101 protein-coding genes (1 of these 101 running past the window's edge) are annotated in these 115,343 nt (G+C 37.8%); 79 read left to right on the top strand and 22 right to left on the bottom strand.

Features of this window, described 5'->3' with window-relative positions; translation table 11 throughout:
- The 8 genes from FG382_RS14320 to FG382_RS14285 all read left to right on the top strand — a co-directional run.
- Positions 1-627, top strand: partial view of a tartrate dehydrogenase gene (locus tag FG382_RS14320; RefSeq protein WP_142539572.1) — the 3' portion only. It extends 465 nt beyond the left edge of the window; only the last 627 of its 1,092 coding nucleotides appear in the window; its start codon lies off the left edge, out of view; the stop codon is at positions 625-627.
- Positions 628-665: 38 nt separating this feature from the next.
- On the top strand, positions 666-1,538 hold the full coding sequence (locus tag FG382_RS14315; RefSeq protein WP_142539571.1) for an HpcH/HpaI aldolase/citrate lyase family protein: 873 nt from the start codon (positions 666-668) through the stop codon (positions 1,536-1,538).
- Between the two features lie 54 nt (positions 1,539-1,592).
- Positions 1,593-2,759 carry a mandelate racemase/muconate lactonizing enzyme family protein gene (locus tag FG382_RS14310; RefSeq protein ID WP_142539570.1) on the top strand — a complete coding sequence of 389 codons (1,167 nt, stop codon included), beginning with the start codon at positions 1,593-1,595 and terminating at the stop codon, positions 2,757-2,759.
- A gap of 11 nt (positions 2,760-2,770) precedes the next feature.
- Complete coding sequence (locus FG382_RS14305; protein ID WP_229677277.1) at positions 2,771-3,463, top strand: class I SAM-dependent methyltransferase; 693 nt, start codon at positions 2,771-2,773, stop codon at positions 3,461-3,463.
- Positions 3,464-3,482: 19 nt separating this feature from the next.
- Positions 3,483-4,904: an SLC13 family permease gene (locus FG382_RS14300; RefSeq protein WP_142539569.1), complete on the top strand. Its 1,422-nt coding sequence runs from the start codon at positions 3,483-3,485 to the stop codon at positions 4,902-4,904.
- 19 nt (positions 4,905-4,923) lie between these two features.
- Complete coding sequence (locus FG382_RS14295) at positions 4,924-6,105, top strand: CaiB/BaiF CoA transferase family protein (RefSeq protein ID WP_142539568.1); 1,182 nt, start codon at positions 4,924-4,926, stop codon at positions 6,103-6,105.
- A 27-nt stretch (positions 6,106-6,132) separates the two neighbouring features.
- Complete coding sequence (locus tag FG382_RS14290; protein WP_142539567.1) at positions 6,133-6,834, top strand: gamma-glutamyl-gamma-aminobutyrate hydrolase family protein; 702 nt, start codon at positions 6,133-6,135, stop codon at positions 6,832-6,834.
- A 519-nt stretch (positions 6,835-7,353) separates the two neighbouring features.
- Entirely contained in the window at positions 7,354-8,346 is a 993-nt protein-coding gene (locus FG382_RS14285) for a M23 family metallopeptidase (RefSeq protein ID WP_280525890.1), read from the top strand.
- 33 nt (positions 8,347-8,379) lie between these two features.
- Here FG382_RS14285 and FG382_RS14280 read toward each other — a convergent pair whose 3' ends face one another.
- Positions 8,380-8,712 carry a DUF5658 family protein gene (locus FG382_RS14280; protein WP_142539566.1) on the bottom strand — a complete coding sequence of 111 codons (333 nt, stop codon included), beginning with the start codon at positions 8,710-8,712 and terminating at the stop codon, positions 8,380-8,382.
- Positions 8,713-8,877: 165 nt separating this feature from the next.
- Between FG382_RS14280 and FG382_RS14275 the strand changes: the two genes are divergently transcribed.
- Positions 8,878-9,342 carry a divergent PAP2 family protein gene (locus FG382_RS14275; protein ID WP_142539565.1) on the top strand — a complete coding sequence of 155 codons (465 nt, stop codon included), beginning with the start codon at positions 8,878-8,880 and terminating at the stop codon, positions 9,340-9,342.
- 47 nt (positions 9,343-9,389) lie between these two features.
- On the opposite strand, the gene FG382_RS14270 is transcribed toward FG382_RS14275, so the two are convergent.
- The gene (locus tag FG382_RS14270) at positions 9,390-9,890 is read right to left on the bottom strand and encodes a YusW family protein (protein ID WP_142539564.1); all 501 of its coding nucleotides are present in this window, start codon (positions 9,888-9,890) and stop codon (positions 9,390-9,392) included.
- 112 nt (positions 9,891-10,002) lie between these two features.
- The gene (locus FG382_RS14265) at positions 10,003-10,497 is read right to left on the bottom strand and encodes a YusW family protein (RefSeq protein WP_170206526.1); all 495 of its coding nucleotides are present in this window, start codon (positions 10,495-10,497) and stop codon (positions 10,003-10,005) included.
- 191 nt (positions 10,498-10,688) lie between these two features.
- Here FG382_RS14265 and ytxJ point away from each other — a divergent pair, with 191 nt between their 5' ends.
- The 24 genes from ytxJ to FG382_RS14140 all read left to right on the top strand — a co-directional run bounded on the left by ytxJ (position 10,689) and on the right by FG382_RS14140 (position 38,588).
- The gene (gene ytxJ, locus FG382_RS14260) at positions 10,689-11,021 is read left to right on the top strand and encodes a bacillithiol system redox-active protein YtxJ (RefSeq protein ID WP_142539562.1); all 333 of its coding nucleotides are present in this window, start codon (positions 10,689-10,691) and stop codon (positions 11,019-11,021) included.
- A 16-nt stretch (positions 11,022-11,037) separates the two neighbouring features.
- Positions 11,038-11,853 (top strand): STAS domain-containing protein, encoded by an 816-nt coding sequence (locus FG382_RS14255; protein ID WP_142539561.1) that lies wholly within the window; start codon positions 11,038-11,040, stop codon positions 11,851-11,853.
- A 944-nt stretch (positions 11,854-12,797) separates the two neighbouring features.
- A complete protein-coding gene (locus tag FG382_RS14245; RefSeq protein ID WP_142539559.1) occupies positions 12,798-14,489 on the top strand; it encodes a mechanosensitive ion channel in 1,692 nt (563 codons plus the stop codon).
- Positions 14,490-14,737: 248 nt separating this feature from the next.
- Positions 14,738-15,886 (top strand): acyl-CoA dehydrogenase family protein, encoded by a 1,149-nt coding sequence (locus FG382_RS14240; protein ID WP_142539558.1) that lies wholly within the window; start codon positions 14,738-14,740, stop codon positions 15,884-15,886.
- A 17-nt stretch (positions 15,887-15,903) separates the two neighbouring features.
- On the top strand, positions 15,904-16,488 hold the full coding sequence (locus FG382_RS14235) for a TetR/AcrR family transcriptional regulator (RefSeq protein ID WP_142539557.1): 585 nt from the start codon (positions 15,904-15,906) through the stop codon (positions 16,486-16,488).
- 34 nt (positions 16,489-16,522) lie between these two features.
- The gene (locus FG382_RS14230) at positions 16,523-18,019 is read left to right on the top strand and encodes a class I adenylate-forming enzyme family protein (protein WP_142539556.1); all 1,497 of its coding nucleotides are present in this window, start codon (positions 16,523-16,525) and stop codon (positions 18,017-18,019) included.
- Between the two features lie 12 nt (positions 18,020-18,031).
- Entirely contained in the window at positions 18,032-19,213 is a 1,182-nt protein-coding gene (locus FG382_RS14225; RefSeq protein WP_142539555.1) for an acetyl-CoA C-acetyltransferase, read from the top strand.
- A 129-nt stretch (positions 19,214-19,342) separates the two neighbouring features.
- Positions 19,343-20,185, top strand: coding sequence for a 3-hydroxyacyl-CoA dehydrogenase NAD-binding domain-containing protein (locus tag FG382_RS14220; protein ID WP_142539554.1), 843 nt, complete (start codon positions 19,343-19,345; stop codon positions 20,183-20,185).
- Between the two features lie 800 nt (positions 20,186-20,985).
- On the top strand, positions 20,986-21,279 hold the full coding sequence (locus tag FG382_RS14215) for a WXG100 family type VII secretion target (protein ID WP_093265042.1): 294 nt from the start codon (positions 20,986-20,988) through the stop codon (positions 21,277-21,279).
- Between the two features lie 79 nt (positions 21,280-21,358).
- Positions 21,359-21,598 carry an ESX secretion system protein YukD gene (yukD, locus tag FG382_RS14210; protein WP_142539553.1) on the top strand — a complete coding sequence of 80 codons (240 nt, stop codon included), beginning with the start codon at positions 21,359-21,361 and terminating at the stop codon, positions 21,596-21,598.
- A 13-nt stretch (positions 21,599-21,611) separates the two neighbouring features.
- Positions 21,612-22,805: a type VII secretion protein EssB gene (gene essB, locus FG382_RS14205; RefSeq protein ID WP_170206525.1), complete on the top strand. Its 1,194-nt coding sequence runs from the start codon at positions 21,612-21,614 to the stop codon at positions 22,803-22,805.
- Positions 22,806-22,844: 39 nt separating this feature from the next.
- Complete coding sequence (gene essC / locus FG382_RS14200) at positions 22,845-27,323, top strand: type VII secretion protein EssC (RefSeq protein ID WP_142539551.1); 4,479 nt, start codon at positions 22,845-22,847, stop codon at positions 27,321-27,323.
- On the top strand, positions 27,293-30,163 hold the full coding sequence (esaA, locus tag FG382_RS14195; protein WP_142539550.1) for a type VII secretion protein EsaA: 2,871 nt from the start codon (positions 27,293-27,295) through the stop codon (positions 30,161-30,163). The genes essC and esaA overlap by 31 nt, the downstream gene beginning before the upstream one ends.
- Positions 30,153-30,665, top strand: a complete 513-nt coding sequence (locus tag FG382_RS14190) for a type VII secretion EssA family protein (protein WP_142539549.1) — start codon at positions 30,153-30,155, stop codon at positions 30,663-30,665. Before esaA ends, FG382_RS14190 begins: the two co-directional genes overlap by 11 nt.
- A gap of 15 nt (positions 30,666-30,680) precedes the next feature.
- Positions 30,681-31,040 carry a YwqH-like family protein gene (locus FG382_RS14185; protein ID WP_142539548.1) on the top strand — a complete coding sequence of 120 codons (360 nt, stop codon included), beginning with the start codon at positions 30,681-30,683 and terminating at the stop codon, positions 31,038-31,040.
- A gap of 18 nt (positions 31,041-31,058) precedes the next feature.
- The gene (locus FG382_RS14180; protein ID WP_142539547.1) at positions 31,059-31,361 is read left to right on the top strand and encodes a YwqI/YxiC family protein; all 303 of its coding nucleotides are present in this window, start codon (positions 31,059-31,061) and stop codon (positions 31,359-31,361) included.
- Complete coding sequence (locus FG382_RS14175) at positions 31,358-32,929, top strand: ribonuclease YeeF family protein (protein WP_142539546.1); 1,572 nt, start codon at positions 31,358-31,360, stop codon at positions 32,927-32,929. Before FG382_RS14180 ends, FG382_RS14175 begins: the two co-directional genes overlap by 4 nt.
- 23 nt (positions 32,930-32,952) lie before the next feature.
- On the top strand, positions 32,953-33,717 hold the full coding sequence (locus tag FG382_RS14170) for a hypothetical protein (RefSeq protein ID WP_142539545.1): 765 nt from the start codon (positions 32,953-32,955) through the stop codon (positions 33,715-33,717).
- A 142-nt stretch (positions 33,718-33,859) separates the two neighbouring features.
- Complete coding sequence (locus FG382_RS14165; protein WP_142539544.1) at positions 33,860-34,318, top strand: DUF5085 family protein; 459 nt, start codon at positions 33,860-33,862, stop codon at positions 34,316-34,318.
- Complete coding sequence (locus FG382_RS14160; RefSeq protein WP_142539543.1) at positions 34,315-34,761, top strand: DUF5085 family protein; 447 nt, start codon at positions 34,315-34,317, stop codon at positions 34,759-34,761. Before FG382_RS14165 ends, FG382_RS14160 begins: the two co-directional genes overlap by 4 nt.
- Positions 34,762-34,829: 68 nt before the next feature.
- Positions 34,830-36,281, top strand: a complete 1,452-nt coding sequence (locus tag FG382_RS14155; RefSeq protein WP_142539542.1) for a ribonuclease YeeF family protein — start codon at positions 34,830-34,832, stop codon at positions 36,279-36,281.
- A gap of 134 nt (positions 36,282-36,415) precedes the next feature.
- A complete protein-coding gene (locus FG382_RS23005; RefSeq protein WP_211356403.1) occupies positions 36,416-37,042 on the top strand; it encodes a hypothetical protein in 627 nt (208 codons plus the stop codon).
- Between the two features lies 1 nt (position 37,043).
- A complete protein-coding gene (locus FG382_RS14150; protein ID WP_142539541.1) occupies positions 37,044-37,838 on the top strand; it encodes a hypothetical protein in 795 nt (264 codons plus the stop codon).
- A 312-nt stretch (positions 37,839-38,150) separates the two neighbouring features.
- A complete protein-coding gene (locus tag FG382_RS14140) occupies positions 38,151-38,588 on the top strand; it encodes a HEAT repeat domain-containing protein (RefSeq protein WP_142539539.1) in 438 nt (145 codons plus the stop codon).
- A 757-nt stretch (positions 38,589-39,345) separates the two neighbouring features.
- Here the strand turns inward: FG382_RS14140 and FG382_RS14130 are convergent.
- Entirely contained in the window at positions 39,346-40,083 is a 738-nt protein-coding gene (locus FG382_RS14130) for an IclR family transcriptional regulator (protein ID WP_142539537.1), read from the bottom strand.
- A 155-nt stretch (positions 40,084-40,238) separates the two neighbouring features.
- Between FG382_RS14130 and FG382_RS14125 the strand changes: the two genes are divergently transcribed.
- The 4 genes from FG382_RS14125 to FG382_RS14110 all read left to right on the top strand — a co-directional run bounded on the left by FG382_RS14125 (position 40,239) and on the right by FG382_RS14110 (position 45,063).
- Complete coding sequence (locus tag FG382_RS14125) at positions 40,239-41,111, top strand: dimethylarginine dimethylaminohydrolase family protein (RefSeq protein ID WP_142539536.1); 873 nt, start codon at positions 40,239-40,241, stop codon at positions 41,109-41,111.
- Between the two features lie 13 nt (positions 41,112-41,124).
- Positions 41,125-41,892, top strand: coding sequence for a dimethylarginine dimethylaminohydrolase family protein (locus FG382_RS14120; RefSeq protein ID WP_142539535.1), 768 nt, complete (start codon positions 41,125-41,127; stop codon positions 41,890-41,892).
- Positions 41,893-41,976: 84 nt separating this feature from the next.
- Entirely contained in the window at positions 41,977-43,401 is a 1,425-nt protein-coding gene (locus FG382_RS14115) for an amino acid permease (RefSeq protein WP_142539534.1), read from the top strand.
- Between the two features lie 63 nt (positions 43,402-43,464).
- Complete coding sequence (locus FG382_RS14110; protein WP_142539533.1) at positions 43,465-45,063, top strand: M20/M25/M40 family metallo-hydrolase; 1,599 nt, start codon at positions 43,465-43,467, stop codon at positions 45,061-45,063.
- 810 nt (positions 45,064-45,873) lie between these two features.
- Here the strand turns inward: FG382_RS14110 and FG382_RS14105 are convergent.
- Positions 45,874-47,043, bottom strand: coding sequence for a M20 metallopeptidase family protein (locus FG382_RS14105; RefSeq protein ID WP_142539532.1), 1,170 nt, complete (start codon positions 47,041-47,043; stop codon positions 45,874-45,876).
- 54 nt (positions 47,044-47,097) lie between these two features.
- Positions 47,098-48,507 carry a YfcC family protein gene (locus FG382_RS14100; protein ID WP_142539531.1) on the bottom strand — a complete coding sequence of 470 codons (1,410 nt, stop codon included), beginning with the start codon at positions 48,505-48,507 and terminating at the stop codon, positions 47,098-47,100.
- Between the two features lie 354 nt (positions 48,508-48,861).
- On the opposite strand from FG382_RS14100, the gene gdhA reads away from it, so the two are divergent.
- Complete coding sequence (gene gdhA / locus FG382_RS14095) at positions 48,862-50,238, top strand: NADP-specific glutamate dehydrogenase (protein WP_142539530.1); 1,377 nt, start codon at positions 48,862-48,864, stop codon at positions 50,236-50,238.
- Between the two features lie 618 nt (positions 50,239-50,856).
- Here the strand turns inward: gdhA and FG382_RS14090 are convergent.
- Positions 50,857-52,557 (bottom strand): methyl-accepting chemotaxis protein, encoded by a 1,701-nt coding sequence (locus FG382_RS14090; RefSeq protein ID WP_142539529.1) that lies wholly within the window; start codon positions 52,555-52,557, stop codon positions 50,857-50,859.
- 282 nt (positions 52,558-52,839) lie between these two features.
- On the opposite strand from FG382_RS14090, the gene FG382_RS14085 reads away from it, so the two are divergent.
- Positions 52,840-53,325 (top strand): C40 family peptidase, encoded by a 486-nt coding sequence (locus FG382_RS14085; RefSeq protein WP_142539528.1) that lies wholly within the window; start codon positions 52,840-52,842, stop codon positions 53,323-53,325.
- Positions 53,326-53,376: 51 nt separating this feature from the next.
- Here FG382_RS14085 and FG382_RS14080 read toward each other — a convergent pair whose 3' ends face one another.
- The gene (locus FG382_RS14080) at positions 53,377-54,468 is read right to left on the bottom strand and encodes a CdaR family transcriptional regulator (RefSeq protein WP_142539527.1); all 1,092 of its coding nucleotides are present in this window, start codon (positions 54,466-54,468) and stop codon (positions 53,377-53,379) included.
- A gap of 127 nt (positions 54,469-54,595) precedes the next feature.
- Here FG382_RS14080 and FG382_RS14075 point away from each other — a divergent pair, with 127 nt between their 5' ends.
- Both FG382_RS14075 and FG382_RS14070 read left to right on the top strand, forming a co-directional pair.
- Positions 54,596-55,720: a glycerate kinase gene (locus tag FG382_RS14075; protein WP_142539526.1), complete on the top strand. Its 1,125-nt coding sequence runs from the start codon at positions 54,596-54,598 to the stop codon at positions 55,718-55,720.
- A 15-nt stretch (positions 55,721-55,735) separates the two neighbouring features.
- Entirely contained in the window at positions 55,736-57,079 is a 1,344-nt protein-coding gene (locus FG382_RS14070; protein ID WP_142539525.1) for a GntP family permease, read from the top strand.
- Positions 57,080-57,140: 61 nt separating this feature from the next.
- On the opposite strand, the gene FG382_RS14065 is transcribed toward FG382_RS14070, so the two are convergent.
- Positions 57,141-58,589 (bottom strand): S-layer homology domain-containing protein, encoded by a 1,449-nt coding sequence (locus FG382_RS14065; RefSeq protein WP_142539524.1) that lies wholly within the window; start codon positions 58,587-58,589, stop codon positions 57,141-57,143.
- A gap of 29 nt (positions 58,590-58,618) precedes the next feature.
- Positions 58,619-60,250 (bottom strand): hypothetical protein, encoded by a 1,632-nt coding sequence (locus tag FG382_RS14060; RefSeq protein ID WP_142539523.1) that lies wholly within the window; start codon positions 60,248-60,250, stop codon positions 58,619-58,621.
- 203 nt (positions 60,251-60,453) lie between these two features.
- Between FG382_RS14060 and FG382_RS14055 the strand changes: the two genes are divergently transcribed.
- The 3 genes from FG382_RS14055 (at position 60,454) to FG382_RS14045 (ending at position 63,077) form a co-directional block, all read left to right on the top strand.
- Entirely contained in the window at positions 60,454-60,951 is a 498-nt protein-coding gene (locus tag FG382_RS14055; protein ID WP_142539522.1) for a GNAT family N-acetyltransferase, read from the top strand.
- A 186-nt stretch (positions 60,952-61,137) separates the two neighbouring features.
- Positions 61,138-62,196: a branched-chain amino acid aminotransferase gene (locus FG382_RS14050; protein ID WP_373287573.1), complete on the top strand. Its 1,059-nt coding sequence runs from the start codon at positions 61,138-61,140 to the stop codon at positions 62,194-62,196.
- Between the two features lie 83 nt (positions 62,197-62,279).
- Complete coding sequence (locus FG382_RS14045; protein WP_142539520.1) at positions 62,280-63,077, top strand: gamma-glutamyl-gamma-aminobutyrate hydrolase family protein; 798 nt, start codon at positions 62,280-62,282, stop codon at positions 63,075-63,077.
- Positions 63,078-63,096: 19 nt separating this feature from the next.
- On the opposite strand, the gene FG382_RS14040 is transcribed toward FG382_RS14045, so the two are convergent.
- The gene (locus FG382_RS14040) at positions 63,097-63,687 is read right to left on the bottom strand and encodes a transposase (RefSeq protein ID WP_170206523.1); all 591 of its coding nucleotides are present in this window, start codon (positions 63,685-63,687) and stop codon (positions 63,097-63,099) included.
- Between the two features lie 377 nt (positions 63,688-64,064).
- Here FG382_RS14040 and FG382_RS14035 point away from each other — a divergent pair, with 377 nt between their 5' ends.
- From FG382_RS14035 to FG382_RS23000, 4 genes are read left to right on the top strand one after another with little or no spacing between them, the layout of a single operon-like run.
- The gene (locus FG382_RS14035; protein WP_142539518.1) at positions 64,065-64,775 is read left to right on the top strand and encodes a response regulator transcription factor; all 711 of its coding nucleotides are present in this window, start codon (positions 64,065-64,067) and stop codon (positions 64,773-64,775) included.
- Positions 64,765-66,108 carry a sensor histidine kinase gene (locus tag FG382_RS14030; RefSeq protein ID WP_142539517.1) on the top strand — a complete coding sequence of 448 codons (1,344 nt, stop codon included), beginning with the start codon at positions 64,765-64,767 and terminating at the stop codon, positions 66,106-66,108. The genes FG382_RS14035 and FG382_RS14030 overlap by 11 nt, the downstream gene beginning before the upstream one ends.
- A gap of 59 nt (positions 66,109-66,167) precedes the next feature.
- A complete protein-coding gene (locus FG382_RS14025; protein ID WP_142539516.1) occupies positions 66,168-67,244 on the top strand; it encodes a PepSY domain-containing protein in 1,077 nt (358 codons plus the stop codon).
- Positions 67,245-67,301: 57 nt separating this feature from the next.
- The gene (locus FG382_RS23000) at positions 67,302-67,454 is read left to right on the top strand and encodes a hypothetical protein (protein WP_211356402.1); all 153 of its coding nucleotides are present in this window, start codon (positions 67,302-67,304) and stop codon (positions 67,452-67,454) included.
- 787 nt (positions 67,455-68,241) lie between these two features.
- Here the strand turns inward: FG382_RS23000 and FG382_RS14020 are convergent.
- Positions 68,242-69,222, bottom strand: a complete 981-nt coding sequence (locus FG382_RS14020; protein WP_142539515.1) for a proline dehydrogenase family protein — start codon at positions 69,220-69,222, stop codon at positions 68,242-68,244.
- Between the two features lie 256 nt (positions 69,223-69,478).
- Here FG382_RS14020 and FG382_RS14015 point away from each other — a divergent pair, with 256 nt between their 5' ends.
- Both FG382_RS14015 and FG382_RS14010 read left to right on the top strand, forming a co-directional pair.
- On the top strand, positions 69,479-71,797 hold the full coding sequence (locus FG382_RS14015) for a 5'-nucleotidase C-terminal domain-containing protein (RefSeq protein ID WP_170206522.1): 2,319 nt from the start codon (positions 69,479-69,481) through the stop codon (positions 71,795-71,797).
- Between the two features lie 185 nt (positions 71,798-71,982).
- Positions 71,983-72,627, top strand: coding sequence for a hypothetical protein (locus tag FG382_RS14010; RefSeq protein WP_142539514.1), 645 nt, complete (start codon positions 71,983-71,985; stop codon positions 72,625-72,627).
- A 73-nt stretch (positions 72,628-72,700) separates the two neighbouring features.
- Here FG382_RS14010 and FG382_RS14005 read toward each other — a convergent pair whose 3' ends face one another.
- From FG382_RS14005 to FG382_RS22675, 8 genes are all read right to left on the bottom strand, one after another.
- Entirely contained in the window at positions 72,701-73,750 is a 1,050-nt protein-coding gene (locus tag FG382_RS14005; RefSeq protein ID WP_142539513.1) for a YkvI family membrane protein, read from the bottom strand.
- Positions 73,751-73,879: 129 nt separating this feature from the next.
- Complete coding sequence (locus FG382_RS14000) at positions 73,880-74,938, bottom strand: YkvI family membrane protein (RefSeq protein ID WP_142539512.1); 1,059 nt, start codon at positions 74,936-74,938, stop codon at positions 73,880-73,882.
- Positions 74,939-75,025: 87 nt separating this feature from the next.
- Positions 75,026-76,135 (bottom strand): o-succinylbenzoate synthase, encoded by a 1,110-nt coding sequence (gene menC, locus FG382_RS13995; RefSeq protein ID WP_142539511.1) that lies wholly within the window; start codon positions 76,133-76,135, stop codon positions 75,026-75,028.
- A 1-nt stretch (position 76,136) separates the two neighbouring features.
- Entirely contained in the window at positions 76,137-76,961 is an 825-nt protein-coding gene (locus tag FG382_RS13990) for a GNAT family N-acetyltransferase (protein ID WP_142539510.1), read from the bottom strand.
- Positions 76,962-76,966: 5 nt separating this feature from the next.
- Positions 76,967-78,094 (bottom strand): M20 peptidase aminoacylase family protein, encoded by a 1,128-nt coding sequence (locus FG382_RS13985; protein WP_142539509.1) that lies wholly within the window; start codon positions 78,092-78,094, stop codon positions 76,967-76,969.
- A complete protein-coding gene (locus FG382_RS13980) occupies positions 78,091-78,948 on the bottom strand; it encodes a MurR/RpiR family transcriptional regulator (protein ID WP_142539508.1) in 858 nt (285 codons plus the stop codon). Before FG382_RS13980 ends, FG382_RS13985 begins: the two co-directional genes overlap by 4 nt.
- 164 nt (positions 78,949-79,112) lie before the next feature.
- Positions 79,113-79,355 (bottom strand): hypothetical protein, encoded by a 243-nt coding sequence (locus FG382_RS22995; RefSeq protein WP_211356401.1) that lies wholly within the window; start codon positions 79,353-79,355, stop codon positions 79,113-79,115.
- A gap of 57 nt (positions 79,356-79,412) precedes the next feature.
- Entirely contained in the window at positions 79,413-79,562 is a 150-nt protein-coding gene (locus tag FG382_RS22675) for a hypothetical protein (RefSeq protein ID WP_170206521.1), read from the bottom strand.
- A gap of 287 nt (positions 79,563-79,849) precedes the next feature.
- Between FG382_RS22675 and FG382_RS13975 the strand changes: the two genes are divergently transcribed.
- The 3 genes from FG382_RS13975 (at position 79,850) to FG382_RS13965 (ending at position 81,832) form a co-directional block, all read left to right on the top strand.
- Entirely contained in the window at positions 79,850-80,044 is a 195-nt protein-coding gene (locus tag FG382_RS13975) for a hypothetical protein (RefSeq protein ID WP_142539507.1), read from the top strand.
- A 251-nt stretch (positions 80,045-80,295) separates the two neighbouring features.
- The gene (gene guaC, locus FG382_RS13970; protein WP_142539506.1) at positions 80,296-81,279 is read left to right on the top strand and encodes a GMP reductase; all 984 of its coding nucleotides are present in this window, start codon (positions 80,296-80,298) and stop codon (positions 81,277-81,279) included.
- Positions 81,280-81,403: 124 nt separating this feature from the next.
- Positions 81,404-81,832, top strand: a complete 429-nt coding sequence (locus FG382_RS13965; protein WP_142539505.1) for a VOC family protein — start codon at positions 81,404-81,406, stop codon at positions 81,830-81,832.
- A 385-nt stretch (positions 81,833-82,217) separates the two neighbouring features.
- On the opposite strand, the gene FG382_RS13960 is transcribed toward FG382_RS13965, so the two are convergent.
- Positions 82,218-83,576 carry an FAD-binding oxidoreductase gene (locus FG382_RS13960; protein WP_373287563.1) on the bottom strand — a complete coding sequence of 453 codons (1,359 nt, stop codon included), beginning with the start codon at positions 83,574-83,576 and terminating at the stop codon, positions 82,218-82,220.
- A 103-nt stretch (positions 83,577-83,679) separates the two neighbouring features.
- Here FG382_RS13960 and FG382_RS13955 point away from each other — a divergent pair, with 103 nt between their 5' ends.
- From FG382_RS13955 to FG382_RS13870, 18 genes are all read left to right on the top strand, one after another.
- Positions 83,680-84,348 (top strand): GntR family transcriptional regulator, encoded by a 669-nt coding sequence (locus FG382_RS13955; RefSeq protein ID WP_142539504.1) that lies wholly within the window; start codon positions 83,680-83,682, stop codon positions 84,346-84,348.
- Positions 84,345-85,367, top strand: coding sequence for a DctP family TRAP transporter solute-binding subunit (locus tag FG382_RS13950; protein ID WP_142539503.1), 1,023 nt, complete (start codon positions 84,345-84,347; stop codon positions 85,365-85,367). The genes FG382_RS13955 and FG382_RS13950 overlap by 4 nt, the downstream gene beginning before the upstream one ends.
- A 28-nt stretch (positions 85,368-85,395) precedes the next feature.
- Positions 85,396-85,890: a TRAP transporter small permease gene (locus FG382_RS13945; protein WP_142539502.1), complete on the top strand. Its 495-nt coding sequence runs from the start codon at positions 85,396-85,398 to the stop codon at positions 85,888-85,890.
- Positions 85,887-87,170, top strand: coding sequence for a TRAP transporter large permease (locus tag FG382_RS13940; RefSeq protein ID WP_142539501.1), 1,284 nt, complete (start codon positions 85,887-85,889; stop codon positions 87,168-87,170). The genes FG382_RS13945 and FG382_RS13940 overlap by 4 nt, the downstream gene beginning before the upstream one ends.
- A gap of 22 nt (positions 87,171-87,192) precedes the next feature.
- The gene (locus FG382_RS13935; protein ID WP_142539500.1) at positions 87,193-88,347 is read left to right on the top strand and encodes an aminotransferase class I/II-fold pyridoxal phosphate-dependent enzyme; all 1,155 of its coding nucleotides are present in this window, start codon (positions 87,193-87,195) and stop codon (positions 88,345-88,347) included.
- Between the two features lie 154 nt (positions 88,348-88,501).
- Positions 88,502-89,611, top strand: coding sequence for a CdaR family transcriptional regulator (locus FG382_RS13930; protein ID WP_142539499.1), 1,110 nt, complete (start codon positions 88,502-88,504; stop codon positions 89,609-89,611).
- Between the two features lie 156 nt (positions 89,612-89,767).
- Positions 89,768-91,177 carry an FAD-linked oxidase C-terminal domain-containing protein gene (locus FG382_RS13925; protein ID WP_142539498.1) on the top strand — a complete coding sequence of 470 codons (1,410 nt, stop codon included), beginning with the start codon at positions 89,768-89,770 and terminating at the stop codon, positions 91,175-91,177.
- Complete coding sequence (locus tag FG382_RS13920) at positions 91,174-92,490, top strand: (Fe-S)-binding protein (protein ID WP_142539497.1); 1,317 nt, start codon at positions 91,174-91,176, stop codon at positions 92,488-92,490. Before FG382_RS13925 ends, FG382_RS13920 begins: the two co-directional genes overlap by 4 nt.
- Before the next feature lie 21 nt (positions 92,491-92,511).
- The gene (locus FG382_RS13915) at positions 92,512-93,525 is read left to right on the top strand and encodes a DctP family TRAP transporter solute-binding subunit (RefSeq protein ID WP_142539496.1); all 1,014 of its coding nucleotides are present in this window, start codon (positions 92,512-92,514) and stop codon (positions 93,523-93,525) included.
- 16 nt (positions 93,526-93,541) lie between these two features.
- The gene (locus tag FG382_RS13910; RefSeq protein WP_142539495.1) at positions 93,542-94,027 is read left to right on the top strand and encodes a TRAP transporter small permease; all 486 of its coding nucleotides are present in this window, start codon (positions 93,542-93,544) and stop codon (positions 94,025-94,027) included.
- Complete coding sequence (locus FG382_RS13905) at positions 94,024-95,346, top strand: TRAP transporter large permease (RefSeq protein ID WP_142539494.1); 1,323 nt, start codon at positions 94,024-94,026, stop codon at positions 95,344-95,346. The genes FG382_RS13910 and FG382_RS13905 overlap by 4 nt, the downstream gene beginning before the upstream one ends.
- 19 nt (positions 95,347-95,365) lie before the next feature.
- Entirely contained in the window at positions 95,366-96,127 is a 762-nt protein-coding gene (locus FG382_RS13900; RefSeq protein ID WP_142539493.1) for an SDR family NAD(P)-dependent oxidoreductase, read from the top strand.
- Entirely contained in the window at positions 96,120-96,593 is a 474-nt protein-coding gene (locus FG382_RS13895) for a PPC domain-containing DNA-binding protein (protein ID WP_229677275.1), read from the top strand. Before FG382_RS13900 ends, FG382_RS13895 begins: the two co-directional genes overlap by 8 nt.
- A 6-nt stretch (positions 96,594-96,599) precedes the next feature.
- On the top strand, positions 96,600-98,081 hold the full coding sequence (locus FG382_RS13890; RefSeq protein WP_142539491.1) for a class I adenylate-forming enzyme family protein: 1,482 nt from the start codon (positions 96,600-96,602) through the stop codon (positions 98,079-98,081).
- The gene (locus tag FG382_RS13885) at positions 98,078-99,211 is read left to right on the top strand and encodes a thiolase C-terminal domain-containing protein (RefSeq protein ID WP_142539490.1); all 1,134 of its coding nucleotides are present in this window, start codon (positions 98,078-98,080) and stop codon (positions 99,209-99,211) included. The genes FG382_RS13890 and FG382_RS13885 overlap by 4 nt, the downstream gene beginning before the upstream one ends.
- A gap of 10 nt (positions 99,212-99,221) precedes the next feature.
- Positions 99,222-99,527, top strand: coding sequence for a Zn-ribbon domain-containing OB-fold protein (locus FG382_RS13880; RefSeq protein WP_142539489.1), 306 nt, complete (start codon positions 99,222-99,224; stop codon positions 99,525-99,527).
- Positions 99,528-99,595: 68 nt separating this feature from the next.
- The gene (locus FG382_RS13875) at positions 99,596-100,537 is read left to right on the top strand and encodes a bile acid:sodium symporter family protein (RefSeq protein ID WP_142539488.1); all 942 of its coding nucleotides are present in this window, start codon (positions 99,596-99,598) and stop codon (positions 100,535-100,537) included.
- 300 nt (positions 100,538-100,837) lie between these two features.
- Entirely contained in the window at positions 100,838-102,193 is a 1,356-nt protein-coding gene (locus FG382_RS13870; RefSeq protein WP_142539487.1) for a glucose-6-phosphate isomerase, read from the top strand.
- A 311-nt stretch (positions 102,194-102,504) separates the two neighbouring features.
- Here the strand turns inward: FG382_RS13870 and secA are convergent, their stop codons facing one another.
- A complete protein-coding gene (secA, locus tag FG382_RS13865; RefSeq protein WP_170206520.1) occupies positions 102,505-104,865 on the bottom strand; it encodes a preprotein translocase subunit SecA in 2,361 nt (786 codons plus the stop codon).
- Positions 104,866-105,174: 309 nt separating this feature from the next.
- On the opposite strand from secA, the gene FG382_RS13860 reads away from it, so the two are divergent.
- The 8 genes from FG382_RS13860 to FG382_RS13825 form a co-directional block, all read left to right on the top strand.
- Positions 105,175-107,451 (top strand): ligand-binding sensor domain-containing protein, encoded by a 2,277-nt coding sequence (locus FG382_RS13860; protein ID WP_142539485.1) that lies wholly within the window; start codon positions 105,175-105,177, stop codon positions 107,449-107,451.
- A 32-nt stretch (positions 107,452-107,483) separates the two neighbouring features.
- A complete protein-coding gene (locus FG382_RS13855; RefSeq protein ID WP_142539484.1) occupies positions 107,484-109,736 on the top strand; it encodes a phosphodiester glycosidase family protein in 2,253 nt (750 codons plus the stop codon).
- 124 nt (positions 109,737-109,860) lie between these two features.
- Positions 109,861-110,271, top strand: coding sequence for a hypothetical protein (locus tag FG382_RS13850; protein WP_142539483.1), 411 nt, complete (start codon positions 109,861-109,863; stop codon positions 110,269-110,271).
- A 207-nt stretch (positions 110,272-110,478) separates the two neighbouring features.
- Positions 110,479-111,543 carry a glycosyltransferase family 4 protein gene (locus FG382_RS13845; RefSeq protein WP_142539482.1) on the top strand — a complete coding sequence of 355 codons (1,065 nt, stop codon included), beginning with the start codon at positions 110,479-110,481 and terminating at the stop codon, positions 111,541-111,543.
- A 43-nt stretch (positions 111,544-111,586) separates the two neighbouring features.
- The gene (locus FG382_RS13840; protein WP_142539481.1) at positions 111,587-112,702 is read left to right on the top strand and encodes a DegT/DnrJ/EryC1/StrS family aminotransferase; all 1,116 of its coding nucleotides are present in this window, start codon (positions 111,587-111,589) and stop codon (positions 112,700-112,702) included.
- Between the two features lie 304 nt (positions 112,703-113,006).
- On the top strand, positions 113,007-113,747 hold the full coding sequence (locus tag FG382_RS13835) for a hypothetical protein (protein ID WP_142539480.1): 741 nt from the start codon (positions 113,007-113,009) through the stop codon (positions 113,745-113,747).
- A complete protein-coding gene (locus FG382_RS13830) occupies positions 113,744-114,757 on the top strand; it encodes a Gfo/Idh/MocA family protein (protein ID WP_142539479.1) in 1,014 nt (337 codons plus the stop codon). Before FG382_RS13835 ends, FG382_RS13830 begins: the two co-directional genes overlap by 4 nt.
- Before the next feature lie 19 nt (positions 114,758-114,776).
- The coding region (locus FG382_RS13825; RefSeq protein WP_244950537.1) for a nucleotide sugar dehydrogenase at positions 114,777-115,343 on the top strand (567 nt) is incomplete at its 3' end.

Here is a 115,343-nt window from a genome sequence, read left to right as displayed (position 1 = left end):
GCTGTTTTTACAAAAAAAGGCGTTTCTCGTGTGATGGAATATGCATTTGAGCTAGCGCGTAAAAGAAGTGGCCACTTAACTAGTGCTACAAAATCGAATGGAATTGTCCATTCCATGCCATTTTGGGATGAGGTCTTGTCGGAAATATCTCAAAAATACTCGGACGTTCAGATGCAAAATATCCATATCGACGCATTATCTGCGTTTTTCATCACCAAACCACAGACGATGGATGTAGTAGTAGCTAGTAATCTTTTTGGAGATATTTTAAGTGATATAGGTGGAGCAATTATGGGCAGTATTGGAATTGCACCTGCTGCTAATATAAACCTAAATGGCAAATATCCTTCCATGTTTGAACCAGTCCACGGCTCTGCTCCTGATATTTACGGAAAAGGAATTGCGAATCCAATTGGGCAAATTTGGACAGCGAAAATGATGTTGGATCATTTAGGTGAGGAAGAGCTGGGGGCACTCGTGTTAGAGGCAATTGAAGATACATTGCATGCAGGTATTAAAACTCCTGATATTGGTGGTAAATCTACTATGACAGAAGTAACAGATACCATTATTAGCAACATAGAAGAAAAAGCTAAAAGTGGCGTTCTTAATAGTGTAACGAATTAATGTATCCAATAACCAACGAGTAAATGAGGGGAAAAATAATGAGTCTAGCAAGATCCTATTTATTTGTACCTGGTACTAACAAGGACATGATTAAAAAAGCGATTGCATCTGATGCAGATTGTATCATTCTCGATTTAGAGGATGCAGTCGCATTAGCTGAAAAAGAAAAAGCAAGAGAAGCATTAAAAGAATCCTTAATAAGGTTTAGCAAGGAAAAAGAGATTTTCGTAAGAATGAACGATTGCGAGACCTCTTTTTGGGAGGAAGATTTGATCTGTGCGGTAGCAAATGGTGCAGCAGGTGTAGTCGTTCCTAAATCGGAAAGCGAGCAGAATATAAGACTTGTTTGTCAGAAAATCCGAGAAGCAAGCTCGGATTCAGCTTCTAATTTTCAAGTGATTCCTTTAATCGAAACAGCAAAAGGAGTCCAATTTGCGTACGCTATTGCAGCTGCGGATGAGATGATTTCCAAAATGGCTTTTGGTTCGATCGATTTTTCGTTAGACATTGGATGCGAGCTTACAGCAAGTGGATTGGAACTATTATTTGCCCGTTCACAAATTGTCATAGCCTCTAGGGCAGCTGGTATTGAGGCACCTATCGATACTGTCTTTGCGGATTTCAATGATGTAGCAGGTTTTGAAAATGAAGCGAAAATTGCTAAACAGGTAGGTTTTAAAGCAAAGCTAATCATTCATCCGAGGCAAATACCAATAACCAACCAATTATTTTCACCGTCAGAGCAAGAGATCTCGAATGCAAAGTCCATCGTGAAAGCATTCGAAGAGGCAGAAGAAAATGGAGTGGCATCTATAGCAGTAAATAATAAAATGGTAGATTATCCTGTCTACAAAAAAGCAAAGCGCCTACTATTTTATTCAAAGCAGGAAGAGGAGTCTTCCATTTCTTAACTCTTTTACACATATGTGATTCTGAATTTTGAAAAATAAAAAGGAGTGAATAGGTTGAAAATAACCAAAGTAGATGTAAAGACAGTTCCGATTAGTAGTCCGATAAGAAATGCATATATTGATTTTAGTAAAATGACCGCATCTGCCATAGCGATTACAACAGATGTTATCAAAGATGGAAAGCCGGTTGTCGGTTATGGATTTAACTCAAACGGACGGTATGCTCCTACAGCGTTACTGAATGAACGATTTATCCCTAGATTACTAGAGGCGGATGCAAAGGATATAGTCACCGATGATGGGACTAATTTTGATCCACATAAAATACATGCCATTATTATGGCCAATGAAAAACCGGGTGGTCACGGGGAACGCACGGTTGCAGTTGGTGTAATCGATATGGCTATTTGGGATGCGGTAGCCAAAATAGAAGGAAAACCTTTGTATCAATTACTCGCGGAAAAGTATGGTAATGGCGAAGTGGATGAGCAAGTATATATCTATGCAGCAGGTGGTTACTATTTCCCTGATAAAGGATTGAAGGAACTACAAGACGAGATGAAAGGTTACTTAGCATTAGGCTATAAAGATGTGAAAATGAAAGTTGGCGGCGCTTCTTTAAAGGAGGATTTAAAACGTATAGAAGCTGTACTAGATATTTTACCGCAAGGAAGCGGGTTGATGGTAGATGCAAATGGCCGCTTTAACTTGGAATACGCAATTGAATTTGGAGAGAAGATTAAAGACTATGAACTTATTTGGTATGAAGAAGCTGGTGATCCACTGGATTTTCATTTGCAAGCGGAGCTTTCTAAGCGCTATCCACATGCAATTGCAACAGGAGAAAACCTATTCTCCTTACAAGATGCAACGAATTTAATCCGGTATGCTGGGATGAATCCAGAAAAAGACTTCCTTCAATTTGACTGTGCGCTTAGCTATGGGTTAGTGGAGTATGTACGTATTCTCGATATGCTGAAGGAGCATGGTTGGTCTTCTAGACGTTGTATCCCACACGGGGGGCATCAAATGTCTTTAAATATTGCAGCCGGATTAGCGCTTCATGGGAATGAGTCCTATCCAGGTGTATTTGAGCCTTTTGGTGGTTTTGCAGATAATTATGCCGTGGAAAACGGTTATGTCAAGTTACCAGATGCTCCAGGTATCGGCTTTGAAGAAAAATCAGATTTATACAATCTACTATTAAGTATTGGAAAGTAGGAGGTCCGATTATGGCTAAGAAGATGGAGTTCGATAGTGACATTGCAACTGAGTATGACAAGGGAGTAAGACGGACACTTCCGACCTACGATCCGATGCTCCGGCTTTCGCGGACATTTCTACGTTCAAATTTAGAAGACAATGCTTCCCTCCTTATACTTGGTGGTGGAGGAGGAAATGAACTAAAAGCATTCGGACCTACAAATGCTGAATGGCGTTTTACGGCCGTTGATCCATCAAAGGATATGCTGGAGGTTGCTAAAAAGAAAGCGGAGCAATTGGAAATGGATAATCGTGTGGAACTGATCAATGGGACAATAGAAGATGTGCCGGTTGACTATACATTTGATGCAGCGACTTGTATTCTCGTTCTTCACTTTATACCTAATCTAGAGGATAAACTGGCACTGTTAAAGAAGGTCAGATCTCATCTAAAATCGGGTGCTCCGTTTGTGCTCGTTAGTAAGTTCGGTGACCCAGCTAGCCCAGAGTTTCAAGAACTCGTCACTCTATGGAAAAATTATTGGCTCGATACGACCAGTCTACCAGCAGAAAAAGTGGAAGAGTTGATGAAAGGTACGTTAACAGAGTTCTCTATTTCTGAGGAAAAACTAAGGGAATTGCTAGTAGAGGCTGGGTTCCACAGAATTGCCAACTTTTTTAAAACAAATCATTTTGGTGGTTGGATCTGTCATGCTTTATAAAAAGGAATGATATGGTGGCATGAAAATAGTTAAAAATAAAGATTTTAAAACCTATGCATATATTTCTTTGGCTATTGCCGGATTCCTATTCATGTTTTTCTTGTTACCTGATACATTTTCAACCTCTGCTAAACTGATGACTAGTATTATCACGTTTGGGATTATTTTATGGTCGTTAGAGCCTATTCCTATAGGACTTACTGGGTTAATCATTTTATTGCTTATGCTTGTTTTTAATATTGCAGATTCGTCTGTTATTTTCAGTGGATTTGCTTCACCGGCTACTTATTTAATTGTCGCTGGGATGATGCTTGCAACCGCTGTAAACGATACTTCTTTAATCAAGCGTATGACGTACATGATTTTGAAAAAGTGGGGAAGCAGTGCAAAAGGGTTGTTGGGCAGTGTTATTATTATCCAACAAATTCAATCTTTCTTTATACCATCGACTGCTGTCCGTACCGCGTTAGTAGTACCGGTTTCCACAATGATTATCTCGACAGTTGGGGCAAAGCCAGGAAGTAATTTTAGGAAGATGATTATGCTAGGCGTTGCGTTTGGTGGAGTTATAAGCGGATCAGCAGTAATGACTGCGGCAATTGGAAATATATTAACGGTGGAAATTTTGAATCGTTTTGCTGGGGTTAGCATAACGTATTTTCAATGGTTTTTTTATACGTTTCCATTATGGTTTATATTAATACCTGCTATATGGATTCTTTTGTTGAAAGTATTCCCATTGCCGAAGGAGCAACAATACTTTCCAAAGATTGAAGAGCAGATGCAAATCAAATTAGAAGAACTAGGTACAGTGAACAGACAAGAAATCATTTGTATGATCATTCTATTTTTTATCGTTGTGCTTTGGTTAACAGAGCCAGTTCATGGAATGCACCCAAGCATCCCAGCTTTAATAGGAGTTGTACTGATGACATTGCCGAAAATCGGAATTGCCGATTGGGAATCGGTTATTAAAATCAATTACAATACGATTTTGTTATTAAGTGTGACCTTGTCAATGGGGTATACATTTGTCGATTCTGGTGCGGCGGATACAATCAGTGATTATTTAAGCGTCCCTTCATTTATGGAGCTTATTCAAAATCCATTATTAGCTGTATTCATCGTTATTTTGATGGCTCAGCTATTTCATAAAATGATCTCGAACGTTTCAACGGCAGTTGTCGTACTTGTTCCTATTATCATAAGTGTTGCGCAAAATGCGGGAGTAGATCCATTAGCTATAGGTTTTGCTACTGGGCTAACATGTGTTTTTGGATTTATGTTTGTCGTGGAATCTATGTCCAATTTGCTTGTTCATAGTACAGGGATGATTGAGCAAAGAGACTTTTTAAAGCCGGGTTTATATGCAACAATCATCACAATCATTGCAACAATAGTTGTTGCAGCTACGTGGTGGAGATGGATTGGACTAATCTAGTAAGTAAGGAGGAAATCGTATGTTACCTTTAGAAGGGATAACTATCATATCGTTGGAGCAGGCTGTGGCAGCACCTTTTGCAACAAGACAGCTCGCAGACTTAGGGGCACGTGTGATTAAAGTGGAAAGACCAGAAACTGGTGACTTCGCTCGAAATTATGATAAAACGGTTAAAGGAATGGCTAGTCATTTTGTCTGGATTAATCGTTCCAAAGAGTCTATTACACTCGATTTAAAACAAGAGGAAGCAAAAGAAGTTTTAGATAAATTATTAGCAAATGCAGATGTGTTTATTCAAAACTTGGCTCCTGGTGCCGTTGATCGGCTTGGTTTTGGTGCGGCGGAGTTAAAGGAAAAATATCCGCAGCTCATCATTTGTGGGATTTCAGGCTATGGTTCTTCAGGTCCTTATATGGATAAGAAAGCATATGATTTACTAATCCAGTGTGAGGCTGGTTTAGTTTCTGTTACTGGAACGGAAGACACGCCATCTAAATCGGGTATATCGATTGCAGATATTGCAGCGGGTATGTATGCATATACAGGAATTTTAACTGCAATTATTGCTCGGAGTAAAACGGGGAAAGGTGCTGTTTTAGAAGTATCGATGTTGGAGGCACTAGCAGAATGGATGGGCTATCCACTTTATTATGCTGGCTACGGAGAGAGTGAACCAAAAAGAACGGGAGCTAGTCATGCTACTATTTATCCGTATGGACCTTTTACAGCAGGAGATCAAAAACAGGTTTTTATGGGCATTCAAAATGAACGCGAATGGGTTCGTTTTTGTGAAAATGTACTAAAAGATAGCGAGCTATCGCAGGATACTCGTTTTAGTAATAATTCTAATCGAGTATCTAACAAAGAAGAGTTAAAAGCCATTATCGACCATGCTTTTGAAAAGATGGACTCCACTCAAATTATTGAATTACTTGAGGACGCAAAAATAGCAAATGCACGCCTTAATACAGTGAGCGAATTAATGGATCATCCTCAGCTACAGGCTCGCAATCGTTGGAGAGAGGTTGAATCCCCGGTTGGCAATATAAAGGCGTTACTTCCACCTGCAACATTTGATGAAATAGAAACTGTTATGAACCCTATTCCTGCGATTGGAGAACATACAGAAGCTATTTTAAAGGAGTTAGGCTTTGACTATAAGGTAATGGAAAAAGCTACAAAAAACAGTATTTCCGTTTAAAATAAATCGTCGTTTAGGAGAATTTATTTGAATCCAATTATTGGTGTTTCATCGAATTTAAAGGGAGAAGCTATTTCCGTTCCTACTGCTAATGTTCATGCCATTGCTCGTTTTGATGGAGTTCCGATTGTTCTGCCAAATTTGCAGGATGCCGGATTGGACATCATCGTTGATAGGATAGATGGACTTCTTTTAACTGGCGGAGGTGATATTGATCCGACATTGTTTGGAGAAGAGCCTCATCCGCGTTTAGGAAGTATTGTACCAGAGCGAGATGCGTTTGAAATACAGCTAGTTCAAAAAATGTTAGAAAAGAATAAGCCTATTTTAGGAATTTGTAGAGGAGCTCAAATTTTAAGCATAGCGGCTGGCGGAGATATGTATCAAGATATATATGCGCAGTCACCAGCGCAACTTTTACAGCACGATCAACAAGCCCCAAATTGGTATGCTTCTCACTTTGTGCATGTAACAGAAGGAACCATTTTAAGTAATGTGGCTGGAGTAGAAAAGTTTAAAGTGAATAGTTTTCATCATCAAGCTGTTCGCAATGTTCCAAATGGATTTTTGGTGAGCGGGATTGCGAGCGATGGAATTATTGAGGCTTTTGAAAGTAAAAATCATCCGTTTGTTATGGGGATTCAGTGGCATCCGGAAAGTTTATTGATGAAAGATGATCTAATTTCTGCTGCGATTTTTGAACGTTTTATAGATGCTTGCGTGAAGTAAATTTTAGCGTATTAAGAGAAACGACTGTTTAAGAGCAGTCGTTTTTTATGATTTAGGAATAATAGAATTTATGGTGTGTGACATTGGTGGTTGGCTTTGTCGCGTTATACCATTTACTAGAATTTATCGGTTGCAAATATCTCCTGACTTTCAATTTGATTGCTCTCAAATTAATTTGGTAGCTTGCCTGCTATTAATTGCTCTCAAGCGCTGTTTGATTGCTTTAAGAGTAGTACTGGTTGCTTTCAATAGCTTTTTGGTTGCCCTTTGCCGTTTCTTGGAATTATTTATTCTGCAAATACATAATTCAGAAATTTGGTGCGGTGGATCGTCGCTCGTCTAAGCGAAGCGCCGCCGTGTTAAATTCCAGCGTTCACTTCATTCAAATTCTCATAATGAAAAGCTGCCCCTAATCTGCTTAATGTAACCGTTTAATGGTTAGAAATACACGTTTTATTTATTCATGAAATGATGCTAGGAGGGAAAGCTACTGTATAGAAAAAGGAGGTATTTTGTTTGATTAGCTGGATTAGACTGACGTTTTCTACATGTGTTTTTGTCTTTCTTCTTTCCACTTCTGTTTCTGCTGCTGAAGAATTATCGAGAGAGAAAATTTTAGAAAAGCGTATGGAGTACTATATAAAATATTCGAGTGACGTTTTGCCTTGGTATTATCTAGCTGCTATCGATCAGTTTGAACGGAATATCCAGGAAGTTAGAAACGATATCCCGAAGCGAGATGGCGTCGTTGCTATCCAATTTTCCGATGATTATTGGACGGGGGCGCTAAATCCTTTGCTAGATGATACGGACCTAACTTCAATCGCTTTTTTCAATGGACATGGCTTAGATGGCAATCAGGACGGTAAGGCAGATCGGGGAAATGACGAAGATGTGATGCACACTTTAACTGAATATTTACTGCAGTTTGGAGTTACGGAAAAAGACTTTGAAAAAGCGTTAAAGGAATATTATAAGCGCGAGGAAACAGTTAAACAAATTTTGACGAACGCAGAAATTTACAAGGAGTTTGAAACGTTAAATTTAGATGCGCGTGCTTTTCCACTTGCTATAAATCACAATTATAGTTATCGCAGTACTTGGGGTGACTCAAGAGGCTGGGGTGGAAAACGAATCCATGAAGGTACTGATTTGTTTGCTTCTTACAGCGTTCCAGTGAAGTCCACTACTTTTGGCAAGGTGGAAATTATGGGATGGAATGACTATGGCGGTTGGCGTATCGGTATCCGAGACGTAAATAATACGTACCATTATTATGCCCATTTATCAGGATTTACAAAAGATTTGAAAGAAGGAGACATACTTGAGCCTGGAACTATCATCGGGTATGTTGGGAGCTCGGGTTATGGAAAAGAAGGTACATCGGGAAAATTCCCTCCTCATTTGCATTACGGCATGTATAAATACAATGGTCGAGTCGAATGGGCATACGACCCTTTCCCTTCCTTAAAGAAATGGGAGCGAGAAGAAAAAAGTAAGAAAAATAAGTAAAAAAATCCAGCAGCTCTTGAGTTGCTGGATCTTTTAAAAAATAAACAATAATGACATCCAAAAAAAGTGTTGGAATAAAACAAGTGTATAGAGCAAAAGTGTGAAAGCAATTAAAAGCTGCAAATATTTTCTTGGTTGAAATTTCGTGATGATATACATAAAAAGAAGCGGAAGGATAATTTTAATGGAATAAAAAATGGCAATATTGTTTTCATACACGAAGCGCATAAATGGATTAGCCTCCGAGATATGACCGTTTCGGATGCCGAAATCGGTAAATATAGAATCAAAAATAGCGAGTATTAATAGAAATATTGCTAGTGTAAAAGGGGTTACTTGGGTAGGAACTAAAATCCTCTGATTCACATGGATTGATCTCCCTTCTATCTATTCTATTTTGTTGGCTTGTGCTATTATGTTGAAATTTTTCATTGATTATTCATAAAAAATAAGAAAATCTGCTTTACAGGATTATTTAATGTCAGATAGGGAAATGTAAATAGAAATAAAAATAGCTAGTTGGAGGACAAAATGACGAAAATGAATCGAGGAATTGTTACAGCATTATCTGCAATTGGTTTAGCACAAGGCTTAAAAATATTTACGCATAAAAAGTTAACGGGAAAATGGGATCTTAAACAAGCATTTACAACTGGAGGTATGCCAAGCTCACATTCGGCAGGAGTAGCAGCACTTGCATCCTACGTAGCTGCCAATAAAGGAGCTCGTCATACGGAGACAGCGCTGGCAGTTGTATTTGGAGTTATCGTTATGTATGATGCGCAAGGAATCAGAAGACATACAGGCGAAATTGCACAGCTTGTAAATGATTTGGAAGACAATATAGTAACCTTATCGGGTAATTTTCCGAGCTTTGAGTATGTGCAACGAGAGGAAGAATTAAATGAACTACTTGGTCATCAGCCTGTCGAGGTAGTGGCGGGTGCAATTTTAGGAACTATTTTCGGTGTTATTTGTGCGAAATTGGAAGATTGAAATGAATAAGAAAAGCCAAGCCGGTGAAAATTCCGACTTGGCTTTTCTTACTCTGTCGTGTTAGCAGTATACGTTTTGTTTTCCCCATCTGCGTATTCGACTTCAAGGTTGAAGTTGTTAAAGGCATTTACACCGAACTGTGAGGTAACTTTTTCGATTACTTCCTCATCACTCATCTCTTTTGTTAAGTGCAGCTCCATGAATATTGGTTGGAGGAGGGCGTAAGCAGAATCTCCTTGAAGGTCTGCAGTTTGCTGTACGTTTGTATATTTGACGTCTGTATCTGCTTGGTTAACGTTATATTCAACGAGAACGGAATCTTTGTTTTCTACTGTATCGATATGTAGGTTAAAGCTTTGGAATCCGAATTCATTTTCTTGGTTTTCAGTTGTTTGAGATTCGTCAATCGTTTCACTCTGTTGTGGGTTTGTTACTGTGCCATCGGGTACATTTTCTTCCTCTTCTTTATTAGTGTTTCCGCAAGCACCTAATAGCAAAAAGCTCGTTAAAAGGCTTAGAGTAAATATCGTATATTTTTTAAGATTCATCTAGATTCTCCTCTCGATGTAATTGACTCTATAATACTGTCCAAGGAGTGAAACGTTTAACCAAAGAAGCATCATTAAAACCAAGCCGGCTTAGATCCCGGCTTGGTTTTAATTATTCTTTGCTATCCGTGTATGTTTTCGTTTCTCCATCTTCGTATTCAACTTCTAGGTCAAAGTTTGTATAATCAGCTGCATCAAAAGCCGTGGTTACCCTTTCGATGACTTCTTCCTTACTCATCTCTTGCGTGATCTGAAGGTCTGTAAAGACTTGCTCTAGTAATGTATAAGCGGCATCTCCTTGTGCATCTGCCGCCGCATGCATATTTTTGTAAACTGCTTCGGATCTTGAAGAGTTTCCATAGTATTCTGCTATTATCGCATCTTTATTGTCGGGTGTACTGATGTGTAAATTTAAAAAACGGAAGCCGAATTCGGTCTCTGGGCTATCTGTTGCTAGAGATTCATCGACTTTCTCATTTTGTTCCTCCTCAAATGCTGTTCCATCAGGTACATTTTCCTCTGGCTCATCATTATTCCCGCAAGCAGCAACAAGCATCGATGATGATAGCAGTATTGTTGCAAGGATGGTAGGTTTCTTTGCTTTCATGTACATTCTCCTCTCACAATGATTGGATCTACATATTATCAATAACCTAAAAGCGATCTTATTAAACAAAAACAAGAATGATAGATAGCTAAAAAGGAGGGTAGAATGAAAAGTGTAGGTGTTTTGAAGGATAAGTCTTGTATAATGGGTATATAAGATATAAAGCAAAAAATTCAAGGAGGATGGTTCAAATGGCAAAATATACAGAAATTACTTCGGTAGATCAATGGAAAGATATTTTGGAGCAGTCAAAGGAGAAGGGGATTATTGTGTTTAAGCATAGTACCACTTGTCCAATTAGCGCATATGCATATGGAGAATTTACGTCATTTGATTCACCAGTTGAATCGTATTTAGTAAAAGTGATTGAAAATCGTGCAGTGTCCAATGAGATAGAAAATGATTTAGGTATACGTCATGAATCACCTCAAGCGTTTTTAATAGCAGATGGACGAGCTGTTTGGAATGCTTCTCATAGGAAGATTACAAACAAAGAATTAACAAAGGTAACGGGAACATTATAGGGGACGGAGAGATTGTATGGAAGAAGTAAGGAAAGTAGGACGGTATTTAATCGAGAATGCCGAAAAAATTATAAGAGATATAACAAAAAAAGCGCTAGTAAACGTGGATATTCCAGTTACAGAAGAGATGTTGGAGCATTCCATTCAACAGAATGTGGAGTTTTTAATGCTTATAGCAAACTCTTTCGAAGAAACAGAGGAGGCTGCAGAAGCAGAACTGATCAAATGGAGTAAACAAGTCGGTGAACAGCAAGCGGCTCTATTTTCCCAATTTTCAACGATTCTTAAGCCATTTGCTAAAAACCGCTTAATGTATTTAGAATGCATCACCCAGATATCAATAGATCACGGATTATCGGTTGAGAATGTAGTGAAAATAAATAATCGAATTAATTATTTAATGGATGTAAGCCTTATGGAGACGATTTCCGCATATGAAGTTTATCGTGATTCGTTAATGGAAGAACGTCAAAAAGAAATAAATGAATTATCGGCTCCTATTGTACCTATCCAAGCAGGGATTGCTGTATTGCCTTTAATCGGTATGATTGATTCCTATCGTTTTCAATACGTCATCAATCATTTAGTTCCTTTGATCCCGAGTCGCTCGATAGACCATTTGATCATTGATTTTAGTGGTATTTTGACGATTGATTCTGAAGTGGCGGAGCAGATCTTTATCCTTCACAGTGTGCTTCAACTACTTGGCATCCATGTATTATTTTCTGGCATTCGTCCCAATCTTTCCATGGAGGTTGTCCGAGCGGGTATTGATTTTAGCTCGTTTCACACATTTGGAAGTGTTAAGCAAGCGATTGATAGTTTGAAATAGCAATTTTATAGATATATATGGAAGATCAAAAACGATTTCTCGTAAAGAGAAGTCGTTTTTTTTGACATGGAAAATTATAAGTTCTATGGCTTGTCCATTAGTATAGGGAAACTGCGCGGTAGTGAGTTGAATGAAGTGTCCGCTTGGATTTCCTCTATAGGGTGGACGCTTTCCGCGGGCACGGCTTCCATCTCCTCGGAGCTCTCGCTCCTGCGGGGCTTTCAGCTCGTACTGTTCCCGCCGGAGTCGCCACCCCTTCGCTACAATCCAATAGAGTTTGCTATTTACTTCATAATGAGACACAAAATTTAGTACTATGTTGCATTTTCTATGGGTGAAAACCCTTGAAAAGTTGTATAAGATATACTATCTAGCGATTGTGATCAATTATTAGGAGCTGCCATTGCTTGAATGGCTCATAGCAACCTTTCCTATAATTAATACTGTACATAAAATGATTCTAAATAAGTGACTGCTTGACAGTTTTAATAAATTAAGTAGCTTTTTTGCATTGAATTATGGATTAGTCAGCAAGTTCTATTGATTGAAGCGCAAGGCGGCGACACCTGCGGGATCAGCGGGACAGGTGAGACCCCGCAGGAGCATGCGACGAGGAGGCTCACCGCCCGCCCCGCGGTAAGCGTCCGCCTGGAGGGGAAATCAATTTCCTTTGCCATGTCTCTTTACCGCACAGTTTCCCTATTATGTGAGTTATTCCATTTTGTCTTTCTAACGAGCTAATTTGGACAGTACTTAGGTACTTATATTCGTGTGAGTGATACCTTGGGATGCATATATTTTTACTCTGATTCCTGCGCTTTTCCATACTTCCTTTTATTTACTAATTGTAAGGGCGATTTTGCTTTAGTTTGAGAAGGGGGTTACGTGGGTAACAGAGTATTATGAAAGCTTATAGAAAAGTTAATATATAAGGAGGAGACGCAATGTTAGATCAGTATTATTGGAGAGATACCCTCTCTTTTTTACCCGAGATATTAATAGGTTTATTGGTATTATTAATAGGATTTTTTATTGCAAAGCTTTTAGAAAACACGACGTATAAGTTACTTAGAAAATTTCATGTGAATGAACGGTTAGGAAATACAAAGTCCAAATGGTCAGTCGAGAAGGTTATAAGCAAAGTTGTCTTTGCTATTGTGTTGATCTTTGCATTTGTTTTATTCTTTAACATATTGAACTTGAATACAATGGCCACTCCGTTTATTTCCATGTATTCAGGATTAACTGGTGCTTTCTTAAATATTTTGAAAGCTGCTTTGATTTTATTATTTGCTTGGATTTTAGCAACTGTCATTAAAAAAGTGATTCAAATGGCAGGTTCGAAGCTCCCTTTAAATAAATACGTAGGAAAAACAGGTGTTGATCCGAACAAAGTGGATCAGACGAAATGGACGGACACAGCGGCAAACGTTGCGTACTATCTAATCTTTTTATTTTTTATTCCTGCAGTATTAAATGCATTAGGAATTGATGGCTTAAGTGGACCATTTGAGGGAATGCTCGCTAGTTTCTTTAACTTTATTCCTAAACTAGTATCGGCAGCTATTGTGTTTGCCATTGGTTGGTTCGTTGCAAAACTAGTTCGTAATTTAATAGAGAAGTTTTTACAGTCAGCTGGTGCAGATCGATTAGCAGATAAGCTGAAGATTTCTTCCTTTATAGAAGGGACGAGTGTATCGAAAGTTGTTGGGGTTGTGGCTTTTGTTTTAATCATGATTCCAGTTTCTATTACTACATTAGAAATTTTAGATCTAGAAGGCATTTCTTCCCCGGCTATTAGCATGTTAAATAATGTTCTGGCAATGCTACCGAAGATTTTCGTGGCCATCCTTTTAGTATTAGTTGGCATAGTTATCGCGAAATGGGTAAAAGATGTCGTTGTATCGCTTCTTGAAAAAAGTGGTGTGAATTCAGTATTTGGAAAGATGGGATTCAAATCTGGCAATGATACAGCGCCAACTGTTTCGACTTTGTTAGGTACGATTGTTCAAGTAGTGATTATATTACTGTTTGTTGTAGAAGCATTACAATTGTTAGAGTTACAATTCATGGTGACATTGGCAACTGCCATTTTTGCTTATTTACCATCTGTGTTCGCTGCGATTATTATTTTAGCAGTTGGATTTTGGTTAGCGAATCTGGTAGAAAAATTGGTTGGAAGCTTGATGAAGCATTCTTCCGGAACACCACATTTCTTACGTTATGTAGCGAAATATGCGATCTTGGCTTTTGCATTTTTCATGGCATTAGACCAGTTAGGAATAGCAGCTTCCATCATTAACTCCGCATTTATCCTTATACTAGGTGGCTTGGCATTGGCGTTTGGCTTGGCATTTGGATTGGGTGGAAAAGAACATGCAGCTCGCTATTTGAGTAAAATGGAAAAAAGCTTAGAAGATGCAGAAGTGTCGAAGGAAGACTATAAAGCAGAAAAAAATTCGATGAAACAATCGTTGAAGAAGGATGTTCAAGCGACTAAGAAAACGGAGCAAAATCTAAGAGAGACAAATGGCTTTTTAGATGAATCTCCTGATACAGGATATAACATCCCATCTACCGATGACTTACATCCTTATGAAGATATTCCTCCTAGTGACGGAAAGTTAGATAAATAAAATCTGAAGCAACGCCCTGGTGTAACAATGCCGGGGCGTTTTTAATATGGTGAGTATGTAAAAAGGATATTCTACAAAATAAACTTTAGGATAGATATTTAGGGTTTATTAAACATAAAGTGAAAAATGAATGTATTTATTCAAAATTTAAACGACGTTCAAAAAAACATTTACTTTTAGAATGGAAGAAGTATAATGATTTTAAGATTGAATTTTCAGATAAAATAGAAGAGGAGGACAAATTTTTGGTGAGAGCTTCTTTTATAACGGATGAGCATGAGTTATTTCGCAAGGCTTTGAAAAAGATGTTAGAGAAGGAAGCGTACCCTTTCTATAATGAATGGGAAGCAAATCGAACGATTCCGAGAGATTTTTGGCTGAAGATGGGGGAGAATGGTTTTTTATGTCCTTGGGTAAGTGAGAAATACGGGGGACTTGGGCTCGATTTTTCCTATTCGATGATTTTGATAGAGGAATTAGAGCGTGTGGGTCAAGGATTAGCAAGTGGAATGTGTCTGCACTCTGATATTGTAAGCCCTTACTTCGAGAGTCTCGGAACAGAAAAACAAAAAGAAAAGTGGCTTCCCGGTTGTATAAGCGGGCAACTGATTACGGCGATTGGTATGACGGAGCCTAGTGTTGGATCCGATTTAGCGGGAGTGAAAACGACTGCTCGAAAAGAGGGAGATACTTACATTTTAAATGGAGAAAAGACATTTATCACAAACGCCTTAACAGCTGATATTGCTATCATTGTTTGTAAAACGGATCCAGATGCCATCCCTGCTCATAGAGGAATTAGTTTACTCGTTGTGGAGAAAGGGATGGAAGGCTTTAAGCGTGGAAAGAAGCTCGATAAAATCGGTATGCATAGCGGGGATACTGGCGAGTTAATATTCGAAGATGTCAAGGTACCTGCAGAAAATTTACTTGGGGAAGAAGGCAAAGGGTTTTATTATCTTATGCAAAACTTGCAGCAAGAGCGTCTAGTCGTTGCACTTCAATGTCAAATAGAAGCAGAAGAAATGCTACGAATAACAATTGACTATGTAAAAAATCGAAAAGCATTCGGTCAATCGATAAGTAAATTTCAAAATACGCAATTCAAAATTGCAGAAATGGCAACCGAAATAGATATCGGTCGAACATACGTGAATCAGTTGACTGCTCGCCATATCGCAAATGAAGACATTGTTAAAGAAGTGTCTATGGCAAAATGGTGGATTAGTGAAATGGCCAAACGTGTGGCAGCAGAATGCTTACAGCTGCACGGCGGCTATGGATATATGGAAGAATACGAGATTGCAAGAAGATACCGTGATATTCCCGTTGCGAGTATTTATGCAGGCACAACAGAAATTATGAAAACCATTATTGCGAAAAAGCTAGATTTATAAAGAAAGGAGGAATCCGAATGAAGCTCTCAGAGAAAAAACTGCAGAAGAAAAAGCAAGAAATTATTTTGTCTGCTGTCAAAATCGTGAATCAAAAAGGATATCAAGGTGCAACGATGGAAGAGATTGCTGCAGAGCTTCTGATGACGAAAGGTTCTCTCTATTACTATTTTAAAAATAAAGAAGATCTCCTTTTTCAATGTCATGAAATGGTGTTGGGGCAGGCAATTAATGAGCTACAGGATTATTTTCAGGAAGACCTATCTAACGAACAGAAGCTACGCAAGATGATTGCCAATCATATACGCTATATGATTGAAGAAAAAGAAACGTTCAATATGATTATTAAGCCTGACCAAACCTTCTCCAAGGATTATCTCCATCCTATTTTACGAAAACGAAATGAATATGCAGCGTCGTTTGACGAAGTAATTCAAAAAGGAGTGGAGGAAGGAGAGTTCACTATAAAAGAACCAAAGATGGCAAGAATGATTTTACTCGGTTCTATGAACTGGATTCAGCAATGGTACAGGCTTGATGGAGATAAGTCAATTGAAGAGCTACAAGCGATTTATGCAGATTATTTGTTAAAAGTTGTGAAATGAATACCATCATTTAAAACAAAAGGGGATCTGATATATGTTCGTTACGGAAAAACTGGCACTCCATGCAAAAGAGCAACCGCATCATTTAATCACGCAGTTTAAAGGGAGAAACACAACCTATTCAGCGTTTTACGAGCAGGCCAAAAGATTAGCTGGTTATTTTCAAGCAAAAGGTTACGAACAAGAAGATATTATTGCAGTTTACTTGAATAACTCCGATTATTTCTTAATTTGTTATTATGCATGTCAGCTTGGTGGATTTAGCGTAATGCCTGTCAATACGAAGCTTGCTGCTCCGGAAGTGGAGTACATATTTGCGCATTCTGAAGCAAAAGCCCTTATTTTTGGAGCGGATATGGAGCCAATTTTAAAAGAAATCCCTGACACATTTGCAAAATTTAAAGATACGCTAGTAGTAGGAGAAAACGAAGGATTAATAGAAGTGTTAGAGAATGGAGCTATTTCTTACGAGGAAGTAAGGGAGTGTGAAGAACGGACGAGCGTCATTTTTTATACTTCTGGTACAACAGGTAAGCAAAAAGGCGTTATGCTGACAGCGAGTAATGTGAGAGCAGTTGCGGAGATATGGGGAGAGGCAATGGAGCTAAACTCCAAAGATCGCATGCAAATTGTCGCTCCATTATTTCACTGTGCGGCGAGTCATGTTTTTAGTATTCCCGTTATTTATGCGGGTGGAACGATTGTCATTGAAGAAGGATTTTCTCCTGAACGCGCTTTAAATACGATGGAACAAGAGGATATTACAATATTCTTTGGGGTGCCTGCGATGTACAGTATTTTATTGAACACGCCAAAAATGCAAGGCTTACAGTTACCTAATCTTCGACTGTTTACTTATGGAGCAGCTCCGATGCCATATGAATTAGTGCGAAAAGTTAAAGCGCTATATCCAGATGTGAAAGTTCAAAACTTATATGGACAAACAGAAAACTCCCCGGCGGCTACTACGCTAAAAGATCATCATGCATTAGAGAAAATTGGCTCTGTAGGAGAACCGCTTCCACAAACACAAGTACAAGTGGTGGATGAATTTGGAGAACCCTTACCAGTGGGGCAAGTAGGGGAAATAGTTACGAAAGGTCCTCAAGTAATGAAAGGCTATTTAAAAAATGAGGAAGCAACGAGTAGATCGATTCAAAACGGATGGTTATATACAGGAGACTTAGGTCGATTTGATGAAGATGGACTGCTATATATTGTCGATCGGAAGAAAGACATGATAATCCGAGCGGGGGAAAATGTATATCCAGTAGAAGTTGAAGAGGTGTTATATCAAATACCAGAACTTTTAGAAGCAGCGGTTGTAGGAATTCCACATACTGTTTATGGAGAAGTTCCAAAAGCTTTTATAGTATTAAAAGAAGGTCAAACTTTGACAGAAGAAGCTATTACTTCTTTCTGTTCGAAACGATTGGCAAACTATAAAATACCAGAAGAAATTGTTTTTATCGATACTCTTCCTAGGAATGCGAGCGGAAAAGTATTGAAAACGGCTCTTCGAAAAGAATAAGGGGGAAAAGAAATGCGTTCAGTTTATATTGTAGATGGTGCTAGAACTGCTTTTACTAGCTTTGGAGGTTCCTTTGCACAAGTAAAAGCAGATGATTTAGGTGCTGCGACCGCAGTAGAGGCGTTAAAACGATCGAAAGTGGATGCTACTCAAGTGGATCATGTTATTTATGGAAATGTCATTCACTCTAGTACCAATGCTTCGTTTTTATCCAGGCATATTGCTTTGAAAGCAGGTGTGCCTATAGAGGTTCCTGCTTATAATGTGAACCGTTTATGTGGTTCTGGAGCGCAGTCTGTTGTTTCTGCTGCACAATTGATTTTATTGAACGAGGCAGAAATTGTTTTAGCTGGAGGAGCAGAAAACATGTCCATGGCTCCATACTCCAATTTCAATGTGCGTTTCGGTGCTTCCAAAATGGGCTCTGTCGTTTATGAAGACATGGTGCTATCCACACTTACCGATGAATATGTAGGTAGTGGCATGGGAATGACGGCAGAAAAACTGGCGGAGCAATATGAAATAACGCGTGAAGAGCAAGATGAATTTGCATTACTTAGCCAAAAACGTGCGGGGGAAGCTCGTAACAACGGTGTTTTTGCAAGCGAAATAGTAGCAGTAGAAGTACCTACTCGAAAAGGAACTGTACTTGTATCTCAAGATGAACATATAAAAGCAGATGTTACAGAAGAAAAGCTGTCCACCTTAAGACCTTCCTTTAAGAAAGATGGAACAGTGACACCAGGTAATGCTAGTGGTATAAACGATGGTGCCGCTTCTGTCATTGTAGCGAGTGAAAAAGCGGTAACGGAAAACGAACTAAAGCCTATTGCTAAAATCGTTTCTTGGGGTGTAGCAGGAGTCGACCCTTCAATTATGGGCATCGGTCCTGTACCAGCAATCAGAAAAGCTTTGGAAAAAGCAGAACTCCGCTTAGAGGATATGGATTTAATAGAAGTAAATGAAGCATTTGCTGCTCAATATTTATCCGTGGAAAAAGAATTAGGACTTGATCGTGCTAAAACAAATGTCAACGGCGGTGCCATTGCTTTAGGGCATCCTGTTGGGACTAGCGGAACGCGGGTGCTCCTGTCATTAGCATATGAGTTGAAAAATAGAGGGTTAAAGTACGGAGTTGCTAGTTTATGTATTGGCGGAGGCCAAGGAATTGCGGTTGTAATAGAGAGTATGTAGCCCTAGTAATAGTAGTTATTAGAGGGTTTCAGAGGCGAAAGCTGTCGAAATTTCCCGGGAAATAGCGAAATAAACATCAAGAAGTTGCTATATATATTTAGAAAGTTTAAGTTCTAGGGAGATGAGTAGATGAACGTAGGCGTGTTAGGATCCGGTACGATGGGAAACGGAATTGCGCAAGTGATGGCAGATGCCGGACATACAGTAATCTTATGTGATGTAAATGAGGAAGCGCTTGTTCGAGCAGAGCAAATAATGCATAAAAATTTAGAAAGAGTGTACAAAAAGCAAGGCAAGGATTTGCGCGATATAGATAAAGTGTTTGAGCGAATTATTTTTACGAAAGAGCTTCCACTATTAAAGGATTCGGATATTGTGATCGAGGCTATCGTTGAAAATATGGAAATAAAGAAAAAAGTCTTTGCGGAGTTAGGTGCATTGTTGAATGAAAAAGCAATTATTGCATCCAATACATCTGGACTAAGCATAACAGAACTAGCTACTGCAGCTAGACGACCAGCAAAAGTGATTGGAATGCATTTCTTTAATCCAGTGCCAGTTATGAAGCTTGTAGAAATTGTGCGAGGGTCAGATACTTCAACCGAAACATATGAGACTGTTGCTAGTTTAGTAGAATCGATTGGGAAAGAGAGTATATCCATTGTAGATGCCCCGTTATTTGTAGTGAACCGAATCTTGGTCCCATTGATCAATGAAGCTATTTTTGTGCTTGGAGAAGGGATTGCTTCAGCAGAGGACATTGATAAAGGGATGATGCTCGGTGCAAATCATCCAATTGGTCCGCTCGCGCTAGCTGATTTGATTGGGCTAGATACGATGCTGTTTGTTGCAGAGACATTATTAGAAGAAACAGGCGACTCCAAATATCGAGTGCCACCGTTATTGCGTAAAAAAGTTCGCGCAGGCCATTTAGGCAGAAAAAGTGGACGAGGATTTTACAACTATGAATAAAAAAGCAAGGAGAGAATTAATCCTCCTTGCTTTTTTATGTTTGGAGAATGAAGGCATAACCGGAAAATGGTATAGAGCAACATACTGTTCATTAAAAGCAACCAGTTCTTTATCAAGAGCAACCATTTAGTTTTCAAAAGCAATCATGCTGATAAGGAAGTAGTTTTATACGATTTAAGACCTATAGTGAATGAATTCTGTCTTAAGAAGGACCATTTCCGCTGTACCAATGTTTTGGCAAAAACCCTAGCACTTAAACACATAGTATTGAGTATTTTTATATCGAGATATTTTTCGACTATTCTGATAGAAAATGATTAAAAAGCACTAGTTTTATTTTTGATTTATGATTTTTTGCTTTTTAGCTAATTATTACGGAAATCGATATAAAAAAAGTGCCAAATAGTTTTGCATATTAAAATGTCGTGACATAAGTCCTTGAGTTCATGGTACTAAGTAAATTTTTATGTAAATTTTGTAACTTTGACGTACGCAACTTGTAATGTTATTTATTATATTAAGGAAAAGTTAGGTATTTATTTTTGAAAATATAACCAACTTCTTGCATCCTAAATAAAAAATAAAAAATATTTTGTTTTTAATGAATATTTAGGTTTAACACTCTATTAAGTTGGGAATAGAATCCTTGGATTAGAGCAGAAATTAATTCGTATTTACTAAAACAGCGGAAGTATCTGTGTTGGTGAAGTACTAAAGGTTCAATTTGAAAATCTTCATTTCTTCCCAAAACAGTTATTTTATAAATGACAAAACATTAAAAGATAAGGGAGATGTATGGAATGTCAGGAATTATTCGCGTAACACCAGCAGAACTAGATGCAATGGCTTCTCGCTACAACCATGAGTCAGGGGAGGTTGGATCCCAAATCGGTCGTTTAGATGGAATGATTGGTGAGTTGCAATCAATGTGGGAAGGGTCTTCAAGTGCAGCATTCGCTGAGCAATACGAAAGACTTAAACCTCATTTTAACGAAATGCGTGAACTTTTAAGTGAAGTAGGAATTCAATTAAGCCGTGCAGGTCAAGCATTACAAGATGCAGACCAACAAATCGCGAGTCAAATCCGCGGATAAAACTTCCAACTCGGAAGAAGAAAAAAGTAGAGCGTCGTTCCAAAGAGGAAGGCGCTTTTTCCTTCATAGAGGTGAAATTATGTATATAGAAATTACGGTAGATTTGTCCAATTACGAAGGTGATGTAATGGATCTTAGATTATCCGATTATTATACGATGAAAAAAATGATTGATATAGCGTGGCAAGCAAATGCAATTTCCAAAACTCCACGGGAAGGTCATTGGGTGCGTGTAGTAAACAAAGATAAATTATTTCCAGGTCATTTAACGCTTGCGCATTGCGGAATTACAACTGGTGATCGAATCGAAATTATTTGAAGGAGTTATGAAGATGGCCACTAATTCACATACATATTTAAAAAATCGGATAGGTGCAGAAATAAATGAAGAAGAAAGTAAAACAACGTTCGTCTTTCAAAAAGAACGGGTCGGATTTAAAAGAACGGAAGAAATTATTTTCCTAAAAGAAGTAAGCCCAAAAATTTTGAAGGATATTACGATAACGGATGATGAACTGATCATTCAAGCGGTGATTCCATCTTCCCTCAAACGATTTAGCTTCATGCGTTTAGAAGATGAAAAATCAAGATGGATGTTCGCTAATCAGCTTGTAGAAAAGGTTTACGCTCATCCTTATCCTCGCTTAAATTTAATCGTCTGTCCGGAAAACATTGTCTATAGCAGAGGAATGGATCCCTCCTTTTTGTATTACGGCGTAATGGGAAGCTTGCCGCCATATGAGACAAATGATGAGCAAGTTTGGTTAGAAACGAAAGCTGTCGTAGCGGCTAGCATAGACCCATCTTTTACGTTCGAGGAGTACTTGAAATACTCGGAGATTCTTGAGTTAAAAGAAATTGGCGCAAAATTAATGTCGATGACTGATAGCGAGTCTTTACTCGATTTTATCGGTCAGCAATTGGAGCAACTGGAAGTAAGGGAACAAGCGAATGTAAAACTCCCACGGAAAAAATGGAAGATAACGAAATGGCTTTCTATAGGGCTTGGCGTGCTAATTATTCCTGCAATCATATTTACTATTATTTATTTCATACACGAAAAGCCAAAAAATGAAGCATATACCCTCAGCCATGAATACTTTTTGGGACAAAATTACAGCGAGGTTGTTACCCGATTAAGTCCGTATAGTGTGAAGGCTATGCCTTATGTTGTGTTATACGAACTAGCTTACGCTTCCGTAACGAATGAACGTTTAGACGAAGAACAAAAGAAAAATGTATTGTCTAATATTACGTTGCAGACGGATGCCGATTATTTAATGTATTGGATTTATATTAATCGAGGAGAAGCAGAAAATGCTGTGGATCTAGCTAGGTCGATGGAAGACGGCGAGCTTATTACTTACGGATTATTAAAAAGACGCGAAGAAGTGAAGGCAGACCAGAAATTATCAGGTGAAGAGATGCAAACACTCTTAGATGAAATAGATAGAGAAGTAGAAGAATATGAAAAACTGATGGAGCAGCAAGAAGAAGAGGAAGAGAAAGAAAAAGCAGAGAGATAAGCAACAAAACTTGAGCAAATGGAAAGTAGGTGTATTGCATTGCTGCAACTATGGCTGTTTTACGGTGAATATTATCAGCGTATTAGTATAAATGAAAATGATTCTGTTCCCTTTACAATAGGCTCAAAAGTAGAGAATGACGTAACGATTCAAACGTACCCATTTATAAATGGAAATATAACTGTAAAAAAAGAAGACAAAATTCTCTCCGTATACAGTGGGGATGAATATGTGGGGAAATTAACAGACGAAGAAGGTTTAAGAATTGATCAAGAAGACAAAGTACTGCATCTATATGCTACTTCGGCAGCCCTTACAACGAAGACCTACTTTATAGACTACGAACAGGAAATATCCTTTGACTGTCAACTAGAGACGGCGACATTTAAGCGAGAGAATGTTCAATTCCAACACGTGGAGTCCGGTCATTTCTCCTTGAACAAGATAAAGGACGGATGGATTATTAAAAAAGCATTCGGCAGCCCATTGTATGTGAATGGAAAACGATGTGAATCGAACACCATCCTGAAAACCGGTGATATTATCCAGTGGGCTTTCATGGAAATGAAACTAATCGAACGCGATCGATTAGAAGTCATAACCTCTAGCCAATACGAAACGAGCCTCTCTGAAATTGACGTGCCAAAATCGGAAATATTCCATATGTATCCGGATTATAGACGTACGCCTCGTATGATTTATGACTTACCTGAAGATAAGGTATCGATCTCTTTTCCTACTCAGGAAAGTGATGATAACGGACGCGGCTTATTGTTAACGATTGCCCTTCCACTTGTCATGCTTATTGTTCTAGGACTCGTTGCTTACTTCATACCAAGAGGAAGCTTCATCATAATTTCGATGGCGATGTTCGTAGCTGTATTAGTAATGTCGACTGTCCAATTTTTCAAGGACCGTAAAAAGCGAAAGTTAAATGCTGAAAAAAGACTCCGCGTATATACAGCTTATTTAGAAAACATACGACAGGAATTGTATGAGCTATCGGAAAAACAGAAAAAGGTTTTAGCCTATCATTTCCCACCTTTCGAGGAAATGAAACAAATGACGAATTCCCTTTCCGGAAGAATTTGGGAACGTACACTAGAAAGTCATGACTTCTTAGAGTTTCGTTTAGGTACAGGTACTATTCCCTCTAGCTACGAGGTTAAACTATCATCTGGCGATTTAGCAAATCGAGAAATAGATGACTTGCTAGAACAAGCGCAACGAATGGAAGCAGTATACAAAGAAATTCCAAAAGCACCGATCACAACTAATCTCTCGGAAGGGATATTAGGTCTTATAGGAAAAGAATCGGTTATTAAACGAGAATTGCATCAAATCATTGGCCAACTGGCATTTTCACATAGTTATCATGATACGAGATTTATATATATTTTTAATCATGAGGAATATGCAGATATTGAATGGATGAAATGGTTGCCACATTTCAAGCTTCCACATATGCATGCAAGAGGGTTAATCCATAATGAAGAAACGAGAGATCAGTTACTTTCTTCCTTATATGAGCTTATTCGAGAGCGAGATATAGATGAATTGAAAGGCAAAGTGAAGTTCGCCCCTCATCTTATTTTTATCATTTCTGATTATTCCTTACTTGCTGAGCATGTAATTTTAGAATACTTGGAAAGTAAAAACACGAAGGAGCTTGGCATTTCCGTTATTTTTGCAGAGTCAGCACAAGAGCGTATGACGGAAAATGTCCATACACTCGTTCGGTACGTAAACGAACAAGAAGGCGATATTCTAATTGAAGCTGGAAAAGCAGTGGATATTCCATTTCGTTTAGATGGCTACGATAAAACGACAAATGAACGCTTTGCTCGGATGCTAAGAACGCTGAATCATCAAATCGGTATTAAAAATTCAATTCCTGATTCCGTTAGTTTTCTAGAAATGTTCGGAGTCAGAGATGTAGCAGATGTTCCGATTAGTCGCAATTGGACAATGAACGAATCTGCCAAATCCTTAGCTGTACCAATTGGCTTTAAAGGAAAAGATGAGCTCGTTCAATTGAATTTACATGAAAAAGCACATGGTCCCCACGGGCTACTTGCTGGTACGACGGGTTCAGGTAAAAGTGAATTTTTACAAACGTATATACTATCGCTAGCAGTTCATTTTCATCCACATGAAGTAGCTTTTCTATTAATCGATTATAAGGGTGGGGGAATGGCACAGCCCTTTAGACAAATCCCGCATCTTCTTGGTACTATCACAAATATTGAAGGAAGTAAAAACTTTAGTATGCGTGCACTTGCTTCTATTAATAGTGAGTTAAAAAGAAGGCAGCGTTTGTTTGATCAGTATACGGTTACACATATCGATGACTACACAACTTTGTATAAAACAGGTAAGGCAGCGGAGCCTTTACCACATTTATTCTTAATTTCCGATGAATTTGCCGAATTGAAGAGTGAGGAACCGGAATTTATTCGTGAACTTGTAAGTACTGCACGAATCGGTCGAAGTTTAGGTGTGCACCTGATCTTAGCGACTCAAAAACCAGGAGGCATTATCGATGACCAAATTTGGAGTAATGCTCGTTTTCGCGTAGCGTTGAAGGTGCAGGATGCATCGGATAGTAAAGAAATATTAAAAAATAGTGATGCCGCATCCATTACGGTAACTGGTCGAGGATACTTACAAGTTGGAAACAACGAAGTGTACGAATTATTCCAGTCAGCATGGAGTGGAGCTGCCTATATGGAGGAAGTATTGGAAGGAGAAGACGACGTGGCGATCGTCACAGATCTCGGTCTCTATCCGCTTTCTGGTATTGCAATAAATGGGAAAAAGAAATCAAGTGGTGTAACGGAAATTGAAGCTGTCACCGCGAAAATCGCAGAAACAACAGCAACGTTAAATATTCAAAAACTTGCTAGTCCTTGGTTGCCGCCACTCGCACTTCGAATGGAAAAGCAAGTAACAACTGTTCCATTACAAAAAGGGGTGCCAATCGGTGTTATTGATGAACCTGAGAAACAAAGTCAAACGCAAATGAACTACGACTGGTCGAAAGATGGAAATCTAGGAGTTTTCGGTTCTTCTGGATATGGTAAATCATATACATTACTTACTGCCCTTCTTGGGATAGCTGAGCAATTAAGACCAAGCGAAGCAAACTTCTATATTTTGGATTATGGAAATGGTTCGTTGCTTCCATTAAAGCAACTTCCGCAAACAGCTGATTATTTCACAATCGATGAAGAATTAAAACGTGAAAAACTTATCAAACGAATAAAGGATGAAATTGCGAAAAGAAAGATCGTCTTCCAACAAAGAGAAGTGAGCAATATCCATATGTATAACAAATTATCTGAACAGAAATTACCATTTATCTATTTGGTAGTAGATAACTATGATATCGTCCGTGAAGAGATGGAAGAATTGGAATCGCAGCTTATTCAATTCGGAAGAGATGGTCAATCACTTGGTATTTACTTGTTCATAGCAGCGACAAGGGTGCAATCTGTTAGACAATCGCTTATGAATAACTTAAAGACGAAGGTTGTTCATTATTTATTGGATGCAACGGAAGCATTTACAGTTATTGGGCGTGTTCCTTTTAACTTAGAGCCATTCCCAGGTCGGGCCATATTGAAAAAAGAAGATGCCTATTTCACGCAAATTTACCTTCCAAGTAAAGGAGCAGATGATTTCGAAGTATTGGAATCGATGAAAAGAAATATTCAAGCACTGCAGGATAAATATCGTGGTGAAGTACTTCCAAGTCCAATTGCAATGTTGCCGCTTGAGTTGACGTCTATTCATTTTGCTGCTTATTTGGAGCCTAAGCTAAAAGATGGTCTCGTTCCAATCGGATTAGATGAAGAAACTGTCCTTCCAATATCAATCGATTTCAAGAAAAATCGTCATTGCTTACTAGTTGGGCAAGTACAGCGTGGAAAAACAAATACGTTAAAGTGGATGCTTACTACGTTAATGGAACAGCAAACAGGATTTATAGGTGTCTTTGACTCCTTTGACCGAGGTTTATCCACATTTTCTAACAACTCGGCTATCGATTATTTAGAAACAAAAGAAAGCTTAGTTGAATGGATTTCCCGTGTAGAGCAATATTATGCAGAAGTAGAAAAAACGTATGTGGAAAACCTGCAACAAGGAAATGCGGTAGAAGTAGTTCTTTCCTATTTTGTAATCGATGGATATACAAGATTTTTACAAGTCGCAGATATCGGGATCCAAGATCGTCTTTCAAAAATGATGAAAAACTATGCTCACTTAGGTTTTAATGTCATTGTTTCTGGAAACAATGCAGAAATTTCTAAGGGCTATGACGCATTTACAAATGAACTAAAACTTGTTCGTCAAGCAATCCTTTATACGAAGAAGTCAGAACAAACGTTATACACATTAGCTTACGAGCGAAAAGAAGCGGAATTGCCACTAGGATTTGCGCACTATATGTTGAATGGGAGTACGACGAAAGTCCAGCTCCCATTATGCAAGATGGAGAGGAAGATTTTGCAATGAAATCAGATAAGCATATGAAATGGTTGAAATTAACCGCTGGAATTTTAGTTATATTAGCAGTCCCTATTTTGTTTTTTCAACTGATGGGTGTTAACTTGCTAGATTTGAATAAAACAAACAAACGAGTAATTGCCATCGTGAATGAGGATAGAGGACTAGCGAAGGAAGAAGAAAATGTGGAGATGGGAAGAGAAGTCGTTTCCATTTTGGCAGAGAATTCTCCGTATGAATGGAAAGTGATGGGGCGTGGAGCGGCAGAGAATGGGTTAAAATCCCATCAATACGAGGCGATCGTATATATTCCATCCAACTTCTCAGAAAATATTATGTCGTATGATCAACAAAATCCAAAAAAAGCGACTTTTTCTTATCAAGTGCAGCGTCAAAAAACAGGCATTAAAAAAGAGCGCGTGCTAAATGAGATTGAATTAGCTACAAATCGAGTAAATGATAAGGTTTCGACGCTTTACTGGACATATATTGCCCAGGAAATGAATCATATTAAAAAAGAATTTGCGAACATCTTAGGGAAGGAAACAGAATTTCTTAGTGCTATGTCGGCTTACTATAAACCAGAATCCGAAACGCTTGCGGAGCAAATGAAAAGACAGAAAGAGCAAATGGATTCTTTACTTTCTACAATAGGTTCAGCAAGCGATGCACATAATTCCCGCATAGAAAATGCAGAAACATTTGGTCAACAAATGAACGGATTTATCACATATGTTCAGCAATACAGAGAATTTCAAGATACACAAAAACAGATTCTACAACAAGTGCAAGATAGTAGTTTAGCTAAAATTCAAGCAGCTGCAGCAATGCAAGCCGAAAAATATAACGAATCGGTTCAAATGCTAGAAGATAGCCAAGAAACATTAAACGAAGAAATTCAAAAAGTAAATGAAATAATCGATACAAACAAAGAAAAACTAAATTCCTTATCCGAATTACGTAAAAATGAAGTAGACCGTCAATTGTCCGACTTACTGATTGTACAAGGAACTGCAATTGACCGATACAATAATACTATTTTAGCTAACTTGGAAAAAGGCATTGAAACAGGAAAGAACGGTCCTGCTGTATTAGGTGTAACGAATATTGGAACAGATCAACAACAGCTAATGTCAACGAAGGAAGAAATGGATCGTAAAGCTGCTAGTAAAGAAGCGATAATTCTTCCTGCATTAGAAGAAGAGCGAGCAAAAGTGGTGGAAATATTAACTGCGCTTTCTGCTATGAAAGAAAAAGTAGCAGCAGCAGATCCTGAATCTGGATTTATCGCTGAACTTGAGCAGCTCGAAGGAGAGTTAGCTACGATTAATACAGGCATCTCTACCAAAGAAAGCATTTGGAATCAAACAAATGAAGAAGGAAAAAGTGACTACACCCAAGCAGCGACTGATTATACAAATCTACTAGAAAATTACAATTCTATTTATAGAGAATATGAATCAGTGCAACAAATATTAAACTCCTATCCGGTTGACACAGCAAGAATTGGTGCGGAAATTAAGCAAAAAGAAGAATCGTTATTAAAACATCCGCAATTATCAAATGATCAACGAACAAGATTAGAAGAGTTATTTGCTAAAGGAGCAACTAGTACAGATACTAGTTCTCTTCTCTCCTATTATGCAACGCTAGAGCAATTTGAATTTACGCTTAGCGAGGGAGGTCAAACTGCAAATAAGGACGCTATGTTAGAGGATGAGATTTTAACAGCTTTATTGAAAAACGTGGTGGATTTAAATGAGGAGGAGCTTGCAGGCTGGACTTCTGTAAACGAGAGCATTCCAGAAACGGAGCTTGGCCTATCGGATTTGAATACGACATTTGCAGCCATTATGTCTGGTTACAAGGAAACGGTTGAGGAACAGCATTCAGCGTTACTGACGGATTTAAATGCCATTGATGAACAAGCGAATATGCTCCTTCAACAAATTCAAACACCATCCATGATGATCGGATCGAGTGAACCTGTGGCAGCAGCTACGGAAGGGGAGGTCATGTCAGGTCAACAAAATGTAAGTAATCAGCTTGTTTCCCTGAGCGGCATGATTCAATCTTTATCTCAAAAACAGAGTAGTTTGGTCAATTATGCGAATGATTTATCTGCTAAAGCTGGCGACATCCGAAATACATCCAGTGAATTTAGTGATAAATGGGAGACTAATGTGAATGCGATGACAGCATTTGATGAGGATATAAAAGGATTCCTTGCAAACACGTATGTAGATGGGCAAGAAAATGGATATGCATTCAACCACTTTGTTAATCCATTAGATGTGAAAGGAGAGGCCGCACTTTCGGAAGAAGCGCAGAAAGTACCTCCAGTCATTCTATTTATCATTTTACTTATTAGTAGTCTCTTGATCGGATACTTCACGTATCAAATGAAAGAGGGTCCAATCGGAATACGTTTAGGTCTTACAGCAATATTATCCTTACTCGTAGGACTCGTTATTAGTTTATACAGCATTAATATGTATATATTGAACGATGAACGAGCAGTTGAATGGACAATATTTACAATTCTTCTATTGCTTGCGAGTGCTGCGATTATTCGTACCGCTCTCGAGTTTGGGCAATCTGCAGGATGGATCGCAAGTGTTGTGCTCATGTGTGTGTATATTATTCCACTATTAATACTGGCGGTACCAGATATCCCACTTCCAGATGTATTATCAAATGTCTATATGTCTATTAAATATGAACCGGAAACGAGTTTCTTATGGGGAACAATTATTACAGGTGTAATCGCGATTATTATGCTAATCGTTTCGTATTTTAAACAGACGAACAAACCAGTCTTGCAGGCAGAGGAAGCGTATGAAAACTAAGGTGTTGTTGTTGCTAGTTTTACTAGCGTTTGCAGTTTTATTTGTAGACTTACAGGTTGTTTTGGCAGAGGAAGGTAAAACAATAGAAGAACTTGAGCCAGTAATATATGAAAAACTCAAGTTCAAGAAAAATACCGATTACTTGCATGATGGAAAAAAAACAGAGATGAAGAACACGATTCCGGATAAGCAATTTAATATTTACTTTGATGGAAGAAGGCAGCTTCCTAATAGAAGCGATACTACATTTCTGTTTCAAACTTCTGCTAGAGGTGAAAAGAGCACGGTGGCTGCGAAATCTTCCGAACTAAACCTTTTTATGGCTGAAAGTAAGAATGATATGCAGTTGCCGGATAGCTACATGGATGATAGGGAGACGGCTACTAACAAAACGCGCACGTTGATATTCCTAGCTATTATCGCTATCGGCCTTTTAGCTTTATTCATCGTTGTTTTACCGAAGTTGGTTCAACCATCTGGAACTTCCATTAACAAAGGATAAGAGAGGAGAATACATTTGCTTGGATATTATTATGCACTGTTGCACAAAAAGCAAGAAGAACTAAGACGCCTAACCGAATGCCAAGGGTCACTCTCAGAAAAACAAGGACAATTCAATGAAAATGAACATAAGTGTTTAGAGCCAGAACTTACAACTACGACATGGTTTGGAACACTTGCAACTAGTTTTGATGACATTCGAGAAGTAGGAATTCATTCTTCTTATTTAGAAATAACGGGCGCTCAATTCTCTGCTGTATTTAGTGCTATATCAGCTAAAATCACGTCACTATTAGCAGAAATTGAATCGATCAAACAAACGATTGCGAATTTAGAGGCAGAAGAAGCTAGAGAAAGAGAAGCGGCTTCTAAATAATGTGGGGGGTGAATCAATATGTCAACTGAAGTGAAAATCGTATATGCCGATGTGGAAATGCAGCTAGGAGAAATGACGAACGCGAATGAATCGCTTAATCCAAAAGCAGAACCACCAATTACAGGAAATACGTTGGATGTTGTGTCGAAATTGACAGATCTTTCAACGAAACTAGAGCAATTACTGACAAAATATCAAACTGTGTTAAATACAAACATTCAGACCACTACAAGTTCTGTTGAATTTATGAATGAAACGGATCAAACTATTTCGACTGCTATGCAATGTACAATCGACGGACCGCAGAGGGTGGCACCATGAAAATATTAGATGTCGGTCCATTTCACGATGGCTTACAGCGAAATATAAATATGCTTAACCGAATTGAAGGGGAAATGAAGACAATCGAAACTGCTATAGAAGGTCTTGTCTCAATGGAAGATTCTTTAAAAGGATCAGGTGGAAATGCTATCCGAGCATTTTATAATGATTGTCATTTGCCATTCTTACAATTTTTCTTTACGTTTAAAGCCGCATTCGATAGCACCCTTACCCAAATGGGTGCTGCACTCGATGCATTAGAGCCAGATCGTAATGGTTTTATTCGTCAAAGTTTTTTAGAGGGAGAACTAGAAGAAGGACTAACGGAAATATCTCAAGTAACTAGTAATCTCACAGATGAGACAAATGGCATTATGGATCAAGTCGCTGATATCGTTGCACTTCCTCATTTAGATGATAGTGGTGTGCAAGATGGTGTTAGTAATGCGAAGAAAAAGCGAGATAATACAGTTACAGATTTGAATGAGTTTGACACAAATCAAACGAATGCATTAACGCAAATTGAATCAGATTTACTTACGCTAGAACTATGGTTATTAGAAATAGAAGGTATGATGAATGACGGCTTGACGGATATTGACTTTCCCGCAGACCGATGGGGAGAGTATACGGAAAGTCATCCGCTTCGTACACAGCTAGATACCCGTTTAGGGAAAACGGATAATGTGGATGCTGACGGGGAAGAGGAAAAGCCAGGGGATGTTTCTTCCGCAAATCCTACCGTTATGATGTTGAAGGACGCAGTAGGACATGCGAAAAGGTTGAATACAGGAGTTACTGGCGGAATATCTGCTTTCGGTATGTATGTGGCAGGGAAAGATGGAGGGATCACTACTTCCAGAGTATTTAATCCAAAAACCGGAAAATATTCTTATCGAATCAATGCAACTGGCAATGCTTTAAAAAATTTGAGAGTAGATCTAGACTCCAAAGCTTTTAAAGAATTAATGAAAAATGTGCCAAAAGGAAATAGAAAATGGTCTCCAAAGCATTATGAAATTGCAGCGAACAATAAAGTTACACTTAAATATGGAACGAAAAAACCAGGACAGAGCGGTTGGTCTGGAACTGGAGACGAAGCATTGAAAAAGCATCCTTCCCTTGCTTACTTTAATGACCAAGCAACCAATATGCAAAAAGCAAAAACAGTGGGAAGCGCCGCGCTAAAAGGTGCAGGAAAATCATTTACGGATTTAGTGGATGTAAAAGGTATGGCAACAAGTGGAGTTTTCAAAGGTGCTGGAAAAGCACTGGGTCCCATAGGGGCAGGACTAAGTTATTATAGCAACTACACAACAGCAAAAGATGAAGGACTTAGTGATGGAGAAGCTGCAGGACGTGCTACAGTTGATACGGCAATTGATGTGGCGGTTGGAGGAGCAGTTCAGGCGGGGTTTACTGCTGCCTTTACAGTGGCTATACCTATTCCAGGTGTTGGAACAGCGGTAGGGGTTGGACTTGGAATACTTGCCAACGTTGCGTTAAACACCAAGTTTGGGGAAGAGGATAAATCGGTAATGGATCATGTAAAAGGATGGTTCCATTAATAAAGAAAGAAGAGTGGTTTTTTATGAAACTTAAGGAAGAAGATTTTGAAGTGCTAAGAGGTCCTATAGATTCTGGTAGACAAAGCCCAGCGAACTTAGCTTTTGTCTTAATTCTGGGTATATTTTTACAGGCATTGCTCTATGCACTTGAGTATTATATGGCCGCTGATTCTACCATCTATCCGTACAAGGATGAAATACTGTCAGCACATTTTTGGTTAACCATCGTATTAATGGTGTTGTCTTTAATCTATGCTATTCCAGCGGTTTATAAAAGAAGTGAGAAAGTGCAGTATTTTATCTCCATCCTAGTTACTCAAAATATGTCTTCAATCCCATTTCTCATAATGGCATTATTCTTAATCGGAAAAGATGGGGAAGGAATGATTGCTACTTCTGATTCCCTGCTTAACTTTACCTATATTGTTTTATTGATCGGGTTCTTAGTGTTTTTAGCAACGTTTATCCGTTTTTATATATTGTTGAAGAACGGTCATTATCGTAAAGGCTCGAAAAAAGGTGAAATGAGAGGTAGATTTGAAACAACTTCTTATATTCCGTCTTCTATTATTGCCGGATTAGGGATTGTTTTTATCATTCAATACATTGTCCGAAAATCTGCAATTGATGATTTGAATATGATTATTCTGATTGTCGGAGGTATTCTCGTATTTTTTGTCATGCTTTTTATCCTTCCAGAGCAACTGGTTATTTTGTATTGTAAATTTCGATACAGAAGTTTTAATTTTAGTGAGCGAGGGTTTATTAACAAGCGGCAATTCAACTAAAGTGGAAGCAAAGCCCCTGATCTTTGGGGGGAATTCTACTATTATCAATATTTGAAATCTATTTTAGTGTTACAAGATTTGTTTTCATTTTCTTTGTTTATAAGTGCATTGTTTATTAGGATTGGAGAAAGGGTGAATGAGGATGGGAATTGAAATGTGTTCGTTAGTTTTTGAGAATGTGTTGAAATATGAAGTGGAGCAGAAGAAAGCGGACTGGCAGGAAAGTATTTATATGCTGGAAGACTTTACGTTGAATAAGGATGTCTACCGAAATGGACCGATCTGTTTTTCGTTTGAGCAAAGTTCGACAGATGAAAAGTCAGGTCGTTTTACATATTACTTGCCGATCAGTAGTCCGGTTGTACTGGCGGATGAGGGAGATCTTTCTTTTAAAGATGTCTTAGTGTTAGAAAGGGCTTTGTTACTTCGACAAGCAGATCAAGAAGTGGATTTTTATGCGGCGTATGAAAAAGTAAAATCATATGCGAATGCTAGAGGGATAAAGCTAGATGATACGTATTATTGTGTATTATTGGAAGTGTACGGCGATTATATAATCGATTTGTATGTGCCAGTAGTAGGGCAGGGTGATGAGGGATGATTGTAGAAAACCATCAAATTGCTTACCGAAACGTAGCATCGAAATTGTATAATTTTTTGCCTGAGGAAATCGATATCGCGTTAAATGACTTTGATGAAATATTAACAGGACATGGGTATCATCCAACGGGAGTGATATTTTTTTCGATTATTAGCGATCCAACGGCAGAAGTGATGACAGCTCAGGTTTTTCTACCAATTGTAGAAAGCCATTTTACCTTTCCAAAGGAAGAGGAAATAAATTTCAGTAGCTATTTTATTGTCGACAATTTACTTATGACAAGAGTAACTGAAAATTATGAAGTGCAATCACAAGTTAAGTATTGGGAGTTGTTCACCTATATAAAAGAACATAATATGACTCAAAAAACGCCTGTATTTGTTCAGTTCAAGAAAACAAGATCCAATCGAACCTATGCGGAAATGAGTCTAGGAATATTGTAATGAATGAAAAGATTAATAAAAATCATGAAAAACTAAGATAATAATGCTCAGACAAGGAAGGTGTTTATGTGAAGGTTTTAGATGTTAACCCTTTTCATGAAGGCTTGCAGCGCAACATTCAAATGCTTAGTCGAATAGAAGAAGAAATGAAGGCGATTCAATTGGCTGTCGATGGACTTGTTGCGATGGAAGACTCTTTTAAAGGGGAAGGGGCTCAAGCCATTCGATCATTTTATGATAATTGTCATTTGCCTTTATTGCATTTCTTTATGACTTTTAAAAACGAGTTTGATGGTATTCTTAAGCAAATGGATGCCGCACTTTCTTCTCTGGAATCAAATACGAATGGTTTTATACGTCAAAGCTTCTTACAGGAAGATGTAGAAGATGGACTAACAGAGATTTCAGAAATTACCGGTAATCTTACGGGAGAAACAAATGCCATTATGGATCAGGTTTCTGATATTGTGGCCCTTCCTCATTTAGATGACAGTGGCGTTCAAGACGGGGTCATCAATAGTCGGAAAAAAAGAGATGACACGGTGACGGCATTAGAAGAATTCGATAGTACTCAAACAAATGCACTTGGCGTAATAGAGGCTGCTCTTTTGCATATAGAGACTTGGATAAGCGATATGGAGCTTCTTATAGAGGAAGGGTTGACTGATGTAGACTTTCCAAGTGAGAACTGGAACTTGTTACAAGAGAATACGCCTATTGGAAAGTTTTATGCGCAGCATCAATTGGATTTACTAAAAGAGAACCCTAGAGTAAACGAAAACGACGTGGAAGTTTCTTCACCTATTTATACGGTGGAAGATCTATGGGAAGGAATTTTAAGTACAGTCGGGATGAATATTAATGGTTGGGAAGACAAGCCGATCAATGCCGCTGCTAGCTTGGGGGTCTTTGCTTACTCAGGGTATGTTGCTGGAAAAGAAGGAAGGTTAGCTGCCCAAGGTTTTGGTATTAAAAGAGAAGAACGTATTACTGCTAAAGGGGAAAGAAGAGTTGTGTTAAAATTGACGAAGCCTGAATTGATTGGTGTTAAAAAGAAGACCTATTCAGGTAAGAATGCTACCAATTATACGAAGATATTTAAACGTGTCGATGCTGCGACTAATGTAAAGGAATCGCTTAAATTTGCTGGAAATAAAATCGGCTATGCCGGCGTAATTGCAACTGTTGGAGGCGATATTGTACACGGCATTCAACATAAGGAGTCAGGTAGCAAAATTGCAGGAGATGTTACAGGTGATGTCGCAGTGGCTGGAGCTTCTATTGCAGCTTCGGCATGGGCAGGTGCTCAAACTGGTGCTTTAATGGGTTCTTTCGGTGGACCAGTAGGGGTTGCAGCTGGAGCAGTGGCAGGTCTTGTTACAGGGATAGTTGTAACAACTGTTTTGAGTGAAATTGATATTATGGATGTCGACAATGATGGCCAAAAGGATTCTATAGGTGATGCTATTAAGATAGGAACGAAAGGCGTTATTGATAAGGTGTCCTCTTGGTTTAGTTAGATTTAGTAGGTAGATAGAGGTGAGTTACAATAGAAAAGAATAACATAGATAAGATTGCAAAGTCTTACTTAAAGTTACAAACACCGAAAGAGAATAGATCCAATATAATTGGATTCTTTTTAATTTTTTTATACATGATTGGGATCATTCCAATCATTGGAGAACCTTTTTCCCTTCCTTTTTTGATAGCTGCAATTGTTCCGATAGCAATTATTCAAATTTGGGCTATCATTTATTTGATAGATCCGTACAAGAATGAGAAGTCCTATTATTTGTTTTTCGGGATATATGGAGTAGTGAACACCTATGTATATTTTTTAGTTATTCAGAAGTTGCTCTATGTAAACATGGGGGCAACTGGTTTATGGCCTTTCATAACAGGCATATTGTTGTTTATTCTTTTGATAGTAGGTATGAACTGGATGAATTGGAAGTCTCTATATTCGGGAACCTATCATAGATTACAGCAAAAAAGGACTATTCCTGTTAGTTGGATAGCTATTGGGGGAGCTAGTTATGTATTAGGGCAAATAGTCTTGTCTTTTATACATACAGATTCCACTTTATCCATATTTCTTATTGTATGTATTTCTTTTTTATCGCTCCTAACTGCTTTTTTTTCCATTTATATTCATCGTTATTTCTTTATTTGCAAAAACTTAGATATTGTAAAAAAGCTTTATCCGGAGTTTGGTTTGCCTAAGAGTGAGCGATATAAGAGGAAAAATAAGATAAATCGAAAGAAGGAAGGGAAGAGGTAAGATGATTCCTACTTTTACAGTAAGTGATATTTTTGTCATGATGCAAACCTTGAATACAAAGACATTAATTGGTTTTTCCGATCCCTTTATAGGTTGTTCAAAAGAACAAGTAGAGAAAGAATGGGAAAAAACCTATAAAAAGCTGCATGAGTTAGAGCTTGTGCGCTTTTCTAACGGGGAAATTGATTTAGAAGAAGGGTTTGCAAATGCTCTATGGATTATGTCTAGAACAAATTTAACGGTGGAAATATTATTAGACGGAGAAAAGAAGTCTTTATTTTATTTTAGTAAAAACAATGTAGTCGAATGCTCACAAGAAGCAGATAAGACGTATACATTATATATGCACGGGGCTCCAAGTGATACATGGAATAATGTCATCTATCCAAGAATGCTTGCAGGAGTCGATAAACAAAAAGTCTATTCCCAAGAAAAAGTGTTTGTTCCAACTAGCTATTATAATGAATGGATAAGAAAAGGCTCAGGAATAGATGAACGAAAACTAGTGCAATTCAATAAAAACGGAGATTTAAAAGAGATGAGTAAGCTTTTAAATCATTCCATCAAAAATAAAATACATAATAACCGCTTAATCATCTTTTATAAAGAACATAATGACTGGGCAATTGAGGGCCTGCATGTACTCACATCTACTACTAGCAATTGGACGTTTGAAATGATCAACGAAAACAATGTAGAGTTGCTAGTAGGAAAACAAAGCTCATCTATAGAAATTGTGGCTGAGATTTTGGATGTTCTTAGAAGAGTACAGAACCAACATGAACAAATCCTATAAAGTGAAACTTCAATCAGTGGGGGTTTTTCGACGCACAGGACGTGCTAGTGGGGACGTTGCGACATGTACGTCGCGCGTTTAGTCCCAGTCATCCCTTACTGATTGTTAGTTGAACCAATCGGGCTTTTACGGGCAGTTGATCTCCCACTTATCTTTTCGCTATTCTTAAATCTTGAAGTGGGAGTCTTACTGCTCGTTAATGCGGGATAAATGAAGATGGTCTGATAAAAATAGGAGAATGCTCGATCATAGTATATAATAGTGAGACGTGACAGTAAGGAAGAGACGAGCAAAAGAAGGAGTTTGGAATAGTTGAGTAAAAAGATCGTGAATAATGAGTTGCCAGAGAATTATGAGGAATTAAAGAAAGCGGCCAATCGAACTTCCAATTGGAGAGCCCGTTATGATGCAGTGGAGGAACTGGGAAAATACAATACTAGTCAAGTAATCGACATTATGAAATCTAGACTAGCAAATGACCCTGTATATAAAATTCAGGAGGCGGCATATCGTATTCTTCTTGAGTTTGGAGAGGAAGCTGCGCTACCTGCGCGTAAAAAGTTTGAAGTGATTAAAGGCGCTAATAAAGTCTTCGTTCGCGTGAAAAAGAGTTTACCAGCAGATCATTCCTTTGAGGACTTCGCAACAAAGTTAAAAAGAATGCGAATCGATGTGTATGACGCATACGAAGGTGAAAAAGGTTCTGAGTTCAAAGCTTGGCTTGAAAACGAATGGGCTAACTTGAAGTAAAATAAAGAAATAGTTTCGGATCATAAATAGAAAGAGAGCAACTTGTCGAATAGACGGTTGCTCTCTTTTTTGATTCTAGGAACTCGAGATTATTGAATTGGTGTTACCGAAATATTTCACCGTATAGGAAAACTGCGTCGTAAAGAGATACGGCAAAGGCAATTGATTTCCGCTCCAGGCGGACGCTTACCGCGGGGCGGGCGGTGAGTCTCCTCGTCGCACGCTCCTGCGGGGTCTCACCTGTCCCGCTGATCCCGCAGGTGTCGCCGCCTTGCGCTTCAATCAATAGAACTTGCTGACTAATCCATAATTAAAGGCAAAAAAGTTATTTAATTTATTTACAACTGTCGAGCAGTTTCTTATTTAGAATCATTTTATGTTCAGTATAAATTATAGGAAAGGTTACTATTAGCCATTCAAGCAATGGCAGCTCCCAATAATGATCACAATCGCTAGATAGTCTTTCTTAATCCACTAATCAAAGGTTTTCACCCATAGAAAATGCAACATCGTACTAAATTTAGTGTCTCATTATGGAGTAAATAGCAAACTCTATTGGATTGTATCGAAGGGGTGGCGACTCCGGCGGGAACAGTACGAGCTGAAAGCCCCGCAGGAGCGGGAGCTCCGAGGAGATTGAAGCCGTGCCCGCGGAAAGCAACACCCTGTAGCGAAAATTTTAGTGGTTCTTTACTAAATTTCTTACTTCACAGTTTCCCTATATTGCATACTCTATCCATTTCATTTGACGGTTATCTTAGTGATTAGATCTTAATTTTGTAGATATATTATTGCCGGTCTCCATTACTTTGCTTATCAGGAATGCGAGACGTTCTTCTGTTAGGTTGAAGCTGACAACACCAACACTTACTGCCCCGATAATTTGACCAAGGCTGTCTTTAATAGAAACTGCGACAGAAGAGGTGCCTTCCGTTCTTTCAGAGTGACTTATTGCATAACCCTGTTTCGTAATTTGGTTGAGTGTTTGTAGAAAATCAGGAATTTTGTCGGCAGGTACAAGCTCTGACAAAATACTTTCAGATTGAGTGCTATGCATTGCTGCAAGCATTGATTTATTGGCAGCACCGATATGCATAGGAATACGTAATCCGAGCTGATCGTAAATTCGGATAGAATTGTTTTCGCTATCTATTCTTTCGACAATCATCGCTTCTGTTCCAACGGGTTTACTTAAATAAACACTTTCCTCTAATTCCTTCGAGAGTTTTTCTAACTCTGGTCGGATTTTACTAACATAGTCTATCGTATCGTACACTTTTAAACCATATTCCAACCAAACGATGCCAAGACGGTACAATTTGGAATGTTCATCTTGCTCGACCATGCCTTGTTTAATCATTGCTTGTAACAATCTGTGCATCGTGCTGAGTGGAAGCTCGCATTGTTTGGATAGCACGGAAATGCTTACACCTTTTTCATTGGTATGCGATGCTAAAACTTTTGCAACTGTCATAGCACGTGTAATGGATTGCATATATAGGTCACCACCTGTTTATTTATTATTTTAAAATAATGCGTTTTAAATTTTCGAAATACATTGACATCATATCATGAAACACATATATTTTAAATATAAACTTTCCGTTAATCAGAAACGTTTTCCGATATGCGGAAAAAAGGAGGTTAGAAATGTCTTATAATTCATCTATGTATAAAAAATTAGAAAGAGTGATTGTAAAACATCCGAACGAAGCTTTTATCAGTCAAGAACATCTATCCGATCAGTGGAAAACGTTCAATTATCTAGAAGAACCTGATTTTGACGAAGCGGTCCGTGAATATCAAGCATTCATCGACATTTTAGAAAAACATGTTCCTCAAATTGATTATCTTCCAGCAACAGACAAAGTAGGATTAGATTCTATTTACGCTCATGATCCCGTAAAGTTTACGCCAGCAGGTGCCATTATTTTAAAATCAGGTAAACAGTTAAGACAGCCAGAAGCAGCTATTTATAAAGAATTTCTTCAAGAAAAAGAGATTCCTATTATCGGAGAGTTAACTGGTGATGCAGTGTCTGATGGTGGAGATATTGTTTGGTTGGATGACAAAACATTAGTAGTAGGGCGTGGATACCGTACGAATGATGAAGCCATTCGCCAATTAAAGGAAATGACAGCACCATATGTAGAAGAGTTCATCGTTGTGCAGCTTCCACATGATCAAGGGGAGGCGGAATGCTTACATTTGATGTCTTTCATAAGCATGGTCGACAAAGACTTGGCGGTAGTACATTCACCATTGATGCCAGTATTTTTCCGCCAGCTACTAATGGAGCGTGGTATTCAATTAGTAGAAGTACCAAAGGCAGAATACGATAATCTCGGCTGTAATGTGCTGGCGCTTGCACCACGTGTTTGTGTATTAGTCGAAGGCAATGAATCTACGAAACAACAATTGCTAGATGCAGGAGCAACGGTATATGAATACAAGGGACGCGAAATCAGTGTGTTAGGAACTGGTGGTCCAACATGTCTGACAAGTCCAGTTATACGAAATTAAGGGGGAAAATAAAATGAGTAAATTTCAAAAAGTAATCGCAAAAACACCTGGTAAAAGCTATGTAGAAGGGTTAACTACATCTGATCTTGGAAAACCGGATTATGATAAATTACTAGTGCAGCATGAGGCTTATGTAGAAGCTTTGAAAAAGTGCGGAGTAGAAGTAACACTTCTTTCAGCGAGTGAAGAATTTCCAGATTCAACATTTGTGGAAGATGCTGCTGTACTAACTGCAGATTTTGCGGTTGTGACGAATCCCGGTGCGGACTCTCGCAATGGAGAAATCGTAGAAATTGAAAGCGTTTTAAAAGATTTTTATAAAAAGTTTCATTATATTAAATCACCTGGCACTCTTGATGGTGGGGATATTCTTCAAGCGGATAATAAATTCTATATCGGAATTTCAGAACGTACGAATGAAGAAGGAGCACGTCAGTTAAAAGAAATTTTAGAAAGCGAAGGATTTGAAGCAACAATCATTCCTCTGCAAAAGTTCTTTCATTTGAAAACAGGTATCGCATATTTAGGAAATAATAAAATGGTCGTAGCAGGTGAATTTGTCGATCATCCAGCATTTGATGCATACGATAAAATCGTTATTTCCGATGAAGATGAATACTCAGCAAACTGTATTCGTGTAAATGATTATGTGATTATTCCACAAGGATATAGCGAAACCAAACGTAAAATCAACGAAGCAGGCTACGAAACAATTGAACTTGATATGTCTGAAGTACAAAAGCAAGACGGGGGTCTTAGCTGTTTATCTTTGAGATTCTAATTTGGGGAAAATATATTAAAAGATTCTTACTGGTGCCAGTGTACCAGTAAGAACCACTAAATCGTAATAGGGGAGGGAAATAGTATGTCTAATATTGGGGAACAATCACAGCATGATGTATTAAATCGTTCGATGAAAAGCCGTCATTTATTTATGCTTTCACTTGGAGGGGTAATTGGGACGGGTTTATTTTTAAATGCTGGCTATACGATTAACCAAGCTGGTCCTGGGGGAGCTATTCTTGGTTATTTATTTGGTGGTCTAATCTTATATATGGTCATGGTTTGTCTAGGGGAGCTAGCTGTTTATATGCCGGTTACGGGATCCTTCCAAACATATGCGACAAAATTTATAAGTCCTTCTGCGGGATTTTCACTTGGATGGATGTATTTTGTAGGATCCGCTGCTACAGCTGGGGTGGAATTTACTGCAGCCGGGATACTTATGCAGCATTGGTTTCCTGATGTGCCGATTTGGATATGGTGTGCCATTTTCATGATTTTATTATTTGCTTTGAATGCGCTTACAACAAGAGCTTTTGCGGAGGCAGAGTTTTGGTTTGCAGGTATTAAAGTTGTTGCGGTAATCCTGTTTATCATTATTGGGGCTGCAGCAATTTTTGGGATTATTCCATTGGAAGAAAGAGCTACACCATTCGCTACTAATTTAGCGCCTACAGGACTGTTCCCTGCAGGGATTGTTATTGTTTTCGTGACGATGATGAATGTTATTTTCTCTTATCAAGGATCAGAATTAGTAGGTATTGCAGCGGGTGAGACAGAAAACCCGGAAAAGAATATTCCGAAAGCTATTCGAACAATTCTTTTTAGAATCGTCGTGTTTTATATTGCTTCTATTATCGTATTATCGGCTATCTTCCCAGCTTCTGAACTTGGGTTGCTTGAAAGTCCATTTGTAACCTTAATGAATTTAGCTGGAATTCCATACGCTGGTAGTATTATGAACTTTGTTATTTTGACAGCTATCTTGTCTGTTGGAAATTCTTGCTTATATGCATCTACTCGACTATTATGGTCAATGGCAAAAGAAGGAATGGCACCAAAAGTATTCAGTCGTTTATCTAAACGAAAAGTTCCGGTAACTGCTTTAATATTTACGATGGCTTTCTCCTTATTGTCATTACTTACAAGTGTAATGGAGGCAGATACAGTATTTGTATTATTAATGTCGATAGCCGGGATTTCAGTTACTATTTCGTGGATGGGAATTGCTACATCCCAGCTCATGTTCCGACGACGTTATATTAAGGATGGAGGAAAAGTCGAGGATTTAGGGTATAAAGTTCGATTTTATCCATTGGTTCCAATATTTTGTATAGCGTTTTGTTTATTAATATTAGTATTTTTAGCATTTGACCCTACACAGCGAGTAGGTTTATATTATGGGGTAGGTTTTTTCATCGCTTGTATGCTATTCTATAAATTAAGATTAGAGAAAAAACATCAAAAAGAAGCCTTGGTAAATACTAAAGTTGTTCAAGAAAACTAACATATGTTTTCTGAATATTAGTAATCATTGCATAAGGCATTTGCAACAAAGGAGAAATAGAGAATGAATCAATTATTATGGAGTACACCAGAAACACTTCGGGAATTGTTATGTGAACTTGTTAGTTGGGATAGTATTACGCTAACAGAAGGGGAAACTACTTTTGCTCCGAAAGCATTGGATAAGTTAAGAGAATTAAAGTATTTTCAAGATCACCCGAGTCATCTACAGTTGCTTGATGCAGGACTAGGAAGATATGCAGTAACTGCATTATATAAACACCCAGAAGCGGTTGAAACAGTTGTTTTGATCAGCCATTTTGATACGGTTCAAACAGAGGAGTATGGTGCTTTACAGCCACTCGCATATTTTCCAGAGGAGCTAACGAATAAATTAATGGAAGATCCAAGCGATTTACCCGAGTCAGCTCGCATCGATTTAGAAACTGGGAAGTATCTATTTGGTCGTGGCACGATGGATATGAAAATGGGTCTTGCACTTCATATGCAATTGATAGAAAAAGCAACTGTCGAAGAATGGCCGATCAATCTTGTGTTGACTACTGTTCCAGATGAGGAAGTGAATTCTGCCGGGATGCGTGCAGCGGTAACACAGCTAGTACGTCTACGTGAGGAATTTGGGTTAACATATAAATTGTTTTTAAATAGTGAGCCATCGTTTTCTCAAAACCCAACGGATATTGCGGAGTATATTTACTCAGGAACAATCGGTAAAATTATGCCCGCAGCTTTGTTTTATGGAAAAGAAACACATGTTGGGGAGCCGATGAAAGGAATGACGGCGAACTTTATAGCATCTTACTTGACCCAACGTATGGAGTGGAATTCACTTTTCCGTGAAACGGATTTAGGCGAAAGTACGCCACTACCAGTTTCCTTGCAGCAAAAAGATTTGAAGATGTCTTATTCAACACAAACTCCATACCGTGCAGTAGCTTTATATAATGTGTTCTTATTTAAACGTACGGCGGCGGAAGTGATGGATCTTTTTGAACAGGTCACAACAGAGGCTATGGATGCGCTTAATACCGATTATCAAAGAATTTGTCAACGTGAGGACGTAAAGGGTGTAGGAACAGTTAAAGTATTACGATATGAACAATTGCTTGCCTATGCAACTCAAAAATTAGGAGCAGAGGAAGTCGAGCGCTTGAAACAGGAGGCGCTTATGCAGGAGGATTGGGACGATCGTGAAAAATCCTTGCGTATTGTTGATAACTTAATGATTCAGTGCCAAGAACTAGCGCCAGCGACTGTCATATTATTCACACCTCCTTACTACCCAGCGGTCAATACATCCAATGATCCGTTAATTGTAGAAGCTGTAGAGTTGCTGAAGAAATCGGGACAATCGTTCAATAATAAAATTGATCAAATCCACTACTTTAACGGCATTTGTGATTTAAGCTATGTAAATTATGATGATTCAGGCAACGGCTGGACTGCCTTTGAAAGTAATACACCGGTTTGGGGAGACACATACAGTATTCCATTTGAAGATATGGCGCAGCTAAAAGGTCCAGTGCTTAATGTAGGTCCATTTGGTAAAGATGCACACCAAAGAACAGAGAGACTGCATGTAGATAGTGCTTTTGTTGAAATGCCAGTCATGCTAGAAACACTTATTAAAAGCCTTTACTAATAGAAATAGTGGCTCCATCATTTGTTGATGGAGCCACTTTTTATGGTATAGGAAATTATAAGTTCAATGGCGTGTCGATCAGTTTAGGGAAATTGTGCGGTAAAGAGACATGGCAAAGGAAATTGATTTCCCCTCCAGGCGGACGCTTACCGCGGGGCGGGCGGTGAGCCTCCTCGTCGCACGCTCCTGCGGGGTCTCACCTGTCCCGCTGATCCCGCAGGTGTCGCCGCCTTGCGCTTCAATCAATAGAACTTGCTGACTAATCCATAATTCAATGCAAAAAAACTATTTAATTTATTTACATCTGGCAAGAAGTTTCTTATTTAGAATCATTTTATGTACAGTATAAATTATAGGAAAGTTGCTATTAGCCATTCAAGCAATGGTAGCTCCCAATAATTGATCACAATCGCTAGATAGTCTATCTTATTTAACTAATCAAAGGTTTTCACCCATAGAAAATGCAACATCGTACTAAATATAGTGTCTCCTTATGGAGTAAATAGCAAACTCTACTCGATTGTAGCGAAGGGGTGGCGACTCCGGCGGGAACAGTACGAGCTGAAAGCCCCGCAGGAGCGAGAGCTCCGAGGAGATGGAAGCCGTGCCCGCGGAAAGCGTCCACCCTATAGCGGAAATCCAAGCGGACACTTCATTCAACTCACTACCGCGCAGTTTCCCTATAATGTGCATTATTCGAGTTAAGTTGAATCTAATTTTAATAGTTGATTGCTTTCACTAACGATTTGGTTGCTCTCCATGACCGGTTAGTTGGTTAAAGCTAATTACTGAATTGGAATCTCTATCGAATTAATTGTTCTCCGCAATACCATCTCTTAAATAATCGAGTACTCCAGTCGTAAACAGCTCGACACCTACAGAGAGCATATCTTCGTCAATATCAAACTTTGGATGGTGATGTCCGTATGGAGCCTCTTCTTTACCAACACCAATAAACGTAAATGACGCGGGAATTTTATGTGAGTAGCAAGCAAAGTCCTCGGCACCTAAAATCGGATCGATTTCCACAACCTTTTCTTCACCAAAAAGGGAAACAGCCGTTTTTTGAATAAAAGAGGTTAATGCTTTGTTATTTAATACAGGTGGATCCCCGTGAAAGTACTCTACTTTACAGGTTGCACCAAACGATCTACATACACCATCTACAATGTCTTCCATTCTTTTTCGGATGAGCAGAGATGTTTCCATATTAAAATAACGAACAGTACCAGAAGCATACGCTGTATCTGGAATTACATTATAAGTTGTACCCGAACTTAATTCGCCAATACTTAACACAGCTTGATCGATCGCTTTAATATTGCGGCTGACAATGGTATGTAGCTGCGTAATAATATGTGAGATAACAAGCGTTGGATCAATAGTTTCTTCCGGCATCGATCCATGTCCTCCTTTTCCATAAATAGTAATGGAAAAACGATCAGCACCTGCCATAGTAGGACCTGGACGAACTCCGATTAGACCAGATTTCAAAGGTTGCCATAAATGATAACCGAAAATGGCATCTTTGTCGTCCAGAAAGTCAGTTTTCACAATTTCACCAGCTCCTCCTGGAACTGCTTCTTCCGCATGTTGGAATAAAAGATGAATCGTACCATGTATAGCTGACGTATTGCTGACTAGTAATTTAGCGATACCGAGTAAAATGGACATATGTCCGTCATGTCCACAAGCGTGCATAACTCCTTTATTGACAGAAGCGAATGGAAGGCCCGTTTCTTCTAGTATAGGTAAAGCATCCATATCGGAACGAATAATAACTGTCTTTCCAGGATGTTCTCCGTGCACAATACCGACAACGTCTTTACCAGTTATGGAATATGTCTCGATTCCTAGAGCGTGTAATTGTTTTGTTATATAGGTTTTTGTGGCAACTTCTTCATGGGAAATTTCTGGATGTGTGTGTAAGTAACGTCGTTGTTCAATAACCCATTTTGTTAAATTTATATCTGGTTTCATTGTTTTAGTTCCTTTCCATTAAATAAAACCCCCGCGAATCGAGGGGGAATGCTATTAAGAAAATCCTATATAATGTGCGATGGTAACGAAAATTGCCCCTAACACATAGTGAATCAAAATAAGAGGGAAGATCCATTTAACCCATTTCACCCAAGAAATTTTGGCAAGTGCAAGTCCTGCCATGAAATATCCGGATGTCGGTGTGAATATATTAGATATTCCGTCACCAAACTGGAAGGCAAGAACAGCCGTTTGGCGAGTTACTCCGACTAGATCAGAAAGCGGAGCCATAATCGGCATTGTTAAGGCTGCCTGTCCACTACCGGATGGAATAATATAATTGAGTAAGCATTGAACCATATACATACCAAACGCTGCAAAACCAGCAGGCATGTCACCAATGACAGAAGAGAATCCGTATAAAATAGTGTCCATAATTTTACCATCTTGAAGAACAACTAATATTGCGTTTGCAACCCCGACTACTAATGCCCCCATTACAAGCACTCGACATCCTTCGATGAATTGCTCTGAAATTTGACTGAAGTTCATCTTTCCTACTAGCCCCATTAGGATACCCATAAATAAGAATAACCCGGCAATTTCAGATAAATACCATCCAAATTTAATAACTCCGAATGCGAGTGTGACAAGTGTTCCAAGTAAAATAACAAAAATTATTTTGTGACGGTTCGTTAGCGTTAGGATAGTATCAGGAATTTTGAAGCTATCACTATCTGTATCATTATAAAGTGCACTTTTAGTTGGATCTTTTTTAATCTTTCGTGCATAACGCATGACATACCAAATACTTACTGCCAGAAATATAACAAAAAATAGAATTCGTAAATGAAGACCGGAGAATAAAGGAACTTCGGCGATGCCTTGAGCCACTCCAACTGTGAAAGGATTCATAAAGGCTGCTGTAAATCCTGCTGAAGTTCCAAGAAGCACTACAGCCGTCCCTACCATAGAATCATATCCAATTAAAAGCATTAAAGGAACTAAAATTGTAATATAAGGAATTGTCTCCTCTGCTAAACCAAGCATTGCGCCAGATAGGCCGAAGAAAGTCATAAGAATCGGTATAATTAAAATTTCTTTCCCTTTCATTTTTTGCGCGATCGAACCAACTGCTGCTTCAATGGCACCAGTTGCTTGCAAAATACCAAAAGAACCTCCAACGATGAATATATAGAAAATGATACCTGCCGAATTCACCATTCCTTTATGTACCGCTTGGAAAATCGACCAAAAGCTTGCAGGAGTAGAAACGGTTTCTTTATATGTATCCGCTACAACAATCGTTCTACCTGCTTCGTCCACCATCCGCTCATACTCACCTGACGGAAATATGTAAGTGGAAATTGCCGCTACAATAACGAGCGAAAATAATATGACATATACATGTGGAATAGATGGTTTCCACTTTCTTTTAGATGTTGGCGTATTAACTGTTTCCATGTTTATTCCTCTTTTCTTAACTTTCGCTATATAGTCATTAATTTATTTATTATAAAGTGAAAAAAGCTGACAGATGTTTTTCAGAAAATTTTTAATTTACGATAGAATGTATAATGTATACAAGTGAGATGATAGAGTGATTAGTAGTATTAATAATTTTCTCGATTGATTGATACCTCAAGAGCTTGTAAACAGAAGTCTTTTCTTTGAATTGAATGATTTTTTAAGGTTGTTTTAGCCGTATAATTGTTACATTTTATGTATAATTATTATACTGCTATTATCTTTATGTTGAATGTTTTTAGAAGATTCGAGATAATAGATAAAAGAATGAATACGTTAGGGGCAAAATATATGGATTTATTGAGAGAACAGGAACAAAAAAGTAGAGCAAATGATTATGTGCATGAGGTTTACGAGCTAGTGAAGAAGCGTAATCCAGGTGAGAAAGAATTTTTGCAGGCAACACGTGAAATTTTTGATTCGCTTCGTCCTGTTTTTTTTAAGCATCCTGAGTTTATGCATAATGGTATTTTGGAACGTATTACGGAGCCTGACCGAGTAATTTCTTTTCGTGTTGCTTGGGAAGATGATACAGGCAAGGTGCAGGTGAACCGTGGTTTCCGCGTGCAATTTAATAATAGCATTGGACCCTATAAAGGAGGAATCCGGTTCCATCCGACCGTAAATAGCAGTATTATGAAGTTTTTAGCCTTTGAACAAACATTCAAAAATGCCTTGACTGGTATGCCAATAGGTGGAGGGAAGGGTGGCTCGGATTTTGATCCGAAAGGAAAGTCATCGCGTGAAATTATGCGTTTTACCCAAAGTTTTATAACCGAGCTAAGCAAATACATTGGAGCGGACATGGACGTACCTGCGGGAGATATAGGCGTTGGAAAACGAGAAATTGGTTATATGTTTGGGCAATATAATCGCATTAAAGGTGGCTTTGAAGCAGGTGTTTTCACTGGTAAGGACCCAAATCATGGCGGTAGCTTAGGACGTAAAGAAGCGACTGGTTATGGCTGTGTTTATTTTGTGGAAGAAATGCTAAAAGGTAATGGTGATAGCTTCGCTGGAAAAAAAGTAATTGTTTCCGGTTCTGGAAATGTCGCAACTTATGCGATGGAGAAGTCAATTGAGTTAGGTGCAACTGTACTAGCGTGCAGTGATTCTAGTGGCTACATTTATGATCCAAAAGGAATAGATGTGGAAACGGTGAAGAAATTAAAAGAATTCGACAATAAAAGAATACAAGAATATATAAAGTTTCATAAACATGCCGTGTATCATGAAGGCTGCAACAATATTTGGACGGTTGCTTGCGATATCGCTTTACCTTGTGCGACGCAAAATGAATTAGAAGAAACAGATGCAGTGTTGCTTATTGCAAATGGTGTAAAGGCGGTAGGAGAAGGCGCTAATATGCCTTGTACAGAAGAAGCGGTTCATGCACTCCAAACAAGTGGTGTCTTATTTGCACCAGGGAAAGCAGCTAATGCTGGGGGTGTGGCGGTTTCTGCAATGGAAATGTCACAAAATAGCATGCGCCTGTCTTGGACTGTAGAAGAAGTGGATGAAAAGCTACAAGTCGTCATGAAAGATATTTATAAAAGCTGTTATGATGCGGCCGCAGCTTACGGAGCACCTGGTAATTTCGTAGTCGGTGCAAATATTGCAGGCTTTTTAAAAGTAGCAGATGCCATGGTTGCACATGGTATTCATTAATAGATAGAGTAAAAAACTCGCTTTCCTATATAGGAAGCGAGTTTTTATTTTGCTAAAGTAAAGATCGATATTTCATACTAGTAATGTTATTTCTTAGTGAAATGCAGTATAAAGAAACTGCGACGTAAAGAGATACGGCAAAGGCAATTGATTTCCGCTCCAGGCGGACGCTTACCGCGGGGCGGGCGGTGAGCCTCCTCGTCGCACGCTCCTGCGGGGTCTCACCTGTCCCGCTGATCCCGCAGGTGCCGCCGCCTTCGCTTCAATCAATAGAACTTGTTGACTAATCCATTAATCAAAGGTTTTCATCCATAGAAAATGCAACATAGTACTAAATTTACTGGCTCATTATGGATTAAATAGCAAACTCTATTGGATTGTAGCGAAGGGGTGGCGACTCCAGCGGAAACAGTACGAGCTGAAAGCCCCGCAGGAGCGAGAGCTCCGAGGAGATTGAAGCCGTGCCCGCGGAAAGCGTCCGCCCTGTAGCGGAAATCCCAGCGGACACTTCATTCAACTCACTACCGCACAGTTTCCCTATTATGTCTGACAATCCCCTAATATTAATATTGTCTATTTTGCACATTGGAAAATAGACAGGCTTTTTCCTTCTCATATTTACAACTTAAACTTGCCAACAATTTCTTGAAGCTCTTGTGCCATATGGCTTGTTTCGTTTGAGCGGCTTGCTACATCGTCGATAGAAGCAGTTGTTTGTTCGGTCGCTGCAGAGATAGATGTAGTTACTTCTTCTATTTCGCGAATAGATTCTGTTAGTTGCTGAATAAGCTTCACAACTTGCTTGGAATCTTCCGCCTCGCTTGTTGCTTTGCTAGAGATCGTGGAAATTTCTTCTACAGTTTTTGCAACTTCCGTCGATATATCACTTAATGATTGAGACGTTTGTAATACAGTAGTCGAACCTGTTTCGATTAGTTTTGTACTTTCTTCCGTAGAATTTACAACAGATAGAATACTTGCTGTAATATCTTGCACAATCATTTCGACTTGGTTCACTTCGTTATTCGATTGTTCAGCAAGCTTTCGAACTTCTTCTGCAACTACGGCAAAGCCTTTTCCATGTTCCCCTGCGCGAGCCGCTTCAATGGACGCGTTTAATGCTAGTAAATTAGTTTGAGCAGCAATTGCGGCAATAGAGCCGGTAATATGTTGAATTTTCTTTGTTGCTTCGTTTAAACGCAGAATGGTATCGCCTGTTTCAATAGAAGCTTTTCTTATTTTGTCCATATCACGACTAATTTCACTTGCTCGAGTTAAACCTTCTTCTGCTGTTGCCATCGTTGTTTTGGAATTTTGAACACTCATATCCGCCGTTATTTTAGAGTCTTGAAGATCTTCTGCAAGCGCCTGTAAAATGGTGGATGATTTTTCGGCTGTCAGTGTGCCATCTGAAACTGATGCAGCAGTTTCACTCATATTCGTTGCAACTTGATGCACCGCATCTTTCATTTCATTTAAAGAAGCTGCAGTTTCTTCTGCATTTTGCGTAAGTTGAGTAGAAGTCGTTTGAACGGTGCCAATAATCTCGCGAAAGTTTCCAGCAAGTCTATTAAGAGTTTTACTTAAATCCCCAACTTCATCTTTGCTTGCAAAGTTTGTATCTTTCACAGAAAGATTACCTTTTGCAATTTCACCTGCATGGGCAATAAGTACCGAAAGAGGTTTCGTTTTTCTTCTTATCAAAAATAGCGTAATGATAGAAGCAAGAATCATAGGAATTAAACTAGTAAGTATCCCTTTACTAACGACATCCCATGTGCGGTCTCCTACGATAGATGCGTCGAAATCAATTACGCTAATCGCGATGATCTTACCAGCTGGATCGTGGTTTTCATAAATTGGTGCATATCCAGAAAGACGCTTCATACCACCGAATTCGTATATATCCGAATAAGTAGGATGTCCCATTTTAACGAGCATCTCCGTTGCTTCTTTATCTATATAAAACTGATCGCCAGCCTTGTAACCATCTGCTTTCAAATGATCGTCCATTGCCAATAACTTTCCGTCTAAATCAATAATGTACTGCGTTTCAAAAATATCCTTATGTGCAGTAGTCCAGTTTAGTTGCTTACTAACAGCTGCTACTGCTGTTGCATCCCCAGCTAATAGTTTCTTCATATCAGAAGGATCAATCAAACCCGTGGTAATATTGGCGCATCCATAAGCTTCAATCCCAGCCGCTTTATATAACTCATCATAAGCAGTTTTATAAGTAGCGATTGAAGTAATTAACAGCATCGCAACGATTATTCCAACGATAATCGATCCTAGATGTACTGTTAGTGTGTTTTTCATAATACAATTCTCCCCTGTTCCTAGGCCATACCTAATCATTTATATATACTATTTATACCATAGGAACAGGTATAAAAGATATATATCGATTGAATGTTTTATTACGAATAAATGACTAGTTGAAATAGAGATTTGAAAACTAACAGAAGATTACTGTAATAGTTTTGTTACACAACTGTAAACTCACTAAAGTTTATAACGTGTTAGTATGGGTATAGAGAAATTTGCAATTACTAGTTTAGTAGAATTTTTCAATAATCATCTTTTGGAGGAACATAAGTTTTGACTTCTTTGTTTAAAAAAATCATCACAATCTTTAGTTTAACTGTAGTTTTAGCCGCGGGAACATTTGCAGGAAATACAGAAGCAGCAAGCACTGTAGCATCCAATGAAATAGTATCAAGTGCGAAAAATTTAATAGGAATTAAATATCGTTATGGTGGAACAACGAAAGCAGGATTTGATTGTTCAGGTTTTATCGGATATATTTACAAAAACAATGGTGTTAACCTTCCGAGAACGGCAGCAGGAATGTACAGCACGGGTACATCAGTGAAAAAAGCAAACTTGGCTGTGGGAGACTTAGTTTTCTTCAATACATCAGGTAAAGGTGTTTCTCACGTTGGAATGTACATAGGTAGTGGCAAATTCATTCATGCATCAACATCTAAAGGTGTAAAAGTTGATAAAGTAAATGACCCATATTACTGGGGTAAAAAATACGTAGGCGCTAAAAAAGTTGCTAACGTATCATTAGCTAAAAAATAACCATACGAATAAACCGTTTCAGCGCAAGAGGCTGAAACGGTTTTTTATTTGTCAGGAAAACTTATATCCATCTAGCATCCATAAGGCAATTTGTAACACAATAGCGTCCTGGAACAAGGCTGGGTTGTATCCAGTTAAATCATGAATCTTTTTAAGGCGATAAGTAAGCGTATGGCGATGAATTTCTAAGTCTTCTGCACAAATTGCAAGCTGCTGATTGCACTTAAAATAAGTATGTAAAGTGAGAAGTAGCTTTTCGTCTAATGCACCTACTATTCGATTAGTAAAATTCTTCGATTTTTGTGAATCTCGTCTTTTTAATAACGAATATAGTTCAACTTCTTCAAAATAAATAATAGATTGCTCTCGTTGTCCATATTCAAGCGCAATTCTTGCGGTTTGATAGGAATGGTGTACTTGATCGAGTGAATGGACGACTTGACCTACTGAGATTGGCACTGCATTGTATTTCTTAAGTGTATGAGCTAGTTGGTTTATTTTTTGTTGAAATGCTTTTTCGTTTAAACCAGAAGTAAGGATGAAATGTTCTTTTAACTGATAATGCCCGACTAAAATAGAATCATGGTGGAAGTAATGTTCTATTCCTTGTAGAATCGTTTGATAGGATTTAGATTCTGGATCGAGTTCCATCATTATTGTATGAAAGGGAGGTTTGTTTTGAAAACCTATTTTATTTATTCGTTCAAAAATGACTTTTTGTAATGGCTGTCCACTCATTAATTCCTTAAAAACAATCTCTTGCATTTTTCTTTCCCACTCACGTTCCGAGGCGATCAAGGCTTGGTAAACCATCATTTCCGTAGTAAGTTGAACAAGTGTTGCTATTTCCTCAATCTCTTTCGGATTTCCTGTAATCCCTATAACGCCGACTAATTCTTCTTGAAAAAATATAGGCATGTTAATACCAGGTTTTGTCTTAGGAAATAAATGATTATTTTCCTCTGTTATAAGTAAAGGCTCTCTCGTTTCTGCAACGACAACAGCCCCTTCATGTATACTATCAACGCGTAAGCTATCTCCGGAAGCTAAAATCATCCCATTTGTTTGAATGACGTTAATATTTCGGTGTAGCCTTAGCATCGTTTGTTCAACGATTTGATTGGCAAGCTGTTTTGTAATCATTAGAACCTCCATCAAGTATAAAAAATAAGCTGTTATAATACAGATAAATTGTACTTTAAGTATAATGCAAAAAATAAAAACTATCAATATACTTAAGTGTAAGCGCTTAACTATAAGAGGTGATTGAATGAAAATCGTTGTTAGTCCTGATTCTTTTAAAGGTTCATTAACTGCAATGGAAGCGGCTCGTGAAATAGCTGCAGGTATAAGGGAAATGGATTCAGCAATCCAAACTGTACTACTCCCTGTAGCAGATGGTGGGGAGGGGACTCTGGAACCGCTTATCATGGCAACAAATGGACATACGGTTCCAGTTAAAGTGCATGATCCGATTGGAAGACCAGTCCAAGTAGAATACGGTGTCCTTGGAGACGGAGAAACATGTGTGATCGAGATGGCTAAAGCATCTGGTTTAACTTTACTAAAAGATGATGAAAAAAATCCACTCATTGCGTCGACTTTTGGTACTGGAGAGTTGATATTGCATGCACTCGATCACGGATACAAAAAGTTCGTGGTTGGTATCGGAGGAAGTGCGACAAATGATGGTGGAACAGGCATGTTACGTGCTCTAGGAATGAAATTTCTAGATGAAGCAGGAGAGGAAATAGCAGAAGGTGCTAAGGCGTTAGCTAAGTTACATAATGTGGATGATACAAATTTCGATAAAAGAATTAAAGAAGCGCATTTTATCATTGCTTGTGATGTGGATAATCCATTTATAGGTCCTAAAGGAGCAACTGCTGTCTTCGGACCACAAAAAGGGGTTACTGCTGATTTAGTGGAAGTACTCGATCAAAACCTATTCCATTTAGCGAACAAAATCGAGGATGTAACTGGTATTGCACTCCACGAGAAGGCAAGTGCGGGTGCAGCCGGCGGATTAGGTGGGGCATTTCTTGCGTTTTTCCCAGTAACTTTAAAACCAGGAATCGAAGTAGTAATGGAAGCTATCGATTTTAAAGCGCAAGTAGGGGGTGCTGATTTCATTATTACAGGAGAAGGTAAATCAGATGTTCAAACTCTTTCCGGTAAAGCACCGATAGGTATCGCAAATGTAGGGAAAGAAATGGGGGTTCCGGTCATTTTACTTTCAGGCTTTATAGAAGAAGAAAGTAAATTACAATTATCTTCTTACTTTTATAAGCTTGCAAGTGTTGTCGGCGATACCGTTTCTAAAGAACAGTCTATTGAACAAGCGGGCTACTTTTTACGTATAAGAACGAAAGAAGTTATGCAATCCATTTTATAAAGAGGGGTGTATTAAATGTTGTTTTTTGTGATTTTAGTTGGGGTTCTTTTAGTAGTAATATTGACAGCGGTGTTCAAATTGCACCCGTTTTTAGCTCTTTTAATAAGTGCATTTTTTGTAGGAATCGCATCTGGTATGCCTTTACTTACAGTTGTGGAAAATGTGAATACCGGTTTTGGCGGTTTGATGACAAGTATTGGGATTGTGATTGTTGCTGGTACAATTATAGGGGTTATTTTAGAAAAATCAGGTGCTGCTTATCGTATGGCAGAAGTAGTGCTTCGTATTTTAGGAGAAAAACGACCGCAGCTAGCGATGTCGATTATCGGCTATATCGTATCCATTCCAGTTTTTTGTGACTCTGGATTTATTATTTTATCAAGCTTGAAAAAATCATTGGCAAAACGTGCAAAAGTAAAAGTCGCTTCTATGGCGGTTGCGTTATCCACGGGATTATATGCAACACATACATTAGTTCCTCCAACACCAGGTCCTATTGCAGCAGCAGGTAATATTGGAGCAACGGACTACCTGGGTACAATCATTTTAGTTGGTTTGTTTGTAGCAATACCAGCAGTTATAGTAGGGTATATTTGGGCAGTTAAAGTGGGCTCGAAAATTGAAGTAGAAGCGGATCATGAAGAAGCACTTGACTATGAAGAAGTCATCAAGTCTTTTGGGAAAATGCCGTCAACCTTTAAAGCATTCCTACCAATCGTATTGCCGATTGTGTTAATTGGATTAGGGTCTGTAGCTGCGTTAACGGGAAGTGACTCAGGGCTTGCGCAAGTTCTGCAATTTTTAGGAGCACCGACTGTAGCATTATTAATCGGGGTTTTTGCGGCATTCTTGTTATTGCCTGAAATCAATGAAACGACTTTGTCTGGATGGATCGGCGAGGCATTAAAAGAAGCAGCACCTATTTTATTGATAACAGGAGCTGGAGGCGCATTTGGTACTGTCATTAAAAACTCAGGTGTTGCTGATCAATTGCAGCAAATGGACTTAGGGGCACTTGCAAATGGTGCCTGGTTCTTACTGGTACCATTCTTAATCGCAGCAGCTCTAAAAACAGCGCAAGGTTCTTCTACAGCAGCTCTTGTAATTACATCATCGCTAATCGCACCAATGCTTCCAACGCTAGGTATTGAAGGTGCACTGCCACTTGCTTTAGTTGTAATGGCAGTAGGTGCAGGGGCGATGACAGTAAGTCATGTGAACGATAGTTTCTTCTGGGTAGTTTCACAATTTAGCGGTATGAAAGTAACAGATGCGTACAAAGCCCAAACAATGGCTACTTTACTACAAGGTGTTACGACAATAATCGTCACAATGATTATTTGGTTTATACTCGTTTAATAGAATCATATAAACGTTTAATCCCCCATAAAAGCAAATGATGCTTTTATGGGGGATTTTCTTAGTTGAAATACAGCATATCGTCTCGATAGTTTTGTTTTAAATCAGATTCTAAGAAATTCAAATAGCGAACTAACAGTTGAGACGCCTTTCCTCGTGTCAGTACTTCGTTAGGGTTAATACGATTTTTTTTATCTGGATCGATTAATCCTAATTCACTTGCTACGTAAATACTGTCTTTTGCTTCTTTTGGTATTTTATTATCATCAACGAATTTTGTTGTATATCCTGGAGTAGGGGCACGGCCTTCTAAACCAAGGGAACGAACAATAATTGTAACCGCTTGTGCGCGTGTAATAGAATCTTTTGCGCCAAACTTGTCTTTATTTACTGGGCTGACGATCCCTTTATTTAACGCGCTTTCGATATAAACATAGTTAGGATCTTTTACATCTAAGTCTTCAAATAATGCTTTTTTCGTTGAATTTTTTTTCGTCGGTTTTTCTTCTAACACACGTAAATCTACCGCTTTTGCAACACCCACTGTGAATAAATCTTTTTTCATAGCTGCATCTGGCGAAAAGAAGTTGCTAGATTCATCAAGGATACCTAGGGAATATAGTTTTTCGATGTTAGGCTTGGACCAATGCTTTGCAATGTCACGGAATTTCGGAACGATCAATCGTTCTACTTTCGGTGTCTTTTCTTTGTTTAAATATATCGTTCCCGTTCCTGCATAATATGGAATATTGTACTCATATTCAGAAACTATATTAGAGGAGCTAATAACTGCATGTCCCCCTACAAAGCTAGAAAGGGAAGGAGTATGTTGCTCGTATTCTAATACTCTTGATTTACTATCCGAAACTTTGCTAGTTACAAAGGAGGTACCTTCAGGTGCTACGATTTCATAGTCGATAAACTGTGTGTCGGTAGAACCCCAGAAATTTTTGTATCCTACATTGCGTCCATCCATATAAACAGTAATTTTATCATTGAATGTTGTTCTTCCGGATTTTGCACTTCTAATATAAATTTTTCGAGCAATCACGTTTCCTGAGTAATAGTCAGTAGCTGGTCTGTTATCAATGACAGATCCTTGTGAAAATTGATAATCGTCTAGTGTATACGTCGTTTTATTTGCCATGGTCACTTTTTCTGTGTAGCTTTTTATAGTTGTGTTTGACGTTGTTTGGCTTTTGGTTACATGGTTTTTTAAGTCCGACACATAGACAACATTACGTGTTAATTTATCTCCATAGTCACTTGTTAATGTAAATTTATAAGTCGTTGTTAACAGATTTTTGTTCTCTTTTTCGGTGACAGTTGCTTTTCCAGTAAATTTAATAGGATATCCTGTTAAGAAAAAAACTTCTTCGTACTCATATTCATCGAGTACACCACCGTTGAAATCTGGAACTTTCGCACTTGCCGTTGGGATCGCTAATGTGAGCCCTAATACAACCGTCAACATTAAAATAAATAATTTTTGCATATTTTTGCTAGACATTTGAATTCTCCTAACCTCTTTTCCATAGATTAATCGACTAATATAATTCGTGCTTGTGAGTACGTGTCATGAATGATATATAGTCGATCATTTTCTTCTAAATCACTTTTGGAAATCACTTTTCCTTCTTTAATAAATGTCGTCCAAGTTGTATCCATGTAATAGATTGGATTAGACTCTATCCAGTTACCTGCCTGCCACTGGCTGACATCTTTTACTTGAATCGAATTCCAGTTCCAATTTCCGCTATATCGTCCGACCGATATGAATGATGCCGGGCTACTCCATCCTACAATTCTCGCGGCAACTATATGATTATCTTTTACATAGAAATAAGCATATTTACTAGTACTATTCGTAAAATCTGCCGTCCAGCTATTAGCATCTTCTACCACAACCGTATCCTCACTAAAACTTAAATTACTATAGCCTACTCCATACCAATAATTATTAGAAAGTCGATTTGCATTCGTCAAAGTAAGTCGGTATGATCCGACACTACTTATTTGGCCAAAATAAACTTCATGGTTCGATAGATTAGCGCTTTGGAAGCCGTCGTTTGTCACATAAATGACGTTGGCATATTGATGGGTTGTCGTACCGTTCGTAATAACATAAGCATCTCCGCTTTGTGAAAGTGCACTCGCATCCACTAAACGGCCGTTGCGAATAATAATCGTTCCGTTATGATAGGCCAGATTACCAGTACTTGATAATCTAATTTTTTGAGCAGAAGTGTCTACGGAATTTAAACCTTCATGTAGGTTTCGCTCATTCGATTGTTTAATGATCATTTTTTGTACTACTTCTTGGCCCATTTGCTCGATCGTTACATAGTAAATTTCATTATTTATATAGTTTCGAAGCTGATTGGAATCTACTTTTTTAGTGCCGACATAGATTGGTGTCTTTGCAGTAAAGGCTTTAGAGCTAATGTTTCCTTTGTTTGCAGAGGTATTTCTCCAATCCCAGTTGCGAAACACTTTTTCATCTTTTACTACTAGTTTTTTCTTTTTAGCGTCTATTTGCTGTACGGTCCCTTTATATAACTGTTCTACTTTAATCCCTTCCGCAACTATTTCAATAGTAGAAAGTGTAGAAGGACTGTTTTCAGAGAGGGTTAACTTTACACGGTCACCTTCGTATAAAACGCTCAAATCTACTAATTTATTGTCTTTAATAACTTTTGTTTGCGCATCTAAATAATATTTAACTGAATTTCTTTCTTTCGAATTAATGGCGATAAATTTGCCACTTCTGTCGATTGTGTTAACTGTACCAGTTAAACTTTCCCCGATGGCTTGCGAGTCACTACCTTGCGCAATATCGACAAAGCCGTTTAGTTCTTTTACATTGCGTAATTCAACGGTTGCTTCAACCCACATACCTTCTTTAAAGGCCCCGATGGAGGTCGGTGTGGAATTAATGAAAAGAGAAGCATAAGAATCAATATTCAATGTAATTGTTTTCCCTTTATCATTTATAAGAGTGATTTTGGATAGTTGTTTTTCGGTTGTTTTTTTATCCACCATGACTTCTTCATATGTAACATCGACAAACATTCCGCTTACCAATGTGGATGCTTGTACTTGAAGTGATGAGGGAAAGCAGCTAAAAAATAAAATCGAAAGCATAAGTATGTATGGAGTGAATTTAAACAATTGTGACGCCTCCTATCTATTTAGTATTTTGTCCTATATATTACTTATCGGTTAAAGGTAATGAATTGTTACATAGTTGTAATTTTATTGAGGAAAAAAGACTAGGAAGGAGAAAGCAGAAATGCTATAAGATTTGCCCGGAATGTTATAATGAAAGGATAAATACTGTGTAAACAGCTTTACGGAAAGGGAGTATAGACAAGATGATTACTTTAAGAAATGTTCAGCCGACAGATTTAGAGCAGTTATTAGTTATCGAGAATGAAGGCTTTTCAATAGAGGAAGCAGCTACAAAAGAAGCATTTATAGAGAGGATCCAATTGATAGCTGATACGTTTATTGTCGCAGAAAGAGAAGGGGAGATACTTGGATATATTAATGGACCTATTATTCATCAGCCTTATATAACGGATGATCTTTTTAAGGAAATCAATGAGAATCCAAAAAGAGGAGGATATCAAAGTATTTTAGGACTTGCAGTATCCAAAAGAGCGAGAGGTCAAGGAATTGGAAAGATTTTAATGGAGAAAATGGAAGAGCTTGTAGAAGAAAATAAAAGAGAAGGAATCACCTTAACCTGTAAAGAGGAACTAGTTTCTTTTTATGAAAAATTAGGGTTTGTTAATCACGACCTGTCAGAATCAAAGCATGGAGGAGTAAGCTGGTATAACTTAGTCAAATTAAGAGCGGATGTGAATTGATTCATTTATCGAGAATTAACGGGAAATGTAATAGTCAAATAGTAGCCTAATAAATTATTTTTAGAAAAGGTATTTATAATTTTCTTAAAAGTAGTATAATTGCATATAATATATTGTACGCAAATTAGAGCGGCAATCTACAAATAATTAAATTGATAGGGGAAATACATAGTGAATAGTCTAAAGATTCCAATTACAGTTAACGAAAACAAAAATGAAAAAACTCCTTCCAATCAACTAGTTTTCGGTACGAAATTTACCGATCATATGTTTATAGCTGATTATACGGAAGGGCAAGGTTGGCATGATCATCGAATAGTCCCTTATCAACCGATTACTTTAGATCCATCTGCTAGTATTTTGCATTATGGACAGACAGTTTTTGAAGGGATGAAAGCTTACTTATCAGAAGATGGAATTGTTCGCTTATTCCGTCCTGAAGAGAATATGAAACGTATGAACAATTCATGCGACCGTCTTAGCATGCCACAAATTGATGAAGAATTTGCGCTAGACGCTTTAAAACAGCTAATTGAATTAGACAAAGAATGGGTTCCTGCAGAGCCAGGGACATCCCTTTATATTCGTCCGTTTATGATTGCAACAGAGGCACATTTGGGTGTTTCTGCTTCTAAAACATATAGTTTTATCATTATCATGTCGCCAGTTGGTTCTTATTATAAAGAAGGTATTCATCCGGTTAAAATTCTTGTAGAGAACGAATATGTTCGTGCAGTTGCAGGTGGTACAGGAACTGCTAAAACAGCTGGAAACTATGCATCTAGCTTAAAAGCACAGGAAGTAGCAGATCGTGAAGGATATTCACAAGTACTTTGGTTAGATGGTATTGAACGAAAATATATTGAAGAAGTCGGTAGCATGAACGTATTTTTCAAAATTGATGGAGAGGTCGTAACACCAGCTTTAAATGGTAGCATTTTAGATGGTATTACTCGTAAATCCATTATTTCTTTGTTAAAACATTGGGGCGTGCCGGTAACTGAGCGTAAAGTTTCGATGGAAGAAATTCGCGAGGCTTATTTAAATGGTAAGTTAGACGAAGCCTTCGGAACAGGAACAGCAGCAGTTATTTCTCCAATTGGTGAACTTCGCTGGAAAGGCGAGCTGTTTTATGTAAACAATGGTGAAACCGGTGAACTTTCGCAAAAATTATATGATGCACTAACAGGAATTCAAAAAGGAACAGTTGAAGATCCATTTGGTTGGGTTGTCGAAGTAAAGTAAATCTTCACTACATAAAAATTGTCGCTCTTCCAATTGGTGGAGCGGCGATTTTTTGCTAAGAACAGAGGAACGGGGGATATAGAGTGAAACCACTTATCGGGATTTGTGCAAATTACTTATCTAACGACGCTGCTGGTATGGCAGCGGGTATAGGGGCAAAAAATCAAGAATGGCAAATGCTTGCAGATGACTATATTGTAGCGATCGAGCGAGCAGGCGGTGTACCAGTCATATTACCAATTACAGAGGACATTGAAACGTTGACACCTCTTTTGCAAAAATTAGATGGTATTTTATTTTCAGGAGGGTCCGATATAGATCCTAATTACTACGGTGAATATCCTAAATTTGGTATAGGGTTTATCGAACCAAAGCGTGATGCTCATGAAATAAAGCTTGCTCAAAAGGTTTTATTTGAAATGAATGTACCAGTGCTTGGTATATGTCGAGGTATGCAGTTACTTACTGTTGCAACGGGAGGAACGTTATATCAAGATTTGCAAAACCAAAAACCAGCAGGTATTAATCATTCTGTTCCAAAAGCACTGCGACATCATGCATTCCATCCAGTAGCGATAGAAAAAGATTCCCTTTTATATGAAATTTACGAAACAACTGAGCTTGGTGTGAATAGTTTCCATCATCAAGCAGTGAAAACAATAGGACAAGGTTTTAAAGCGACTATGTTGGCTCCGGACGGTATTATTGAAGGAATGGAACTGGAAAACACTGACCGTTTTGTAGTAGCTGTTCAGTGGCACCCAGAAATGATGGAGGCTCAAGTTTCCACAATTCGTCCGCTTTTCAACGCTTTTGTAGAAAAATGCAAACTAGCAAGTCACAATCTTACTCTTGTTAGCAGTGATGAAACGATTGCCTAACAATCTATTGAATCCTTTCTTATGTCAAAGTAAGAAGGGATTTTTCTTCTTCCATTCGATAGTTTTCGCAATAAGTGCTATAATTCTCCGCTACTATTTCTGGATATTGTTCGATGATAGAGGGCAATAACTGTGTATTGATAAAACTAGGCTGGCTCTTTGTTTGTTTAATATAATATTTGTATGAACTATGTGGATAGAGCTCTATCCTATCTGTATGCGCTTTAGTTGTTCTTAAAGGAATTTGGTGAATATAGCTACTCACGTTCAACAAGCCAATAGGGTGAGAGACCATATTTGCGAAAAAATGTGTTTCATAAAGCTGATCGAAGAAGTGATACTTTCGTTTGAAATAGTTAGAATAACGTTTGTTAATAATGGTCAATACATTATAAAGCGGCACTTTCGGTGAACGGATGAGTAAGTGATAGTGATTATTCATCATGCAATAAGCAATAACCGTAAAAGGATGCTTTTGGTGCGTATAATGCAGTGCCTGAAAAAACAAAGCAAAGTCCGCTTCATTTAAAAAAATATTTTGACGGTTGTTTCCGCGCACCGTCACATGATAAAAAATCTCCGGCTGCCAAACTCTTCTCATACTTCCCATTGTACTACCTCCCAATATTATTGAGTCCACCATACAATATAATCACTTAAACAACAATTTTCATAATTCAAGGTTTTTGTTGATAATTTCATTGTTAAGCCCTAAAATGCTCCTTAATTAAATTTAACTTCAAAAAATCATATCAAAATAAAATTTTGTAATGAGGAGAGTGCGTCAATGGAAAGCGATTCCAGGTTTGTCTTGTTAAACGGTCTTTTTGTTGCGTTCACAATGGATTTAATCTTGTCCAACTATATATTGGAAACTAGGGCGCAGGTAAGCCATTGGTTTTCGTTGCGGCATTGACTCTTGTGCTTCTGTTCTTAAACAGACCTGTTGTGTGCTAAAATAGTGGGAAAGAAAGCGGGGGGTTTTAGATGAAGGAGCATGTATTGATTATTGAAGATGAAGAAAATATCGCGCGTGTTCTTCAGCTAGAGTTAGAATTCGAAGGTTATGCTGTCGAAATAGCCTATACGGGAACTGATGGATTGATTAAATATCGAGAAAAGGTATGGGATCTTGTACTGCTTGATTTAATGTTGCCTGGTTTGAATGGATTAGATGTACTTCGACGTATTCGAGCAACCAAAACTGATACTCCAGTCATCTTATTAACTGCTAAAAGTGATTTAGAGGATAAAGTAACTGGTTTAGATTTAGGTGCAAATGATTATGTGACGAAGCCGTTTGAAATTGAGGAACTTCTTGCACGTGTGCGCACAGCTATTCGTGTATCTAAATCTTCGGCAGTTCATTTGCAACATAATGACAATGTGCATATATTCCACTCACTTCTTTTAAATGAGCAAACTCGTGAGATAACTAATGAGGGAGAGTCCATCAATTTAACACCAAGAGAATATGATCTTTTACTTTATTTGATGAAACATCCGAACCAGGTGCTAACGAGAGAACAATTATTAGATGCTGTTTGGGGTTTTGATTATTATGGAGATACAAATGTGGTGGACGTTTATATACGATATGTACGTAAAAAGTTAGAAGAAAACGGAAAATCCTCTCTTATTCAAACAGTACGAGGTGTCGGATACGTGCTGAAGGAGAAGAAAAGCGATGAATCTTAAAACAAAGATACATCTCTTTTCCACCGTTTTAACATTGGTTATTTTAAGTATGATGAATATTGGTATTTACATATTATTTGAAAGAATGGCTTTCGATACAGAGTATAAGCAGCTTAATAATGAAGTGGACGAACTGATTGCTGCTTTAAGTAAAATAAGCAACGAAGCAGATGCCGCAACTATTTTACGTACATATATCCCTCCAAATGGTGGTATTCGGGTTATCGATAGCGATGAGGATTTGAAGCTGTTTGTGCAAACGATTGATGGAGTCGATGAATATTATCCGAGGTTTAAAGTAGGCGAAAGGTATTCTATCGGTGCTTTTCAAGGAACGCCTATTTTAACTATAAGTAAACCAGTCATTTGGGTAGATGGAGGAGTCACAGAAGTTCAAGTGATGAAAATTTTAGGAGATGTAGAAAAGAATTTAGATTTTCTTCGTCTCATTCTACTAAGTGTGATGATAGTCGGCATACTACTCATGACTGTTTCAAGTGTGACATTAGGAAAAATAATCACGAGACCTATCACAAAGCTTATAAACACTATGTCCCAAAGTAGATTATCAGGAACCTATGAAAAGATTGTCGTTCCTCCCAATGGTAAAGATGAAATGGCACAAATGGGCATCGCGTTTAACGAAATGATGGAGAGACTAGAGCAAAACTTTAAAAAGCAGGAACAATTTGTATCTGACGCTTCTCACGAATTAAAAACACCTCTTACGGTCATTGAAAGCTACGCCAAATTATTAGCTAGACATGGCTTTAGCAACACAGCTGTAGCGGAAGAGTCAGTACAGGCGATTGTGAACGAAACGGCCAGAATGAAAGAAATGATCGAGCAAATGTTACTGCTTGCAAAAAGTAATGAACAAAGCATGCGCCATTTCGAAAAAATAGATGTATTTCGCTTAGTAGAAACGACGTTACAATCAATGCGTACAGCATATAATCGGCATTTTATATTAAACGGGCAAGGGCCTATTTATGCTAATACAGATTTAGAGCAATTAAGACAATTGCTATTCATTATTTTAGATAATGCAAGGAAATATAGTGAAAAAGAAATTATCACGACCATTTTGGAAAATGAAAAAGGTATAACTATTTCTATTTTAGATTATGGTAACGGCATTCCTGAAAAAGATTTACCACATATATTTGACCGTTTTTATCGAGTAGATGAAGCGCGAAATCGAAAGACAGGGGGTACAGGCCTTGGAATGGCTATAGCTAAAGACATTGCAATGCGTCTTACGGCAGAGTTAAAGATTGAAAGCACAGTTGAAGTTGGTACAATCATCCATATTTTTATCCCAAATACTTAAATTCTCATCGTTTTTTAATGTTTGTATTTTATGATAGATTTGAGGAGGGGAAAGCGTGAATGAAATTTTTCAAACTAAAAAGATTTCTATCGATTATTACATTGATTGTAGCCAGTTGTTTGATTGTTTTTGTATTAAGCATTACTCGGACCAATCAACAGTCGATATCGGAAAATGAAGTCCGCGCCCAACTTGAGCAGACATATGATGCAGATGTAGCTATTGTGGAGAAAAATGAAGCTGTTTACCACGCACTCATTGCTAAAAATGGAATTGTATATTCAGTAGAAATGGATGCACTCACAGGTGAAGTTAATTCACTTAAACAATCGGATAAATACATCATTGAAACAGAAAGTGAAGTTGCGGAAGGGTCAAGTGAATCGATCCCAGAGAAGTCTTCTCAAATGGAAGGACAACCAAACCAAGAAAAAATAACGGAAGAGCAAGTAGTAAGAAAAACAGAAACAGGACAAGCTAAGGAACCGCTCAAGATTATTATTAGTGAGAAAAAGACGACTACTAATAAGCCGGTGGATATAGCAGAAACTCCAAAAACAAGTGATAATAATACGGCTAAACCTATCATATCTGCAACTTCTAAAATAGAAGAAAAGGTAGAAGAAAAGCCTAATAAAGAAATTAGCAAGGATTCGCCAAAAGTAGAAACGAGTAAACAAGAAGAAACAAAAGCTGAAACGCCAAAAGAAGAGACTGCTAAAACGGAAGAAATTGTAGATGCAATGAAGCCTGTGCCGCCAAAAAAGACGGAATCTGCTAAGGCAGAAGAACCGACGTCGGAGGAAACGCAAGCACAAACACCAGGACAAACTACTACAACAAATACTATACAGTCAGAGCCTAAAAAGCCAGAAGCAGAAGCAAAAACAGATAATGTTACAACTACAACTGTATTGATCTCGGAAGAACAGGCGATTAAAAAGGCGCAGCAGCAACAAAAAGGAACAGTTGAAAGTAGCTCGTTTGTAAAAACCAATGAAGGTGGCTACTATCTAATTGTGATGAAAGCAACTTTCTCTGAGAGTGACAAAGAAAGTGCGAAAGAAAGAAAAACAAAAGCAACCATCCAAGTGCATGCAATTTCAGGTAAAATACTTTCTATTACTTGGGAGTGAAAATTCTCATCAATTTCTAATAAAACTCTATGAGTATTCTCATTTACTTCGTTTAATATGAAAGTAACAAATGAATATTATTTAAAGTTGATGAGCGAGTTTGAAGGAAGCAAGCTTTACCAACTAAGCATAATAGGGGAATTTTCAAGTCAGCAACAAAGCGATAAAACGAAGCGAAGAAACGAAGTCACAAAGTTTACGGCGATTTAAATATAATCCTTGAGCGATAACAAGGAGCTAAACACCTCTTCTACCATTCCCCGTAGAAAGAGGTGTTTTTTTATTGGTTAGGAACCTATAGAAGATTTAGACATGAGGATAACTTTTTTTCAAGTAGCATAAGGAATGGCATGTATTTATTTTATACGTAATATAGGAATACTGCGACGTAGTGAGTTGAATGAAGTGTCCACTGGGATTTCCACTACAGGGTGGACGCTTTCCGCGGGCACGGCTTCCATCTCCTCGGAGCTCTCGCTCCTGCGGGGCTTTCAGCTCGTACTGTTCCCGCCGGAGTCGCCACCCCTTCGCTACAATCCAATAGAGTTTGCTATTTACTCCATAAGGAGACACTAAATTTAGAACTATGTTGCATTTTCTATGGGTGAAAACCTTTGATTGGTGGAATAAGATATACTATCTAGCGATTGTGATTAATTAATGGGTGCTGCCATTGCTTGAATGGCTAATAGCAATCTTTCCTTTTATACTGTATATAAAATGATTCCAAATAAGAAACTGCTTGAAAGTTGTAAATGAATTAAATAGCTTTTTTGCGTTTAATTGATTGATGCGCAAGGCGGCGACACCCGCGGTAAGCGTCCGCCTGGAGCGGAAATCAATTGCCTTTGCCGTATCTCTTTACGACGCAGTTTCCCAATTATGTGAGTTATTCCATTTATCATTTCCATTTCCTAAATGGGGCAAGAGACAGATATTTGTAAAGTAAGTAAAAAAAACTGTGTTACCGATATAAATCAGCAACACAGTTTTTCATTTATTTTTTAACTTTATTACTCTTTGTTAATCGTCCAAGGGCGAATGCAGCTGCACCGATTCCGATTAATGTGTTTGTTTTCTTGTTGAATACTTGCTTTACAACAAGGTTCATATTTTGAGGGCGTTCTGCTAAGCGACGCATAAAGTAGCCGTACCAGTCATTTCCAAATGGTACATATGTGCAGAAGTTATAGCCTTCGTTTGCTAGTTGTTTCTGCATGTCTGTGCGGAAACCATATAACATTTGGAATTCAAATTTGTCGTTTGGAATATTATTATCTTTGATAAATTGTTTTACATGGTTAATCACATTATGATCATGTGTTGCAATCGATGTGAATTTACCGTTTAGTAAGTGCCATTCGATTAATTCTACATAGTTTTGGTCGATTTCTTCTTTTGTTTGGTATGCATATTCTGCTGGTTCTTTATAAGCACCTTTTACAATTCGAAGGCGGAAATTTTTATATTTTTGAATATCTTCGACAGCGCGGTAGAAGTACGCTTGAATTACTGTTCCAAGATTATCGTACTCTTTAGATAGTTCGTCTAAAATATCGAATGATGGTTGTAAGTGTTTATGTGATTCCATATCGATATTGATGAACGTACCATATTTATTTGCCACAGCTGTAATTTCTCTTAAATTCTCTAATGCAAAATCATAATCTATATCTAACCCAAGTTGGGATGGTTTCAATGATATATGAGCATCTACTTGATGAGCTTCGATTGCCTCAATAACAGCAATGATTTGTGCTTTTGCTTCTAATGCCTCTTCTTTTTCAAAAACAAATTCTCCTAAATTATCTACTGTACAGGAGATTCCAAGTGCATTTAATTTTTTTATGCTTTCCATTGTTTCTTCAATATTTGTTCCAGCAACAACATGCTGTGCACCCATTTTTAAACCATATTTTTTTGCTGCCCCGTTCAATGTCTGATTTTCTGACAATGCGATAAAAATATCTTTTAACATAGTGATGCTCCCATCTCTTTATAATGATTTATTATAGCACAAAAAGAATAATGTAAGCACATACAATTTGTTATTATGTCGATTACATGATTGAAATACGTGTAGATTAAAGTCGAAGAGATTCATCTAACATTTACTGCAAATTATCGGAAATTAGTCTTGCGATATATTCATAACTCAGGTACTTTAGAATTAGTGAGTAATTACGAATCTTTTAATAGAATCAATTATTCAAACAACACTCAGGAGGTAAGTTATGAAAAACAGTAAGATCAAGAAGTCAGCTGTTGCTGCAATTGTTGCCACATCATTATTTTCTGCTGCGAATGTCTCATTTGCAAATAGTTCACTACAAGAGGTAGTAGACAATGCAAGAAAAGACATTAAAAAAGCTTCATATTCTTATGTAGTTCCTGCACAATCTGGGAAACTAGCTACTAGTGCTGAACTATATCCTGTATTAAATACTGCGAAAGCCAATTATCAAAAAGCAAGAATTGCAATTGTTAAATCTGATGCTAAAAACAAAGATACATTACTGAAAAATTTAGATGATTTATATTATGAAAGAGTTACAAAAGGATTAGTTCCTTATATCGACGCATATAACTATGCAGATAAATACTTAGATCCAATCATGAAAGAGCTGGCTCAAGCAGAAGCAGATAAAGACTGGGCAGCTATTGAAAAAGCATATCATAAACTTTCTGTTCAACTAAAAACAAGAACTGCTATTTTATATCGCTTTACAGGAAAGGCATCTCGCGATCTATTACTAGAGCAATATAAAAACCCGGCAAATCAAAAAAGAGATACATTAGCAGTACCAGTAACTATTTACATGAATGCAAATAAAGCAGCCGCACTTTATGCAGAAGGTAAAAAAGAAGAAGCAATGGCAATCGTCAATGCTACTTTGCCACTTGCAGATAAGCTTCCAAGTGAGTCTGCAGTTCCTGCTATCAAAGAACTTAAAATCTATTTAGAGAAATTGTATGCTTCTTACAAAGATGTCGATTTCTCGCTATCTTTAATGCATGTCAATGATACACATGCAAATACGCAAAAAGCTCCACAACGACTGACTGCTATCAAAGAAGTTAGAGCTGAAAAACCATCTGCGTTATTAATCGATGCAGGGGATGTATTTTCTGGTACGCTATACTTCAATGAATTCAAGGGACAAGCAGATCTAGCTTTGATGAATTTAATGAATTACGACGTGATGACATTTGGTAACCATGAATTCGATTTAGGTTCCTCTCCGGAAGGACATAAAGCATTAAGTGAATTTATCCAAAAATCGAATTTCCCATTTGTAAGCTCAAATGTGGATTTCTCTAAAGATGTAAACTTAAAAGGCTTATTTAATGTAAATGCGTCTTCGGATCCAAAGGATGGACAAATTTACAGCGGTATCATTAAAGAAGTAGACGGCCAAAAAGTGGGCTTGTTCGGGCTAACGACTGCTGAAACAGCAGATATTTCTAGTCCAAAAGATGTTACATTCACGGACTATATTAAAGCGGCTCAAAAAATGGTAGACGAATTTGAAAAACAAGGGGTAAATAAAGTTGTCGCAGTTTCTCATATCGGATACGACGATAATGCAGAGTTCGATAATGATTTACTATTAGCAGCAGCGGTCAATGGAATTGATGTAATTGTAGGCGGTCACAGCCATACTCAATTAGATAAGCCAGTAGTAGTGGATAAAGACAAAAATGGATTAGCAAAAGATCCAACAGTCATTGTTCAAGCATATCAGTACAGTGATTTCTTAGGTACATTAGATGTGGACTTTGACAAAGACGGTAAAGTAGTGGGACATAAAGGAGCTTTAATCCCGACAAAAGACAAAAAAGAAGATCCTGAAGCAGCGGCAGTATTGAAAACATATACAGAAAAAATTAAAGAAATAGAAGGACAAGAAATTGGCGTAGTGGCAGAAACAGAGTTAACAAATCCTCGTGCAACTACAGATGAAGATAAGAGTGTACGTAAAAACGAAACAGCCCTAGGTAATATTATTACTGATGGGATGCTAGCAAAAGCAAAAACATACAATGATAAAGTAGTGATGGCGTTCCAAAATGGTGGAGGAATTCGTGCGGAGATTAAAGCTGGACCAATTACGGTTGGAGACGTTATTACAGTACTTCCTTTCGGTAACACATTAGCAACAATGGAGTTAACAGGTAAGGAATTGAAAGAGGCATTTGAACTTAGCTTTAAATCTTATCCTAAAGAAAACGGTGGCTTTTTACATGTTGCTGGAGCAAAAGTTGAATTTGATTCTTCTAAACCAGCTGGACAACGTGTAGTATCTATAAAGTATAAAGCCGCAGACGGTTCGTATGTAGATATTAAAGAAAATGAAAAGTATGTAGTAGCAACAAACGCATTCACTGCTGTACAAGGTGGAGACGGATATGACTTATTCAGAAAAGCTTACGAAGAAGGTCGTGTAACGGATCTTGGGCTTTCAGATTGGGAAAACCTTCAAGAACAATTACAATCATTGAAAACAGTCAACAATGAGACTGAAGGTAGAATTGTAGACGTAAAAAAATAATAAAAGATAGAGACCCATTCGCTAATACAGTGAATGGGTCTCTTCACTTAGTAATTGTTTAGTAAAGAAAAATTTGGGTATGTAATGCATAAGCGCGTATTATATTGGCGCTTAAAAAGCAGGAAGTATATTTAGCGTACAGAAGTGAGTGCTTACTTTCTAAAAGAAAGAGGAGGAATTTTTGTATGAAGAAAAACTACGTAAAAGTAACTGCTACAACTGCTCTACTATCGGCCGCTTTATTTGGTGGACCTTTAATAGGGAGCGCGCATTGGGAAGAAAAAGGGCAAGCAAACGATTGGAAGCAGTCCTATCAAAAAATGGAAAAACAACCGTGGAATAAAAAAATTCAGAAAAATGATAAACAATGGAAAGATAAAAATGTTAGCAAAGACACATATGAAACTGCGGATGCTTATGGGAAAAATACAATACTCCCACTTCTGGCATCTATTGAAACCGCAGAGGCCAATAAAGACTGGGAAGCATTAGAAGCCAATTACCATAAACTTTCTAAAGAGCTGAAAAAGGGAACCTCTCTATTTTATAAAGTAGAAGGAAAAGAGAATCGAAACAAACTGATGGAGACGTACAAAGCTCCAGCAGAAGCGAAACGTGCAGAGCTAGCATTGCCGATAAGTATTTATATGGCTGTGAACAATTTAGAAAAATCGTTCGAGAAGGGGGATAAAGCCAAAATCGAGCAGAAACTATCAAAGGTTAAAATGTTAATGGATAAGCTGGAAAATGTAGAGAACAATACTCTACTACAAGATTTAGCTGCAAAGGTAAAGGGATTTGAAAATAAACTACAGAACCAAACAGCATAGCAATCTAATCTCAAGGCTTATGATTAAATAGATGAAAAGTGGCGGGGACAATTATATGTCTCCGCCACTTTTTTCAATAAATCTTCCTTCGGTATGTAAACCAAGATATGAGAATCGCTCCAATTAGCAAGATTCCTAGATAACCGGTCACGGGGTAGATCGTTCCGATGAGATAGACGAACCCTAACGAGCTAGCAAAAAAGGCAAAAACACCAGAAAAGATAGTAAATGCTTTAAAGGAAGTTTTTCCTGGTTTTATAATACGTGCGGAAAATGCATACAGCATCGCCACAGCTGTGTTATAAATCATGCCAATAAGGATAATTGCCATTAAAAACCCGATAATAGGATGCATATTATTTGCGATGGTTACCATTGGCATCGATGTATTACCAATAGAATCTATTTGTGTGAGCATTGAAATATTAATGAGTAAAATAAGCAATCCTAGCCCAAGCCCACCAAACATTCCTCCCCAACCAGCCACTTTTTGATTTTTGACCGTACCAGCTATTACAGTAATCATCGATACACCAGCAGCAATATTATAGGAAACATATAAAAAAGCGCCAACACCCCAATGGGAAACAGGGGGAGGTGTTCCCGCACTCACGGTTTTAAAATCTACGCTTGTATCATAATGGAACACCGAATAGGCTGCTATGATCAATACAATTACTAAAAGAAATGGAGTGATTGCACCAATTAGTCCAATAACTTTTTGGACACCTAACATTACAGAAATAATCGTAATAATGGCCATTATTAAACTGCCTATTAAAGCAGATATGCCAAACTGCTCCTCAAAAACAACACCTGCTCCAGCAAACATAATCATCGTTATGCCGAACAGTAAACAAGTAATGACCATATCAATCACGAAACCTAAATACGGACCACAAATATGATAAATGACCTTCTCATGCGAAGTCGTTTGCAAACGACTACCAAGTTGAGTTAAACTCATTCCGAAAAATGCGAGTAATACAGTTGCAAGAATTGAACCTGCAATACCTAGATAGCCATAGCTCGTAAAAAATAACAATATTTCTTGTCCAGATACAAAGCCTGCTCCAACGACGATCCCGATAAAGGCGGATCCGATTTGAAGGCTTTTTTTCATATATTGGCTCCTTCTGTTTTCTAATGGGGTGCATCTATTTTCATATCATTTAAAGTATACGCTAATGTTTCATCGGCCATGAGTAGAATTGTTGGGAAATCTTCGCAAAGCATATTTTATTTCTATCTACTAAGCTCTCACACTTTTTCGTTTAAACATAACCCAAGAAACAATAATTGCAGCAATTAAAAGGAATCCTAAATAACCTGTAATTGGATACACCGTACCGACAAGATTTACAAAACCTAGGAAACTAGCGATAAAAGCAATTACACCAAATAGAATTGTAAAAGCTTTAAAAGAAGGTTTTTCTGGCTTCACAACGCGTGCAGAAAATGCATATAGCATTGCAACGGCAGTGTTATAAATCATACCGATTAGGACAATTGCCATTATATATCCGACAATCGGATGTATGGCATTGGAGAGTGTAATCATTGGCATCGCTACATCCGCAATTTTATCCATTTGTGTTAGCATAGAAATATTAATCAATAAGATAAGTAAACCTAATCCAAGACCGCCGATAATTCCTCCACGACCTGCAACTTTTTGGTCTTTTACAGTTCCACCAATTACCGTAATCATCGCCACACCAGCTGCGATATTATAGGAAACGTATAATAACGCACCCATTAGCCAGTTTGAAGCAGCAGGAGACGTTTTCGCGACGGCTGCATCCATATCTATCGAATCAGGATCGAAATGGAACAATGAATATCCCGCAATTACTACAACCATTACTAACAAGAATGGGGTAACCGAACTAATTAAACTAATCACTTTTTGAACATTCAATGTAACTGTTGCAATGGTGATCACAGTCATAAAAAGACTTCCAGCAACTGCAGGTAAACCAAATTGTTCTTCAAAAATCGCGCCAGCTCCAGAGAACATAACTACAGTTACGCCGAACAAGAAAAAAGTGATGATAATATCTACAAAAGCACCTAAATAGCGACCGCAAATATGATAAATTACATCCTTATGAGAAGTCGTTTGAAGCCTACTTCCTAATTGGGTTAAATTCATCCCAAGGAAAGCAAAAAGGATTGCAGCAAGTATGGAGCCAGCCATTCCTATGTAACCGAAGCTGGAGAAGAACTGTAAAATCTCTTGTCCCGAAGCAAATCCTGCACCGACAATGATTCCGATAAAAGCGGAACCAATTTGAAAACTTTTTTTCATATCCTTGAACTCCTTATTATTAAAAATATTCCGAAAATTATAGATAGGAAGCGCCCAATCTATAAAAGAGATAGGGCGCTTATTCTGTTATGCTTTAAAGTTAAATGTATCTACCGTATAACGGTCTATTGCTGCAAAGTTCGGCTCATATCCAATTCCGTAGCTTGTAGGAACCGTAATATAGCCATCTTCTGCTACTACTTCCGGTGTAATAACATCTTCCTCCCAATAGCGGGAAGAGCCAGCTGTATCACCTGGTAAGATAAAGTTCGGAAGGGTTGTTAGTGCTACATTATGTGCACGTCCAATTCCCGACTCTAACATACCACCACACCATACAGGAATATTATGTTCCATACAGTAGTCATGGATTTTTTTCGATTCCGTTAAGCCCCCAACACGGCCGATTTTAATATTAATAATCTTTGTGCTACCAAGCTCAATCGCTTTGCGAGCATCTTCCAATGAATGAATGCTTTCGTCTAAACAGATAGGTGTTTTTAACTCTTTTTGTAATTTAGCATGGTCGATAATATCGTCGGAAGCTAAAGGCTGTTCAATCATCGTCAAATTGTATTCATCTAATTGTTTTAATACGTCGATATCATCTAATGTATACGCAGAGTTCGCATCTGCCATTAGAGGTACAGTAGGAAATGCTTCTCTTAGTGCTTTTATTACTTTTACATCAAAGCCAGGTTTTATTTTTACTTTCATCCGTTTATAGCCTTCTGCTACGTAACCACGGACTAATTCGATCAACTCTTCTGTGCTTTTTTGGATACCGATGCTAATACCGACTTCAATTTTCTCAGCATTTCCACCAAGTGCTTGCGCTAAGGTCATTTTATTACGTTTTGCATATAAGTCCCAAATCGCACCTTCTACTGCTGCTTTTGCCATATTGTTTTTGCGAAGGGGGGCAAAGAGTTCATTCACTTCATCTGGGTGAGCAAATTCTTTATCTAATACAAGTGGGATTAGAAAATCTCGAATCATATGTAAATTGGTTTCGAGTGTTTCTTCGTTATACCAAGGAGAGTGAAACGCAGTAGATTCTCCCCAGCCTGTATTTCCTAGTTCATCTGTAACCTCTAATAGCAGGAACTCTTTATCTTGGAAGGTTCCGAAACTTGTTGCAAAAGGGGATTTCATCTTCATTTTCATTTTGCGTATATTAATTTCTTTGATTTGCATATTAGTTCTCCTCTGTTTGTATTGGTATCGTGGATTTTTGCACAAATTGATAATAGTTCACTGATTCATCTGTTTTACGAACAGCAACGAGTGCATAGCCTTTTGAAAATAGGCCTTGCATAATCTTTCGTATTTGCAAGCGCCATTGTATGGCAGTCTCCGGACTTATTTTTTTCATTTCTTGAAATTGCTGGGGAATAGGTACTTCATATCCTTGGCTTGTCAGGTCAAACAAATCAGGTTCCACTAGGATAGGTAGATTTTGTTCTGACAATGCAGTTTGAAAAGGATTATCGAAAATTACATTGCTTGGCATCCATTTCTTCTCGACACGATCACTTGTAATCCACCATTCAATTTGTAAACGATCCGTTGGTAAGCCGGCGTTAATCCCGCCTGTCATTTCCCCGTAGCAATTTTCGATGTACGTATCAACGATGCCGTATAGCTTGGTAACATTTAAATAAGCATTGCGGCTTTCCAGGGGATCGAATGTCCAGGTAATTAGTTTGTAACCCATCTCTTTTGCTACGACAAGCTGTTTTTCTTTTAATTTTTTGCCGATACCTTGTAGTTGGTAATCTGGATGTATACCAAGCATGTGGGAGCATAAGTATGCTTCGTTGTTTTGGTAGCCGGCAAAGCCATAAGAAAAGCCTACTAATTTCTCCTCATCAAATGCCCCGATGATCAATCCGCCATTTTTAACAGCCGTAAGTGTTTGGTGGACGGGAATCGATTCCATGCCCCAAACTATCTCTTCTAATTGCCGGACTAGTTGCATTTCATCGACAGTTTTTAAAACGCGCATCGTTAATTGGTTCATCTTATTTACTCCTTTGCTCGAAAAGTACCAATGATTGTACGGGCTAAAATTTCGATGCCAGTTATAATGCTTTCCTCGTTAAATCGCATATCCGGATGATGTAATCCAGGACTTAGATCGCAGCCTAAACCAAGCATCGTTGCCTTAATGGAAGGTCTTTTTAATGTATAAAAATGAAAATCTTCCCCGCCTGGTGTAACGATTGGTGGCACATAATATGGTTTACCGATCGTATCGATGATTGCCACTTTCATTAATTCTACCGCTGAATCGTCTACTTCTGCAGCTGCAATTTCCGTCTCTATATGAAAATCGATTGTTATATTATTTAGAGAGGCAACAGAACTAATCGCATGCTCTACTTTGCCAATTAATTCATTCATCGCGCTATTCGATTGTGCACGGACGTCAATACTAAACTCCGCATTACCAGGAATAATATTAGCAGATTCCCCGCCAGCTTGGAATTTTGTAAGTTTAGCAGAATAGGACATCATTGGGTCCAAATAAATCGCTTGAATGGCTTGCACCATTTGAGCACCAACTTCAATTGCATTGACACCAAGATGCGGTCTTGCACCATGGGCTTCCACTCCATGAATTTTTCCGCTAATTAGTTTTGCAGCACCATGTAAAATAGCTGGAGCAGCATAGCCATTTCGAACCTCTTGAATTGGACGAAGATGTACACCGTACAAATAGTCAATATCTTCGACTAGACCTTTATCAATATAAGAAAGAGCACCCGTACCTTTTTCCTCTGCTGGCTGAAATAATACTTTTAAAGTACCATGCTTTGGAATACCTAGTTTTTTTAGTAAAAGAAGTGTACCGACAGCCATCGTCATATGTGCATCATGTCCACATGAATGATTGGCTTTAAACTCTCCGTCCACTTCTTGCCATAGGGCATCCATATCTGTTCGAAGTCCTACACAAGGTTTCCCGCTACCAATGGTTACAACTAATCCGGTTGAATCTTCGAAAGTAGTAACCTGGAATCCTTCTCGGATAAGAAAATCTTTCAAATACTCCGTCGTTAGGAACTCTTTCCAGCTAAGTTCAGGATTGGCATGAAGATGTTGAAACACTGCTTTCACAGTAGGTTTTATATCTAATAATGCTTGTTTCATATTGGATCCTTTCCTTCCTCGAATAGAAAATGACTCGGAATCGTTTCATATAGTGCTTGCCTTTTATTGAAATCCTCTTTTTGCTCCACGATTAATCCAGCAACAATGGCATTCATAAACGAAAAGAGGGGAGAGACAGCATCTAAAGTAGACTTGTTTGCTGCATAAATAGGGAACAATACATCACTATACGCATGAATCGGTGCTAAAATCGAGTCACTTATTCCTATAATATATGACTTTTGATTGCGTATAAGCCCGGCTATTTCAATCGTTTCTTTTAAATACCGATGGAAAGAAATGATGATGACAACAGAATGCTCGTCCATTTTCATAATTGTACGGATCACATCTTCCGTATCAGGCTGTATAAAATGGACATCTTCTTTTACTAAACCTAAAGAAAAGGAAAGCCAGTTCGCAGCTGAATAAGAAGAACGAAGTCCGAGTACATAGACAGATTTCGCATTGGATATGCGTTGGACGGCAGCTTGATAAGCGAGCTCATCTATTTGATTCATTGTAGCTAAAATAGATTTCCGGTCCTGTTCCATCACTTGCTTGTGGAAGCTCATATCTTTAGGGATATCCATTTTAGCTTGCTGATAACTCGTTAAACTACTTTCCTTAAAAAATTCCTCTCGAACTAATTTTTGCAGTTCTGTATAGCCGGAAAAACCTAGGGAATTCGAAAACCGAATAACGGTGGATTCACTTATCCCGATTTTGGAACCAAACTCTGCTGCCGAATATAAGGCAATATCATTGGGATGGTCCAATACATAGTTCGCAACTTTCTTTTGACTTTTCGACATGTTTGTAAAATGTTCACGTATCAACTCTCGTAATAACAAAGCTCAAACTCCTTTATCCCGCATTAACGGGCAGTAAGACTCCCACTTCAAGATTTAAGAAAAGTGAAGAGATAAGTGGGAGATCAACTGCCCGTAAAGGCCCGATTGGTTCAACTAACAAACAGTGGGGGATGAAGATAACCCCCACTGTTTGAAGTTTCACCTTATCCCGCATTAACAGGCAGTAAGACTCCCACTTCAAGATTTAAGAAAAGCGAAGAGATAAGTGGGAGATCAACTGCCCGTAAAAGACCGATTGGTTCAACTAACAAACAGTGGGGGATGAAGATAACCCCCACTGATTGAAGTTTCACTTTATGAAGGAAATTCATCATATTTTTAAAAGGATGAAGTATTAACTTCATTTTAATATTGTTAAATTTATCACAATATTCAGCTGAATACAATATATTAATTTCTAAAAATTTAAAAAACCCCACTCGAGTGGGGACAAGCATGATAGATTATTTGGATGCATTGGTTGTATCTGTAGCTTCTTCTTTTTCTTCTGGATTATAGACGGGACCGCCCTCCCCAATCATATTTAGAGAAGCAATGACATCCCAATTTTTTCGCAAAGCCATTTCCTCCGGATCCACTGGATTTGAATACATGATACTCTCCTCCTTATCATACTTTACTAGCTAGTATATTAATGAAGGCAGATAATATATGATGAAATGTATTCTATTATGTATAAAGATGTTGTGCTGGCACAATTAAGTCGGTCTGTTGTACTAGGAATAATGGAGATAAAAAATTAATTTCAACAACGTGAAAACGCTTTAAATACATTTTTGAACTACTATTTTTTCGCTGAAACAAATTGCGTTAATTTACGATTAATTCTGTCAATTGAAATAACTTAAAAGTATATTACAATAAAAATAAATGAAAGGAGATGAAAAAACTGTCAGCAGAACATTTCGTAAATGTTATGAATCACAGTATACAAAGAGTGGAAAAATCAGTGGAACAGATGGAGCGTCATACATCCATTACAAAAACAGAACAGCTTCAACTAATGCAAGCGGTATTGGAATTAGCAGACAGAATTAAGTTAATCGAAACTCATGTCAAAACGATCAATAAATAGATCTATCATATAAGCAGATGTAGAAAAAGCTCGTCATTTTCTACATCTGCCTTTTTATTATTAGGAAATCCTACATTGAATAAATAGCTTCAGGAGATGCTTTGCTATCGCTATTTAGATAGCTCTTTTAGAATTTTTTTGTTTATTATTCCTTTATCAATTGACATATGCTCGAAAATGCTGTAAATTACCCAATGGACGAACAATTTTGTTTTTCCCAAAAACAATATTCGTGTTTTGGAGTGGATAATATGGAAAACGTATTCGATTATGAAGATATTCAATTAATTCCGGCAAAATGTATCGTAAATAGCCGTTCAGAATGTGATACAACTGTAACATTAGGTGGGCATACTTTTAAACTGCCTGTAGTACCTGCCAATATGCAAACAATTATCGACGAAAAAATTGCCAATTACTTAGCTGAAAATGGTTACTTCTATATAATGCATCGTTTTGAACCAGAAAAGCGTATAGCATTTACAAAAGATATGCAATCACGTGGATTAATCGCATCGATTAGTGTTGGTGTTAAAGAGGAAGAGTATGGATTTGTTGAGCAATTAGCAGCAGAGAAGCTTACACCGGAGTTCATTACAATTGATATTGCACATGGTCATTCTAATGCAGTAATCGCAATGATTCAACATATTAAAAAGCATTTGCCAGAAAGCTTTGTTATTGCTGGAAATGTTGGAACTCCAGAAGCGGTAAGAGAATTAGAAAATGCTGGAGCTGACGCTACAAAAGTAGGGATTGGGCCAGGTAAAGTATGCATTACAAAGATTAAAACAGGATTTGGAACAGGTGGGTGGCAATTAGCTGCTTTACGTTGGTGTGCAAAAGCTGCAAGTAAGCCAATTATAGCTGATGGTGGAATTCGTACACACGGTGATATCGCTAAATCAGTTCGTTTTGGTGCATCGATGGTAATGATCGGTTCATTATTTGCAGGACACGAAGAATCTCCAGGAAATACAGTTGAAAAAGACGGAAAACAATTTAAAGAATATTTCGGTTCCGCTTCTGAATTTCAAAAAGGGGAAAAGAAAAACGTAGAAGGTAAAAAAATGTACGTAGAGCATAAAGGGGCGTTACAAGATACCCTAACTGAAATGGAACAAGATCTTCAATCTTCTATTTCTTATGCAGGCGGAAATAAACTAGAAGCAATTCGTAATGTAGATTATGTTATCGTGAAAAACTCCATTTTTAACGGAGATAAAGTATATTAAGATAGGGAGCGAGGTTTTTTCTCGCTCTTTTTTATTTGGGGCAGTATTTTTATTGATTGAATGTTACAATAATATGGACATCCATTAGGGATGAAAACAAGGATAAAAAAGAGGAGTGTATCAAATGGCTATAGATGTTTATCTTAATTTTAATGGAAATTGTCGCGAGGCTGCAGAGTTTTATGCAGAAGTTTTTAAAACAGAAAAACCACAAATTATGACTTTCGGTGAGGCACCTCAGCATCCAGATTATCAGTTACCAGAGGAAGCAAAAGATTTAGTCATGCACACTCGATTAAATATTAACGGAAGCAATGTCATGTTTTCTGATACATTTCCTGGCTCTCCTTTTATCTTAGGAAACAATATTAGCTTAGCATTTGTTAGCAAAAACGAAGAAGAAATCCGCGCTGCTTTTGACGCACTTAAAGAAAATGGCACCGTAACGATGGAGTTACAAGAAACATTCTGGAGTAAATGCTACGGAGCGCTAAAGGACCAGTTCGGCATCGAATGGCAATTTAGCCACGAAGGCGAAGAATTAAAACAATAATTAAGTAAAATTAAAAAGGCTGCTCAACAATAAAATGTTGGACAGCCTTTAATGTTGCGCGTATGAGTTCGAACGTTGCGCAACCGCCCTCTAATGTTGCGAGAAACAGGTTAAACGTTGCGAGAAAGCCTTCCTACGTTGCGAGTAGCAAGAACGTTGCGTGTATGAGTCGAAACGTTGCGCCAATGCTTCCTAATGTTGCGCAAAACAGGTCAAACGTTGCGAGAAAGCCCCCGAACATTGCGAAAAGCAAGAACGTTGCGCATATGAGTCGAAACGTTGCCCCAATGGTTCCTAATGTTGCGAGTAACAAATCAAACGTTGCGAGAAAACCCCAAAAAGTTGCGAGAAAGCCTGTAAAATATCCTACATCAATCTCCCCACTCTAATAAAATATCTTCCCAGGATTTAATATTCCCTTTGGATCCATCAATGTTTTCATAGATTTCATTAATTCTAACGCATCTCCGTGCTCGGTAACTTGGTATTTCCTTTTACCTAATCCGACGCCATGTTCACCTGTACAAGTGCCGCCAAGGTTAATCGCTTTCATGGCGATTTGTTCATTTGTATATTCCGCTTTCTCTACTTCTACTGGATCATTCGGATCGTACATGGCTATTGTATGGAAATTGCCGTCACCTACGTGACCGAATACGCCACCAATAAGTCCGCTTTGCTCTAACAGCTCACGACCAAAAACAACCATTTCTGCTAGTTTCGAAATAGGGACGCATGAATCTGAACCCGTTGATACTTTTCCTTTTATATGTTTAAATGCATAAGCCATTTCGTGTCGAGCTTTCCATAAATCTGCTCGTTCTTTTGAGGAATTTGCGCGCTCCCAGTTATTGCAGCCTAACTCTTTCATCAACTCTTCTACCACTGTAGCTTCTTCCTCTACAATATTTGGTGCACCGGCAAATTCAAAAAACAGAGAGTGTTCTTCTGGGAATGAATAATTTCCGTATTCATTTACTTGTTTAATGCTTTCCGCATCCACTAGTTCCATGCGTAATACTTGAATTCCGCTTGCTAGTACAACTTGCGCTGCTTCTGCACACTCTCCAGGAGTTTGGAATGTACATCTAGCCGCAATTACTTTCTCAGGAATGCCGTGTAGTTTGACTGTAACTTTGGTAATGACACCAAGTGTTCCTTCTGATCCAGTGATTAGACCATTCAAATGGTAACCAGAAGAAGATTTTTTCGCTTTAGACCCAGTATGAATAACCGTACCGTTTGCAAGTACAACTTCTAAATCGAGTACTTGATCGCGCATAGAGCCATAGCGTACTGCGGTTGTTCCGCTTGCGTTTGTTGCTACCATTCCACCGATAGATGCATCTGCACCAGGATCGATTGGAAAGTATAGTCCATGCTTATTTACATATTCATTTAATTGAAGGCGGGTTATTCCGGGTTCTACCGTGATCATTAAATCTTCTGGTGAAAATTCAATTACTTTATTCATACGATCGAAGTTTAAGGAAATTCCTTTATTGATAGGGATGGCTTGACCTTCTAAACCAGACCCTGCGCCGTAAGGGGTCACAGGTACAACATGTTCATTTGCGAGTCGAAGCACTTTTACTACATCCTCTACATTTTCAGGAAAGACAACGAAATCTGGTTCTATAAAGGGATGTGAGGATTCGTCGCGGCTATGTCGGTAGCGCTCTGATTCACTTTGGCTGACTTTTGCTTTTCCAAGTGATTCAATTAATTCTTCTTTTATTTTCACTAGTAATCACCTAACTTTTAAAAAATTCTAAAATTTATATTTACAACTACAATAGCATAATATATCATTCCTGTATACAGTATACAGAAAGGAGTGATTCAAATTGAAAAAAATTATTCAAAAAGAATCGCTTGCTGATCAAGCTTTCAATAGCATTAAAGATGCCATTATTGCAGGTAGACTTGCACAAGAAGAGGAGCTCCCAGAAGAAAAGTTGGCTTCAGACTTAGGGATAAGTAGAACTCCTATTCGGGAAGCATTGAAGCGGCTTGCTGCGGAGGGCCTCGTTAATATCCACAAAGCGAAACCTGCTACAGTCGCATCTTTCACAAAAGATAGCGCCTTGCATTATATGGAAATCAGAAAATTATTGGAGATTCATAATATCGAGAAAAATGCAGATCAGCTTTCTGATCAAGTACTGTATGAATTACAAAATAATTTGGAGGGACAATTAGAAGCAATTGAGTCTGATGATTACAATTCATTTATGGATTTCGATCGAGCATTTCATTTACAACTTGCAAATATTGGAGGGAATGTGAAACTAGCGGAGCTAATCAGTCAAATGAATACAGGGGTCAATCGAGCGTTTTTGTTTCTATCCAACACATTACCTGTAAGTGCAAAGGATGCTTACTTAGAACATGTGAACATTGTCCAAGCACTTGAAAAGAAAGAAAAGAATTTGGCTAAACAACTTATGATTTTACATCTAGATAATGTCGAAAAAAGATTTTTGCACTACTACACTGGGGAGGAAAACAAATGAAGAAATTAGCTATTTTATTACTAGTTACATTGTTAGCGCTTACAGCATGTGGAAGACCAACAGAAAACACATCAAGTGTAAAAGGGGAAGAGCAAGACTCATATACAATTCGTATTGCTTATTTAGTTTCAGAAGAACAATCATCTCATCTAGCAGCAAAGACATATAAAGAAACACTTGAAAAAGAGTCAGATGGCCGTCTTAAAGTAGAGTTATACCCAAATGGACAGCTATATCCATCTGACCGTGAAGCAATTGAAGCAGTTCAACTAGGGAACGTAGAAATGACAATTCCGGCAGTAGCCCCTCTTGCTTCTTTCAACAAAAAGTTTATGGTATTCGACTTACCGTTCTTATTTGATAACAACGAAGCAGCTTACCGCGCTCTAGATGGAGAACTTGGTCAACAATTATTAGCAGAGCTTGAGAATAACGATTTGAAAGGTCTTGTTTTTGCAGAAAATGGTTTCCGTCATATGTCTAATAACAACGGACCAATTCAAGGAACAGATGACTTAAAGGGATTGAAATACCGTACACTGGAAAACCCAGTACACACGGATACATTTAAAGCATTCGGTGCAAATGCATCACCTTTCGCATTCGGTGAGCTATACACGGCGCTTCAACAAAAAACATACGATGCAATGGAATCACCAATCTCGCTTTATTACACGAATAAATTTTACGAGGTTCAAGACTATTTAACACTTACAAGTCACGTATACGCAGCAACTATTTTGCTAATGAATAATGATTTCTATAGTAACTTACCAGCTGATTTACAAGAACTTGTAGTGAAAGCTTCTGAAGATTATCGCACTGAGCAACGAAAAATCGCGCAAGAACAAGATGTTGAATTCTTGAAAAATCTAGAAGAAAACGGTATGAAAATAAATGAATTGACAGATGATCAACGCAATGAGTTTAGAGAAGCAACTAAAGCAGTTTACGACAAATATGTACCAGAGATCGGTGAAGACTTAGTAAATATGGCCAGAGAAGCAAATCAACAATAAGTAAGTGAAAAAGGATGGGTGAAGTAGTGTGTTAAAGAAATTTTCTAAGTTTGAAGAAATACTACTCGTTTTGTCACTTGCGGTTATGGTTGCACTAATTTTTGGACAAGTAGTTGGACGAAAAGTTTTTGATTCTGCTCCAAGTTGGACGGAAGAGTTGGCAAGATATATTCATATTTTCCAAGTATGGATTGGGGCAAGTTATGCCGTGAAATTGCGACAACATATAAGAGTGGAAGCGTTTATAACTCGCTTCCACGGTATTTTTCGTCAAATATTGGAGACATTATCCATTATTATATGGTTCATGATGGCACTGTTTCTTGCAGTATTTGGTACACAGCTTGTGTTAAGTAGTTTGAAACATGGACAACTTGCACCTGCTATGCAAATTCCTATTTGGATTGCATTTCTTGCAATTCCACTTGGGGGAGCGGGTATGGCAATTCGACTAATCGTTCAACTAGTAGAAGTTTGGAAAGGCAATTATGAGAAACCTGCTGATGAGGAGATGATCGCATGACAGTAGCATTATTATTTGGTACGTTGTTCATCTGTTTGCTCATCGGTGTTCCAATAGCCATTTCTTTAGGAGTTTCTGCACTTGTTGCGATTTACTTTGGATCAACCTTACCATTAGGAATAATCGCGCAAAAGGCATTTACTTCGCTGGATTCCTTTCCATTGTTAGCAATACCTTTTTTCATGTTGGCAGGGGTGTTGATGAGTAAAGGTGGCGTATCAAAACGATTACTTGATATGGCTGCTGCAATGGTTGGTTGGATTGTTGGAGGACTTTCATTAGTTACAATCGTTGCTTCTATGTTTTTTGCAGCCATTTCCGGTTCTGGACCAGCTACTGTAGCTGCCATTGGTGGATTTATGATTCCCGAAATGAAAAACAAAAAATATGATGGAGGATTTGCTGCTGCGGTTTCTGCTTCTGCAGGATCTATCGGCGTAATCATTCCGCCAAGTATTCCTTTCGTGCTATATGGAGTTATTGGAAGTGTCTCAGTAGGAAGTATGTTCTTAGCTGGTATTCTACCAGGCATAATAATAGGGATAGGTCTAATGATTACTGCATATTTTATAGCGAAAAAGCGTGGATACAAATCAGAAACAAACACTACTTTTTCATTCAAAGATGTATTAAAAGCAACATATGATGCAAAATGGGCTCTACTAATTCCAGTAATTATTTTGGGTGGTATTTATGGAGGATTTTTCTCTCCAACGGAAGCGGCAGTAGTGGCGGTAGTTTACTCACTAATAGTAGGCCTTTATGTATACAAAGAGTTAACTTGGAAAACGGTTTTTGAATGTTTCCGAGAAGCGGTTGTCATTAATGCAACAACGATGATTATTATCGGTCTTTCCGTTTCGTTTGCTTATTTTATGACTTTAGAAAGAGTTCCAGATGATATTTCTTTATTTTTAACAGAATTATCTACGAATCCAATTGTCATATTACTAGCTATTAATATTATACTTTTAATAGTAGGTATGTTCATCGATACAATTTCTGCACTTGTTATCTTGACGCCTATTCTATTACCGATTGTTGTGGCTGTTGGTATTGATCCAATTCATTTTGGTGTTATTTTGGTTTCGAACTTAGCGATTGGTTTTATAACACCACCGCTTGGAGTAAACTTATTTGTAGCCTCTAGTGTAGGGAATGTGAAATTTGAGAAAATTGTTATGGCAATTATACCATTCTTATTCTCTATGATTATTTGTTTAATCGTTATTACATTTGTTCCGAGCCTGTCTTTATGGCTTCCAGGGTTTTTTAAGTAATTAGGAAAGAAGGATAACATGTATGTCTTTAAGCATTAATCCGCGTGCTAAAGCACTTGGAGTACCTGGTATCCGGCAGTTTGCAAATCAATTAGTGAATTTTCCGGATGCTATTAATTTAACAATCGGTCAGCCTGACTTTCCGACACCTGTCTCCGTGAAAGAGGCAGGAATTCGAGCAATCGAACAAAACTTGACAGGGTATTCTCATAATGCTGGATTATTAGAACTAAGGAAAGCAGTTAGCGATTTCTTTTCTGCTAAATATGGTTTTTCATATGATCCACAAAATGAAATTGTCATTACAAATGGTGCTAGTGAAGGAATTGATTCGATTTTCCGAACGATACTAGAAGAGGGAGACGAAGTTATTTTACCGGCACCAATCTATTCTGGTTATGTACCAGTAATTGAATTATGCGGTGCAAAAGTGGTCTATTTAGATACGACCAAAACCGGTCTTCAGCCGTCCGCAAAGGAACTAGAAAAGCTTATAACAGAAAAAACGAAAGCCATTTTATTCAATAATCCTTCCAATCCAACAGGCGTTGTTATCCAAAAGGAAATAATGGATGAGCTTGCCCAAATGCTGAAGGATAAAGAGGTTTATATTCTCACAGATGAAATATATAGCGAAAATACATTTGCAGGTGATCATGTTTCACTTGCTTCGTATAAAGAACTTCGCGAGAAACTTTTTTATCTACATGGAGTTTCGAAGTCCCATTCAATGACGGGGTGGAGGATAGGTTTCGTGATGGGACCATCCACTATTTTAAAACAAGTAATGTTAGTGCATTCATACAACTCCATTTGCGCTTCTTTGCCATCCCAATATGCTGCATTAGAAGCCCTGACGAATGCGCAGGATATACCTAAAGAAATGAATGTTGAATATATAAAAAGACGTGATTATGTATATAACCGTCTAATAGAAATGGGATTATCTGTTGAAAAACCTAATGGAGCTTTTTATATTTTTCCTTCTATAAAGAGTTTTGGTATGAATTCGTTCGACTTCGCTACAAAACTCCTTCACGAGGGTGGAGTTGCAGTTGTACCAGGCAGTACTTTCACACCACTGGGAGAAGGTTATATTCGAATTTCCTATGCGTATTCCATGGAAGTGCTGGTGGAAGGATTGAATCGATTAGAGAAATTTATACAGACAATTTAAAGGAAATCAGGCACTAAACAGTATAGTTTAGTGTCTGTTTTTGATTTGGTTAAATTAGATATATTGCTCTTGAATATTTAAATATAGGGAATGAGTCGGCGTGTAGAAATATTAATGATAGATAGTTTGGAAAGGCGTTAAAGGGGTGAATGAGTTGTTCAATTTTGAAGAGCTAGGACAAGAAATAATTAATGAATTGAGTCATTTAATCAAGGAAGAAGTTATTTTAACGGATGCAAGGGGGTTTATAAGGGTCAGCACGGATGCTTCAAGGGTAAATCAATTTCATGAAGGTGCCTTACTTTGTATAAAAGAACGAAAATTATTCCATATGACTGAAAATGAAGTCCAAAAATTACGTGGAGTCCGGAAAGGAATTGTCATTCCAATAATTATCAATGACAAGACTATCATGGTATTAGGGGTAACAGGTGAGCCCGAGAAGATTGAGCCACAAACATTACTCATCAGAAAAGTAGTAGAGTTATTTGTTCAAGACTCTATTAGGAGACAAGAAAAAGACGAAAAAGTTCGTGAGTTTGAATTTTTTATGATTGATTGGATTACATCAAAATCGAAAGACAAACAGTTTTACAAACGTGCTGAATTACTTGATATTCAGGTAGAAGAGTATATGCAAGTTGTTATGATCGAGTCAATGGATGGAAAAAGGAGATTCAAAGTGGAGGATATTGACTTCTTTATGTCTATACAAACGATACATCCCCTACTTAAGGCAAGTCGTTGGGGACAAGAAAAAATTATTTTGGTATTGCCTAAAATAGATCAAAAAAAATTAAAAATAGAATTAGAAAATCTATTGTTACACGTAAAGCGAAAGATGAAAATAAAGCTTGCGGTAGGTATAGGGGAGAATACGGGATATGGAGAGCTATCCAAGTCATTTAACCAAGCGGAAAGAGCGGTAAAAGTTTCTCAGAAAAATAGACGAATTACGTTTGAAAGAGAGTTGTTGTTCGATTTAATCTTACATAGTTTGCCTAGAGAAACGAAAGAACAATTTATAAAAAGAACCGTTGCTCCTTTACTTGAGTATGTTGAACTTTTTCAAAATTTACAAGTTTGGTTTAATGAAAATCAGTCCATGAAAAATACATCTGAGAAGTTACATATTCACAAAAATACATTGGTGTATCGCCTCCAAAAAGTGGAAGAACTAACTGGACTAAGTATTATGAAATCTCATGATCTTTTTTTAATATATTTAGGCATCCGTTTAGTAGAAGAGTTAGATAATAGTTAGACAAAAAGCATCCATCTTCAGATGCTTTTTTTGGTTCTTTAAACAAATAATTTATATAAAATAGGACAAATCCTTGTTATAAAGTCTATATTTTTAGAATTGAAAGAATAATAAAATAAATAAAAGTGGTTAAAGAGGGAAGTAGAGGAGATGTAAATGGAAGAGTATATTATTCAAAAATTAATAGATATTACGGGAAAGGAAAATGCTAAAGTCACTATAGCACAACGGCTAGCTTATTCATATGATGCTACTGCTAACTTTCAAGCAATGCCTGATTTAGTATTATCACCTGCAAATATGGGGGAAATCCAGCAGATTGTTAAAACATGTTCGGAATATAGAATTCCTATAATATCTCGTGGCTCAGGTACTAATTTGGCAGCGGGAACTGTTCCTAATGCAGGAGGAGTCATTTTACTCTTTAATAGGATGAATCGCGTATTAGATTTTGATGAGGAAAATCTTACAATTACTGTGCAACCTGGTGTTGTTACACAACATATTAATGAACTAGTAGAGCCTAAAGGTCTTTTTTACCCACCGGATCCGAGCTCGATGAAAATTTCTACGATAGGTGGAAATGTGAGTGAAAATTCGGGTGGTTTAAGGGGACTGAAATATGGTGTAACTCGAGACTATGTAAAAGGTTTATCCGTCGTTTTACCAAATGGAGAAATTCTAAAAACAGGTGGAAAACTTACTAAAGACGTTGCTGGGTATGATTTAACTAGTTTGTTTGTTGGATCAGAAGGCACGATTGGAGTTATTACAGAAATCACACTTGGATTGATCCCGACACCACAAACTAAACAAACATTGCTTGTGTTTTACGATCAGTTAGAAACAGCAGCGCAGACGGTTTCTTCTATTATTGCAGCCAAAGTAGTTCCTACTACACTTGAGTTTATGGATAAAGGAACAATAGAAAATGTAGAAGATTATATGAAAATTGGACTCCCCACAGACTGTGAAGCAATGCTACTTATCGAACTGGATGGTGATATGCAAACTGTCGGAAAAGAAATGCAGTTAGTGCTTAAAATTTGTAAAGAGCACGGAGCAAAGTCAACGCAATTGGCACAGTCTGAGGAAGAGGCATTACAACTAAGTACGGCAAGAAGAGTTGCATTATCTGTATTAGCTAGAAAAAGACCTACTACTATTTTAGAAGATGCCACGGTACCAAGATCTGAAATTGCTAATATGGTGAAAGAAATTCAAAGAATAGCAGACAAGTACAATCTAATGATTTTCACATTTGGCCATGCAGGGGATGGTAATCTTCACCCCACTTGTTTAACCGATGCACGAGATAAAGAAGAAATGGAAAGAGTAGAAGCCGCTTTTAGCGAAATTTTTGATAGTGCTCTACGCCTCGGTGGAACAATTACAGGTGAACACGGTGTTGGTGAGATGAAAGCACCTTATTTGGAGTGGAAGATTGGAGAATCAGGCATCGAAGTTATGAAAGGGATAAAACAATCGATTGATCCGCTAAACATAATGAATCCTGGGAAAATCTTTGCAAAAGATCGTAAGCAGAGGGTTGTGGTTCACTCATGACAACTGCACTTCAAGAAAGAATGCAGCAAGCATTTGTTACTCATGTAGATGATGATAGGTTAATGGATTGTATGCGTTGTGGATTTTGTCTGCCGGCTTGTCCTACATATATACATTCTAATTTTGACGAAACACAATCACCTAGGGGGCGTATCGCATTAATGAGAGCGGTCCGTGACGGACAAATTATGTGGGATGGATCGGTAGAAGAATCATTCGATCTTTGCTTGGGCTGTAGAGCCTGTGAACCTGCATGTCCTGCGGGTGTTCAATACGGTACTTTAATAGAAGAAACTAGGGAAGCTATTCTTTCTGCCAAATCTCAAACTATGAAGGAGAAGGTTATTCGCAAAGGGGCATTCGATCATCTATTTGCGGATCAAAAGAAAATGCATACTGCTGTTAATCTGGTTACGTTTTATCAAAAATCTGGTTTACAAAAAGTAGTTAGAAAGATTGGATTTTTAGACCTCTTTCCTCCTTTTATGAAAGAGATGGAAAGCGTAATACCAGATCCTCCGAAACGAAAACGTCCTCAGGGACAACAGGGCGAAGTAAAAGTAAAGGTAGCTTTCTTTGCAGGTTGTTTAATGGATACGATGTTTAACGAAACAAATCGAAATACTATAGCGATTTTAGAAAAACTAGGTTGCGAAGTAGTTATCCCAAAAAATCAGCAATGCTGTGGTGCTTTGCATGGACATAGTGGGGAATTAGAGAAATCAAAAAGAAATGCGAAAAGAAATATGGAAGCTTTCCAATTAGATGATATCGATTATATTGTCAACAATGCGGGTGGATGTGGTGCTTTTTTAGAGGAGTATGACAAATTATTCGCAGATGATCCAAGGTTATATGAAAAAGCGAAGCAATTTACAGCAAAACAAATAGATATTTCTTCGCTATTTGTCAAATTAGGTATTGTAGATTTTTTGGAGAAGTTACCGAAAAAGTCTACTTCTAAACTTGTGACTTATCAAGATTCATGTCATTTGCGTAATGTAACTGGTGTAAAGGACGAGCCACGTCAAATATTAAAAGCTGTCCAAGATTGTACTTTTATAGAGTTACCAAATGCAGACCTGTGTTGCGGTTCTGCTGGCATATATAATTTACTTCAGCCTAAGATGTCATCTGTTATTTTGAAGTCCAAAATGCAGAAAGTGCAAGAAGTGAGTGCAGGTACTGTGATTACAACAAATCCTGGTTGTTTGTTGCAGATGAAGGTAGGGATAGAGAGAGAAGGATTGACTTCTACGACACAAGCAATGCATTTGGTGGATTTTATTTATGAAAGAATATTTGCTCAATAAAAATTTGGAGGGGATTAAGAAATGAAAAGAAAAAGTTGGAAGTTAGGATCACTAGGTTTGGCAGCAATGCTATTATTGGGAGCTTGTTCGTCAAGTTCGGCGGAAGAAGCTGAAGGTAAAGAGTACAAGTTAAAAATGTCGGTTACAGTAAATGACTCTTCTACTTGGTACGCGGCAGCACAAAAGCTGTCGGATGATGTTAGTGAAGAAACAGACGGTCGCATTAAAATCGAAATATTTCCTAACGAACAATTATCTGGGGGAGATTCCGGTAAAGCTGTAGAAATGCTTTCTAAAGGTTCTACTGATTTAACATTCAACTCAACGATTATTTACTCAATTTTAGATGATCGCTTTGGTGTGGCAAGTGCGCCTTTCTTATTTAATAACACAGATGAAGTAGATAAAGTATTCGCTGGTGAGGGCGGAGAAATGATTACGAAAATCCTACAAGAAAAAGGTGTACAACCTTTAGGATTTGGTGAAAATGGGTTCCGACAAGTGACAAATAGTGTGAAAGAAATTAAATCACCTGAGGATTTAAATGGATTAAAAATACGCATTCCTGGTATTACAATGTATACCGATTTATATCGTGCTCTTGGTGCAGATCCTACTACGATGACATTCTCTGAAGTATTTACATCTCTTCAACAAGGAACGATCAATGGACAAGAGAATCCAATCGACGTTATTCATTCTTCTAAACTGAATGAAGTACAAGACTTTTTAACATTGTGGAATTACTCATATGATCCATTAGTATTAGGTATGAATAAAAAACTATATGAATCTATGAGTGATGAAGACAAAGAGTTGTTTGCAAGGCTTGGAAAAGAAGCTGCAGAATATCAAGTGGAATTAGCACGTGAAAAAGAAGCAAAACAATTGGAAGAACTAGAAGCTGCGGGAATGAAATTTTATACACCAACAGAAGAGGAATTGGCTGAATTCAAAGAAGCGGTTCAACCAGTTTACGAGAAATATACAAGCATCTGGGGAGAAGATTTACTAAAAGCATTCCAGGAACGTTAAGAACGGAGGCAATAAAATGGACCGTGTATTAAATAGATTAGAAGAATGGATCGTTGCTATTGTTATGTCCATTATGTCAATAATTGCTTTTGCGAACATACTTTCAAGGGGATTAGCGGGATATTCACTATCTTTTACCGAAGAAATTACGATTAATTTATTTGTATTTTTAACTTTTGTTGGAACTTCAATAGGTGTGCGTCAAAACGCACACCTAGGTTTTTCCTTAATATTTGACCGAGTAAATGGAGTTTTTAAGAAGGGGATTACTTTATTAGTTGGTTTACTAATGGGAATTCTATTTTTGATTTTATTGTATTTTGGTTTTCAAATGGTTCTCTACCAAATGGAAATGGGGCAAAAAACACCATCTCTTGGTTGGCCACAATGGCTATTTTCATTGGCAATGCCAGTAGGTGCAATACTCTGTTTATATCGTACGATTCAAGCAACCATTATGGAATATCGTGAAGAAAGCGGAAACGGAGGGGAATCGGTATGACAGCAATCATGTTGTTTGGGTTATTCTTTGTGCTTGTGTTACTTCGTATTCCAATAGCCGTTTCATTGGCGATTTCTTCAATTGCCGTGTTATTTACGGGAAGTGGATTGTTTGGGCTAGAATTAGTCGCTGATATTATGTACACAAGCGTGGCCAAGTTTACATTACTAGCTATTCCATTCTTCGTGCTAGCTGGGGTAATCATGGAGCAGGCGGGTATTTCAAAGCGTCTTATCGATTTTGCCCAAGCATTGGTAGGGCATCGTAAAAGCGGAATTGTGTTTGTAACAGTGTTAGTTGCGATCTTCTTTGCGGCAATTTCTGGTTCAGGTCCAGCTACAGTTGCAGCAATTGGAGGTATTTTAATCCCTGCCCTTGTGAATAACGGATATAAAAAAGAGACAGCAGGAGCTTTAGTAGCGAGTTCTGGTGCAATCGGAATTGTTATTCCTCCAAGTATTGCATTTATCGTTTTTGCGGTAGTTGCGGGAGACCAAATTCCTGTTTCCATTGCTCGACTTTTTATCGCAGGTATTATTCCTGGTATATTACTTGGGTTAGGGTTTGTACTAGCTGCTATGTATGTTCGATGGAGACAGGAGAAAAAAGAAGGTCCATTAGAAGGAGTGACCCAAAGAAAACGGGCTACAGGGAAAGAAAGATGGACTGCATTTGTCAATGCTTTGTGGGGATTGATGATTCCGGTAATTATTTTAGGCGGTATTTATGGTGGATTCTTTACGCCTACTGAAGCCGCAGTAGTGGCAGTGTTTTATGGACTATTCGTCGGTTTTTTTGTATATAAGGAACTAAATTTAAAAAGTTTGTTCAAGATTTTAGTAGATTCTTCTGTTCAGACGGCTACTGTTATGTTTATAGTAAGTGCCGCATCTGTTTTTGCTTATATCATTACGACAGAGCAAATTGCAACTACTTTATCAGATGTAATGCTAGGAGTTTCTGATAATCCAATTATTATTCTATTAATTATAAATATTATTCTTTTGATAGCTGGTATGTTTATCGATGCGATATCTGCATTCTATATTCTTGTACCAATTTTAGCTCCGGTAATGATTTTACTTGGAGTTGATCCAACAGTATTTGGCGTATTTATGACTGTTAACTTGGCTATTGGATTATTCACACCGCCAGTCGGATTGAATTTATATGTAGCAACAGGAATATCCAAGACTTCACTTGGTGGTATATCTAAAGGGGTTATACCATTTGTAGTATCGTCGATTATTATTCTTTTATTGATCACTTATATTCCACAAATTTCAACATTTTTACCAGATTTAATGAATATTAAATAATATCTAAGGGGATGAAGATATGAGAGTGAAAGCACAAACAGCAATTATTACAGGGGCAGCAAGTGGAATTGGAGCAGAATCTGCAATTTATCTTGCAAGAGAAGGGGCAAATATTGTACTAGTCGATTTAAACTCATGTGCCAAAACGATTGATCGAATTCGTACGATGAATTCGGAAGCTAAGGTGCTTGAATGCTTAGGGGATATTCGAGATGCAGAGTTTGTGAAAGCGACTGTTGCTAGAGCAGCAGATACTTTCGGAGAGCTACATATTTTAGTTAATAATGCGGGTACGGCTGGTCGTTTAAGTATAGAGGATATGACAGTAGATGTATGGGATAGAGATTTAGATACAAATGTGAAGGCGGCATTTTTGTTTATTCAAGCAGTTGTTTATCCACATATGATGGAGCAAAAATACGGTCGAATCGTTAATATTAGTTCTATTTCAGGTATTAACGGTGGTGCTGTTTCTGGTGATGGTGGGGAAACAAGAAGATCCGGTCCGGCATACGCAGCTTCAAAAGGTGCAGTAATCGCGCTGACAAAATGGGTAGCAAAAGAGCTTGGTGAGTCAGGTATAACTTGTAACTCGGTAGCTCCAGGTGCAACAGCTACTGCTATTACTTCAGGAGTAGATTATGATTTTAGCAGACAAGTTGTCAAAAGAATGGGTACTCCAGAAGATATTGCCGAAGCTGTTCTGTACTTCGCTTCTTCGGAGTCAAGCTATACAACGGGGCAGGTGTTACAAGTTGATGGGGGCTACAACTTTGGTTGATCGAATAGAAGCAGTGCTTGATAAGAAATCTAATCGTGTCGTCGGCAGACTCATGAAAGATGTGGACCTCTTTGGTGGTATAAAAGAAGTGTGCAGAAGATTTGATATCCAAGCAGCACAATTTCAATGCATTGGCTCATTAAGGCATGCAACATATGTGCAACTAGAGAAAACAAGTGAAGGCGTGCTTCAATATACACCAAAAATAGTTAGTGATACAGAAGTAGAGTTACTTAATGGCACAGGTTTTGTTGGATACGATTTGAACGATGAGTTAGACGTACATTTTCATGGAATGTTTGTCGATTGCCATAAACAAATTTACGGAGGACATTTTCTAGATGGTGAAAATCCTGTAGCTATAACGATTGAATTCATATTACTACCTGTTGAAAATGTTGAACTAAAACGTGGCCCAGATCAATTGACGAATATACCAGTATTTCAGTTTGCAGAGAAGGAGTGAGTAATATTGGAGACATTAGGACAATTAGCTTTAAAATCTGCTGCGGCTTATCCGCAGAAGCTAGCGATCAAAGACCAATATCGGTCTTTTAGCTATAGAGAAATGATAGAACGTGTGTATGCGCTTTCCGCATACTTTCACGAAAAAGGCTTAGTAAAAGGAGATCGTATTGCTATTTTAATGTCTAATCGATTGGAGCATATAGAATTAGACGTTGCATTAGCACTTGCTGGACTTGTGAAAGTGCCATTGAATTATCGTCTTCACCCAAAAGAGCATCAGTATATGTTAAACGACTCGAGTCCAAAACTTGTAATTGGGGACAAGTCATTAATTGAGCCAATAGGAACATCAATTGAAGTTCTATCAATTGGAGAGGCATACGAGCATGCAATACAGCTGAATTTGGGAAAACAGTATGTAGAATCTGTTCAAGAAGACGATCTATTTGCAATTATGTATACATCTGGTACAACGGGTAATCCCAAGGGAGTAATGCTAACTCATCGCAATATGATTGCGGGTGCATTATCGTTAGCACAAGTATGCGAAGTAGATTATGACGATGTCATTGGACATGTCGCACCTCTAACGCATGGTAGTAATTTCTTATCACATGTGTCTTGGTTATATGGGTCTTCTCAAATTGTGTTTGATAAGTTTGAACCTGAGGAATTTGTGAATGACTTAAAACAAGAGGGTGTATCTGTTATCTTTTTAGTACCAACGATGGTCAATTTGATGATTCAACATCCAAAGTTTGACCCTACACAACTATCTACACTGAAAACGATTAATATGGCTGGTTCACCAATCGCAGCTAGTAAACTAGAAGAAGCATTAAAGTTAACGGGTCCTATTTATGCTGAAACTTATGGGCAAGTGGAAGCACCAATGTGTATAACAATGATGCCGAAAAAAGAGTTAAGCACACGTCTAGACTCATGTGGACGGGTAGGAACTTTCGTTCAAGTAAAAATCGTTGACGATGAAGGTAACGAACTGGAAGATGGCGATGTTGGAGAAATTATCTGTAAAGGTTCACTTGTCATGCAAGGGTATTGGAACAATGAAAAAGCAACAAATGATACGTTGAAAGATGGTTGGCTTCATACAGGTGACCTAGGCTGGAAGAGTCCAGAAGGCTATGTGCAAATAGTGGACCGCAAGAAAGACGTCATTATTTCTGGTGGAGTAAATATTTATCCACGAGAAGTGGAAGAAGTGCTCAATCTACATGCAGGTGTCAAAGAAACTTGTGTTATCGGTGTTCCAGACGATAAATGGGGAGAAAATGTAGTGGCATACGTAGTGCCGAACGGGAAAGAAACCGTAACATCAGAAACCTTACTCGCACTTTGTGCAGAAAACATGGCCAGCTTCAAAAAACCAAAATCTATTCATATTGTAGATGAATTACCAAAAAGTTCTTATGGTAAGATTTTAAAACGAGAAATGCGTGACCAATATAAGGAGGTTCGCGTATGACAAACGTTTACGTACATGGAATAGGCATGACACAATTTGGTACATTTATAGATCGCACGATGAAAGATTTGTTACTGGATGCTTGTATTCAAGCTTTAGAAGACGCTGGAAACCCTAAAGTGGATGCCGTATTTGTTGGAAACTTCATGGGTGGTTCCATTTACAACCAAGAAATATTAGGTGCCATCGTTGCAAATGAGCTAGGTTTAGGTTTTATCCCTACTGCAAAAGTAGAGGGTGCATGTGCATCAGGAGGCATCGCATTAAGGCAAGGAATTTTAGGGATTTTAAGTGGTGAGTATAACACAGTACTTGTTGCAGGCGTTGAAAAGATGAAACATGCTTCGACTGCTGATGTTACACAAGCGATCAATGCTGCAATGGATAATGATTCGAACGAAAAGCATGCTGGACTTACATTCCCTGGATTTTTCGGAGTTCTTGCTAATCGCTATTTTTATGAAACTGGCGCTTCGAAAAAGCATTTAGCAATGCTTGCATTAAAAAATAGAGAACATGCATTAAATAATCCACTAGCTCAATTTAGAAAACCAACTACACTGGAAGAAATTATGGACGCTCGTATGATCACGAATCCATTAGGATTATTTGACTGTTCCCCTATGACGGACGGAGCAGCTGCGCTTGTTATTTCAAAAGAAAAGTCAGCTATTCATATTCGTTCTTCAGCTCAAGCTTCCGGTCCTACTCAGATGCAAGACGCCGATGATCTATTATCGATACCCGCAATTCGTGAATCTGGTAGACTTGCTTATGAAAAAGCAGGCGTTGGACCCGAGGATATCGATGTAGTAGAAATTCATGATTGTTTTTCGATGACAGAGATGATTGCAATCGAGGAATTAGGATTTTTTAATAAGCGAGAAGGATGGAAGGCAGTAGAAGAGGGACGAACAAAATCTACCGGAGATAAACCTGTCAATACTAGTGGAGGTCTGTTATCACGCGGACATCCAATTGGAGCAACGGGCGTTGCACAAATTTATCAACTCGTAAGTCAATTACGAGGAAATGCAGCAAACCAAGTAGATAATCCACGACTTGCATTAGCGCAAAATCTTGGTGGAACAGGTTCTTATTCTACTGTGCATATTTTGGAAAGGGTGTGAATCATTTTTAATGAAAGTATTTCAATGTAATTCATGTGACTATCAAAGTATATCCAATAAATACGTTTGTCCGAAATGTTTAAAAGGAAAGTTGGAAGAGTTAGAAGTGCCTTCCACAGGTACCGTTTACAGTTTTACAGATATTCATGTGGCGCCATCTGAATTTGCTGACATTGCACCATATACAGTTGCGCTCGTTCAGCTTGATGAAGCAAAGGGAAAAGTGACAGTACGAGTAAATGAACCCGTACAAATTGGTGATAAAGTGGAACTTGAGAATGTAGAAAAAGGTGCTTACTTGTATAAAAAAATATAGAGTAAAACTTCCTGTGCTTTGGACAGTAATAATTCAAAGCACAGGTTTTGTATTTGGAGGCCTAAATGATGAAGTTTATACGGATTGCAACACATATTATTTCAAAATATATGCCCGCCTGGATTGTTGTGTTATCCTTTATCGCTTATTTTCTCCCAAACCTATTTATTCCTATCAGGAATTTAACAGGTTTAGGATTAGGGACTATATTTTTATTAATGGGCTTGTCTTTATCAACTGAAAAGCTGCTATTGGTTATTAAAAATCCTAAGCATGCGCTTATAGGTGTTTTGCTAAAATGGTCTATCATGGTTGCCATATCTATTTGTGTTGCTTATTTATTTTTTGGGAATAATGCTGAACTAGCAACTGGAATTATTTTAGCGGGGACAGTTCCAAGCGGGACATCAGCTAATGTTTATACGTTTATAGCGGGTGGTGAAGCAGCGTTAAGTATAACAATGGCGACAATGGATACCGTTATTTCTCCGATACTCACGCCCACATTAGTACAATTTTTTGCGGGAAAGCTCATTCCAATCGCTTTTTGGCCATTATTTTTAAATATTATTTACATCGTATTTATTCCACTATTTTTAGGTCTATACATCCAGTGGAAGTTTGGTGAAAAAATAGAAAAGGTCAAACCATATACACCTGTTCTTTCTCAACTTGCTTTATTTATCGTTGTGTTATCCGTTGTATCAAGTGCGCAAAGCTCACTTCAAGCAAATCTATCGATATTACCTCTTATTTTTGTAGCAGTGTTTTTTCAAGTATCTATACCAATGTGTGCTGGTTATTTACTTGCTAAATGGTGGAAGGTTCCCGAGCAAAATGCACGAGCAATTTTGTTTCATACTGGTATATGTAACACTGCATTAGCGGCAACATTAGCCATGGAACATGTTAGCTCTCTTGCAGCAGTACCAGCTGTGGCCAATATGGTTGTCAATCTAACCATTGGTGCTATCGTTGCTAACTTTTTTGCAAACAAAAAAGAAATTTAAAGGGACACTTTTGCTGATTTGTCACTTTCTTACATAAAGTTATTTTAAGTAGCAAGATTGTAAGGTTTCTCTCTCTTTGAACAAAATGGTCACTACTATTTCAGAAATCACGTTAGGTTTATCTATTAATAAAACCTATATATAAAGTCTATAAGTAGTCTAATAGTTGCCACTGGTTAGTCAATACATGTAGTAAGGAGTAGTACTTTTTAGCTTACTACTTCAAGAAGAGGAAAAGCCTACTGAAATATGCTAATATAGGAGGATAAATGAATACAAAGCTCGCAGGAGGAAATCCAATTGACTGTTACAAAACAAGCCTTCTCATTAAACTTTTCCTTATTATCAAAGTTTATTAATGAAGAAGAAAAAAATAAATATACAAATATAATTAGTCTGATACATGAAGAAATGCATGCACCAACAAGTAATGACCGTGATGCGTTAGGCTGGATAGAACTAGCTACAAAACAAGATAAAGAAGAAATAGATCGAATACTTGCGGTTGCAAATGAAATACGAAGCCAATCTGCTGTTCTCATAGTCATTGGAATTGGTGGTTCCTATTTGGGTGCCAAAGCTGTTCAAGATGCGTTAACCCCTTATTTTTCGAAGAAATCAGGAGAAACTGAAGTAATTTACGCAGGGCAGAATATGAGTGGTGCTTATATCAATCAATTGCTTCAATATGTAGATGATCGAGAAGTGTACGTAAATGTCATTTCAAAATCAGGAACGACGCTTGAACCAGCAATTTCGTTCCGTGTCATTAAGTCATATATGGAAAAACGCTATGGCGAGGAAATGAAAAATAGAATTATCTTAACTACGGATCCTGAGAATGGCTTATTAAGAAAGCTTGCATTGGATGGGGGCTATAGAAGTTTTGAAGTTCCCGCAGATGTAGGTGGACGCTTTTCCGTTTTAACTCCAGTCGGATTATTTCCGCTAGCTGTTGGCGGCATAGATATTCAAGCGTTATTAGATGGTGCCAAGCAAGCGACAAATGATTTAATGTTTTCCAATTACAAAGAAAATGAAGCCTATGAATATGCTTTATCTAGATATTTGCTAGAGAAAAAAGGATATATTATTGAAATAATGGCTTCTTTTGAACCTTCTTTACGTAATGTATTTGAGTGGTGGAAGCAATTATTTGGAGAAAGTGAAGGGAAAGATGAAAAAGGAATTTTCCCTGTTTCTGTTACATATACAACGGATTTACATTCTATAGGTCAGTATATTCAAGCAGGAAAACGTCAAATCTTTGAAACGATTTTACATGTGCGCAATCAACAAGAGGATTGTACGATTCAGTCTGTAGAGAATAACTTTGATCAGTTAAATTTCCTAGAGGATAAAACGTTCCATGATATTAACACCATCGCAAAAAATAGTTCGATTTTGGCACATTATGATGGAGGCGTGCCTGTTATCCAAGTGGAGATTGATAAACTGGACGAATATCATTTAGGGTATTTACTGTATTTCTTTGAGAAGGCATGTGCCATGAGTGCTTATTTATCGGGAGTAAATCCATTCGACCAACCAGGTGTCGAGTCGTATAAAAATAATATTTTTGCACTATTGAACAAGCCTGGATATGAGTCATTGAAGGATGAATTGGAAGAAAGATTGTCCGAGATTTTTGATTGATCACTTGGTAGTAAATTTAGAAAGTCAGTGTAACGAGGAATTCCTCGTTGTACTGACTTTTTTTGTGTGGAAAAGATTAGAATGGGAAGAAAAGCAGTCATTTTTCTTGGATTTCAGATTTAGTTGGAAAAATGAGCGTGTTAGTTGGAATTTTGGCATGTTTAGTTGGAATCTTTCAAGATTTAGTTGTAAAAAAGCACGATTTAGTTGTAAAATCCAATATTAGGAAATATTCATTACTAGTTATTCATCTCAAACAAAAAGAGTGTTAGAAGTGACCAAGCCACTTCTAACACTCTATAAAAGGTAGTCTATTGTTCCTCTTTAACACCATTTACCTGCAAATTATATCGAATCACGTCTCTAAAGAATGTATGAAGCATTCCTTGGAAAAGGTGAAGCGCATCGAAAGAGTAAAGGCGATACGGATCTTCTTGACCGTATCCGCGGATGCTGATACCTTCTCTTAAATGATGCAGATTGTCTAAATGCCCAATCCACAGGCGATCTAGAGTTTCTGTATAGTAGGATTGAATATTTCTCCAATCTTCGCTATCGCTACTTGTCATATTGACAATCTCGAAAGCTTTCTCATAAACAGCCTCTAGTGCTTCCTTCAATTGGCCTTTGTTTTCTGGATCTAAAGAAGTAAATGAATCATCCTCATACGATGTGAGCATCGAAATGATTTTAATTTCATCCATAATTTCATTTAAAATACTAGATTCATGCACGTCGTTTTCTGCAAGCTCATCGATTAAATTATTTAAGCGTTCGTGCATCGCATCTATGATAAGCATTTGCATGTTTTCTACTTTTAACGCTTTTTCTCGGTAATTATACATAACGCGTTGTTGATCATTATTGATATCATCTAATTTCAATAAATGAGAGCGACTCGAGAAATGCATACCTTCGATTACGTTTTGAACATTGTACACAAATTTTATTGGATTAGATGAAATAACTAAACCAGTCTCATCTGTTTTCAACTTGTTTTTGTATTTAGCGAATTCCTCTTCATCGTAATAGTTGAATAGCTCATCCTGCAAGGAAATGATAAATTGGGAGCTGCCTGGATCTCCTTGGCGACCACCGCGACCTCGTAGCTGCATGTCAATTCGAGCACTACTATGAAGCTCAGTACCCATGATATGAAGACCGCCAAGTTCTGCAACGCCTTCGCCTAAATTGATATCGGTTCCTCGCCCTGCCATATTCGTTGCGAGCATAATTTTATTCATCTGCCCGGCTTGGGAGATTAGCTCTGCTTCATCTTCTACTGTTTTTGCATTCAGTATAGAATGTTCGATTGAACGTTCTTTTAAATAGGAAGAAAGTTTTTCGGATTGTTCGATAGAAGTCGTTCCGATTAAAACGGGACGTCCTGTCTTATGGTACTTTTGCGTTTCTTCCACAATTTTTTTCATCTTATCTTCATAGGTTAAATAGACAAGCGTTTCCATATCGATCCGTTTGTTTGGTTTATTTGTCGGTATTTCCGTTACGCGTAAGTTGTATGTCTCCCAAAACTCATCGCGAGAAGGAACGGCACTACCTGTCATTCCAGAGACATGTTTGTACAGTCTGAAATAATGTTGAATCATAATAGAAGCCTGTGTATTGTTTTCTTCTTTAATTGAAACTTTTTCTTTCGCTTCAATCGCTTGATGAAGCCCGTCGCTAAATGTACGACCTTCCATAATACGTCCAGTATATGGATCCACGATCATAACCTTATCGTCTTTTACGATATAGTCCACATCTTTACGCATGACTACTTTTGCACGGAGCGTTTGCATTGCAATATGCATAAATTCACGATGCTCTCGGTCGTATACGTTATCAATGCCAAATGCTTCTTCTAATCGATCTGCACCATTATCCAATAAAACGATTTGTTTTGTTTCTGGATAATAATTGTAATCTTCTTCATCCTTGAATGAGCTAATAACTAGCTGCATAATTGGAAACAAATTCAAGCTTGCATTAGACTTTCCTGCGATGATCAAAGGAGTGCGCGCTTCATCGATCAATATACTATCTACTTCATCGATTAACGCATAAAACAATGGTCGTTGCACAAGCTGATCTTCGCTTTGCACCATATGGTCTCTTAAATAATCAAAACCAAATTCCGTGCCGGTACCATAAGTGATGTCACAGTTATAGGCAACTTGTTTTTCGTCACTTTCCAAGCCGGAAATATTTAATCCGACTGTTAAGCCTAAAAACTCAAATAATGGTTTCATCTCTTCAAAATCTCGGCTCGCCAAATATTCATTGGCTGTAATAATATGCGTTCCTTTTCCGTGTAGTGCCATTACATACGCGGGTAGTGTTGCCACTAATGTTTTACCTTCTCCGGTTTGCATTTGAGCAATTTGAGATTGCGTTAATACTGCACCACCCATTAACTGTGTATCATAATGTCGTTTTCCTAACACTCGTTTTGAAGCTTCGCGAACGACCGCAAAAGCTTCCAACATAATTTCTTCTGGAGTTGCTCCATTATTTAATTGATCACGAAAACTAGTTGTATATGATTGAAGCTCTAAATCTGTTTTATTTGTAAATGAATCTTCCAAAGCATTAATCTTAGATACTATTTTTTTGAGTTGCTTTAACTCTATTACTTCACCAGAAATCATCTTCTTAATAGAATGTAACATGTTCATTCTCCCTACTTTTAAATTCCATTGCCTATTATATCATGAAACAAAGTTGCAAGCATTTTCAAACTGAACTTAATGAGGGCGAGGATAGCCCTCGACTGGATATGAATAGAATTAGCCTTTCGTTAGGTGATCAGTTTGCTGTTGTCGCATGGATGTCACAATCCTATGAACAATTTCTCACTTAATCTTGATACTCATTCGACAAGGAAAATAAGATATAATATTTCAATTATATTACAACTATAAGTTTTAAATGTTACCAAATGATGTTAATGTTAAACTATACATGAAAGGGGTTTTAATATGAAGAAAATTTATATTCCAGTGATGGCTGCTATGTTAGCGACACCCTTAAATAGTGTGGCAAATGCGGAAGAATTACCCAAAACAGAGACAACTTTAGAAGAGGTAATAGTTGAACCGGTAGGGACTGGGGAAGAAGTAATTGAAGTCGAAGGTAACGTGGAAGAATGGTTAGAAGATGCAATTGAACAAGAGCCAGAGGAAGAAGTTATTCAAGAAGGGTATGAAAACTTAGGTCCGATGATTTTCAAATCATCTGCCATTTCATCTAAAATTGCTGCAAATGACAAAGGCGAATATTTCATTTATTACATCATGCATGGAGCACCAGCAGCATTAGTTGTGGTAGATTATCAAACTAAGGAAACGATACATACATTTACGTTAGAAGATTCAAAAAGCGCTTGGGGACTTGACGTAGATGAAAATGGAAAGCTTTGGGTTGGTGGATCTGTTTCAAGTGTGCTATATAGCTATGATCCAAATACCGAAGTGTTTGAAAATCACGGGGCGATCTTTTCGAATAAAAGTGATACATCTATCCAAGATTTAATCGTCTCTGGCAATAAAGTATATGCTGGTTCAGCATACGGCGGCTCGCTTGTAGCATTTGACACAGAAACGAAACAAATTGAAGAGTACGGTCAAATTCGTAAAAGAAAAGATTTTGTGAAAGCAATCGTTGCTGATGAAGAACGAGATGAAATTTACGTATCGATTGGTTCGAATATGGATTTATTAGTGAAAAAGCCTGGTACGAAAAATTTCACATCCTTTTTACCAGCCAAATATATGTCTGAAAAATATGCGCAAGATTTAGTATTAACGGACGATTATGTCGTGGCGAGATTATACCCATCTAATGTGGCAGTAGTTTTCGATAGAAAAACATTGAAAATCGTAGACGAGTTTGAACTGAATTCTAAAACTGTTTCTACACTATCACCAGATGGCAAATCGTTATACTATACAAAAGCACAACAACTGATCCGCTATGACTTCGATACAAAAGCCCATACGGAGCTTGGATTATATTTACCAAAAGGGACAGAAGCAATTAATCTGGACTTTATCGTAAAAGGTGAGAAAAAAGCAGAAGATAAGAAGGTAGACTTTGAGGCACTATTTGAACAAGCATTCCGTGAAAAAGCTTTGAAAGAATCACAAGGAACTTCTGCAGTGGAAACACCAACTACTGAGGATACAGTTATCGAAGAACCTATCGTAGAAGAACCAACAGAATTTCTTTTATCTGGAATGGTCGATAATTTAGGGCAATTATTCGAATACAATCCACAAACAGGAGAAATTCAATACCATCAATTTGAATTACCAGAACAACCGGTAGAGTTGTATACGCTAGCTTCAAGTGAAGATGGGAAGAAAATATTTGCTAATGGATATATGTCCGGTGGTCTTGGAGTATATGACGTTGCAACTGGAAACAAAGAATTGTACCGAAATATTAGTCAAATAGAGTCCATGTATCATATAAACAATAAACTCTATATCGGTGCGTATCCACTTGCTAGATTACTTGTGTATGATCGCGCACTTCCATGGGATAATGGAAATCCAAAAGAAATTATTCGTATGAATGAATACGGACAAGAAAGATCGACTGCAGTAACTCCTTACAATAATGGAAAAGAAATTGTATTAGGTACATTACCAGATGCTAGTGTAGGTGGCGGTGCTCTTGCTTTCTATAATACAGAAAACGAAAAGATGGAAATATACGAAAACTATATTTACAACCAAAGTATCGTGTCACTAGTTAGTAGAGGAACACAAGTTTTTGGTGGAACATCGATTCATGCGAACCAACAAGTAAACCCAAGGGGAGCTAGATTATTCTACTTTAATAGAAGTAACCCTGAAGACAAAAAATATATTCATCTACCATTTGATTCAAGTATGATTACTAGTTTAATAGTAGATAAAGATAATAATGTTTGGGGAATGGCCGATGGAACGCTATTTGTCTATAAAGATGAGTGGACAGATGTTCGTTCAGTTGAATTATTAGAGTTAATCTCCGGAAGATTCCGTAACGCACAAATCGTAGAAGGGCCAGATGGCTTTATTTACGGAAGTGTGGAAGGAAAATTATTTAGAGTAACAAAAGATACGCTTAAAGTAGAGTGGTTGAAAGATAAAGGGGTTTATGGACTCGTAAAAGATGTCAATGGAAACCTTTATTATTACGATGGAAGTAATTTATGGAAATATACAATTGAACAAAATAGAGAGCAACAACAAAAAGAGCAAAAGTAACTGCTCAAGGAAATGAAGGAGAATTTAATTAAATGAAACAAAAATTGCTATACTTTTTTATTGTTTTTGCAATTGTCACGGGCGCTCTATTCCAACCAAATCAAGCACAAGCTGCAACGAAAGTTTATTGGGATGGCATATTAATGGTTCCTGGTCAAATTGGGAAAATTAAAGTAATCAAACCAATCAACTTATGGAAGCGTACAGATGCAGGTTTAGTTTACGAACGAGTATTGAAACCAGGCGAGCAATACCGTGTATATCGCTATGATAATTTATACGGAGGTCAATATGGTCTTGGTGGAGGCATGTACATTACGAAAATGGCAGGGTACGTCGAGTATAAGACACCTTCCAAAGCAAAACTAAAAGAATTAGCAAATGCAGAAGGAACAACTGTACCTAGTGGAAATGATTCTTCTCAGTTATATCCGACAGAAGCTACACCTACTTTAACTGGTGGTAAAGTGTTGAGTCAGAAAGTTACACAGCTTGCCCCTGGGATTCGTAAAAAATACTTTGATATCGATGGAGCAATAGGTGCTCAAAATGTATTTGTGATTGAATATGATGGTAAAACTTCTAATGTCGGATTAAAAACAGAGCTTGCAAAAGATCAATTAGTCGGATTAGAAACAACATCTTCTCAAGCAAATAGTGTGGAACAAAATGATTCCTATCATGTAGTTGCTGGGGTGAATGCAGATTACTTCGATAAACAAGGACAACCTATCGATTTAATGATGATGGACGGATCTATTGTTTCTACATCACAAACGCCGCTTAATGAATTGGCAGTATTAGGCGTGAAAGCAGATGGTAAAGCTATTATTGGTGCACCTCAAGTAGCAATGAATGTTTCAGTAAATGGGCAAGCGTCTTACGCAATTGATTCTGTCAATCGCAAACGATCAGCAAACCATTTGGTAATCTATACAAGAGATTTCAATGCAACAACAGGAACGAATGAACTCGGTACAGAAGTTCGAGTGAAAATAGATTCAGGAAAACTAAACGGCTCCGAAACACTAGTCGGAACTGTTTTAGAAAATGTAACTGGTGTTGGAAACGCGAAGTTAAACAAGGGAGAGGTTATTTTATCCGGACATAACTTTGCAAGTGAGTTTCTAAAAAAAGTGCAAGTAGGAGATCAAATTGCAATCTCAACAAAATTTACTCCTGCTGAATGGAACGATGTAAGAGAATCAGTAAGCGGACGTTATCATTTGGTGAAAAATGGTACATTACAAACGATTAAAGTTGCTGGTGTTGCACCTCGAACAGCAGTAGGTATTAAAAAAGATGGAAGTATCTTTACATCAGTAATTGATGGAAGATCAACGGATAGCAAAGGACTGACATTGCAAAATACGGCTAAACTAATGAAGGATTTAGGAGCGGTTTACGCAATGACATTCGATGGTGGAGGTTCTTCTACAGTAGTTACGAGAGAGTTAGGCGATAGTAAAGTAACTGTTCAAAACAAACCTTCCGATGGTCATGAGCGTTCGGTATCCAATTCTTTATTATTCATTAGCCAATATAAAACAGGTGCTCTTGCAACGATCATACCAAAGTCAACTGTAGTAGAAGTATTTGAAGGGGAAACTTATACAGATTTGTCCGTTCCAATAAAAGGAATCGATCAGTATATGAATCCGGTAGCTATATCAGGAAATGGTAAAGTGACGTCTTCTATTTTAACAACTACAAATGGCAAGCAAGTAGTCAATGCGAAACCAGGTACGTATGCAGGTGTCGTAACTTATGATGGAAAAACTGCGAATATCCAACTAAAAGTAACGAATGGTTCTCCTACTATATTAGAATCATTTAATAAAGGTATCTTAAACTATGAAGCTACTAGTGATCGAGCAAAATCTGTAGCGGTTCAATCGGTTACAAATGACCGTGATGGTTCAAAAGCTATTAAACTAGTTTATGATTTCACAGGTACAACAGGTACTTCAGGGGCATATGTAAGTGCTAAAACGAAGTTAACGATTAGTACTCCTGCCAAGAAAATTGGTATGTGGGTAAAAGGTGATGGCAAAGGAAATTGGCTCAGAACGCAACTAATTGATGCAACTGGTAAATCAGTTCAACTAGATTTAGATAAAAATGTGAGCTGGACTGATTGGAGATTCGTTACTGCGGAAGTCCCAGCTGGCCTAACATATCCGCTTAAAATGGACTTACCTGTACGCTATATGCAAACAGAGGATGCAAATAAATCGAATGGTGAAATAATCATCGATGATATCCAAGCAATTTATAAAGATTAATCTAACACATTAGTGAGACAAAAAACCTACTGAGTTAAGGTAAAAAAGTATTAGAAGTTGCGAACCTTTTTGATGTGTGATAACGTAATCAGTATGGATTTTTGCTAACTGTGGAGGGAAGTACATGTATTCGGAAGAAAAAAATAATGAGAATGCTTCACCTAATTCATCAATCGAAGAAAATGCTCCAAAAGTAATAGGTTTTTATAAACGTCAAGCATGGGCTGTAAAAGTATTCGATAAAATCGATCAAGATCATATTGTCGAAGATGGTGAACATGTAGTACTAGCTTCTTCTGTTATCCAATCAAGTAATGATTTGTTTTTCCCGGCTTTTATTCGCATCAATACGAAAGAGAACGGAAAAGTTGCAGGAGCATACTTGATTATAGAAGAAGACGATAGTTTTCAGCTATTACCATTAGAAAGAGCGTTAGAAGAATTACAAATGAATGACTTAGTTCCTTTTAAATACCGTACGCTCGAAAAGATCGAGGGCGATGAGTATCAAACGAATTGGCCGGAGTTTTCATAAGTAGATAATAAGCTGCGCATCAAAAGACTGATTTTTGCCTATAATAAGGCGAAAAGTCAGTCTTTTTTTTCTTTATAATATACTTGGTTACAAATCTATTTTTATAGTATAATGAGTAATCGAAGAAACTTTCATGCTGCTAATTCGTCTACTGTGAAGAGAAACTTAATAGTCAATGAAAATATAAAAAAAACAAGGATGATATTTTTGGACATAAAATTACTTCTTGCTTTTATCATTTCTATGGTAACGGCAATAGCTGTTACGCCACTTGTTATAAAACTTGCTCATAAGATCGGAGCTGTAGATAAACCGAATAAACGAAAAGTGCATCAGAATGTGATGCCGCGGCTTGGTGGTCTTGCAATTTTTATTGCTGTAACAGTTGGTTACTTTGTTGCTGGGTTATATGAAGCTAAAATTACCGGAATAATGGTTGGTGCATTGATCATCATTGTTTTGGGAATCATAGACGATAAATATGAAATATCCGCGAAAATTAAGCTTTTAGGTCAGATTTTAGCTGCATGTGCAGTAATGGGAAGCGGCTTAACAGTGGAAGTATTAAATATTCCATTCATCGGAGTATTTGATCTTGGGATATTCTCATACGTTGTAACATTGTTTTGGATTTTAGCCATTACAAATGCGATTAACTTAATTGATGGACTGGACGGTTTATCCGCTGGTATTTCATCTATCGTATTTGCAAGTATTGCATTTTTAGCATTTTCTGCAGACAAAATGTTAATACTGACTCTATCGTTAATATTACTTGGTAGTACACTTGGATTTCTATTTCATAATTTTTACCCTGCGAAAATTTTCATGGGTGATACAGGATCCATGTTCTTAGGTTATTCGATCGCTATTTTATCATTATTAGGTTTGTTCAAAAGTGTTACGTTATTTAGCTTTGTCGTACCGGTTATGATATTAGGTGTACCGATATTCGATACATCGTTTGCGATTATACGCAGAGTTGTCAATAGGAAACCAATATCCGTTGCCGATAAATCCCATTTACATCACCGCTTGTTAGCATTAGGATTATCGCATCGTGATACTGTGTTAGTTATATATGGATTTGGTTTAATATTTAGTATTGCAGCAATCACATTTGAAACACTTACACTAAGATGGGCTATTTTCATCCTAGTTTTCATATTAATTGCATTTGAAATTGTTGCAGAAAAAATAGGTCTCGTAAATGATGACTATCGACCAATATTATCCGTATTTCGTAAAGTTGTTGGGTATAAGCGCAATTAGCGCTTTACATATTAAAATTCATTGATAGGTTGGTGTAAACGAAATGAAAGTACCAATGTTAGATTTATCTGAGCAGTACGCATCTTTAAAAAGTGAAGTATTAGAAGCCTTAGATGGCGTTATGAGTAGCTCGCAATTTATCCTAGGGGATAATGTTAAAAAAATAGAGGCAGATCTTGCCAAGTATAGTCATGTTGCCCACGGTATTGGCTGTGGAAATGGGAGTGACGCAATTCACATAGCACTACAAGCTGCAGGAATCGGTGCTGGAGATGAAGTTATCACAACACCATTTACGTTTTTTGCTACAGGCGGAGCAATCGTAAGAGCTGGAGCTAAGCCTGTTTATGCAGACATAGATCCGATTTCATTCAACTTAGATCCAGAAGAAATCGAAAAACATATAACTGAAAGAACTAAAGCAATTATTCCCGTACATCTTTATGGACAAATGGCTGATATGGTTCGCATTCGTGAAATCGCGGATAAGCATAATTTAGTTGTTATAGAAGATGCTGCACAAGCAATTGGCGCAAAACAAGGGGAATATACAGTTGGTGAACTAGGAGACGCTGCGACATATAGTTTCTTCCCAACGAAAAACCTTGGTGCATATGGTGACGGTGGAATGGTTGTAACGAACAATGACGATCTTGCAGAAAAAAGTCGTGTTATTCGTGTACACGGAAGTAAGCCAAAGTATTACCATAGCGTACTTGGATATAACAGCCGTTTAGATGAGTTACAAGCTGCTGTACTAAATGTGAAATTCCCTCATTTAGATACATGGAGCGAACAACGTAAAACACATGCAGATTACTATACGGCTTTATTAAACGAAAAAGTGGCAGACCATGTAAAAACACCTGTTGTTGTGGAAGGTTTCCACCATGTGTTCCATCAATATACGATCTTGATAGAACGCCGTGATGAATTACAAGCGTTCTTAAAAGAAAACGGTGTATCTACAATGATTTACTACCCACTACCATTGCATCTACAACCTGTTTTCGAAAGCTTAGGGTATAAAGAAGGCGATTTCCCTAAAGCGGAAAAAGCTGCAAAACAAGCACTTTCTTTACCAATGTTCCCAGAGCTAAAAGAAGAACAACAACAATATGTTGTAGAGAAAATTGCGGAATTTTTTGCTGGAAAATAATGTGATGCTCAATAGTAGAGGGAGACGTAATTGTTACGTTTCCCTCTTACTGCCTGTTAGGAGCTAATTAACTTCATTCAATACCTGTTTACAATGTAATTGTAAGGAAAACAAACGGAAAGTAACCATTCGATTCAGTAAGGGACAAAGCCCCTTGCTGAATAAAGTTAAAGCCTTCGGCGGATGCCACTGATTTTTTAGCGGAATTTATCGAACAAGTCGATAAAAATCTGGGCGCAATGTTTCCTGCGACGAGCTTGCGCAGGAGCAAATTCGGCAAGGCGAATTTGATAGGAGAAGTGTAATGACGGAAAATAAGACATATCGATTGTATGATTCATTGGAGTTTTTCTGGAGGAAAAAGATTTGGTTTATCATTATCCCTGTAATTGTTGCCTTACTTGGATATGTAGGCTCTATGTTCATCCCTAAAGACGGAGAATATGTTGGGAGAAGTACTGTATTTACTGGATCAGTAGCGCTGGATGCTTTAACAAATCCTGACCATATTATGACGAATTATGGTCAACATTTTACTGGGAAAGCAGAAGTGTTTGTCCCTACTAGAAAGTATATTAAAGCAGAGGTTTATGGGGATAATAAAGAGCAAGTAACAAAAGAGCTTGCACTATTTGACGAACAACTGATGGAAAGTTTAATGGCGCAAAACGATAAAGTAATTGATGGAACACAAAGATATGCTTTAGCTCAATCAGCCAGAATTAAAACATTACAACAAGGTATCGAAGCATATAAAAAAGGATTAGCAGAAACGGATAACTTAACAGAACAAATCAACTATACAACTTTACTTAGCCAAGCGGAATTGGATTTAACAAATGCAATGGCGACTGAACAGCGTGTACGAAATGATATTATCTCATACGAAAAACCTTCAGTTGCTAAAGAAGCATATGTAGTGAAAACAAAATCCTATGGACTGGAAGCTGCAGTAGCTGGGCTCATCCTTGGAATTTTATTTACAATCCTTATTTTATCTTTATGGAAATACATTTTAGAAGCAAGAGGGAGTAAAAGAGCATGATTCAATTTGCAATTGTAGGTATGGGTTTCATCGCAGATAAGCATATAGCTGCCATTCGCAATACAGAAGGCGCGAATCTGTTTGCCATTTGTGATACAAACCCAGAACGACTAGTAACAGATGATGAAAACGTGTTAAAGTATACAGATTTAGAAAAAATGCTAACAGATAATCCACAAATTGATGTAGTAAATATTTGTGTACCATCTGGTTTACATGCAAACTTAACAAAAATTGTAGCAAAACATAAGAGACATATTATTACAGAAAAACCGATGGCACTGAACTCTGCTGATGCGAAAGAAATGATGGAAGTAGCAGAAGAGCAAGGTATTAAGCTTGCAATCGTACATCCAAACCGCTATCGTCCAGCTATTATGGAAGTGCGTGAACTAATGGATGCAGGAAGGTTCGGTAAGCTTAGTCATGCGAATGCAACTGTTCGTTGGAATAGAGGACAAGAATACTACGACCAAGCACCATGGAGAGGCACGAAAAAGTTTGATGGCGGCGTATTGATGAACCAAGCAATACATAATTTAGACTTGCTTCTTTGGTTTATGGGACCAGTAAAATCTGTACAAGGAATGGTAGCAACAAGATTCCGTAATATCGAAACAGAAGATGTTGCAACTGCACTAATCGAATTTGAAAGTGGAGCACTTGGAGTTGTAGAAGCTGCGACAACCGTTTATCCACAAAATTTAGAAGAGTCTTTGTCTATTTTTGGCGAAACAGCTAGTGTGAAAGTTAGCGGTAAAAATGCATTATTCATCGAAACATGGGATGTAGAAGGCTATGCGGAAGATGAAGTAGAAGCATTGAAAGCGAAAATACAAAATGAGCCTTGGGGTAAAAAAGGACATGACTGTATTATCGAAGATATGGTAGCGGCGATTAACGAAAACCGTGAACCAGCTGTTAGCGGATTAGACGGCTATAACCCAGTACGTTTAATCGAAGCAATTATCGAATCATCCGAAACAGGAAAACGAATTATATTCTCGTAATTATAAAGGAGAGACAAAAATGTCTACACACTATGAAGAATTATTAGCAAAAATTGAAAACCACACAGCCGTAATCGGAGTGGTTGGATTAGGATATGTTGGTTTACCACTTGCAGTTGAAAAAGCTAAAGCTGGATACAATGTAATTGGTTTCGATGTACAAGAATCAAAAGTAGAGCAAGTAAATAAAGGTATTAACTATATCGGTGATGTAGTAGATAATGACTTAAAAGATATGGTAGACTCTGGTCATTTAAGAGCATCTTCTGATTACGGTTCGATCAGTTCAGTGGACGCAGTTGCAATTTGCGTTCCTACACCACTTGATATTTACCAACAACCAGATACTTCTTACGTAGAAAGCTCTGTAAATGAAATTGCAAACTACGCAAAACCGGGAACATTAGTTGTACTTGAATCGACAACTTACCCTGGTACAACAGAAGAAATTATCCGTAAAGCATTAGAAGATAAAGGATTTACTGTTGGAGAAGACATTTTCATCGCTTACTCTCCAGAACGTATCGATCCAGGTAATAAAAGCTTCAATACAAAAAATACACCAAAAGTAGTTGGTGGTATTACA

This window comes from Psychrobacillus lasiicapitis, assembly GCF_006861795.1.
Lineage (GTDB): Bacteria > Bacillota > Bacilli > Bacillales_A > Planococcaceae > Psychrobacillus > Psychrobacillus lasiicapitis.
The sequence above is the reverse complement of the archived record's forward strand: the minus strand, read 5'-3'. Positions and strand labels throughout refer to the sequence as shown.

What these genes read in the sequence shown, in the direction of transcription:
- FG382_RS14040 (WP_170206523.1), bottom strand. Translation starts at nt 63,687, where the DNA reads ATGGGAAGTATGAGAAGAGTTTGGCAGCCGGAGATTTTTTATCATGTG.
- FG382_RS14170 (WP_142539545.1), top strand. Translation starts at nt 32,953, where the DNA reads ATGAAACTTAAGGAAGAAGATTTTGAAGTGCTAAGAGGTCCTATAGAT.
- FG382_RS14235 (WP_142539557.1), top strand. Translation starts at nt 15,904, where the DNA reads ATGAAGCTCTCAGAGAAAAAACTGCAGAAGAAAAAGCAAGAAATTATT.
- FG382_RS14255 (WP_142539561.1), top strand. Translation starts at nt 11,038, where the DNA reads ATGGAAGAAGTAAGGAAAGTAGGACGGTATTTAATCGAGAATGCCGAA.
- FG382_RS14100 (WP_142539531.1), bottom strand. Translation starts at nt 48,507, where the DNA reads ATGGAAACAGTTAATACGCCAACATCTAAAAGAAAGTGGAAACCATCT.
- FG382_RS14105 (WP_142539532.1), bottom strand. Translation starts at nt 47,043, where the DNA reads ATGAAACCAGATATAAATTTAACAAAATGGGTTATTGAACAACGACGT.
- FG382_RS13975 (WP_142539507.1), top strand. Translation starts at nt 79,850, where the DNA reads ATGAAAAAACTGTCAGCAGAACATTTCGTAAATGTTATGAATCACAGT.
- FG382_RS14165 (WP_142539544.1), top strand. Translation starts at nt 33,860, where the DNA reads ATGGGAATTGAAATGTGTTCGTTAGTTTTTGAGAATGTGTTGAAATAT.
- FG382_RS23005 (WP_211356403.1), top strand. Translation starts at nt 36,416, where the DNA reads ATGATTGGGATCATTCCAATCATTGGAGAACCTTTTTCCCTTCCTTTT.
- FG382_RS14015 (WP_170206522.1), top strand. Translation starts at nt 69,479, where the DNA reads ATGAAAAACAGTAAGATCAAGAAGTCAGCTGTTGCTGCAATTGTTGCC.
- FG382_RS14190 (WP_142539549.1), top strand. Translation starts at nt 30,153, where the DNA reads ATGAAAACTAAGGTGTTGTTGTTGCTAGTTTTACTAGCGTTTGCAGTT.
- menC (WP_142539511.1), bottom strand. Translation starts at nt 76,135, where the DNA reads ATGCAAATCAAAGAAATTAATATACGCAAAATGAAAATGAAGATGAAA.
- yukD (WP_142539553.1), top strand. Translation starts at nt 21,359, where the DNA reads ATGTATATAGAAATTACGGTAGATTTGTCCAATTACGAAGGTGATGTA.
- FG382_RS14300 (WP_142539569.1), top strand. Translation starts at nt 3,483, where the DNA reads ATGAAAATAGTTAAAAATAAAGATTTTAAAACCTATGCATATATTTCT.
- FG382_RS14065 (WP_142539524.1), bottom strand. Translation starts at nt 58,589, where the DNA reads ATGTCTAGCAAAAATATGCAAAAATTATTTATTTTAATGTTGACGGTT.
- FG382_RS13935 (WP_142539500.1), top strand. Translation starts at nt 87,193, where the DNA reads ATGTCTTTAAGCATTAATCCGCGTGCTAAAGCACTTGGAGTACCTGGT.
- FG382_RS13875 (WP_142539488.1), top strand. Translation starts at nt 99,596, where the DNA reads ATGAAGTTTATACGGATTGCAACACATATTATTTCAAAATATATGCCC.
- FG382_RS14265 (WP_170206526.1), bottom strand. Translation starts at nt 10,497, where the DNA reads ATGAAAGCAAAGAAACCTACCATCCTTGCAACAATACTGCTATCATCA.
- FG382_RS13910 (WP_142539495.1), top strand. Translation starts at nt 93,542, where the DNA reads ATGGACCGTGTATTAAATAGATTAGAAGAATGGATCGTTGCTATTGTT.
- FG382_RS14150 (WP_142539541.1), top strand. Translation starts at nt 37,044, where the DNA reads ATGATTCCTACTTTTACAGTAAGTGATATTTTTGTCATGATGCAAACC.
- FG382_RS13950 (WP_142539503.1), top strand. Translation starts at nt 84,345, where the DNA reads ATGAAGAAATTAGCTATTTTATTACTAGTTACATTGTTAGCGCTTACA.
- FG382_RS13840 (WP_142539481.1), top strand. Translation starts at nt 111,587, where the DNA reads ATGAAAGTACCAATGTTAGATTTATCTGAGCAGTACGCATCTTTAAAA.
- FG382_RS13885 (WP_142539490.1), top strand. Translation starts at nt 98,078, where the DNA reads ATGACAAACGTTTACGTACATGGAATAGGCATGACACAATTTGGTACA.
- secA (WP_170206520.1), bottom strand. Translation starts at nt 104,865, where the DNA reads ATGTTACATTCTATTAAGAAGATGATTTCTGGTGAAGTAATAGAGTTA.
- FG382_RS13990 (WP_142539510.1), bottom strand. Translation starts at nt 76,961, where the DNA reads ATGAACCAATTAACGATGCGCGTTTTAAAAACTGTCGATGAAATGCAA.
- FG382_RS13855 (WP_142539484.1), top strand. Translation starts at nt 107,484, where the DNA reads ATGAAACAAAAATTGCTATACTTTTTTATTGTTTTTGCAATTGTCACG.
- FG382_RS14315 (WP_142539571.1), top strand. Translation starts at nt 666, where the DNA reads ATGAGTCTAGCAAGATCCTATTTATTTGTACCTGGTACTAACAAGGAC.
- FG382_RS14305 (WP_229677277.1), top strand. Translation starts at nt 2,771, where the DNA reads ATGGCTAAGAAGATGGAGTTCGATAGTGACATTGCAACTGAGTATGAC.
- FG382_RS14080 (WP_142539527.1), bottom strand. Translation starts at nt 54,468, where the DNA reads ATGATTACAAAACAGCTTGCCAATCAAATCGTTGAACAAACGATGCTA.
- FG382_RS23000 (WP_211356402.1), top strand. Translation starts at nt 67,302, where the DNA reads ATGAAAGTAACAAATGAATATTATTTAAAGTTGATGAGCGAGTTTGAA.
- FG382_RS14215 (WP_093265042.1), top strand. Translation starts at nt 20,986, where the DNA reads ATGTCAGGAATTATTCGCGTAACACCAGCAGAACTAGATGCAATGGCT.
- FG382_RS14125 (WP_142539536.1), top strand. Translation starts at nt 40,239, where the DNA reads ATGTCTTATAATTCATCTATGTATAAAAAATTAGAAAGAGTGATTGTA.
- FG382_RS13835 (WP_142539480.1), top strand. Translation starts at nt 113,007, where the DNA reads ATGACGGAAAATAAGACATATCGATTGTATGATTCATTGGAGTTTTTC.
- FG382_RS14225 (WP_142539555.1), top strand. Translation starts at nt 18,032, where the DNA reads ATGCGTTCAGTTTATATTGTAGATGGTGCTAGAACTGCTTTTACTAGC.
- esaA (WP_142539550.1), top strand. Translation starts at nt 27,293, where the DNA reads ATGCAAGATGGAGAGGAAGATTTTGCAATGAAATCAGATAAGCATATG.
- FG382_RS14000 (WP_142539512.1), bottom strand. Translation starts at nt 74,938, where the DNA reads ATGAAAAAAAGTTTTCAAATTGGTTCCGCTTTTATCGGAATCATTGTC.
- FG382_RS22675 (WP_170206521.1), bottom strand. Translation starts at nt 79,562, where the DNA reads ATGTATTCAAATCCAGTGGATCCGGAGGAAATGGCTTTGCGAAAAAAT.
- FG382_RS14175 (WP_142539546.1), top strand. Translation starts at nt 31,358, where the DNA reads ATGAAAATATTAGATGTCGGTCCATTTCACGATGGCTTACAGCGAAAT.
- FG382_RS13920 (WP_142539497.1), top strand. Translation starts at nt 91,174, where the DNA reads ATGACAACTGCACTTCAAGAAAGAATGCAGCAAGCATTTGTTACTCAT.
- FG382_RS14020 (WP_142539515.1), bottom strand. Translation starts at nt 69,222, where the DNA reads ATGTTAAAAGATATTTTTATCGCATTGTCAGAAAATCAGACATTGAAC.
- gdhA (WP_142539530.1), top strand. Translation starts at nt 48,862, where the DNA reads ATGGATTTATTGAGAGAACAGGAACAAAAAAGTAGAGCAAATGATTAT.
- FG382_RS14110 (WP_142539533.1), top strand. Translation starts at nt 43,465, where the DNA reads ATGAATCAATTATTATGGAGTACACCAGAAACACTTCGGGAATTGTTA.
- FG382_RS14055 (WP_142539522.1), top strand. Translation starts at nt 60,454, where the DNA reads ATGATTACTTTAAGAAATGTTCAGCCGACAGATTTAGAGCAGTTATTA.
- FG382_RS14180 (WP_142539547.1), top strand. Translation starts at nt 31,059, where the DNA reads ATGTCAACTGAAGTGAAAATCGTATATGCCGATGTGGAAATGCAGCTA.
- FG382_RS13880 (WP_142539489.1), top strand. Translation starts at nt 99,222, where the DNA reads ATGAAAGTATTTCAATGTAATTCATGTGACTATCAAAGTATATCCAAT.
- FG382_RS14245 (WP_142539559.1), top strand. Translation starts at nt 12,798, where the DNA reads ATGTTAGATCAGTATTATTGGAGAGATACCCTCTCTTTTTTACCCGAG.
- FG382_RS14070 (WP_142539525.1), top strand. Translation starts at nt 55,736, where the DNA reads ATGTTGTTTTTTGTGATTTTAGTTGGGGTTCTTTTAGTAGTAATATTG.
- FG382_RS14035 (WP_142539518.1), top strand. Translation starts at nt 64,065, where the DNA reads ATGAAGGAGCATGTATTGATTATTGAAGATGAAGAAAATATCGCGCGT.
- essB (WP_170206525.1), top strand. Translation starts at nt 21,612, where the DNA reads ATGGCCACTAATTCACATACATATTTAAAAAATCGGATAGGTGCAGAA.
- FG382_RS14120 (WP_142539535.1), top strand. Translation starts at nt 41,125, where the DNA reads ATGAGTAAATTTCAAAAAGTAATCGCAAAAACACCTGGTAAAAGCTAT.
- FG382_RS14275 (WP_142539565.1), top strand. Translation starts at nt 8,878, where the DNA reads ATGACGAAAATGAATCGAGGAATTGTTACAGCATTATCTGCAATTGGT.
- FG382_RS13985 (WP_142539509.1), bottom strand. Translation starts at nt 78,094, where the DNA reads ATGAAACAAGCATTATTAGATATAAAACCTACTGTGAAAGCAGTGTTT.
- guaC (WP_142539506.1), top strand. Translation starts at nt 80,296, where the DNA reads ATGGAAAACGTATTCGATTATGAAGATATTCAATTAATTCCGGCAAAA.
- FG382_RS14090 (WP_142539529.1), bottom strand. Translation starts at nt 52,557, where the DNA reads ATGAAAAACACACTAACAGTACATCTAGGATCGATTATCGTTGGAATA.
- FG382_RS14130 (WP_142539537.1), bottom strand. Translation starts at nt 40,083, where the DNA reads ATGCAATCCATTACACGTGCTATGACAGTTGCAAAAGTTTTAGCATCG.
- FG382_RS14005 (WP_142539513.1), bottom strand. Translation starts at nt 73,750, where the DNA reads ATGAAAAAAAGCCTTCAAATCGGATCCGCCTTTATCGGGATCGTCGTT.
- FG382_RS14075 (WP_142539526.1), top strand. Translation starts at nt 54,596, where the DNA reads ATGAAAATCGTTGTTAGTCCTGATTCTTTTAAAGGTTCATTAACTGCA.
- FG382_RS13915 (WP_142539496.1), top strand. Translation starts at nt 92,512, where the DNA reads ATGAAAAGAAAAAGTTGGAAGTTAGGATCACTAGGTTTGGCAGCAATG.
- FG382_RS14160 (WP_142539543.1), top strand. Translation starts at nt 34,315, where the DNA reads ATGATTGTAGAAAACCATCAAATTGCTTACCGAAACGTAGCATCGAAA.
- ytxJ (WP_142539562.1), top strand. Translation starts at nt 10,689, where the DNA reads ATGGCAAAATATACAGAAATTACTTCGGTAGATCAATGGAAAGATATT.
- FG382_RS14025 (WP_142539516.1), top strand. Translation starts at nt 66,168, where the DNA reads ATGAAATTTTTCAAACTAAAAAGATTTCTATCGATTATTACATTGATT.
- FG382_RS13830 (WP_142539479.1), top strand. Translation starts at nt 113,744, where the DNA reads ATGATTCAATTTGCAATTGTAGGTATGGGTTTCATCGCAGATAAGCAT.
- FG382_RS14220 (WP_142539554.1), top strand. Translation starts at nt 19,343, where the DNA reads ATGAACGTAGGCGTGTTAGGATCCGGTACGATGGGAAACGGAATTGCG.
- FG382_RS13860 (WP_142539485.1), top strand. Translation starts at nt 105,175, where the DNA reads ATGAAGAAAATTTATATTCCAGTGATGGCTGCTATGTTAGCGACACCC.
- FG382_RS13965 (WP_142539505.1), top strand. Translation starts at nt 81,404, where the DNA reads ATGGCTATAGATGTTTATCTTAATTTTAATGGAAATTGTCGCGAGGCT.
- FG382_RS13905 (WP_142539494.1), top strand. Translation starts at nt 94,024, where the DNA reads ATGACAGCAATCATGTTGTTTGGGTTATTCTTTGTGCTTGTGTTACTT.
- FG382_RS14270 (WP_142539564.1), bottom strand. Translation starts at nt 9,890, where the DNA reads ATGAATCTTAAAAAATATACGATATTTACTCTAAGCCTTTTAACGAGC.
- FG382_RS13900 (WP_142539493.1), top strand. Translation starts at nt 95,366, where the DNA reads ATGAGAGTGAAAGCACAAACAGCAATTATTACAGGGGCAGCAAGTGGA.
- FG382_RS13940 (WP_142539501.1), top strand. Translation starts at nt 85,887, where the DNA reads ATGACAGTAGCATTATTATTTGGTACGTTGTTCATCTGTTTGCTCATC.
- FG382_RS14295 (WP_142539568.1), top strand. Translation starts at nt 4,924, where the DNA reads ATGTTACCTTTAGAAGGGATAACTATCATATCGTTGGAGCAGGCTGTG.
- FG382_RS13850 (WP_142539483.1), top strand. Translation starts at nt 109,861, where the DNA reads ATGTATTCGGAAGAAAAAAATAATGAGAATGCTTCACCTAATTCATCA.
- FG382_RS14030 (WP_142539517.1), top strand. Translation starts at nt 64,765, where the DNA reads ATGAATCTTAAAACAAAGATACATCTCTTTTCCACCGTTTTAACATTG.
- FG382_RS14115 (WP_142539534.1), top strand. Translation starts at nt 41,977, where the DNA reads ATGTCTAATATTGGGGAACAATCACAGCATGATGTATTAAATCGTTCG.
- FG382_RS14230 (WP_142539556.1), top strand. Translation starts at nt 16,523, where the DNA reads ATGTTCGTTACGGAAAAACTGGCACTCCATGCAAAAGAGCAACCGCAT.
- FG382_RS13925 (WP_142539498.1), top strand. Translation starts at nt 89,768, where the DNA reads ATGGAAGAGTATATTATTCAAAAATTAATAGATATTACGGGAAAGGAA.
- FG382_RS14010 (WP_142539514.1), top strand. Translation starts at nt 71,983, where the DNA reads ATGAAGAAAAACTACGTAAAAGTAACTGCTACAACTGCTCTACTATCG.